This window comes from Bradyrhizobium sp. 215_C5_N1_1 (genome assembly GCF_052075935.1).
Classification (GTDB): Bacteria; Pseudomonadota; Alphaproteobacteria; order Rhizobiales; family Xanthobacteraceae; genus Bradyrhizobium; species Bradyrhizobium barranii.
The window spans coordinates 8,491,268-8,603,082 of the sequence record NZ_CP197228.1 but is presented as its reverse complement, the minus strand read 5'-3'; the positions used below and the strand labels follow the sequence as shown (position 1 = coordinate 8,603,082).

General features: G+C 64.9%; 107 protein-coding genes, 1 tRNA gene and 1 riboswitch (2 of these 109 running past the window's edge). Of the genes, 70 read left to right on the top strand and 38 right to left on the bottom strand.

All coding sequences use genetic code 11. The features are described 5' to 3' along the window. On the top strand, positions 1-406 hold the 3' portion of the coding sequence (locus AB7G19_RS41520) for a GntR family transcriptional regulator (protein WP_071909100.1). Its footprint begins 317 nt before the window's first position; only the last 406 of its 723 coding nucleotides appear in the window; its start codon lies beyond the left edge, outside the window; the stop codon is at positions 404-406. A 111-nt stretch (positions 407-517) separates the two neighbouring features. Here AB7G19_RS41520 and atzF read toward each other — a convergent pair whose 3' ends face one another. Both atzF and AB7G19_RS41510 read right to left on the bottom strand, forming a co-directional pair. Continuing rightward, positions 518-2,323, bottom strand: coding sequence for an allophanate hydrolase (atzF, locus tag AB7G19_RS41515; RefSeq protein ID WP_085399231.1), 1,806 nt, complete (start codon positions 2,321-2,323; stop codon positions 518-520). Positions 2,324-2,515: 192 nt separating this feature from the next. Next, positions 2,516-3,022, bottom strand: a complete 507-nt coding sequence (locus tag AB7G19_RS41510) for a MarR family winged helix-turn-helix transcriptional regulator (RefSeq protein ID WP_441268804.1) — start codon at positions 3,020-3,022, stop codon at positions 2,516-2,518. Positions 3,023-3,171: 149 nt separating this feature from the next. Here AB7G19_RS41510 and AB7G19_RS41505 point away from each other — a divergent pair, with 149 nt between their 5' ends. Beyond that, entirely contained in the window at positions 3,172-5,022 is a 1,851-nt protein-coding gene (locus AB7G19_RS41505) for a feruloyl-CoA synthase (RefSeq protein ID WP_085399256.1), read from the top strand. Positions 5,023-5,369: 347 nt separating this feature from the next. On the opposite strand, the gene AB7G19_RS41500 is transcribed toward AB7G19_RS41505, so the two are convergent. Next, the gene (locus tag AB7G19_RS41500; protein WP_085399233.1) at positions 5,370-5,876 is read right to left on the bottom strand and encodes a MarR family winged helix-turn-helix transcriptional regulator; all 507 of its coding nucleotides are present in this window, start codon (positions 5,874-5,876) and stop codon (positions 5,370-5,372) included. Between the two features lie 83 nt (positions 5,877-5,959). Between AB7G19_RS41500 and AB7G19_RS41495 the strand changes: the two genes are divergently transcribed. From AB7G19_RS41495 to AB7G19_RS41485, 3 genes are read left to right on the top strand one after another with little or no spacing between them, the layout of a single operon-like run. Then, positions 5,960-7,168 (top strand): cytochrome P450, encoded by a 1,209-nt coding sequence (locus AB7G19_RS41495; protein ID WP_085399234.1) that lies wholly within the window; start codon positions 5,960-5,962, stop codon positions 7,166-7,168. Positions 7,169-7,180: 12 nt separating this feature from the next. Next, positions 7,181-7,504 carry a 2Fe-2S iron-sulfur cluster-binding protein gene (locus AB7G19_RS41490; protein WP_085399235.1) on the top strand — a complete coding sequence of 108 codons (324 nt, stop codon included), beginning with the start codon at positions 7,181-7,183 and terminating at the stop codon, positions 7,502-7,504. A gap of 51 nt (positions 7,505-7,555) precedes the next feature. Continuing rightward, a complete protein-coding gene (locus tag AB7G19_RS41485; protein ID WP_085399257.1) occupies positions 7,556-8,767 on the top strand; it encodes an ABC transporter substrate-binding protein in 1,212 nt (403 codons plus the stop codon). Positions 8,768-8,972: 205 nt separating this feature from the next. Here the strand turns inward: AB7G19_RS41485 and AB7G19_RS41480 are convergent, their stop codons facing one another. After that, complete coding sequence (locus AB7G19_RS41480) at positions 8,973-10,235, bottom strand: NAD(P)/FAD-dependent oxidoreductase (RefSeq protein ID WP_135215218.1); 1,263 nt, start codon at positions 10,233-10,235, stop codon at positions 8,973-8,975. Positions 10,236-10,535: 300 nt separating this feature from the next. On the opposite strand from AB7G19_RS41480, the gene AB7G19_RS41475 reads away from it, so the two are divergent. Further along, on the top strand, positions 10,536-11,708 hold the full coding sequence (locus tag AB7G19_RS41475) for an ABC transporter substrate-binding protein (protein WP_028148067.1): 1,173 nt from the start codon (positions 10,536-10,538) through the stop codon (positions 11,706-11,708). Between the two features lie 294 nt (positions 11,709-12,002). Here AB7G19_RS41475 and AB7G19_RS41470 read toward each other — a convergent pair whose 3' ends face one another. From AB7G19_RS41470 to AB7G19_RS41430, 9 genes are all read right to left on the bottom strand, one after another. After that, positions 12,003-13,874, bottom strand: coding sequence for a bifunctional sugar phosphate isomerase/epimerase/4-hydroxyphenylpyruvate dioxygenase family protein (locus tag AB7G19_RS41470; RefSeq protein ID WP_085399237.1), 1,872 nt, complete (start codon positions 13,872-13,874; stop codon positions 12,003-12,005). Then, a complete protein-coding gene (locus tag AB7G19_RS41465) occupies positions 13,871-14,608 on the bottom strand; it encodes an ABC transporter ATP-binding protein (RefSeq protein ID WP_085399238.1) in 738 nt (245 codons plus the stop codon). Before AB7G19_RS41465 ends, AB7G19_RS41470 begins: the two co-directional genes overlap by 4 nt. 9 nt (positions 14,609-14,617) lie before the next feature. Next, positions 14,618-15,361: an ABC transporter ATP-binding protein gene (locus tag AB7G19_RS41460; protein WP_085399239.1), complete on the bottom strand. Its 744-nt coding sequence runs from the start codon at positions 15,359-15,361 to the stop codon at positions 14,618-14,620. After that, positions 15,358-16,356: a branched-chain amino acid ABC transporter permease gene (locus AB7G19_RS41455; protein WP_071909113.1), complete on the bottom strand. Its 999-nt coding sequence runs from the start codon at positions 16,354-16,356 to the stop codon at positions 15,358-15,360. The genes AB7G19_RS41460 and AB7G19_RS41455 overlap by 4 nt, the downstream gene beginning before the upstream one ends. Beyond that, positions 16,353-17,228, bottom strand: a complete 876-nt coding sequence (locus AB7G19_RS41450) for a branched-chain amino acid ABC transporter permease (protein WP_063979909.1) — start codon at positions 17,226-17,228, stop codon at positions 16,353-16,355. The genes AB7G19_RS41455 and AB7G19_RS41450 overlap by 4 nt, the downstream gene beginning before the upstream one ends. A 236-nt stretch (positions 17,229-17,464) precedes the next feature. After that, complete coding sequence (locus tag AB7G19_RS41445; RefSeq protein ID WP_085399240.1) at positions 17,465-18,595, bottom strand: ABC transporter substrate-binding protein; 1,131 nt, start codon at positions 18,593-18,595, stop codon at positions 17,465-17,467. A gap of 58 nt (positions 18,596-18,653) precedes the next feature. Then, the gene (locus AB7G19_RS41440; RefSeq protein ID WP_085399241.1) at positions 18,654-19,532 is read right to left on the bottom strand and encodes a shikimate dehydrogenase; all 879 of its coding nucleotides are present in this window, start codon (positions 19,530-19,532) and stop codon (positions 18,654-18,656) included. 143 nt (positions 19,533-19,675) lie between these two features. Further along, positions 19,676-20,614 carry a LysR family transcriptional regulator gene (locus AB7G19_RS41435; protein ID WP_135215216.1) on the bottom strand — a complete coding sequence of 313 codons (939 nt, stop codon included), beginning with the start codon at positions 20,612-20,614 and terminating at the stop codon, positions 19,676-19,678. A gap of 249 nt (positions 20,615-20,863) precedes the next feature. Next, positions 20,864-21,040 carry a hypothetical protein gene (locus AB7G19_RS41430; RefSeq protein ID WP_014491261.1) on the bottom strand — a complete coding sequence of 59 codons (177 nt, stop codon included), beginning with the start codon at positions 21,038-21,040 and terminating at the stop codon, positions 20,864-20,866. A gap of 165 nt (positions 21,041-21,205) precedes the next feature. Here AB7G19_RS41430 and AB7G19_RS41425 point away from each other — a divergent pair, with 165 nt between their 5' ends. The 9 genes from AB7G19_RS41425 to AB7G19_RS41385 all read left to right on the top strand — a co-directional run bounded on the left by AB7G19_RS41425 (position 21,206) and on the right by AB7G19_RS41385 (position 29,979). Beyond that, entirely contained in the window at positions 21,206-21,943 is a 738-nt protein-coding gene (locus tag AB7G19_RS41425) for a helix-turn-helix transcriptional regulator (protein WP_063979905.1), read from the top strand. A gap of 83 nt (positions 21,944-22,026) precedes the next feature. Then, positions 22,027-22,686, top strand: coding sequence for an acyl-homoserine-lactone synthase (locus tag AB7G19_RS41420; RefSeq protein WP_071909116.1), 660 nt, complete (start codon positions 22,027-22,029; stop codon positions 22,684-22,686). 1 nt (position 22,687) lies between these two features. Further along, entirely contained in the window at positions 22,688-22,906 is a 219-nt protein-coding gene (locus AB7G19_RS41415; RefSeq protein ID WP_008540920.1) for a hypothetical protein, read from the top strand. Positions 22,907-23,202: 296 nt separating this feature from the next. After that, positions 23,203-24,120 (top strand): branched-chain amino acid ABC transporter permease, encoded by a 918-nt coding sequence (locus tag AB7G19_RS41410; RefSeq protein ID WP_008143427.1) that lies wholly within the window; start codon positions 23,203-23,205, stop codon positions 24,118-24,120. Then, positions 24,117-25,061 (top strand): branched-chain amino acid ABC transporter permease, encoded by a 945-nt coding sequence (locus tag AB7G19_RS41405; RefSeq protein ID WP_085399243.1) that lies wholly within the window; start codon positions 24,117-24,119, stop codon positions 25,059-25,061. Before AB7G19_RS41410 ends, AB7G19_RS41405 begins: the two co-directional genes overlap by 4 nt. Next, the gene (locus tag AB7G19_RS41400; RefSeq protein WP_441268803.1) at positions 25,054-25,821 is read left to right on the top strand and encodes an ABC transporter ATP-binding protein; all 768 of its coding nucleotides are present in this window, start codon (positions 25,054-25,056) and stop codon (positions 25,819-25,821) included. The genes AB7G19_RS41405 and AB7G19_RS41400 overlap by 8 nt, the downstream gene beginning before the upstream one ends. After that, a complete protein-coding gene (locus AB7G19_RS41395; protein WP_085399244.1) occupies positions 25,814-26,542 on the top strand; it encodes an ABC transporter ATP-binding protein in 729 nt (242 codons plus the stop codon). The genes AB7G19_RS41400 and AB7G19_RS41395 overlap by 8 nt, the downstream gene beginning before the upstream one ends. Before the next feature lie 39 nt (positions 26,543-26,581). Then, positions 26,582-27,577, top strand: a complete 996-nt coding sequence (locus tag AB7G19_RS41390; RefSeq protein WP_244623213.1) for an AraC family transcriptional regulator — start codon at positions 26,582-26,584, stop codon at positions 27,575-27,577. A gap of 110 nt (positions 27,578-27,687) precedes the next feature. After that, the gene (locus tag AB7G19_RS41385) at positions 27,688-29,979 is read left to right on the top strand and encodes a TonB-dependent siderophore receptor (protein ID WP_135215215.1); all 2,292 of its coding nucleotides are present in this window, start codon (positions 27,688-27,690) and stop codon (positions 29,977-29,979) included. A 312-nt stretch (positions 29,980-30,291) separates the two neighbouring features. Here AB7G19_RS41385 and AB7G19_RS41380 read toward each other — a convergent pair whose 3' ends face one another. Beyond that, a complete protein-coding gene (locus AB7G19_RS41380; RefSeq protein WP_085399247.1) occupies positions 30,292-31,728 on the bottom strand; it encodes a glutamine synthetase family protein in 1,437 nt (478 codons plus the stop codon). Positions 31,729-31,891: 163 nt separating this feature from the next. Next, positions 31,892-33,250 carry an aromatic ring-hydroxylating dioxygenase subunit alpha gene (locus tag AB7G19_RS41375; RefSeq protein ID WP_085399248.1) on the bottom strand — a complete coding sequence of 453 codons (1,359 nt, stop codon included), beginning with the start codon at positions 33,248-33,250 and terminating at the stop codon, positions 31,892-31,894. Positions 33,251-33,361: 111 nt separating this feature from the next. Between AB7G19_RS41375 and AB7G19_RS41370 the strand changes: the two genes are divergently transcribed. The 4 genes from AB7G19_RS41370 to AB7G19_RS41355 all read left to right on the top strand — a co-directional run bounded on the left by AB7G19_RS41370 (position 33,362) and on the right by AB7G19_RS41355 (position 36,575). Then, a complete protein-coding gene (locus AB7G19_RS41370; protein WP_085399249.1) occupies positions 33,362-34,147 on the top strand; it encodes an IclR family transcriptional regulator domain-containing protein in 786 nt (261 codons plus the stop codon). A gap of 68 nt (positions 34,148-34,215) precedes the next feature. Beyond that, entirely contained in the window at positions 34,216-34,548 is a 333-nt protein-coding gene (locus AB7G19_RS41365; protein ID WP_085399250.1) for a PRC-barrel domain-containing protein, read from the top strand. A gap of 82 nt (positions 34,549-34,630) precedes the next feature. Further along, positions 34,631-36,364, top strand: coding sequence for a YbaL family putative K(+) efflux transporter (gene ybaL, locus AB7G19_RS41360; RefSeq protein WP_135215214.1), 1,734 nt, complete (start codon positions 34,631-34,633; stop codon positions 36,362-36,364). Further along, complete coding sequence (locus tag AB7G19_RS41355; protein ID WP_085399252.1) at positions 36,315-36,575, top strand: hypothetical protein; 261 nt, start codon at positions 36,315-36,317, stop codon at positions 36,573-36,575. Before ybaL ends, AB7G19_RS41355 begins: the two co-directional genes overlap by 50 nt. Before the next feature lie 64 nt (positions 36,576-36,639). Here AB7G19_RS41355 and AB7G19_RS41350 read toward each other — a convergent pair whose 3' ends face one another. Then, positions 36,640-37,035 (bottom strand): group II truncated hemoglobin, encoded by a 396-nt coding sequence (locus tag AB7G19_RS41350; protein WP_085399253.1) that lies wholly within the window; start codon positions 37,033-37,035, stop codon positions 36,640-36,642. A 267-nt stretch (positions 37,036-37,302) separates the two neighbouring features. Then, entirely contained in the window at positions 37,303-38,319 is a 1,017-nt protein-coding gene (locus AB7G19_RS41345; RefSeq protein ID WP_441268863.1) for a helix-turn-helix transcriptional regulator, read from the bottom strand. Between the two features lie 28 nt (positions 38,320-38,347). On the opposite strand from AB7G19_RS41345, the gene AB7G19_RS41340 reads away from it, so the two are divergent. From AB7G19_RS41340 to boxB, 5 genes are all read left to right on the top strand, one after another. Continuing rightward, positions 38,348-39,889 (top strand): benzoate-CoA ligase family protein, encoded by a 1,542-nt coding sequence (locus AB7G19_RS41340; RefSeq protein WP_085399255.1) that lies wholly within the window; start codon positions 38,348-38,350, stop codon positions 39,887-39,889. Positions 39,890-40,113: 224 nt separating this feature from the next. After that, positions 40,114-40,932, top strand: a complete 819-nt coding sequence (locus tag AB7G19_RS41335) for an alpha/beta fold hydrolase (RefSeq protein ID WP_085399607.1) — start codon at positions 40,114-40,116, stop codon at positions 40,930-40,932. Between the two features lie 18 nt (positions 40,933-40,950). Continuing rightward, positions 40,951-41,478 carry a DUF309 domain-containing protein gene (locus tag AB7G19_RS41330; protein ID WP_085399608.1) on the top strand — a complete coding sequence of 176 codons (528 nt, stop codon included), beginning with the start codon at positions 40,951-40,953 and terminating at the stop codon, positions 41,476-41,478. A gap of 116 nt (positions 41,479-41,594) precedes the next feature. Next, a complete protein-coding gene (gene boxC / locus AB7G19_RS41325) occupies positions 41,595-43,283 on the top strand; it encodes a 2,3-epoxybenzoyl-CoA dihydrolase (protein WP_085399609.1) in 1,689 nt (562 codons plus the stop codon). A gap of 129 nt (positions 43,284-43,412) precedes the next feature. Continuing rightward, a complete protein-coding gene (gene boxB, locus AB7G19_RS41320; protein ID WP_441268862.1) occupies positions 43,413-44,849 on the top strand; it encodes a benzoyl-CoA 2,3-epoxidase subunit BoxB in 1,437 nt (478 codons plus the stop codon). Positions 44,850-45,043: 194 nt separating this feature from the next. Here the strand turns inward: boxB and AB7G19_RS41315 are convergent, their stop codons facing one another. Beyond that, positions 45,044-45,844, bottom strand: a complete 801-nt coding sequence (locus AB7G19_RS41315) for an SDR family oxidoreductase (RefSeq protein WP_085399610.1) — start codon at positions 45,842-45,844, stop codon at positions 45,044-45,046. Positions 45,845-46,072: 228 nt separating this feature from the next. Then, complete coding sequence (locus AB7G19_RS41310; RefSeq protein ID WP_085399611.1) at positions 46,073-47,131, bottom strand: polysaccharide deacetylase family protein; 1,059 nt, start codon at positions 47,129-47,131, stop codon at positions 46,073-46,075. Between the two features lie 164 nt (positions 47,132-47,295). On the opposite strand from AB7G19_RS41310, the gene AB7G19_RS41305 reads away from it, so the two are divergent. The 13 genes from AB7G19_RS41305 to phoB all read left to right on the top strand — a co-directional run bounded on the left by AB7G19_RS41305 (position 47,296) and on the right by phoB (position 59,122). Beyond that, positions 47,296-48,690: an OmpA family protein gene (locus AB7G19_RS41305; protein ID WP_085399612.1), complete on the top strand. Its 1,395-nt coding sequence runs from the start codon at positions 47,296-47,298 to the stop codon at positions 48,688-48,690. A gap of 2 nt (positions 48,691-48,692) precedes the next feature. After that, positions 48,693-48,989 carry a hypothetical protein gene (locus AB7G19_RS41300; protein ID WP_063979886.1) on the top strand — a complete coding sequence of 99 codons (297 nt, stop codon included), beginning with the start codon at positions 48,693-48,695 and terminating at the stop codon, positions 48,987-48,989. 125 nt (positions 48,990-49,114) lie between these two features. Then, on the top strand, positions 49,115-49,705 hold the full coding sequence (locus AB7G19_RS41295; RefSeq protein ID WP_085399613.1) for a TetR/AcrR family transcriptional regulator: 591 nt from the start codon (positions 49,115-49,117) through the stop codon (positions 49,703-49,705). Further along, the gene (locus AB7G19_RS41290) at positions 49,702-50,634 is read left to right on the top strand and encodes a haloalkane dehalogenase (RefSeq protein WP_085399614.1); all 933 of its coding nucleotides are present in this window, start codon (positions 49,702-49,704) and stop codon (positions 50,632-50,634) included. The genes AB7G19_RS41295 and AB7G19_RS41290 overlap by 4 nt, the downstream gene beginning before the upstream one ends. An 11-nt stretch (positions 50,635-50,645) precedes the next feature. Then, positions 50,646-50,873, top strand: a complete 228-nt coding sequence (locus AB7G19_RS41285) for an Rdx family protein (RefSeq protein WP_085399615.1) — start codon at positions 50,646-50,648, stop codon at positions 50,871-50,873. A gap of 453 nt (positions 50,874-51,326) precedes the next feature. Next, positions 51,327-52,382 (top strand): lysylphosphatidylglycerol synthase domain-containing protein, encoded by a 1,056-nt coding sequence (locus AB7G19_RS41280; RefSeq protein ID WP_063979882.1) that lies wholly within the window; start codon positions 51,327-51,329, stop codon positions 52,380-52,382. A gap of 33 nt (positions 52,383-52,415) precedes the next feature. Continuing rightward, positions 52,416-53,714, top strand: a complete 1,299-nt coding sequence (locus AB7G19_RS41275) for an ATP-binding protein (protein ID WP_085399616.1) — start codon at positions 52,416-52,418, stop codon at positions 53,712-53,714. Between the two features lie 144 nt (positions 53,715-53,858). Next, positions 53,859-54,872 (top strand): phosphate ABC transporter substrate-binding protein PstS, encoded by a 1,014-nt coding sequence (gene pstS / locus AB7G19_RS41270; protein ID WP_063985930.1) that lies wholly within the window; start codon positions 53,859-53,861, stop codon positions 54,870-54,872. 144 nt (positions 54,873-55,016) lie between these two features. Further along, positions 55,017-56,006, top strand: a complete 990-nt coding sequence (gene pstC, locus AB7G19_RS41265) for a phosphate ABC transporter permease subunit PstC (RefSeq protein ID WP_085399617.1) — start codon at positions 55,017-55,019, stop codon at positions 56,004-56,006. 1 nt (position 56,007) lies between these two features. Continuing rightward, positions 56,008-56,853 (top strand): phosphate ABC transporter permease PstA, encoded by an 846-nt coding sequence (pstA, locus tag AB7G19_RS41260; RefSeq protein WP_063979879.1) that lies wholly within the window; start codon positions 56,008-56,010, stop codon positions 56,851-56,853. After that, positions 56,850-57,671, top strand: a complete 822-nt coding sequence (gene pstB / locus AB7G19_RS41255; RefSeq protein WP_063979878.1) for a phosphate ABC transporter ATP-binding protein PstB — start codon at positions 56,850-56,852, stop codon at positions 57,669-57,671. The genes pstA and pstB overlap by 4 nt, the downstream gene beginning before the upstream one ends. 11 nt (positions 57,672-57,682) lie before the next feature. Continuing rightward, positions 57,683-58,399: a phosphate signaling complex protein PhoU gene (gene phoU / locus AB7G19_RS41250; RefSeq protein WP_028155152.1), complete on the top strand. Its 717-nt coding sequence runs from the start codon at positions 57,683-57,685 to the stop codon at positions 58,397-58,399. A gap of 15 nt (positions 58,400-58,414) precedes the next feature. Then, a complete protein-coding gene (gene phoB / locus AB7G19_RS41245; protein WP_441268802.1) occupies positions 58,415-59,122 on the top strand; it encodes a phosphate regulon transcriptional regulator PhoB in 708 nt (235 codons plus the stop codon). Between the two features lie 234 nt (positions 59,123-59,356). Here phoB and AB7G19_RS41240 read toward each other — a convergent pair whose 3' ends face one another. Continuing rightward, entirely contained in the window at positions 59,357-59,869 is a 513-nt protein-coding gene (locus AB7G19_RS41240; protein WP_014491301.1) for a GcrA family cell cycle regulator, read from the bottom strand. Positions 59,870-60,325: 456 nt separating this feature from the next. Between AB7G19_RS41240 and AB7G19_RS41235 the strand changes: the two genes are divergently transcribed. From AB7G19_RS41235 to AB7G19_RS41225, 3 genes are all read left to right on the top strand, one after another. After that, complete coding sequence (locus tag AB7G19_RS41235) at positions 60,326-61,534, top strand: aspartate aminotransferase family protein (RefSeq protein WP_085399637.1); 1,209 nt, start codon at positions 60,326-60,328, stop codon at positions 61,532-61,534. After that, on the top strand, positions 61,534-62,457 hold the full coding sequence (gene argF, locus AB7G19_RS41230; protein WP_014491303.1) for an ornithine carbamoyltransferase: 924 nt from the start codon (positions 61,534-61,536) through the stop codon (positions 62,455-62,457). The genes AB7G19_RS41235 and argF overlap by 1 nt, the downstream gene beginning before the upstream one ends. 256 nt (positions 62,458-62,713) lie before the next feature. Further along, entirely contained in the window at positions 62,714-63,721 is a 1,008-nt protein-coding gene (locus AB7G19_RS41225; protein ID WP_085399618.1) for an Hsp33 family molecular chaperone, read from the top strand. A gap of 152 nt (positions 63,722-63,873) precedes the next feature. Here AB7G19_RS41225 and apaG read toward each other — a convergent pair whose 3' ends face one another. After that, complete coding sequence (gene apaG / locus AB7G19_RS41220) at positions 63,874-64,266, bottom strand: Co2+/Mg2+ efflux protein ApaG (protein ID WP_014491305.1); 393 nt, start codon at positions 64,264-64,266, stop codon at positions 63,874-63,876. A gap of 180 nt (positions 64,267-64,446) precedes the next feature. On the opposite strand from apaG, the gene AB7G19_RS41215 reads away from it, so the two are divergent. Genes AB7G19_RS41215 through AB7G19_RS41205 form a run of 3 tightly spaced genes read left to right on the top strand, consistent with a single transcriptional unit; the run spans position 64,447 to position 67,493 of the window. Further along, positions 64,447-65,712 (top strand): OpgC domain-containing protein, encoded by a 1,266-nt coding sequence (locus tag AB7G19_RS41215; protein ID WP_028155148.1) that lies wholly within the window; start codon positions 64,447-64,449, stop codon positions 65,710-65,712. Next, complete coding sequence (locus AB7G19_RS41210) at positions 65,712-66,491, top strand: SGNH/GDSL hydrolase family protein (RefSeq protein WP_063979875.1); 780 nt, start codon at positions 65,712-65,714, stop codon at positions 66,489-66,491. Before AB7G19_RS41215 ends, AB7G19_RS41210 begins: the two co-directional genes overlap by 1 nt. 12 nt (positions 66,492-66,503) lie before the next feature. Then, the gene (locus tag AB7G19_RS41205) at positions 66,504-67,493 is read left to right on the top strand and encodes an SGNH/GDSL hydrolase family protein (protein WP_071909137.1); all 990 of its coding nucleotides are present in this window, start codon (positions 66,504-66,506) and stop codon (positions 67,491-67,493) included. Between the two features lie 159 nt (positions 67,494-67,652). On the opposite strand, the gene AB7G19_RS41200 is transcribed toward AB7G19_RS41205, so the two are convergent. After that, on the bottom strand, positions 67,653-68,849 hold the full coding sequence (locus AB7G19_RS41200; protein ID WP_085399619.1) for an O-succinylhomoserine sulfhydrylase: 1,197 nt from the start codon (positions 68,847-68,849) through the stop codon (positions 67,653-67,655). A 71-nt stretch (positions 68,850-68,920) separates the two neighbouring features. Then, a riboswitch (SAM riboswitch) is annotated at positions 68,921-69,000 on the bottom strand. Between the two features lie 80 nt (positions 69,001-69,080). Here AB7G19_RS41200 and AB7G19_RS41195 point away from each other — a divergent pair. The 4 genes from AB7G19_RS41195 (at position 69,081) to AB7G19_RS41180 (ending at position 73,510) form a co-directional block, all read left to right on the top strand. Beyond that, positions 69,081-70,217: a 2'-deoxycytidine 5'-triphosphate deaminase gene (locus tag AB7G19_RS41195; protein WP_094183942.1), complete on the top strand. Its 1,137-nt coding sequence runs from the start codon at positions 69,081-69,083 to the stop codon at positions 70,215-70,217. A 114-nt stretch (positions 70,218-70,331) separates the two neighbouring features. After that, on the top strand, positions 70,332-70,745 hold the full coding sequence (locus AB7G19_RS41190) for a PAS domain S-box protein (RefSeq protein WP_085399638.1): 414 nt from the start codon (positions 70,332-70,334) through the stop codon (positions 70,743-70,745). 104 nt (positions 70,746-70,849) lie between these two features. Beyond that, complete coding sequence (locus AB7G19_RS41185) at positions 70,850-71,902, top strand: hypothetical protein (protein ID WP_085399620.1); 1,053 nt, start codon at positions 70,850-70,852, stop codon at positions 71,900-71,902. A gap of 162 nt (positions 71,903-72,064) precedes the next feature. Then, positions 72,065-73,510 (top strand): MATE family efflux transporter, encoded by a 1,446-nt coding sequence (locus AB7G19_RS41180; protein WP_085399621.1) that lies wholly within the window; start codon positions 72,065-72,067, stop codon positions 73,508-73,510. On the opposite strand, the gene AB7G19_RS41175 is transcribed toward AB7G19_RS41180, so the two are convergent. The 5 genes from AB7G19_RS41175 to AB7G19_RS41155 form a co-directional block, all read right to left on the bottom strand. Then, positions 73,507-74,010 carry a hypothetical protein gene (locus AB7G19_RS41175; protein WP_085399622.1) on the bottom strand — a complete coding sequence of 168 codons (504 nt, stop codon included), beginning with the start codon at positions 74,008-74,010 and terminating at the stop codon, positions 73,507-73,509. The genes AB7G19_RS41180 and AB7G19_RS41175 overlap by 4 nt on opposite strands. Positions 74,011-74,110: 100 nt before the next feature. After that, entirely contained in the window at positions 74,111-74,512 is a 402-nt protein-coding gene (locus AB7G19_RS41170; protein WP_085399623.1) for an SRPBCC family protein, read from the bottom strand. A 243-nt stretch (positions 74,513-74,755) separates the two neighbouring features. Beyond that, on the bottom strand, positions 74,756-75,115 hold the full coding sequence (locus tag AB7G19_RS41165; RefSeq protein WP_038933391.1) for a VOC family protein: 360 nt from the start codon (positions 75,113-75,115) through the stop codon (positions 74,756-74,758). A gap of 55 nt (positions 75,116-75,170) precedes the next feature. Next, positions 75,171-76,010, bottom strand: a complete 840-nt coding sequence (locus tag AB7G19_RS41160) for a helix-turn-helix transcriptional regulator (RefSeq protein WP_085399624.1) — start codon at positions 76,008-76,010, stop codon at positions 75,171-75,173. 95 nt (positions 76,011-76,105) lie between these two features. Beyond that, the gene (locus AB7G19_RS41155) at positions 76,106-76,681 is read right to left on the bottom strand and encodes a methylated-DNA--[protein]-cysteine S-methyltransferase (RefSeq protein WP_063985926.1); all 576 of its coding nucleotides are present in this window, start codon (positions 76,679-76,681) and stop codon (positions 76,106-76,108) included. A gap of 173 nt (positions 76,682-76,854) precedes the next feature. Here AB7G19_RS41155 and AB7G19_RS41150 point away from each other — a divergent pair. From AB7G19_RS41150 to AB7G19_RS41090, 13 genes are all read left to right on the top strand, one after another. Then, positions 76,855-76,928: transfer RNA gene (locus AB7G19_RS41150), tRNA-Gly, on the top strand. A gap of 509 nt (positions 76,929-77,437) precedes the next feature. Further along, entirely contained in the window at positions 77,438-80,491 is a 3,054-nt protein-coding gene (locus AB7G19_RS41145; protein ID WP_135215211.1) for a DPP IV N-terminal domain-containing protein, read from the top strand. Between the two features lie 191 nt (positions 80,492-80,682). After that, positions 80,683-81,264 carry a helix-turn-helix domain-containing protein gene (locus AB7G19_RS41140; protein ID WP_028160282.1) on the top strand — a complete coding sequence of 194 codons (582 nt, stop codon included), beginning with the start codon at positions 80,683-80,685 and terminating at the stop codon, positions 81,262-81,264. Then, positions 81,264-81,776: a GNAT family N-acetyltransferase gene (locus tag AB7G19_RS41135; protein ID WP_085399626.1), complete on the top strand. Its 513-nt coding sequence runs from the start codon at positions 81,264-81,266 to the stop codon at positions 81,774-81,776. Before AB7G19_RS41140 ends, AB7G19_RS41135 begins: the two co-directional genes overlap by 1 nt. A 2-nt stretch (positions 81,777-81,778) precedes the next feature. Further along, a complete protein-coding gene (locus AB7G19_RS41130; RefSeq protein WP_085399627.1) occupies positions 81,779-82,243 on the top strand; it encodes a GNAT family N-acetyltransferase in 465 nt (154 codons plus the stop codon). Positions 82,244-82,331: 88 nt separating this feature from the next. Then, complete coding sequence (locus AB7G19_RS41125) at positions 82,332-83,375, top strand: LacI family DNA-binding transcriptional regulator (protein ID WP_085399628.1); 1,044 nt, start codon at positions 82,332-82,334, stop codon at positions 83,373-83,375. A gap of 83 nt (positions 83,376-83,458) precedes the next feature. Further along, positions 83,459-84,916, top strand: a complete 1,458-nt coding sequence (xylB, locus tag AB7G19_RS41120; RefSeq protein WP_085399629.1) for a xylulokinase — start codon at positions 83,459-83,461, stop codon at positions 84,914-84,916. Then, positions 84,913-86,235, top strand: a complete 1,323-nt coding sequence (gene xylA / locus AB7G19_RS41115; protein ID WP_354077428.1) for a xylose isomerase — start codon at positions 84,913-84,915, stop codon at positions 86,233-86,235. The genes xylB and xylA overlap by 4 nt, the downstream gene beginning before the upstream one ends. Before the next feature lie 12 nt (positions 86,236-86,247). Then, positions 86,248-87,006 carry an ATP-binding cassette domain-containing protein gene (locus AB7G19_RS41110; protein WP_085399631.1) on the top strand — a complete coding sequence of 253 codons (759 nt, stop codon included), beginning with the start codon at positions 86,248-86,250 and terminating at the stop codon, positions 87,004-87,006. After that, positions 87,006-88,088 carry an ABC transporter permease gene (locus AB7G19_RS41105; RefSeq protein ID WP_085399632.1) on the top strand — a complete coding sequence of 361 codons (1,083 nt, stop codon included), beginning with the start codon at positions 87,006-87,008 and terminating at the stop codon, positions 88,086-88,088. The genes AB7G19_RS41110 and AB7G19_RS41105 overlap by 1 nt, the downstream gene beginning before the upstream one ends. Before the next feature lie 94 nt (positions 88,089-88,182). After that, positions 88,183-89,115, top strand: coding sequence for a sugar-binding protein (locus tag AB7G19_RS41100; RefSeq protein ID WP_063985925.1), 933 nt, complete (start codon positions 88,183-88,185; stop codon positions 89,113-89,115). 106 nt (positions 89,116-89,221) lie between these two features. After that, positions 89,222-90,199 carry an aldo/keto reductase gene (locus AB7G19_RS41095; RefSeq protein WP_085399639.1) on the top strand — a complete coding sequence of 326 codons (978 nt, stop codon included), beginning with the start codon at positions 89,222-89,224 and terminating at the stop codon, positions 90,197-90,199. A gap of 4 nt (positions 90,200-90,203) precedes the next feature. Further along, entirely contained in the window at positions 90,204-91,046 is an 843-nt protein-coding gene (locus tag AB7G19_RS41090) for an amidohydrolase family protein (protein ID WP_085399633.1), read from the top strand. A gap of 201 nt (positions 91,047-91,247) precedes the next feature. On the opposite strand, the gene AB7G19_RS41085 is transcribed toward AB7G19_RS41090, so the two are convergent. From AB7G19_RS41085 to AB7G19_RS41070, 4 genes are all read right to left on the bottom strand, one after another. Next, positions 91,248-91,613 (bottom strand): nuclear transport factor 2 family protein, encoded by a 366-nt coding sequence (locus tag AB7G19_RS41085; protein WP_063979860.1) that lies wholly within the window; start codon positions 91,611-91,613, stop codon positions 91,248-91,250. Positions 91,614-91,767: 154 nt separating this feature from the next. Then, positions 91,768-92,118 (bottom strand): RidA family protein, encoded by a 351-nt coding sequence (locus tag AB7G19_RS41080; protein ID WP_014491332.1) that lies wholly within the window; start codon positions 92,116-92,118, stop codon positions 91,768-91,770. A 117-nt stretch (positions 92,119-92,235) separates the two neighbouring features. Next, positions 92,236-93,153, bottom strand: a complete 918-nt coding sequence (locus tag AB7G19_RS41075) for an alpha/beta hydrolase family esterase (RefSeq protein WP_094183948.1) — start codon at positions 93,151-93,153, stop codon at positions 92,236-92,238. Positions 93,154-93,156: 3 nt separating this feature from the next. Beyond that, the gene (locus AB7G19_RS41070; protein WP_085399634.1) at positions 93,157-94,815 is read right to left on the bottom strand and encodes an FAD-binding dehydrogenase; all 1,659 of its coding nucleotides are present in this window, start codon (positions 94,813-94,815) and stop codon (positions 93,157-93,159) included. Between the two features lie 250 nt (positions 94,816-95,065). Between AB7G19_RS41070 and AB7G19_RS41065 the strand changes: the two genes are divergently transcribed. The 5 genes from AB7G19_RS41065 to AB7G19_RS41045 all read left to right on the top strand — a co-directional run bounded on the left by AB7G19_RS41065 (position 95,066) and on the right by AB7G19_RS41045 (position 99,517). Beyond that, positions 95,066-95,587 carry a hypothetical protein gene (locus AB7G19_RS41065; RefSeq protein ID WP_085399635.1) on the top strand — a complete coding sequence of 174 codons (522 nt, stop codon included), beginning with the start codon at positions 95,066-95,068 and terminating at the stop codon, positions 95,585-95,587. Between the two features lie 120 nt (positions 95,588-95,707). Next, positions 95,708-95,902 carry a hypothetical protein gene (locus AB7G19_RS41060; RefSeq protein WP_028160269.1) on the top strand — a complete coding sequence of 65 codons (195 nt, stop codon included), beginning with the start codon at positions 95,708-95,710 and terminating at the stop codon, positions 95,900-95,902. Between the two features lie 24 nt (positions 95,903-95,926). Next, complete coding sequence (locus AB7G19_RS41055) at positions 95,927-96,517, top strand: SCO family protein (protein ID WP_439037602.1); 591 nt, start codon at positions 95,927-95,929, stop codon at positions 96,515-96,517. 255 nt (positions 96,518-96,772) lie between these two features. Continuing rightward, positions 96,773-97,714 (top strand): transporter substrate-binding domain-containing protein, encoded by a 942-nt coding sequence (locus tag AB7G19_RS41050; RefSeq protein ID WP_085398353.1) that lies wholly within the window; start codon positions 96,773-96,775, stop codon positions 97,712-97,714. 159 nt (positions 97,715-97,873) lie between these two features. Next, the gene (locus AB7G19_RS41045) at positions 97,874-99,517 is read left to right on the top strand and encodes a lysine--tRNA ligase (RefSeq protein WP_085398354.1); all 1,644 of its coding nucleotides are present in this window, start codon (positions 97,874-97,876) and stop codon (positions 99,515-99,517) included. Positions 99,518-99,575: 58 nt separating this feature from the next. On the opposite strand, the gene AB7G19_RS41040 is transcribed toward AB7G19_RS41045, so the two are convergent. Continuing rightward, the gene (locus AB7G19_RS41040; RefSeq protein WP_085398359.1) at positions 99,576-100,328 is read right to left on the bottom strand and encodes a carbonic anhydrase; all 753 of its coding nucleotides are present in this window, start codon (positions 100,326-100,328) and stop codon (positions 99,576-99,578) included. Positions 100,329-100,453: 125 nt separating this feature from the next. After that, the gene (locus AB7G19_RS41035; RefSeq protein WP_085398355.1) at positions 100,454-101,107 is read right to left on the bottom strand and encodes a S24 family peptidase; all 654 of its coding nucleotides are present in this window, start codon (positions 101,105-101,107) and stop codon (positions 100,454-100,456) included. Between the two features lie 293 nt (positions 101,108-101,400). On the opposite strand from AB7G19_RS41035, the gene AB7G19_RS41030 reads away from it, so the two are divergent. Then, on the top strand, positions 101,401-101,745 hold the full coding sequence (locus AB7G19_RS41030; RefSeq protein WP_071909157.1) for a DUF952 domain-containing protein: 345 nt from the start codon (positions 101,401-101,403) through the stop codon (positions 101,743-101,745). Then, complete coding sequence (locus tag AB7G19_RS41025; protein WP_063979852.1) at positions 101,742-102,839, top strand: quinone-dependent dihydroorotate dehydrogenase; 1,098 nt, start codon at positions 101,742-101,744, stop codon at positions 102,837-102,839. Before AB7G19_RS41030 ends, AB7G19_RS41025 begins: the two co-directional genes overlap by 4 nt. A gap of 99 nt (positions 102,840-102,938) precedes the next feature. On the opposite strand, the gene AB7G19_RS41020 is transcribed toward AB7G19_RS41025, so the two are convergent. From AB7G19_RS41020 to AB7G19_RS41000, 5 genes are all read right to left on the bottom strand, one after another. Next, positions 102,939-104,264, bottom strand: coding sequence for an MATE family efflux transporter (locus tag AB7G19_RS41020; RefSeq protein WP_085398356.1), 1,326 nt, complete (start codon positions 104,262-104,264; stop codon positions 102,939-102,941). A 1-nt stretch (position 104,265) separates the two neighbouring features. Next, a complete protein-coding gene (locus AB7G19_RS41015; RefSeq protein WP_085398357.1) occupies positions 104,266-105,000 on the bottom strand; it encodes an MBL fold metallo-hydrolase in 735 nt (244 codons plus the stop codon). 21 nt (positions 105,001-105,021) lie between these two features. Beyond that, positions 105,022-105,327 carry a DUF6460 domain-containing protein gene (locus tag AB7G19_RS41010; RefSeq protein ID WP_063979849.1) on the bottom strand — a complete coding sequence of 102 codons (306 nt, stop codon included), beginning with the start codon at positions 105,325-105,327 and terminating at the stop codon, positions 105,022-105,024. 72 nt (positions 105,328-105,399) lie between these two features. Beyond that, on the bottom strand, positions 105,400-107,358 hold the full coding sequence (locus AB7G19_RS41005) for an ATP-dependent DNA ligase (protein WP_135215208.1): 1,959 nt from the start codon (positions 107,356-107,358) through the stop codon (positions 105,400-105,402). Continuing rightward, positions 107,355-108,392, bottom strand: a complete 1,038-nt coding sequence (locus tag AB7G19_RS41000; RefSeq protein WP_085398189.1) for a ligase-associated DNA damage response exonuclease — start codon at positions 108,390-108,392, stop codon at positions 107,355-107,357. Before AB7G19_RS41000 ends, AB7G19_RS41005 begins: the two co-directional genes overlap by 4 nt. A gap of 199 nt (positions 108,393-108,591) precedes the next feature. Between AB7G19_RS41000 and AB7G19_RS40995 the strand changes: the two genes are divergently transcribed. From AB7G19_RS40995 to AB7G19_RS40985, 3 genes are all read left to right on the top strand, one after another. Continuing rightward, positions 108,592-109,518: a class I SAM-dependent DNA methyltransferase gene (locus AB7G19_RS40995; protein ID WP_085398187.1), complete on the top strand. Its 927-nt coding sequence runs from the start codon at positions 108,592-108,594 to the stop codon at positions 109,516-109,518. A gap of 115 nt (positions 109,519-109,633) precedes the next feature. Beyond that, complete coding sequence (locus AB7G19_RS40990) at positions 109,634-110,863, top strand: ABC transporter substrate-binding protein (RefSeq protein ID WP_085398188.1); 1,230 nt, start codon at positions 109,634-109,636, stop codon at positions 110,861-110,863. 169 nt (positions 110,864-111,032) lie between these two features. Next, positions 111,033-111,815 carry the 5' portion of a ligase-associated DNA damage response DEXH box helicase gene (locus AB7G19_RS40985; protein ID WP_354080244.1) on the top strand. Its footprint extends 1,794 nt past the window's final position, so the window shows 783 of its 2,577 coding nt (coding positions 1-783); it begins with the start codon at positions 111,033-111,035; its stop codon lies off the right edge, out of view.

Below are 111,815 nucleotides of genomic sequence, written 5' to 3'. Positions count from 1 at the left end.
CGAGGCCATGGCGGAGCTCGAGGCGCTGTGCGCGGGCCTTGCCGCCGAACGCATGTCGGCCGCCGAGCGCCATGGTCTTGAAGCCATCCACGAAGAGCTGCGCGTTCTCAGCTACGCCGGCAATCCCGATCGCTTCCACGAGGTCAACGAGCGCTTCCACAACGCGATCTATGCGGGATCGCAGAACGGCTACATCGCCGAGATCACGCTGGCGACGCGCGTCCGCGTGCAACCGTTCCGCCGCGCCCAGTTCCGCAACCTCGGCAGATTGGCAAAGTCGCAGGCCGAGCACGATCGCGTCGTCGTCGCCATCATGCGCGGCGACAAGCAGGGCGCTGCGGCTGCGATGCGCGCGCATATCGAGCTGGTGCGCGGCGAGTATGAGATTTACGCGGTGTCGGTGTAGGGCGGCAAACGCGGTACCGTAGGGTGGGCAAAGGCGCAAAGCGCCGTGCCCACCATCTATCCTAACTAATGCTGTTGGTGGGCACGCTACGCTTTGCCCACCCTACGGCAGCTACGCCTTCGCGGCCTCCGCCATGAACTTCCGCCAGCCACCATACGCCGTGATGTCTCGCGCCTCGCCCAGCACCTCCGGCTCGACGAGAAATCCCTTCACGCTGCGGCCATCCGCAAGCCTGATCGTGCCGATCGCCATCGGTGCGGGAATCGCATTGACGAACTTGCCGAAGGCGGATGACGACAGCGACCAGATTTCCAGCTCGATCGACGCGCCCGTGCCCGCCTCGAGGCGCAGCATGCCTGGCTTCGGCGGCGTGGTTTGAAGCGCGTAGAGCTTGTAGTCCGGCGCGGTCTTCGTTGCCTCGATCAGCTTTCCGTTCAGTGCCCGCAATTCGCCGTTCAGCGCCATGCCGGAGAGATGCGCGCCGACGACGGCGATCGGAATCTCGTCACTGCCGTTTGCTGCGAGCGGCGCCAGCGGTGCCTGCGCGACGCCCTTCGCGCCGACGGTCAGCTTCGTATCCGCATGGAATGCACGGCCGATGCTCGCAAGCAGCGCATCGCGCCCCGCAGGCGCGAGCAGCGTGATGCCGAACGGAATGCCGTCGGTGCGCATCGACGCCGGTACCGCGAGGCCACAGAGGTCGAGCAGGTTGACGAAATTGGTGTAGGTGCCGAGCCGGCTGTTGAGCTCGATCGGATTGGCCAGCACCTGGGCGGTCGTATACGCCGTCGGCGCCGTCGGCAGCACCAGCGCGTCGATATTGGCAAACGTCCGCTCGGCGATCTTGCGCAAGCCCTGCAAACGGTAGAGCGCAGAGAAGGTTTCCGCAGCGGTCAGCCGCGCGCCGGCGGCGGTGATCTCGCGCGTCACCGGATGAATCGAATCAGGCGCGGACGCCAGCAGATCCTTGATCACGAGATAACGCTCGGCGACCCACGGCCCCTCATAGAGCAGCCGCGCCGTCTCGTAGAACGGCTCGAGGTCGAACTCGACCAGCTTAGCGCCGAGCGCGGTCCAGCGCTTCAGCGCATCACCGTAAGCGGCTTCCGCCTTCCTGTCGCCGAAGAAGATCAGCTGCCCGTTGCGGGGCACGCCGAGGCGCAAATTCGCGGGGAACGGCGTGATCGCGCCGAGCGGCCGGTCGCGCGAGAACGGATCGGCCTGGTCCGGCCCCGCCATCACGGAGAGTGCCAGCGCAGCATCGTCAACCGTCAAAGCGAATACCGAGATGCAGTCGAGCGTGCGGCAGGCCGGTACGAGGCCAGCAGTCGAGATCATGCCGAGACTCGGCTTCAGCCCGACGATGTTGTTGAGCATCGCCGGCACCCGGCCGCTGCCGGCGGTGTCCGTGCCCAGCGACAGCGGCACGAGTCCGGCACCGACCGCGACTGCCGAGCCCGAGCTCGATCCGCCGGGAATGAGATCCTCGCGGATCGAATTTTTGGGGATGCCATAAGGCGAGCGCACGCCGACGAGGCCGGTTGCGAACTGGTCGAGATTGGTCTTGCCGATGATGATCGCGCCGGCCGCGCGCAGGCGCTCCACCGCGGTCGAATCATGCGTCGGCGTATACGAGAAGGCCGGGCAGGCCGCGGTGGTCGGAAATCCCAGCGCGTCGATATTGTCCTTCACCGCAACCGGCACGCCGTAGAGCGGCAGGCTGGTGGCATCCCTTGCGGCAAGCTTCTCGGCCTCCGCGATCGCGTCCTTCTCGTCGCGCAGGCTGATGAAGATTGCGGGATCGTTGTGATCGCGGATGCGCTGATAGGTTCGCGCGACGGTCTGCGCAGGCGTGATCGTGCCCGCGCGATGCGCGGCCACAATCGCGGCGATCGTTTCAGGCTGCTCAGCCCCCATGGTGACAAAACTCCGGCAACAGGTCTTACCCGGATTGAAGCAAGCGATGTGCCATTGTGTACACAATCCGGGCAGGCGCTATGCTTCGGATATTATCGAAGGATCAGTGGCTTGTAAGATATTTCGAGGATTGTTGGGCCGTCGTGCCAGCGCCCCGATACGGGCAGTTGCGCAAATATTGGGCAGCGTCGATCAGGTGAAGCCGGCGAGGATCTGGAGCAGCCGCTCCCGGTTCTCCTTGCCGATCTTCTCCACGACATGCCGCTCGTGCTCGGCGGCGAGGCGCTTGAATTTGGCAAGCGCCGTCTCCCCCGGTGCGGTGAGGTGCAGCGCGTGGGAGCGGCGGTCCGCCTTCGACTTGACCCGTTTCACCAGCTTGCGCTGTTCGAGGCTGTCGAGCAGATGCACCAGCCGGGCGCGCTCGATGCCGAGACGCTTCGCCACCGCCATCTGCGACAAGCCCGGATTGGCGCCGATGACCGTCAGCACGGAATATTGCGTCGGCTTGATGTCGACCGCGCCGAGCGTCTTGATGAAGTCCTGAAAGATCCAGATCTGGAAGCGCCGCACCGCATAACCGGCGTGCCCGACCAGTGCGTCGAGGCCGATCTCGTCCGCGTCGTTCGGCCGCGCGGCGCCGTTGCCGGCCCGCTTGCGTGGGGAGGGGCGGGGCTCAGTTCGGGTTGCGCTGGCTGTCACGTAATCTCTCCTGCCGTGCAACCTTAGCGCCCCGAAGGCCTGTGCGGAAGATTGTTGTTGACGACAACAATTGTCGTGCCCAACAATATGGCCAAAAGCGGCCCGGAACGAGGCTGCAGCCGATCCCGGATACGGGCGAGGAGGAAACCATGACAACCGCCGCACGCGGTGACGCTTCGAGCCTGTTCGCAACGCCCAAGACCGTCGCCGAGCATCGCGCCGACGGCAGCATCGTGCTGCGCTCGCCAGAGCCCCTGCGCGACGGCGCGCGCTGCATCGGCGACTGGCTGGAGCATTTTGCGCGGCAGACGCCCGATACGATCTTCCTCGCCGAGCGCGACAGCGCCGACACGCCCTGGGCCACCATGACCTACGCGGGTGCCCTGCGGCGTGTGCGCGCGGCGGCGTCCTGGATTCTGGCGCAGAGCCTCAGCGCCGGGCGTCCCGTCGTCATCCTCTCCGACAACAGCATCGATCACGCGTTGCTTGCGCTGGCCGCCCAGCATGTCGGCGTTCCCTCGGCCGCGATCTCGCCGGCCTATTCGCTGATGTCGAAAGATTTCGACAAGCTCAAGAGCATGATTTCGCTGCTTCAGCCGGGCGTGATCTATGTCTCGGCGACAAAGCCGTTTGCCGCGGCGCTGGCCGCGATCGAGCCGCTGCACAAGGCGCAGATCATCAGTGGCAATGCCGGCGATGCCGATGCGCTGGCCTTCCGTGACATCGCGGCGACGCCCGAAACGGGCGACGTCGCAAAAGCCCTCGCCGCGGTGACGCCGGATACGATCGCAAAATTCCTGTTCACCTCGGGCTCGACCGGCACGCCGAAAGCAGTCATCAACACCCAGCGCATGCTGACCTCGAGCCAGCAGGCCAAGGCGCAAACTTGGACGTTCCTGGACCAGGCCGACAGCGATCTCATCATTCTCGATTGGCTGCCCTGGAGCCATACCTTCGGCGCCAACCACAATTTCAATCTCGTGCTGCGCAACGGCGGGTCGTTCTATATCGACGGCGGCAAGCCCGCGCCCGGTCTCTTCGCAACGTCACTCGCCAATCTGAAAAGCGTGATGCCGACGGTCTATTTCAACGTGCCGCGCGGCTTCGACATGCTGATCGCAGCGCTGCGCGGCGACGAGGAACTGCGCCGCCGCTTCTTCGGCGAGGTGAAATTCGCCTTCTATGCCGGCGCCGCGCTGCCGCAGAACCTCTGGGACGCGCTCGAGCAGCTTTCGGTGGAGACTGTTGGTCGTCCGCTGCCGATGGTGTCGGCCTGGGGCTCGACCGAGACGTCACCGCTGGCGACCGACTGTCATTTCCTCGCGGAGCGTTCGGGCAATATCGGCGTGCCCATTCCCGGAACCGAGCTGAAGCTCGTCACGTCGGGCGACAAGCTGGAGGTGCGCGTGCGCGGCCCCAATGTCACGCCGGGTTACTGGAAGGCGCCGGAGCTGACGAAGCAGGCTTTCGATGACGAAGGCTTTTATCTGATCGGCGATGCCGTGAAGCTTGCCGATGCGAACAGGCCGGAGCGGGGTCTGTTCTTCGACGGCCGCGTCGCGGAGGACTTCAAGCTCAACTCCGGCACCTGGGTCAGCGTCGGTACGCTGCGCGTGGCCGGCATCGCTGCGCTGGCGCCGCTGGCGCAGGACATCGTCGTCACCGGCCATGGCGGCGACGAGGTGCGCTTCCTGGTGTTCCCGAATATGGCTTCTTGCCGTGCCCATGCCGGCTTGCCCGAGACGGCAGGCGTGAACGATGTGCTCGCGCATGGCAAGGTCAGGACTGCGATCGCGCAGGGCCTGGCGAAGCTGAAGGGGCAGGGCGCCAACTCCTCCGGCCACGCCACGCGCGCGCTGCTGCTCGCCGAGCCGCCGTCGGTCGATGGCGGCGAGATCACCGACAAGGGTTACATCAACCAGCGCGCCGGGCTGACGCGGCGGACCGATGCAGTGGCGCGGGTGAATGATGATGCGTCGGGTGAGTGGATCGGTCTGTAGCCACGGGCAGATCAAGTCAGAGTGAGGCCACGCTCTCTCCACATCGTCATTGCGAGCGCAGCGACGCAATCCAGAATCGTTCCCCGAAGGGGCTCTGGATTGCGTCGCTGCGCTCGCAATGACGGGGATAGAGCTGCCGCCAACTAAGCCAGCTATTCTGCCGCAATATCCTGCATGATTCTTTTGTTGCTTAAGCAACTAATTTGTGCGAACCGTTCCAGACAAGGATGACGGCGGGGGAACCGCTGCGCCTGATCCTGGAGGAAACGATGCTCGGCAGAGAGGGTGCCGCGGGCAAATGCCGGCGTATGCCTGAAGGCGGCGATGCCGCGCGCTTCACGCGCGCGTCAGGTGGTGCTGCTGCCGGTCACTGCGCCGAGATTTTCGTGCAGCCGGCGCAGCAGATCGATCAGCACCTCGCGCTCGTCCTTGCTCAGGCAGGACAACAGCCGCCGCTCGCGCTCGAACGCCGCGACGATCACCCTGTCATGGGTGGCGCGGCCCTTCGCCGTCAGCGAGATCGAATGGGTGCGGCCATCGTTCGGGTCGGTTCGAATCGAGACCAGTCCGCGCTTCTCCAGCCCCGCGAGCGTCCGGCTCACCGGCCCCTTGTCAAAACCGATGACGTGGCAGATCCGCGAGGCGGGAATGCCGGGCTCAATCGCCAGCAGCGACATGATCCGCCATTCCGTGACGTTGACGCCAAACTCGCGCTGGTAGAACGCGGTAGCGCTGTTCGAGAGCTTGTTGGCGATGAAGGTGATGAAAGCCGGGACATAACGGTCGAGATCGAGCGTCGGCCCGGTTTCGGCGGGTGCGGGCCTTTGGCGGGCTCTGGTCGAAGACGGCGGCATATCGGTCTTTTGTCTCGCGGCGTGTCCGAAGACCTAAGGGCAAGCGCGGCCCTTTCACAAGATCAAAATGAGGGAGGACTTCAATGAGCGCACCTGGCTCCGCCGTATCAGGCGTCCCGCATCTCGACGTCGATCCCTTCGACATGAATTTTTTCGCCGACCCCTATCCCACGCACGAGCTGCTGCGGGAGGCAGGTCCGGTCGTCTATCTCGACAAGTGGAACGTCTACGGCGTGGCACGCTATGCCGAGGTCCACGCCGTGCTGAACGATCCCGCGACGTTCTGCTCCAGCCGCGGCGTCGGCCTCTCCGATTTCAAGAAGGAGACGCCGTGGCGGCCGCCGAGCCTGATCCTCGAGGCCGATCCGCCCGCGCATACGCGGACCCGCGCCGTACTCTCGAAGGTGCTGTCGCCGACCGTGATGAAGCAGGTGCGCGACCGCTTTGCCGCGGCGGCCGAGGAGCGGGTGGACGCGCTGATCGAAAGGCGCAGCTTCGACGCGATCGCCGACCTCGCCGAGGCCTATCCGCTCTCGATCTTCCCGGATGCGCTCGGGCTGAAATCCGAGGGGCGCGAGCATCTGATTCCCTACGCGAGCGTCGTGTTCAACGCATTCGGGCCGCCCAATGAGCTGCGCCGGGAGGCGATTGCGCGTTCGACGCCCCATCAAGCCTATGTTGCCGAGCAGTGCCAGCGCGAGAACCTTGCGCCCGGCGGCTTCGGCGCCTGCATTCATGCCCAGGTCGACGAGGGCGCGATCACGGCCACCGAAGCGCCGCTGCTGGTGCGCTCGCTGCTGTCGGCTGGTCTCGACACCACTGTCAACGGGATCGGCGCGGCCGTCTATTGCCTCGCGCGCTTCCCCGAACAATGGCAGCGCCTGCGCGGCGATCTCACGCTCGCGCGGAGCGCCTTCGAGGAAGCGGTTCGTTTCGAAAGCCCGGTGCAGACCTTCTTCCGCACCACCACACGTGAGGTCGAGCTGTCAGGCGCGACGATCGGCGAAGGTGAGAAGGTGCTGATGTTCCTTGCCGCCGCCAATCGCGATCCGCGCCGCTGGGACAAGCCCGACAGCTACGACGTCACGCGCCGCTCGTCCGGCCATGTCGGTTTCGGCTCCGGCATCCACATGTGCGTCGGCCAGCTCGTCGCGCGCCTCGAGGGCGAAGTGATGTTGACGGCGCTGGCGCGGCGTATCGCGAAGATCGAGATCACGGGCGAGCCGAAACGCCGCTTCAACAACACGCTGCGCGGGCTCGACAGCCTGCCGGTCACCATCACCCCGGCCTGACGAGGAGCCTTGATGCCCGCCATCACTTTCATCCATGCCGACGGCAAGTCCGATCGTGTCGAAACCTCAGGCGACGAAAGCGCCATGCAGGCCGCGACCCGCCATGGTCTCGACGGCATCCTGGCCGAGTGCGGTGGCAATGCCATGTGTGCGACCTGCCACGTCTATATCGACGCAGCCTGGCTCGCGCGCCTGTCCGCGATGGCTGATGACGAATACGCGCTGCTCGACGGCACCGCCGCCGAGCGGCTGCCGAACAGCCGGCTGGCCTGCCAGATCATGATTACGCCCGCGCTCGACGGGCTGGTGCTGAGATTGCCGGAACGGCAGGTCTGATTCCAGAACGTGCCGGCGGCGACCGGCGCGACACACAAAGGGGAGGGAACGATGAAACACCTGAAATGGACGCTTGCGCTCGCGGCGAGCCTGGTAAGCGGCGCGGCAAGCGCCGAGATCTCCGACAATGTCGTGCGCGTCGGCGTGCTCAACGACATCTCGGGCATCTTCCAGGACACCAACGGCATGGGCTCGGTCGAAGCTGCGCGGATGGCGGCCGAGGACTTCAACGGCGGCGGCAAGAACATCAAGGTCGAGATCGTCTATGCCGACCACCAGAACAAGGCCGATGTCGGCAACGCGATCGCGCGCAAATGGCTCGATGTCGAGGGTGTCGATGCCATCGTCGACGTGCCGAATTCGGCCGTCGGCCTCTCCATCAACACGCTGCTGCGCGACAGCCGCATGACCTTCCTGGCGTCGTCCACGGCGAGCTCGGATCTCACCGGCAAGGCCTGCTCGCCCAACACGATCCAATGGGTCAACGATGCCTGGGCGACCGGCAACACCACCGCGGCTGCGATGATGGCGCGCGGCGGCAAGGACTGGTATTTCCTCACGGTCGACTATGCGCTCGGCAAGGGCATCGAGGCGGAGGCGCAGAAATACATCGAGGCGCACGGCGGCAAGGTGCTCGGTTCCTCGAAACATCCGCTCGGCACCTCCGATTTCGCCTCCTTCCTGTTGCAGGCGCAGGGCTCGAAAGCGCAGGTGATCGGCCTTGCGAATGCCGGCGGCGACACCATCAACGCGGTGAAGCAGGCTGCCGAGTTCGGCATCCAGCAAGGCGGGCAGAAGCTCGTCGCGTTCCTGCTCTTCATCAACGACGTCCATGGCATGGGTATCAAGGTCGCCCAGGGCCTCCAGCTCATGGAAGCGTTTTACTGGGACATGAACGATGATACCCGCGCGTTTGCCAAACGCTTCGCCGCGCGACCCGGCATGAACGGCAAGATGCCGAGCGGCAACCAGGCCGGCGTCTATGCCTCGACGCTCGCTTATCTGAACGCGGTCGCCGCGACCGGCAGCGACAATGCGAAGGACGCCGTGCCCGAGATGAAGAAGTTCAGGGGTAAGGACAAGCTGTTCGGCGACACCACGATCCGCCAGGACGGCCGCGTCGTGCATCCCATGTATCTGTTCGAGGTGAAGAAGCCGGAGGAGTCGAAATATCCGTACGACTATTACAAGCTGGTCTCGACGATCCCCGCGGACCAGGCGTTTAGGCCGATGACGGAGGGCGGATGTGAGTTGGTGAAGTAGGCAACAGCGTAGCCGCGAGCGCGGTCTTCCTTCACCTCTCCCCGCTTGCGGGGAGAGGTCGGATCGCCCCCGGCGATGCGTAGCATCGTCCGGCGCGATCCGGGTGAGGGGGTACAGGTCTATCGACGATCTCGCGTGTGGAGAGAAGCCCCTCACCCCAACCCTCTCCCCGTAAGAACGGGGAGAGGGAGAAGAGGCAGCGTCCCTACGCCACCTTGCTACTCCCCTGCGTGATCAACCGCGCCGCGCGCTGGTCGCGGGCGTAGATCCAGAGCCAGCTCAGGGCGACGCTGAGGCGGTGGCGCAGCCCGATCAGGAAGTAGATGTGGGCGATGCCCCAGATCCACCATGCGATGGTGCCGCGCAGTTTGACCTTGCCGAAATCGATCACGGCGAGCCGCTTGCCGATCTGTGCGAGGCTGCCGGAGTGCTTGTAGCGGAATGCACCTTTATTCTCGCCACGCAGGCGCGCCTTGATGGTCTCGGCGACATGCCGGCCCTGCTGCTTGGCGGCCGGCGCGATGCCGGGCACCGGCTTGCCGTCCCAGGCGTTGATCAAGACGGTGTCGCCGATCGCAAAGATTTCGGGATGACCAGGTATCGTCAGGTCGTCTTGGACCTCCACGCGCCCGGCGCGATCGCTTGGCGCGCCCAGCCATTCGGCGGCGGGCGAAGCGCGCACGCCGGCGGCCCAGATCCGCGTCTTTGCCTCAAGCAGCTTGCCGCCGAACACGACGCCCTCACGGTTGATCTCGGTGACGGCCTGGCCCAGCACGACCTCGACGCCGATCTTTTCCAGCGAGGCCTGCGCATAGGCCGAGAGATCATCGGGGAAGCCTGCGAGCACGCGCGGTCCGGCCTCGATCAGCACCACGCGTGCCTTGTGGGTGTCGATGTTGCGGAAGTCGGCGGGGAGCGTGTGGTGCGCCATTTCGGCGATGGTGCCGGCGAGCTCGACGCCGGTCGGGCCGGCGCCGACGATGACGAAGGTCAGCCGCGCCGCGCGTTTGGCCGGATCGGTCTCGCGCTCGGCGCGCTCGAATGCCACCAGGATGTGACGGCGCAGCGTGGTCGCGTCTTCCAGCGTCTTCAGGCCGGGGGCGAACTGCTCCCACTCGTCATGGCCGAAATAGGCATGGCGGGCGCCGGTGGCGAGCACCAGCGTGTCGTAGGGCACCTCGCTGCCGTCGTCGATCAGCACGCAGCGCCGGTCGGCGTCGACGCCACTCACCGTCGCAAACAGGGTCGTCACCTCGCGCCGGTCGCGCATCAGGTGCCGGACCGGCCAGGCGATTTCGCTGGTCGCGAGCGAGGCGGTCGCGACCTGATAGAGCAGCGGCTGAAACAGATGGTGGTTGCGGCGGTCGATCAGGGTGATCTCGACCGGGCTGCCGGCGAGCCGGTAGGTCGCCTCCAGCCCGCCGAAGCCGGCTCCGACGATGACGACGCGGTGGGGATTTGCGGCCATGATAACACCCTCGAATCTCGCTGCTGCTCTCCTTCATGTAAGTGCGCATTGGGCGCCGTAGTCCAATAGCCGTCATCAATCGCGGCATAGGCTGGGCGTATCGTCATCCCGCGAAAAAGCGCCGCAGCCTTGGACGAAGTGAGTAGAATTATATTTCTTGCCATCCTCGATTGGGGCGAAATATGGTGCAGGGGCGGGCGCTGAGCCATTGGCGGCGCGACAGATTTTACGTTCAATAGAGACAGACCCGGGGCGGCGATCACCCCGTTTCCGGGATCAATAATAAGGAGGGGAGTGGTTATGAGGACGGCATTCTGGCTGGCGGGCGCAGCGGCGCTGGTGCTGGCAAATCAGGCTTTCGCCGGCGACACCATCAAGATCGGCTTCGTTTCGACCTTCAGCGGCCCGACCGCCGTGATCGGCAACGACATGCGCAACTCCTTCGAGCTCGCGCTGGATCACATCGGCCGCAAGATGGACGGCAAGCCGGTCGAGGTGATCTACGAGGACGACGGGCAGAAGCCCGATGTCGGCAAGCAGAAGACCGAGAAGCTGGTGCAGTCCGACAAGGTCGATTTCATCGTCGGCTACATCTGGTCGAACGTGCTCCTGGCCTCGCTCAAGACCGCGGTGGATTCGCAGACCTTCCTGATCTCGGCCAATGCCGGTCCGTCGCAGCTCGCCGGCGAACTGTGCTCGCCTTACGTGTTCTCGACCTCCTGGCAGAACGACCAGACGCCCGCCGCCATGGGCCTCTACATGAACCAGAAGGGCGTCAAGAGCGTGTTCCTGATCGGGCCGAACTACGCGGCCGGCAAGGACATGCTCGCGGGCCTGAAGAGCACGTTCAAGGGAGAGGTCAAGGGCGAGGAATACACGGTCTGGCCGAGCCAGCTCGATTTCTCCGCCGAGCTCTCCAAGGCGCGCGCCTCGGGCGCCGAGTCGATCTTCGTATTCTATCCCGGTGCGGCCGGCGTGCAGTTCCTCAATCAATATGCGCAGGCCGGCCTGAAGAGCACGATGCCGCTCTACACCGCCTTCACGGTCGACGAGCTCTCGCTCCCGCTCCAGAAGGAGAACGCGCTCGGCGTGCCCGGCGCGCAGGAATGGGTCAACGACCTCCCGAACGAGCAGAACAAGCGCTTCGTCGCCGACTACCGCAAGAAGTACCCCAATCTGCGCCCGACCTATTATGGCGCGCAGGCCTATGACGCGGCCCAGCTCATCAACAGCGCGGTGGTCGCGGTGAAGGGCGACACCAGCAAGAAGGACGCGATGAAGGCCGAGATGGAGAAGGCCAACTTCAAGTCGCTGCGCGGCCCGTTCAAATACGGCAAGAACCACATCCCGGTGCAGAGCTTCTATCTCCAGGACGTGGTCAAGGACGGCGAAGGCCAGCTCTCGCTGAAGACGGTCGCGACGATCGTGGAGAACGACCAGGATCGCTTCCACGACAAGTGCGCGATGAAGTGAGCTGATGCCTCTTCCCCTCTCCCCGCCTGCGGGGAGAGGGTCAGGGTGAGGGGGAGTCTCCGCGGGGACGAAGGTCGTTGTATTCCTCGATAGTCCCCACATCGTCATTGCGAGCGCAGCGAAGCAATCCAGACTGTCTCCGCGGAGGGACTCTGGATTGCTTCGCTGCGCTCGCAATGACGTGTTGAGAGAGCGTTGCTCCTGGGGGACATATGACTCGCGGAGAGTCCCCCTCACCCGGAATTTGCCACCGCAAATTCCGGCCTCTCCCCGCAGGCGCGGAGAGGCGAAGACCTACACCCGCGGCATGCTCGCAGGCCTTACCTCGCGGGCCTGCGCCGCGAGCCTGATCCCGGCATTGGCTGCCCCAAATCCCTGATAATCCCGTCGCTCCACGATCTCGAAGAAGAAGCGCTCATCGAAGATGTGGGTGTAGACCTGGAAGAACTCGCCGTCGCCTTCGCGGTCGTAGAGGATGTGGTTGGCGCGCAGCTGCGCCATCAGGTCGGGCGCGAGGTCGTATTTGGCTTCGATGTCGTCGTAGTAGTTATCAGGGATATCCAGGAAATCCGCGCCACGCTTGCGCATCGCGGCGACCGTCGCAAAAATATCCCGGCAGGAGAACGCGACGTGCTGCACGCCCGAGCCGAAGAACTCCGAGATGAAGCGCGCCGGCAGGGTGCGGTTGGCGGATGAGCCGTTGAGCACGAAGCGCAGGCTCTGGTCGGCGTTGATGACCGCCTGGCTCTGCACGAGGCCACGCGGGTCGGCGATCTCCATCTGCGGCAGCCGCTTCAGGTCGAGAATGCCGGTGTAGAACAGCAGCCAGGACAGCATCTCGTCGTAGGGCATCGACTGCGCGATGTGATCGACGGCGAGCAGGGCGTCGGCGTTCGCGTCACTTGCGACCGGCTCGAAATCGGTATCCCAGTTCTTGCCGGCCTGATCGAGGAAATAGAGCAGGCTGCCGCCGACGCCATGGATCGCGGGAATCTCCAGCTCGCCCGGCCCGACCGGCTGGTAGAAGGTGCGCGTCTTCAGCGCTTCGGCGCGCTGCATGGCAAGACCGGCATTGTCGACGTCGAGCGCGATCGCGCAGACGCCGGGGCCGTGCGTGACGTAGTGCGAATGCGCAAAGCCGTCGGTCTCACAATTGATCACGAGCTCGACCTTGCCCTGCGACCAGCGCTCCACGGCCTTGCTGCGATGCTTGCCGGTCTTGCGGAAGCCCAGCTGCGCGAAGAGGCGGGCGAGGTCGACCGCCTTGGTCTCGTTGACGGCAAACTCGATGAAGCCGGTGCCATGGCTCTTCGCCTTCGGCGCCAGCGGCTCGCTGACAAGCTTCGGCCAATCCGGTGCAAGCTGATCCTCCAGCAGGATCAGCGAACGCAGGCCGTCGACCGCGGTCTGCGCGGACGAGCCGGCGCGGAACTGGTCGTTGAAGATTTCGAGCGACAGCGGCCCGGCATAGCCGGTCGCTGCGATGGCCTGCATGAATTCACCGACCGGCAGATCGCCCTGGCCGGGGAAGGAGCGGAAGTGCCGGCTCCACGAGAGGATGTCGAGCTCGAGCTTCGGCGCGTCGGCGAGCTGCACCAGAAAGATCTTGTCGCCGGGGATCGAGGCCATGGCGCGAACCGGAAAGCCGGGCGCGAGCGCGTGAAAACTGTCGAGAATGACGCCGATCGCGGGATGATCGGCGCGCCGCACGATCTCCCAGGCATCGCGGTAGTCGTTGACATGGCGGCCCCAGGCCAACGCCTCGTAACCGACTCGCAACCCACGCTTGGCCGCGCGTTCGCCCAGTTCGCGAAAATCGTCCGCGGCGCGATCGATGCCGCCGAGCGAGGCGGGCGAGACGTTGGAGCAGATCAGCAGCAGGTCGGTGCCGAGCTCCTGCATCAGGTCGAACTTGCGCTCGGCGCGAGCAAAGTTGCGCGTCCGCTGCGGCTCCGGCATGCCCTCGAAATCGCGGAACGGCTGGAATGCGCAAATCTCGAGATTGAGATCCTTGCACAGCTGCGCTACCTCGCGCGGACTTGCGCCGAACGACAGCAGATCGTTCTCGAAAATCTCGACCGAGTCGAACCCGGCTGATGCGATGGCGCGGAGCTTCTCGTCCAGGCTGCCAGAGAGCGAGACGGTCGCGATCGAACGCTTGTTCATGCTGCGTTGTCCTCCATGGCGCCGCCGAGAAAGAGCTGGCCGATGCGCGGATCGTTCAGAATGCGCTTCGCGCCGTCGACCATGCGGGTCTGGCCGAGCTCGAGCACGATTCCGATGTCGGAAATCTCCAGCGCCGAGCGCGCATTCTGCTCGATCATCAGGATGGTGACACCGCGGTCGCGCAAGCCTTTCAGGATGTCGAAGGTCTGCTGCACCATCAGCGGCGACAGGCCAATTGAGGGCTCGTCGATCAGCACGAGCTTGGGCTCGAGCAGCAGCGAGCGCGCGATCTCGAGCTGCTTCTGCTCGCCGCCGGAGAGCGTGGAGGCCTGCTGCGCCGACTTGCGGCGCAGCGCGGGAAACAGGTCGAGCGCGGCTTCGATCCGTGCGGACAGGTCGATGCCCTTGCCGGCGGAGACGCCGCCGAGCTCGATATTGTGGCGCACCGACAGTTCGGGAAAGATGTTGCGGCCCTGTGGCACGTAGCAGATGCCGGCATTGAGCAGCGCGCGCTGGCTCAAATTGGTGACGTCGCGGCCCGCAAAGCTGATCTTGCCTTCGCGCAGCTTCAACAGGCCGAAGATCGCCTTGAACACGGTCGACTTGCCGGCACCGTTGGGGCCGATGATGGTGGTGATGGTCGCCTGCGGCACGGCAAACGTCGTGCCGTTCAAAATCGTCATCTTGCCGTAGCCGCCGACGAGATTGTGAACCGAGAGGATCGGGTCGCTCATGATGGCTTCCTAATGTCCGAGATAGGCTTCGATCACGGCGGGATTTTTCCGCACTTCGTCCGGCCGCCCCATCGCCAGCACCTTGCCTTCCGCCATCACCATCACGCGCGAGCACAGCGACATCACGAATTCCATGTTGTGCTCGATCACGACGAAGGTGGCGTTCTTCTCGCGGTTGATCGCGACCAGGCGATCCTTCAGGTCCGACAGCATCGACGGGTTGACGCCGCCGGCGGGCTCGTCGAGCAGGACGAGGCGCGGCCCGCCCATGAAGGCCATCGCGGCATCGAGCAGTTTTTGCTGGCCATAGGAGAGCCCGCCGGCCGGCTCGTCGGCGAGATGGTCGAGCTTGAAGAAGCCGATCATCTGGTTGGCGGCCTCGGTCAGCCCGGCATCGGAGCGGCCGACCAGGCGCGAGGCCATGTTGCCCTGGTGCTCCTGCCCCGCGAGGATCAGGTTCTCGCGCACCGAGAGCTTTGGGAAGACCTGCAAGAGCTGGAAGGTGCGGCTGACCCCGAGCTTGTTGAGCTCGGCGGGACGCAGGCCCGTGACCACCTTGCCGTCGAGCTTGACCTCGCCGCCTGATGGTGTGAGCTGGCCGAGGATGCAGTTGAACAGGGTCGACTTGCCGCAGCCGTTCGGGCCGATCAGGCCGAGGATCTCGCCCTCGCGGACGTCGAATGAGACGCCGTCGACCGCGCTGATGCCGCCGAAATTCTTCTTGATGCCGGTGACTTCCAGGACCGCGCTCATTGCACCGTCTCCAGCCGGGACTTTGCAACGGCCCGCAGTGCGGAGGCCGCCTTGGTGCGGCGCTCGGCGAGGTAGCGATCGAGAATCCCCAGAATGCCGGTCGGCGACCAGATCAAGAGAAGCATCACTGCGACCGCGTAGAGCATCAGATAATACCCTTCCGTGAAGCGCAGCCATTCCGGCAACAGCACCGCGATCATCGCGCCGAGGAAGGGGCCGAAGTAGAAGCCGGCACCGCCGACGATCACCATCATCAAGAGGTCGAGCGAGAGCGACAGGTTGAACGGCACGGGATCGATATATTGCGTCAGCGGCGCATAGAGCGCGCCGGCGACGCCGCCGAGCGCCGAGCCGATCGCGAACGCCATCAGCGTATAGCGCCTTGTGTCCACGCCGAGCGACTGCGCGCGCAGCGGATTTTCGCGCAATGCCATGAAGGCACGGCCCCAGGGCGAGCGGATCAGCCACCACACCGCGAGCGACACGATCGCAAGCGAGCCGAGGCAGACATAGTAGAAGGGTAGCGGCTTGTTGGTCGCGATGCCGAAGATGTGCGGCCGGGGAATGTTGGAGATGCCGTAGATGCCGCCGGTGAGCCAGCTTTCGTTGCGGAACACCAGGAAGGCGAGGGTGGAGAAGGCGAGGGTGACGAAGGCGAGGTAATGGTGCTGCACGCGCAGCGCCGGATAGCCGAGCACCCAGCCGACCGCGAAGCTCAAGGCAATCGCGACCACGATCGCCGCCGGCAGCGGCCAGCCATGGGTCGTCATGATCGCTGCCGCATAGGCGCCGATCCCGACGAAGGCGCCTTGCGCCAGCGAGACCTGGCCGGCATAGCCGAGTGTCAAATTGAGCCCCATCGCGGCGATGCTCATCACCGCCCACTGGCTCAGGATGAACAGGCCGTAGCGGTTGAAATTCATGGGGACGATGATCAGGCCGGCAATGACGATGAGGCCGAGCGCGATCTTCAACGGTTTGGCGAAGCCGCTCATACGGTGCGCTCCTCGGCGCGGCCGAGCAAGCCCTGCGGCCGGAACAGGATGACAGCGATCAGGAAGATCATCGGAACGGCGGCGCGGTACTGCGTCGAGACATAGGCGGCTGCGAGATTGTCGAGCACGCCGATCAGGAGGCCGCCGGCGATGGCGCCGCGCACCTGGTTGAAGCCGCCGACGATCGCGGCGATGAAGGCGGCCTGGCCGAGCACCTCGCCGGAGGAGAACTTTGCGAGGTAGATCGGCGTGATCAAAAGCGACGCCAGCGCGACCAGGAAGGCGTTGATCAGGAACGTCAGCAGGATCATGCGCTCGACCGGCACGCCGATGATGCGCGCCACCGTCGGGTTCTGCGCCGCCGCCTGCATCTGGTGACCGAGCGAAGTGCGGTTGAGAAGGCTCGTCAGGCCGAAGACGGCAAGAATGGCGAGGACGAGGACGCCGATGCTTTGCAGCGATACGGCATGTCCAAGAATGGAAATATCGCCGGTCGGCACGATCGAGGGGAAGGGCGAGGCCTCCGCGCTGAAGAACTGCTTCACGGCCTCCTTGATGCCGATCGCGAGCGCCATCGTCGCGATCGCCAGCGGCAGCACGCCATGGCGCATCATCGGATCGACCAGCAGCATCTTGAAGGCGAGGCCCAGCAGGAGCATCGAGAGCAGGATGCCGAGGATGATCGCGAGCCAGAACGGCGCGCCGGCATGCATCGCCGCCAGCATCAGGAACGCCGGCAGCATCACGAACTCGCCTTGCGCGAAATTGATGGTCTGCGAGGTCTGCCACAGTAGCGTGAAGCCGACCGCGACCAGCGCATAGATCGCACCGGTGGCTAGTCCCGCGACCAGAAGATCGAACAGATTGGACATTTTCCCCTCTCGTGTCCCTACCGCCGCTCTGTCGTCTCCCTCGCCCCGTTCTTACGGGGAGAGGGCGGGGGTGAGGGGCTGTCTCCGCAAGCTCATCTCTCACCGTCTGCGCAGAAGCACCCCTCACCCCAACCCTCTCCCCGCGAAGAGCGGGGCGAGGGAGAGGAGAGACCTCTCCCTGGGTCCGCCTTCGCTGAAGCTTCGGCGGGACGGGCGCGGGGAGAGGCGAAAAAGCCTCACTTCACCTTCGGCAGGACCTGCTTCACCACCTGCTTGCCTTCGACCACCTCGACCAGAAAGCTCTGCCGGTCGATGTCGCCGGTCTCGCTGAAGGTGACGTCCATCAGGATGCCCGGCTCGTCCGCGGCCTTGATGGTCAGGCCGTGCAGCGTGTCGGCGAACGCCTTGCTGTCGACCTTGCCCATCTTCTCGGTGGTGGCCTTCACCATGTAGACGGCGAGATAGCCCTTCAGGCCGTTATGGTCGGGCACGTAATTGTACTTCTTGGCGAACTTGTCGCGGAACGCCTTGATCAGGTCGACCGGTGCGTCCGTGGTGAGGCCGACATGGCCGCGCGCACCGTTGGCGGCATCGCCGGCGAGCTCGATCACCTTCTGGCCGATCAGCGTGGTCTCGCCCATCAGCGGCGCGGTGACGCCCTGGCGCTTCAGCTCTTTCAGGATGCGCGCGCTCTCTTCTTCATTCAGGTAGACGAACACCGCGTCGGGATTGGCGGCCTTGATCTTGCCGACGTCGGCGGCGAAGTCGGCTTGGCCTGCTTCGGTCGAGAGGTCGGCGACCACCTTGGAGCCAAGACGGTCGAGTTCCTTCACGACGACGTCGCGGCCGCCGCGGCCGAAGTCGTTGTTGACCCAGACCACCGCGACCGTCTTCGCCTTCATGTCGTCGTGGATGTATTTTGCGACCTTCGGCATCGACGACTGCTGGCCGAACGAGGTGCGGAACAGGAATTTGTTGCCACCTTGCGTCAGTTCGGCGGCTTCGCCGCCCATGATCTGCGCGATGCCGGCTTCGGCCGCGAGTGGCGCCGTCACCTTGACCGAGCCGGAATAGCCGGGCCCGAGCAGGACATAGGGCTCGGCGTCGAGCGCCTTCTGCACCTGGGCGCGGGCAACGCCGGGGTTGGACTGCGAATCGGCGTGGCTGACCTCCAACTTGCGTCCGAGCACGCCGCCCTTGGCGTTGATCTCCTCGATCGCGAGGTCGATGCCGTTCTTCCAGTTGGTGCCGACGGTGGCGCCGCCGCCCGAGAGTTCGGCGACGTCGGCGAGCTTGATCGCCTGCGCGTGGACGCTGGTTGCAGTCGCGAAGGCAAGCAAGGCGCCTGCCACTAGGGTCGATTTCATGGTCACTCCTCCCATTTTTCGTTGATGTTGTCCGCGGCCTTGTGTCCGGCCGCTTCGGTTACGCGGCGTGATAGGCCGCGCTTCGCGCCGCCATCACCTCGTCGAATGCCTCTCCCATGACCTCGGTCGATGGGGCAAGGCCGGTGAACAATTCGAAGGCGTCAGCGGCCTGGTAGATCGCGAGCTCCCGCCCGGTCATGATCCGCGCGCCCTTGGCCTGTGCCGCTGCCAGCAGCGGCGTGATCAGCGGCGAATAGACGGCGTCCGCGACCCACATTTTCTCGTGCAGCAAGGCCGCCGGGACCGGCATGCCCCGGTTCGGCAGCATGCCGACCGGCGTGCCGTTGACGAGGCCGGTTGCGCCATCGAGCGCGTCCTCGACGCTTTTAGCCACCGTGGCGCCGCCGTGCCTGGCAAGCAATGAAGCGAGCTTTTCGGCGCGCGCCGTCTCGCTGTCGAAGATGCGGAGGCCGGAGACCTTTAGGCTCGCCAGTGCAAAGGCGATCGCCTTGCCGACGCCGCCCGTTCCGATCACGGCGACTGCATTTGCGGACGGTGCCAGCAGCGGCGCGACCGCACGTGCAAACCCGGTCGTGTCGGTGTTGTGGCCGATCAGCCGGCCGTCCTTGACGACGACGGTGTTGACCGCGCCCATGGCGGCCGCGCCCGGCGCCAGCTCGTCGAGCAGCGGGACCACCGCTTCCTTGTAAGGGTAAGTCACGTTGACGCCGGCAAAGCCGAGCCGCCGCACGCCCTCGAGCATCATGCGGAGCCCGGCCGCATCGGCGCCGGCGACCTCGATGAGCTGGTAGTGACCGCGCAGGCCGAGCGCCTCGGCGGCCCGCTCGTGCATGGCAGGGGAGGCAGAATGCGCGATCGGCGCCCCGATCAGGCCGGTGAGAAGCTTCTTGCTGGCGGCGTATCCGCGCTTGGACATGGTTGGCTATCGTCTCGTTGGGAGCGTTGGGTCCTGGCCATTAGCGGGGAAATCCGCACAATTCCAAGGGGCTTCCAGTTGCGACGATAGCCTTTCCCGTGCCTAACACAATTACCCATTTATTGGGCAAACCTAACATAATGTTATTTCTTCCGCGCGCGTGCCGGGGCGGTGTTGCCCTCGCTGCGGGACGGCTCCACCGCGCGCATCTCGGCGCGCAGGGACTCGATGAAATACTCGACATGGAGCGACAGCGGCGCGCCGCGCTTCACCGCGATATAGGTCTCGAACCGCGTCGGCTCGGTGATCTTCAACAGCTCGATTCCCGGATAGCCGCCATGGGCCACCGTGAACTGGTCGATGATGGCGATGCCGAGCCCTGCCTTCACCAGCGCACACACCGTGGTGCCGAAGCGCGCGCGGATCGTGATGTTGTAGTCGAGCCGGTGGCGCGCAAAGATCCCGGCCATGATCCGGCCGTAGGGATCGTTGGGATCGATGCCGATCAGCGGATAGCGGGTGATCTCGGCCGCCGAGACCTGCTTGCGGCCGGCAAGCTCGTGACCCGGCGGCACGATGCAATAGAGCTCACCCGAGGCGAGCGGCATGAAGTCGAGCCCGGAATGCTCGAGCCGATAGCTCATCGCCACACATTCGCCGCGGCCGAGCAGGAGGTAGTCGATGGCCTCCTCGAGCTTGAGGATGTTGATGTCGATGCCGAGATCGGGGTAGCGGCGCCGGACGCGCTCGATCGCGCGCGGCACCATCACCTGGGAGATGCTCGGCACCGAGCCGATGCGCAATTCCGACAAACCGCCGCGGCCGATCTTGGAGATGAGCTCGGAGAGGTCGTCGACCTTCTTGTAGACGCCGTTGATCTGCTCAAAGATGTTCTCGGCTTCCGGCGTCGGGAAATAGCGCCCGTTCTGGCGCTGGAAGAAGCGGATGCCGAGCGTGCGCTCGGTGTATTTGACCAGCCGGCTGATCCCCGGCGCCGACACGTTGAGCAGCTTCGCCGCGCCGCCGATGGTACCCGTCACCATCACGGCACGGATCACTTCAACCTGGCGCAGCGTCATCATGTCGTGGGCATCCCAAAGAGGATCGTGGTGGCGATCATCTCACGAGAGCCGTGATGTCATCCAGCGGCAAGTGTGCGACGGAGCGGGCGGCGCTTCACCCTCCCCCTCCAGGGGAGGGTAAGAGCGCAGCTCGCTCACCGGCAACAATTGCTGATTAACTTCGCAGTCAGAATGTTTCGGCCAAAATCGGCACGTTCGAATGGAAGGGCGCCGCTCGCGCAGAACGTACGCCTCACCTGTAACCGCGTTCTAGCTCGCCGGGCTCTCGGGCGACGCGCTGCCGGGCCGCTCCGCGCGTTCGCGCTGCAGCACTTCGCGCGCGTACTCAATGATCTTCTGCTTGTTTGCCGTTTCGCGGACGGCGAAAAACACGCGGTTGAGTTCCAGGCCGAGCACGCTGTTGAGGGCGATGTCCTCGTCTTCCATCGTGATTTTCCCGCTTCAGACGCCATAGGTGTAACTTGACGTCACTTCCTCCACAAGTAGATTAAATCTCGGGTGCAGACGAGGGCCGGTAAACTACGGAAGCAGCGAATTGAGGCAGCTCCCAAATACGTGCTATACCTACGACGAGGCTCAGGAAACGTACCGATGTCCGCCGTAGACGCCGTAGATTATGGCCGGGAAGCGCTCGACTTCATCGAAGGCCTGGGGACCTATCGCAAGGTACCGGACGCCATGAATGCGCTTGAGGCGGCGTTCGGTCGCTTCGGCTTCGAGACCATCATCGTGACGGGGTTGCCGAATCCCGATCAGCGGTTCGCGCAGATGGTGCTCGCCAAGCGCTGGCCGGCAGGATGGTTCAATCTCTACACCCAGAATAATTACGACCGCGTCGACCCCGTGGTGCGGCTGTGCCGGCAATCGGTCAATCCGTTCGAGTGGTCGGAAGCGCCCTATGATGCCGAGCTCGAGCCGAGCGCGGCCGAGGTGATGAACCGCGCCGGCGATTTTCGCATGTCGCGCGGCTTCATCGTGCCGATCCACGGGCTCACCGGCTACGAGGCGGCGGTGTCGCTCGGCGGCGTCCATCTCGACCTCAATCCCCGCAGCAAGCCGGCACTGCACCTGATGGCAATGTATGGCTTCGACCATATTCGCCGCCTGCTGGATCCGGCGCCGCATCTGTCGACGCGTCTCACCCCGCGCGAGCGCGAGGTGATCGCCTGGGCCTCGCAGGGCAAGTCGGCCTGGGAGATCGGCGAGATCCTGCACATCACGCAGCGCACCGCAGAAGAGCATCTTGCAACCGCCGCGCGCAAGCTCGGTGCCGTCAACCGTACGCATGCGGTTGCACTGGCGATTCGCAACAAGCTCATCAATCCCTAAGCGACGTACTGGGAAATTTCCCAATATCGAACCTGCCTCTTTTCGCAGAGGCTGCCCCTCATTCCGGCTGAATGGGGGTTTTCATGATTCACGCAATTTCTTCGGTCAATCGCCACCTTTACGAAGACGTACTCGAGCAGCACTTCCGACTACGCCACGACATCTTCGTCGAGGAGCGGCACTGGGAGACGCTGCGCCGGCCTGATTGCCGCGAGGTCGATTCCTACGACGACGAGGACACCGTCTATCTGCTCGCGCTGGAAGGCCGGCGCGTCGTCGGCGGTCACCGGCTCTACCCTACCACCAAACCCTCGATGATGAGCGAGGTCTTCCCGCATCTGGCATCGGTTCGCGGCTGCCCTGCGAATCCGCTGGTCTGGGAATGGTCGCGCTACTTTGTCGTGCGCGATCGCCGCGACGGCACTCTCAACCTGCAACTGATGGCAGCGGTGCAGGAGTTCTGCCTCGATCAGGGAATCGCGCAGGTCAGCGCGATCATGGAGACCTGGTGGCTGCCGCGCTTCCATGAGGCCGGCTTCGTCGTGACGCCGCTTGGTCTGCCCGAGCTGGTGGAGAACGCCTGGACCATGGCGGCGACCATCGACATTCGCCGCGAGACCCTCGATGCCCTGCATGATCGCATCGGCATGGATTCGATCGTACAACAGGACGGCCCGCGTCTGGACGCCGTCGCCCGTGCCAACCTCTGCGGCCTTGCTGCCGCGCAACGAAAGAGCGCCTGAAATGTCGAACATGATGCGGGACAGCCAGATCATGGCGCAGACCAAGGACGAGAATCTCGGCTACATGTCCGACATGGCGCTCGAGCTGGCGCAGATGGCGGAAGACACCGGATTGGCAACGCTCGCCTATCTGTTCCGGATGGCGGCGCTGGAAGCCTCGACGGCCAACAGTGTACTGGCCGAGCCGGATGATCTCCCTCGGCAGATGACGTCGCACTAGACGCCTTCTCCTGCTTCCGTCGACCTTCGCGCCCTCTCCCAGGCATGCCTGGGGGAGGGCGATCGTTTGGGTGCGGCAGGTTGACCCATCCTGCGCGGCAGCCTTCTTGCAGGGCCAATTTCGATCGCATGCACCGGCATGCAACAAAGTGCATGTCTGGTGTTGAATCGCTCTTGCCTCGGAACGATACTGCCATTACCCATTTTTCCGCCTTGAAGAGGCAGGGGGAGCTCTTTCACTGATGGCGACCGAGTTCGAACATCGGCGCGACACCGCGTGCGCCTGAAAGAGTTTTGATGCTGCTCGTCGTCGAACAGTTCTTGAACGGATTGCAGTTCGGCCTGCTCCTGTTCCTGCTCGCCGCCGGCCTGACGCTGGTGTTCGGGATCATGGATCTCGTCAACCTCGCGCACGGCTCGCTCTACATGATGGGCGCCTATTTCGCCGCGACCTTTGCGGCCTGGACCGGCAGCTTCCTGCTCGGTGCGCTGCTGGCGTTAGGTGCGACTTTGGTGCTCGGCATCGTGCTGGAGATGTCGGCACTGCGGCATCTCTACGGGCGCGACCATCTCGACCACGTGCTCGCGACCTTCGGTCTGATCCTGTTCTTCAATGAAGCCGTGCGGCTGATCTGGGGTCCGGCCGGGCTTGCGCTGCCGCTGCCGGCCTGGCTCACGGTGCCGGTGCCGATCCTGCCCGGCATCCACTATCCCGCTTATCGTCTCGCCATCATCGTGGTGGCGCTGCTGGTCGCGCTGCTGCTCTATCTCGGCGTGATGCGCACCCGCATCGGCATGCTGATCCGCGCCGGCGCCTCCAACCGCGAGATGATCGGCGCGCTCGGCATCAACATCAAGCTGCTCTACACGCTGGTGTTCGGCCTGGGCGCCGCGCTCGCCGGCCTCGCCGGCCTGATGCAGGCGCCGATCCTCACCGTGCAGATCGGCATGGGCGAGAACATCCTGATCCTCGCCTTCGTCATCATCGTGATCGGCGGCATCGGCTCGATCCGTGGCGCGTTCCTCGCCGCGATCTTCGTCGGCATGATCGACACGCTCGGCCGCGCCTTCCTGCCCAACCTGTTGCGGCAGGTGCTGAGCGGCGCCGCCGCCTCCACCGCCGCGCCCGCGCTGTCGTCCATGCTGATCTATCTGCTGATGGCGATCGTGCTGGTGGTGCGCCCGGAGGGGCTGTTTCCGGCCAACCGTCGATGAAGGCTTTCACTGTGAGCAAGGCCGTCACGGCCCTGATGCTGGCGGGCCTCGTGCTGCTGCCGCTCTATTCGCAGCTGTCCGGCAACATCTTCATCCTGACGCTGTTCACCCGCATCGTCATCCTGGCCCTTGCGGCCGCGAGCCTCAACCTCATCATGGGTTTTGGCGGCATGATGAGCTTCGGCCACGCCGCCTATCTCGGCATCGGCGGCTACGCGGTCGGCATGCTCGCGCAGGAAGGCGTCGGCTCCGGCTTCATCCAGTTCCCGGTCGCGCTCGCGGCTTCCGCGATCTATGCGCTGGTGATCGGCGCGCTTTCCCTTCGTACGCGTGGCGTCTACTTCATCATGATCACGCTGGCGTTTGCGCAGATGGCCTATTACGTCGCCTCCGGCCTCGCGCGTTACGGCGGCGATGACGGTCTCACCGTCTACAAGCGCAGCGACTTCTCCGGCCTGATCAACCTGTCGAACCGCACGCAGTTCTATTATCTCTGCCTCGCCTGCCTGTTCGCCGTGATCGTCCTGATCTGGCGCATCGTCAATTCGCGCTTCGGTCTCGTCTTGCAGGGCCTGCGCTCCAACGAGCAGCGGATGCAGGCGATCGGCTTTCCGGCAAAACGCTACAAGCTCGTCTGCTTCGTCATCTCCGGTATGATGTGCGGCCTTGCCGGCGCACTGCTCGCCAACAACACCGATTTCATCAGCCCGGCCGTGATGTACTGGACCCGCTCCGGCGACCTCATGGTGATGGTGATCCTGGGGGGCATGGGCACGCTGTTCGGCCCGGTGATGGGCGCGGTGGTGTTTTTGCTGCTGGAAGAATTCCTGTCGCAGATCACCGAATACTGGGCGCTGATCATGGGCCCGCTCTTGCTGCTGATCGTGCTGTTCGGCCGCGGCGGTATCATGGGCCTGCTCGGGAGGCTCAATCGTGGCTGAACCGCTGCTCCGCGTCGAAAAACTGGTGCGCCGTTTCGGCGGCATCGTTGCGACGGACAACGTCTCGCTCGACGTAGCTAGCGGCGAGCTGCACGCCATCATCGGCCCGAACGGTGCCGGCAAGACCACGCTGATCAGCCAGCTCACCGGGCACCTCGAACCGCATTCCGGCAGCGTCTCGCTCGGCGGCCGCGACATCACCTATCTGCCGGCCTATCGCCGCTGCGCGCTGGGGCTGGCACGCTCGTTCCAGATCACCTCGCTGCTGCTCGACTTCACCGCCGCCGACAATGTCGCGCTGGCGGCGCAGGCGCATGCAGGCCACTCGTTCCGCTTCTTCGCCAATGCGCGCAAGGAGAAGGGCCTGCGCGATGCCGCCCATGCCGCGCTCGACCGCGTCGGGCTCGGCCATCGCGCCGATGTCCTGGTGTCCAGGCTCAGCCATGGCGAGCGCCGCCAGATCGAGCTCGCGGTCGCGCTCGCGAGCAAGCCGAAGCTGCTGCTGCTGGACGAGCCGATGGCGGGTCTTGGCGTCACCGAATCCCAGCGCATGGTGCAACTGCTTCAGGAGCTGCGGAAGAAAGTCTCGATCGTGCTGGTCGAGCACGATATGCCGGCGGTATTCGCGCTCGCCGACCGCATCTCGGTGCTGGTCTATGGCCGCGTCATCGCCTCCGGTGATCCAGCCGCGATCCGCGCCAATGAGGACGTCAAGCGCGCCTATCTCGGCGACCAGCATGTGGTGACGCACCATGTCTGAAAAGGCGATGGCTGACACGCTGCTCGACGTCGACGGCATCGAGACCTGCTACGGCCTCTCCCAGGTGCTGTTCGGCCTGTCGCTGTCGATCAAGCCGGGCGAGATGGTCTCGCTGATGGGCCGCAACGGCATGGGCAAGACCACGACGATCCGCTCCATCATGGGCCTGACACCGGCACGATCAGGCACGATTCGCTTTGCGGGCGCCGAGGTGCGGCAGCTTCCGTCCTATCGAATTGCAAAACTCGGCGTCGGCCTCGTCCCGGAGGGACGCCAAATCTTTCCGAACCTCACCGTGCGCGAAAATCTCGTCGCGGCCGCCGCCGATCGCTTCGCTAGCCCCAATCCCTGGACGCTGGCCGCGATCTACGTGATGTTCCCCCGCCTTGCCGAGCGCGCCGCCAACATGGGCAACCAGCTCTCCGGCGGCGAGCAGCAGATGCTCGCGATCGGCCGCGCGCTGATGACCAACCCAAAGCTGCTGATCCTGGATGAAGCGACCGAAGGCCTTGCGCCGCTGATCCGCGAAGAAATCTGGAATTGCCTGTCGCTGCTGAAGAGCCGGGGACAGTCGATCCTGGTCGTCGACAAGAACGTCGACCACCTCGCCCGCATCTGCGACCGCCACTACATCATCGAGCGCGGCAAGACGGTGTGGAGCGGCACGTCCGTCGAGCTGATGGCGGAGCCGGATCTCCAGCACAAATATCTGGGCATCTGACGCGCTCCTGGATCTGGTTGCCGTATCGTCCGTGCAGGATTGCCGCGCGCGCAGAACCTCGTCGAGGACGTCAGTTTCGAAGCTCTCCAAACTGCGCGCAGAGGTCTTGAGTGCGCCGCCGCCAGCCGCCAATGTCGCGGCGTAGCGGATTCGATGCAGGACTTTTACAATCAAATTGCCGGACGGCCTGAAGACGACATCATCGGCTCCGCACAGCGAGGCGCTTCGACAGCGCCTCAATGGCTGGATTTCCCGGGCTGTGTGTTCATCAGAGGTGAGTTTCGCGCCGATCCCGATCGGCCAGCGATCGTAGGGCCGGGCTTGTTCATCTCCGTTGCGCTCGATGAAGGCGCAGGCCGCGGCATTCTGACGCGCACAACGGGTGCAGGGCAGATGACGGCGATTGCCGTGCGCGAATCCGTCGCCGTAGGAGGCTCGGTTCGCTGCGGCGAACGTCCTGCGATCGGCCTGGCGCTTCCCCAAGCCTCCATCGACGGGCTTGGACTCGGCGACGAGGTTCGGGCGCTGTTCAAGACCGACGCGTTGGGCACGGCCATCGTCTCTGTCACGGCGTCTCCGCGTGTGCAGGCCCTCGCGGTAGAAATGTTCTCGCCACCGGTGGCCGGAAACGCGACGCAATTGCTGCTGTCGGCGCATGCCGCCGAGATCGTGGTCCACGCCTTGTTCGGCGAGCGCGGGATCGCGCTCGATCCTGCAGCCGACCTCCAGCGGGTGCGGTTGCAATCGGTCAAGGCGCGCATGGATGCCGATCTCGCTTATCCCTGGAGCATCGACGAGCTGGCGCGGAATGCGGGGCTGAGCCGCCGGTCCTTCAACCAGAAATTCCAGATGGCGTATGGCGAGAGCGCGATCGACTATTTGCGGGCCCGCCGACTCGATGCCGCACGTGACCTTCTGATTCATCAACGGTTGTCGGTCACCGAGGCGGCCTTTCGGGTCGGCTATGCCCATCCGGCCAATTTCGCGACGGCATTCCGCAGGCACTTCGGCTATTCGCCGAGCCGCTGTCAGTGAACTTGAACGCCTCCACGTGCGATCAAAGGTGATTTGCGCGCGCGCAAAGGCGGTGTGCGCCTCGATCTGGTTACTCCCGGGTTGTTCGAACACGGAACTCGGGGAAGACAATGACGCGCAACGACGGGTGGACGCTCGGCTGGGAACGGATGGCGAGAACTGGTCTGGGAGCGGCCGGCCTGGGAATAGTCCTGCACGCAACGCCGTCGGTCGCACAGACCTCCGGGACCAATTCGACGTCGACGGCGGCGACATTGCCTCCCGTCACGGTGGAGGCACCGATCCAGGCGCGTCCGCGCACCCAGCCCGCGCAGCGAGCTTCGCAGTCGTCGCGCGGCCGCATCGCGACGCAACGCAATGCCGGGCCCGCGCCAGCCGGAAATTCGGGCGCGCGCGAGGCCGGTGTCGGTCGCGCCAACGCGTCGAGCGAGAGCAGCTATGTTGCAGACAGCAGTTCGGCGGGTACCAAGACCAACACGCCGTTGCTCGAGACGCCGCAGTCGATCTCGGTCGTGACGCGCAAGGAGCTCAACGACCGCGCCGTCCAGACGCTGACGGAGGCGGTTGGCTACGAACCCGGCGTCCGTATCGATGCTTCCGGCTACGATCCGCGTTTCGACGCGATCGCGATCCGCGGCTTCGACATCACTTATAACGGCGTTTATCTCGACGGCCTGCGCCTCGTCGGAGCAGGTCTCAGCGTGTTCAAGACCGAGCCTTATGGGGTCGACAGCATCACCGTGGTCCGTGGGCCGAGCTCGGCACTCTACGGGCTCGGCTCGCCCGGCGGACTGATCGACCTGTCGAGCAAGCTGCCGACCAGCCAGCCGTTTCACGAGGCGCAAACGGTGTTTGGCGACCGCGATCGCGTCCAGGGCAATTTCGATCTTTCGGGTCCGGTCGATGCCAACGGTCAATTCCTCTATCGGCTGACCGGCGTGGTGCGCGACGCGGACGTGTTCGTGCCGGGCGGCAAGGATAACAGGACCTACATCGCGCCCGCCGTCACCTGGAAGCCGGATCAATCGACGACCCTGACGATTCTCGGGTCCTATCAGAAGTCGAAGACGCCCGGATCCATGTTCACCTACTCCACGGGCACCGGCACCGCCACGGACATCTTCACGGGCAGCCCGTCCTACAATTCGCTCAACCAGGAGCAGGGACGCGTGGGCTACCTGTTCGAGCATGCGTTCAACAACGCCGTGACCGTCCGCCAGAAATTCCGCTACGTCGATGTCGACGCGGTCACCCGCTATGTGGGCTTTCTCGGGGCGCCGGTGGGCAATGTCGTCTCGCGCTATACCGGCTACGTCCACGACACGCTGCAATCGGCCATCATGGATAACCAGGTCGAGGCCAAGCTATCGACCGGGCCCGTGCAGCACACGCTCCTGGTCGGCACCGACTACACCGCGTCGAAGTTCAACGACAAGCAGGGATTCGGCTTCGGCGTCTCCGACCTCAATCTGGCCGCGCCGGTCTACGCGCCGGAATCCATTCCCGATCCCGCGATCTCGTCCTTGACGCAGCAGCGACAGACCCAGTCCGGCGTGTACATCCAGGACCAGGCCAGGCTCGATCACTGGATTCTCACATTGAGCGGCCGCAGCGACTGGGTCAGCACCACGGGTGAGGATCTGTTCGCGCTGACCCGGCAGACGCAGTCCGATCAGGCCTATAGCGGGCGAGCCGGGCTGACCTATGTGTTCGATTCCGGCGTTGCGCCTTACGTCGCCTACTCAACCTCGTTCTTTCCCAATCTCGGCGTCGATCCGTCGGGCGCCTTCTTCAAGCCGACCACCGGCAAGCAGACCGAAGTCGGTGTGAAGTACCAGCCGCAGGGCACGAGGAGCTTCATTACCGCGGCGGTGTTCGATTTGACCCAGGACGGCGGCCTGGTCACGACGGGGACGGGCGTGACGGTCCAGCGCGGGGAGATTCAAAGCCGCGGCTTCGAATTGCAGGCGCTTGCTAGCCTGGGCGGTGGTTTCGACATCACCTCGTCGTACACCTATCTCGACATGGTGACCAAGCAGGCCGCTGACGACTCGCTGATCGGCAAGTTTCCCTCGGGCAATCCTCCGCACACGGCGACGCTGTGGGCGAACTATGCCCTGCCGCTGGCCGGACCGTTTGCAGGATTGAGCGTCGGTGGCGGCGCGCGTTACATGTCCTGGAGCTACGGCGATGATGCGAATACGTTCAAGAACAGCTCGGTAACCCTGATCGACGCAGCGCTGAAATATGATTTTGGCCAGGCGATGAAGGAGCTGAAGGGCCTCCAGTTCCAGGTCAATGCCAAGAACCTGTTCAATCTGCACTACACCACGTGCCAAGTCGGTTACTGCTACCGTGGCGCGCCGCTGACCGTCATCGCAACGCTCGGCTATCGCTGGTGAACCAGCTTGCGCATGAGAACCCCGGTTATCCGGTCAATATGTCTTACCCAAATCGCTGGCGCCGGCGACTAACGCGCCAGGTGGTGGGTGCCGATTTCAACCAAGGTGGTCCGGCAGGAGAGGCGGTAGATCAGGCTGAACAATTGAACCCACATGATCGAACTCCACTGTTGATCACATGCAGGATATTAGGCCCCCAGTCTTTCCGGCCGTTTTCGAGGGACAGGGAAAATGGCTTCGTCGGCGAGCGCCGTGATGTCGTCGGAACAGACCGGACGAAGTCGCCTCACGCGGGCGTGAGACGTATCTCCGTCAAAACACCTCGAAATATTCGCGGTGCTCCCAGTCGGTCACCTCCGACAGGAAGCGGTCGATCTCGGCATTCTTGATGTGGGTGTAGTAGTCGACGAACTCGGGCCCGAACTTCTCGCGGAAGAACGGATCGTCCTTCAGCGCGGCGACCGCATCGCGCAAGCTCTTCGGCAACGGCGGCGCCTTGGTCTCGTAGGGCGTGTCGGCGGACGGGCCGGGGTCGAGCTTGCGGTCGACGCCGTCGAGGCCCGAGAGAATCTGGGAGGCCATGTAGAGATAGGGATTGGCGGCGGGCTCGCCGATGCGATTTTCCAGGCGCGTTGCGGCATCATTGGCGCCGCCGAGCACCCGGATCATCACGCCGCGATTGTCGCGGCCCCAGATCGCGCGGTCCGGCGCCAGCGAATAGGAGCGGTAGCGCTTGTAGCCGTTGATGGTCGGGGTGGTGAACACGGTCGAGGCGCGGGCATGGTCGAGCAGGCCGGCAAGGTACGCCCGGCCGAACGCGCTGAGCGGCTCGCTGCCGTCTTTCGCCATGAACTGATTTTCGCCAGACGCGCGCGAGACGATCGACTGGTGCAAATGCCAGCCGCTCGCGAACACGTTCGGCAGTTTCGGCCGGCACATGAAGGTGGCGTGATAGCCGTGGCGACGCGCGATCTGCTTCACGGCGGAGCGGAACAGCACCATGTTGTCGGCGGGCTCCAGCCCCTTCTTCGGCGCGAAGGTGAATTCGCACTGGCTCGGCCCGAACTCGACCTCGACCGAGCGCAAGGGCAGTCCGAGCGCGACGATATCGCGGCGCAGGATCTCCAGCACCGGCTCCATCTGATCGAAGCGCTGCTCGGTGAGGTATTGGTAGCCGTGGCTGAGCAGGCTCACCGACGGCGGCGTCCCGGGCTGGCCGGCATCCTCGGGCCGCATATGCGCGTCGTCGAGCTTAAAGATGTGGAATTCAACCTCGAGGCCGGCGACGAAATCGTGGCCGCGGCCGCTGAGATCATCGAGCACCTTGCGGTAGAGGCCGCGGGTCGCGAATGGCACGGGACGGCCGTCGCCAAAATAGAGATCGCAGAGCACCCAGCCCGTCGCAGGCGCCCATGGCAGCACGCGGAACGTGGTTGGGTCGGCGACCATCAACACGTCGGCCGCGCCCTCCATCTCCTTCATGCCGAACCCGCCGCCTGACGTGAACACCGGAAACACCGTGCGGTGCGAGGTATCCTTGGCGAGCATGGTCGTGGTGATGGAGCAGCCGCTCTCCAGCGAGGCGATCGCCTCGGCGGCGATGATGGTCTTGCCGCGCAAAATGCCGTGCTGGTCCGGGAAGGCGAGGCGGATGACCTCGAGGTTCTTTTCCTCGACGATGCGGCGCAGGCGCGCTGCGGCGTCCCTCTGCTCATCCGACCACAGCGCATGACGCGCGACGAAAGTCACTCGGTTGCTCCTTCTGTCCGTGCTGTCATCGCCCGCGAAGGCGGGCGATCCAGTATTCCAGAGACGGCGACGTGTCCACGAGAGGCCGCGGCGTACTGGATGCCCCGCCTTCGCGGGGCATGACAGTGGAGTATGTGGCGCCTGCCGCTGATTGACGGCATTATCACTCCGCCGCCGTCAGCCGGTGCACGTTGTCGGCGATCTCCTTCGGCACCGGCGCGGCCCAAGGTGCGCCGCGGCGGCGCTTGACGTCGACCTCCATCCAGTAGAGCTCCCAACCCTGGGTCGGCCCGATGCCGTCCATGGTGGCCGGTCCCTGGATGCTGCGCGCCCTGCTCTCGTCCAGGAACAGCATCGGCTTCTCGCCGCCGCCGACCTTCTCGATCTCAGCCCGCAGCAGGCGGCGGTACTGCACGATCGCCTTGTCGCTCGAGCCGAGATGCTCGTTGGTGCGGTCCTGGATGGCGCCCATCGATTCCACCGCCCACTGGTCGTGCACGTTGATGTCGGTGCCCATGCCGGTATAGGTCGCGGTCGCCTGCTCGTGCGGATCGAAGCCGTAATCGTTGCCGCGGTTCTTGCGCGACTTGTAGTCGGGCAGCTCATAGAGCTCGAGCCGCTGATCGCGCATCTTCTGCTTGTCGACCGGGTTGGTGTAGCTGGTGAAGATCGCGTACCAGTAGCAGTTCTCGTCGTCGACCGGCACGTGCCACTGCGTGATCGTCATTTCCGTGCTCATGGGGATGACGAAGCCGTGCGGGAAGAGCTGGTTGGTGACGCGCACATGGGTGCGCTCCTCGTCGATCTCGCGCAGCGCGATCAGCCGCAGGCCATATTCGGTGTGTTCGACATTGATGATCGGCCGGTCGTATTCGCGCAGGATCTTTGTCATCGGCAGGTCGCTGCCGGCGGAGGCGCCGCGGAACTGCTTGCCGTAAGCCGTCGACGTATCCTCGTCCTCGAAGAAGCGGTGCAGATAGGAGGCGTGCGCGGGATCGATGCCGACCTCGAGGGCCTGAAGCCAGTTGCAGGCCATGTGGCCCTTGAACGCAAAAGTGTGCGTGCCGGGCGCGACAAAGCAGTCGAGCTCCGGAAATGCCGGCGGCTCACCCTCGCCGAGATAAGCCCAGAGGATGCCGCTCTTCTCGACCACGGGATAGGAACGCTGACGAATGTTCTGGCAAAGTTTTGAGTCCTTCGGCTCGGCCGGCGTCTCGATGCACTGGCCAGTGGCGTCGAACAGCCAGCCATGGAAGGCGCAGCGCAGGCCGCCATGTTCGAGACGTCCGAAGGCGAGGTCGGCGCCGCGGTGGGCGCAGTGACGATCGATCAGGCCGTAGCGTCCGCTCTCGTCGCGGAACAGCACCAGGTTCTCGCCGAGCAGTTTGACGGGACGGATCGGGCGCGCGCCCTCCAGCTCGTCGACCAGCGCCGCCGGCTGCCAGTAGCTCCGCATCAGCTTGCCGCAGGGGTCCTTCGGACCGGTACGGGTGATCAGGTCGTTCTGCTCCTGGCTCATCATGGCGGGCGTCCTTTGTCGGAGAGGCGTTTGTTCGCCTATTGAACGAATGGGCGAATTATGCCATGCCTTGGTCCGGCGGCAAGCAATATTTTGCAGGATGTTCCCGAACCTATGCCCAAGCTGAAGCGCAGCGAAAACGACGAGCGGGCGACGGATTTCGTCGAGAGCCTCGATCGCGGCCTGCGCCTGCTGCAATGTTTCGGCGCGACCACCGGCCCGATGACGCTGAGCGATCTCGCCCGGGCCGCAGAGCTGCCGCGCGCCACCGCGCGGCGTATGCTGTTCACGCTCCAGCGCGGCGGCTTCGTCGCCGGCGACGGAAAGCTGTTCTCGCTGACGCCGCACGTGCTGACGCTCGCGGCGTCCTACCTGCGCTCCAGCCAGCTCGTCGCCGTGCTTCAGCCGGTGCTCGATCGCGTCGCCACGGCAGCGCAGGAAATCTCCTCGCTCGCGGTGCTCGATGGCGACGACGTCGTGTTTGTCGCGCGCAGCAGCCCGGCGCGGATGTTTTCGGGTGGGCTCGAGATCGGCTACCGGCTGCCGGCGTTCTGCACCTCGGTCGGTCGCGCCATGCTCGGGCAGTTCGATGACGCAGCGCTTGCCGCACGCCTGAAGACAATGAAGCGCGAGATGTTGACGCCGCAGACGGTGACGGATCCCAAGGCGCTGCTGGCCAGTATCACAGCCGATCGCGACCAAGGCTATTCGCTGGTCGATCGCGAGGCAGAGCCGCATTTCCGCTCGATCTCGGTTCCGGTGCGCCGCTACGACGGCGTGATCGTCGCCGCCATCAACATGGGCGCCCATGTCGACCGCGTGCCGGCAGGGGAGCTGGTCGACCGGTTGCTTCCGCTGCTCCGCGAGGGCGCGGAGTCCGTGCGGTCGCAGCTGTTATAGCAACGATCGTTGGCGCCGCGCGTCCGCGGGCCTATAATCTCGTCACGCAAGACAACAGGGAGGACGCCATGAAACACACCATGGTTCCCAGTGATCGCGTGGAGCACGTCGGCGTCTACGGGCGCGACGGCGCGAAGCTCGGCTCGATCGAGCGGCTGATGCTCGACAAGGTGACCGGCACGGTCGCCTACGCCGTGATCAGGACTGGCGGGCTGCTCGGCACGCACCACCATTATCCGGTGCAGTGGGGCGCGCTGAAATACGATCCCGCGCGGCAGGCTTTTCGTGTCGAGGTGACGCAGGACGAACTCGCCAGCGGACCGTGCGAGTTCGACGGCGACGAATTTGACTGGGGCGATCGTTCGCAGCCCTACGCGCACCCAAATTATTGGTCGATCTGACGGCGCGATTGCAGGCGTCGCGCGCTGAGCCGCCTCACTTGGTCGCGGTGCGCCGGCGCGCGCTCTGTGTCAAAAGGCAAAAATGCCGCATGACACACCTCTCATCGCCACCATCGTCGTCGGACTTGGACTCGCCTTCGTACTTGGAACTATAGCGCAGCGGTTCCGCATTCCGCCGCTTGTCGGCTACCTGCTTGCCGGCGTTGCCGTCGGCCCGTTCACGCCAGGCTTCGTCGCCGACCAGGCACTTGCGACCGAGCTCGCCGAACTCGGCATTATCTTGCTGATGTTCGGCGTCGGCCTGCATTTTTCGCTCCAGGATCTGCTGAGCGTCCGGCGCATCGCCGTTCCGGGCGCCGTCGTGCAGATTGCGGTCGCCACACTGATGGGGCTCGGCCTTGCATGGCTGATGGGCTGGGGCGTTGGTGCGGGACTCGTGTTCGGACTGGCGTTGTCGGTCGCGAGCACGGTGGTCCTGCTTCGCGCGCTGCAGGAGCGGCGCCTGATGGAGACCGATCGCGGCCGCATCGCGGTAGGCTGGCTCATCGTCGAGGACCTCGCGATGGTGCTCGTGCTGGTGCTGTTCCCGGCGATCGCAAGCCTTCAGAGCGGCGGCGACAAGCCAGCCTTCGAGCCGCTGGCCGCGCAGGCTGGCTTCGGGCTTGCCGGCATCGTGATGCTGACCCTGGCCAAGATCATCGTGTTCATCGGGCTGATGCTGGTGGTGGGGCGCCGGGTGATCCCCTGGATCCTGCACTATATCGCGCATACCGGCTCGCGCGAATTGTTCCGTCTTGGCGTGCTTGCGATTGCGCTGTGCATCGCATTCGGGGCAACGAAGCTGTTCGACGTGTCGCTGGCGCTGGGCGCGTTCTTCGCCGGCATGATGCTGCGGGAATCGCCGCTCAGTGCACGCGCCGCGCAGGAATCGCTGCCGCTGCGCGATGCCTTCGCCGTGCTGTTCTTCGTCTCGGTCGGCATGATGTTCGATCCGATGAGCGTGGTCCGCGAGCCCTGGCCGCTGCTGGCGACGCTGGCGATTATCATGCTCGGCAAATCACTCGCGGCGTTCCTGATCGTGGTCCTGTTCCGGCATCCGGTCGCGACCGCGCTGACGATCTCGGCGAGCCTGTCGCAGATCGGCGAGTTCTCTTTCATCCTGGCCGAGCTCGGCGTCGCCTCGCAGATCCTGCCCAGCGACGGTCGCGACCTGATCATGGCCGGCGCGATCCTCTCCATCATGCTCAACCCGCTGATGTTCGCGGCCGCCACCTGGCTCGCGCCGCGTCTCGACCCGCGCCGGGATTCACCGCAGGCCGCGGCCGCCGTGCCCGAACCGATCCGCACCACGGACCTGACCGACCATACGATCGTGATCGGCTATGGCCGCGTCGGCGCGCTCGTCGGCGATGCCCTGAAACAGCGGCAATTGCCGTTCCTTGTCGCCGAGGTCGGCGAGAGTGCGCTGGCGAAGCTGAAGCAGGGCGGCATCGAGACCGTCATGGGCAATGCCGCGCAGCCCGAAATTCTCGGCGCCACCAATCCGTCACGGGCGCGGCATCTCGTCATCGCGATCCCCGAGGCGTTCGAGGCAGGGCAGATCGTGCAGCAGGCGCGTGCGGCCAATCCGGATATCCGCATCATCGCGCGGGCGCATGCGGATGCCGAGGTCGATCATTTGAAGGGGCTGGGGGCGGATGTCGTCATCATGGGCGAGCGGGAGATCGCGCGCGGCATGATCGAGGAGCTGGAGAGGAGAGTTCCAGATGCTGCCCAGCAAGATCCCCGTCCGCTCGAGGCCGGTTCGGTCGTTTGACCTGATCACGCCGCAGGGCCAGACCTACCGCTTTCCGCAGCCGACATTGTTGCAGCGGTTGTTGCGGTGGGGGCTCGCGCATGCGGAGACGGTGGCGATCTCCGCGGCAATCCTGGCGTTGATTTATGTGGCGGGTTTTGTGGCCGAGGCGCTGGATCACTCGGTGTTTGACGCGTGCAATGACAGGGTGGGATTGCGCAGGGTCGGTTAGCCTGCAACTGCGCGAAGCGCAGTCCGCTGGCGTAACCCACCGCGTCCCCAACTCGCGCTCTGTGTCACTGTCGGTTGCGCATCCAGTCGGCCAGGCCCGATATCGCCTTGTCGAGGTCTTGCCGCGCGGCAGCGTCCGTGACCGTCTCGTCCAGCGCGCCGCGCATGCAGAGCAGCCACGCATCGCGCTCGGCGTCGCCGATGGCAAAGCCGATATGCCGCTGCCGCAGCCGTGGATGGCCCTTCTCGACGGAATAGAGTTTTGGGCCGCCGGTCCATTCGGTGAGGTAGCGCTTCAGCACGTCCCTGATCAGTCCGAGGTCATCCGCGTGCATCGCGCGGATCATTTTCGCCTCCGGCAGCTTGTCCATGCGGTCGTAGAAGCGGTCGACCAGAAGGTCGATCGTGCCGCTGCCGCCGATCCGCTCGAACATGGAGGTGGTGACGTCGCTGGAGGTCATCGTGAGTCCTGTCTGGTGCAAGGCTCTTCATATCGTCTCCCTTTGCGAAACGAAAAGGGGACGCATGGCGTAGCTGCGCGCTCAGCTCTGCTCCCTCCCCCCTTGCGGGGGAGGGCAGGGGAGAGGGGTCGCCCAGGAAATGGTGTTGGTTGTCGCGAAGAAGAAGCGCGTTGCGCGAGTGATGGAGTCCCCGTGTGGACCCCTTTCCCGAACCCTCCCCCGCAAGGGGGGAGGGAACGCAGCGGAGGTCGGCGCGCGCGGATCGCCCTACAGCGCCACGCTGCGCAGGCCGAAACTCCCGGCTTCGTTCTGCAGCACCGGCCGCACCGCATCGATCAGCCTTGCAGCCGCCGCATCGACCGACAGCCCTGCCGTATCCACCACCGCCGTCGCGCGCGAATACAGCGGTTCGCGGCTCAGCAGGATGTTGCGCAGCTCGGCCATCGCGGAGCGGTCGTCCGCCATCGGGCGCAGGTCGCCCTGGCGGCGCACGCGGGCCATGTGCTCCTCGGGCTCGGCCTTCAGCCAGATCGTGTAGAACGACGACAGGATCTGGTCGAAGGTCAACGGCTCCGACACGATGCCGCCGCCGGTCGCCAGCACCATCAGCTCGTTGCGCGCGAGCAGCTGTTGCAGCGCTGCCTGCTCCATGCGGCGAAAGCCTTCCTGGCCGTAGAGCGCGATGATCTCGGCGACCGAGAGCCCGTTCTGCTGCTCGACCTCCTTGTTGAGCTCAACAAAACTCCAGCCGACCTTCTTCGCCAGCATCCGCCCAAGCGTCGATTTGCCGGCGCCGCGCAGGCCGATCAGCGCAATGCCGCAGAACGGCGCGCGCCGCGGCGCCGACGCACTGCCGCCGGCGAGAACGTCCTTGGCCTGAGCGATCTGCGCCGGCGTCGCCTTGCGCAGGAGATCGCGAAACATCTGCCACTCCGGCGTCGGATCGGCCGAGGGAAGCAGGTCCTCGAGATGCGCGCCCATCGCGTCGGAGACGCGGCGCAGCAGCACGATGGAGACGTTGCCCTTGCCGCTCTCGAGCTGCGCGATGTAGCGCTCCGAAATCCCTGATACCTTGGCCAGCACCTTGCGCGACATGCCGCGCAGCGCGCGCATGGTGCGCACGCGCTGGCCGAGCTGTTCGAGAAATCGGGATTCGGCGTCGGGACTGTCGGTCATGGACTGCAGATCATGGGCCTTCTTGAGAGGGTGTCCTGCGGCGCGTTTTAATGAAACATAATGCCTGCCAGCATTGACAGCAAGCCGCCGCGGTGTCTTTCTATGAATTATAATTCTAAATTCGGGGGAGAAGTCCGTGAGCGAGGGATCCTATAACGCGGTGACCTGGCTGCTCGACCGCAACGTCGAGGACGGCAGGGGAGGCAAGCTCGTCTTCGACGACACCGTCTCGCGGCTCACCTATGGCGAGCTCCAGCGCGAGACCCGGCGTGCCGCCAACATGTTGCGCCGGCTCGGGGTCCGCCGCGAGGAGCGCGTGGCGATGATCATGCTGGATACGGTCGATTTCCCGATCGTGTTTCTGGGCGCGATCCGTGCCGGCATTGTGCCGGTGCCGCTCAACACGCTGCTGACCGCGGACCAATACGCCTACATCCTCGCCGATTGCCGCGCGCGGGTGCTGTTCGTCTCCGAAGCGCTCTATCCTGTTATCAAGGACGTCGTTGGCCGCATGCCGGATCTCGAGCACGTCGTGGTCTCCGGCGCCAAGATGAACGGCCACAAGCAGCTCGCGGAAGAGCTCGCCGGCGAGAGCGACCAGTTCACGACCGCCGCGACGCATCCCGACGAGCCCGCATTCTGGCTGTATTCGTCGGGCTCAACCGGCATGCCCAAGGGCGTGCGCCACATCCATTCGAATTTGCAGGCGACCGCGGACACCTATGCGAGCCAGGTGCTCGGCATCCGCGAGAACGACGTCTGCCTGTCTGCGGCAAAACTGTTCTTCGCCTATGGCCTCGGCAATGCGCTGACTTTTCCGATGTCGGTCGGCGCCACCGTGGTGCTGAACAGCGAGCGCCCGACGCCGGCGCGCATGTTCGACCTGATGAACAGGTACAATCCCTCGATCTTCTACGGCGTGCCGACGCTGTTCGCGGCGATGCTCAACGACGAGACGATGAAGGCCGAGCGCGGCGGCAAGTCGCTGCGCATCTGCACCTCGGCCGGCGAGGCGCTGCCGGAATCCGTCGGCAACAGCTGGAAATCGCGCTTCGGCGTCGATATCCTCGACGGCGTCGGCTCGACCGAGCTGCTGCACATCTTCCTGTCGAACGCGCCCGGCGACATCAAATACGGCTCCTCCGGCAAGCCGGTGCCGGGCTATGCGGTGCGGCTCGTCAACGAGGCCGGCCAGGATGTCGCCGACGGCGAGGTCGGCGAGCTGCTGGTCGATGCGCCCTCCGCCGGCGAGGGCTACTGGAACCAGCGCCACAAGAGCCGCCGCACCTTTGAAGGTCCGTGGACCCGCACCGGCGACAAATATGTCCGCGATGGCGAAGGCCGCTACACCTTCTGCGGCCGCGCCGACGACATGTTCAAGGTGTCCGGCATCTGGGTCTCGCCGTTCGAGGTCGAGAGCGCGCTGATCACGCATCCCGCCGTGCTGGAAGCCGCCGTCGTGCCGGAAGCCGATCCGGAAGGCCTGCTGAAGCCGAAGGCCTTCGTCGTGCTGCGTCCGGGTGCGGCGACGGCGGACTTGCAGGAGATGCTGAAGGAGCACGTCAAGCAGAAGATCGGCCCGTGGAAATATCCGCGCTGGATCGACGTGGTGGAGTCGCTGCCGAAGACGGCGACCGGGAAGATCCAGCGGTTCAAGTTGCGGGAAGGGGCGAATTGAGCGTGCAAGCGGCGGGCTCGCTTGCTGACCCTCCCCTGGAGGGGGAGGGTCGCTTCGCATGGAGCGAAGCGCAATGCGAAGCGGGGTGGGGTGATCTCTCCACTCGGGCACCGCATCCGCCGAGAGACTGTCACCCCACCCCGTCTCACATCTCGCTGCGCTCGATGTGAGCCGACCCTCCCCCTCCAGGGGAGGGTACAGACGGAGCGAACAGGAATACGACCATGACCAACCTCACCCCCACCGGCTTCCTGACCATCGGTAGCGCCAGCCTCGAATACAAATGGCTCGCGCCACAAGCCGCTGACGCCCCCACCATCGTCATGCTGCACGAAGGCCTCGGCTCCGTCGACCTGTGGGGCGACTTGCCCGAGAAGCTGCAGCAAGCCACCGGCGCCGGCATCTTCGTCTATTCGCGCGCGGGCTACGGCCAGTCGAGCCCGGTCACGCTGCCGCGGCCGCTCGATTACATGCAGCGCGAGGCGCTGGATGTGCTGCCGAATATCCTCGACGCGATTTCCTTCAAGCGCGGCCTCCTGCTCGGCCATTCCGACGGTGCCTCGATCGCGACGATCTATGCCGGCGCGCATCAGGATCACCGCTTGAACGGCCTCGTGCTGATGGCGCCGCATTTCATCGTCGAGGATATCTCGGTGAAATCCATCGCAGCGATCAAGACGACCTTCGAGAGTACCGACCTCAAGGCGAAGCTGGCGCGCTGGCACAGGGATGTCGACAACGCCTTCTACGGCTGGAACGGCGCCTGGCTCGATCCGAAGTTCCGCGACTGGGACATTTCGGAATATCTCGCCTACATCCGCGTTCCCATCCTGGTCGTGCAGGGCAAGGACGACCAATATGGGACATTGCGACAGGTCGAAATTGCGCAGGAAGAGTGTTACTGTCCGGTAGATTTGAAAATTATTTCAGACGCGGGACATTCCCCGCATCGTGAAGCGCCGAGGGCGACGCTTGACGCGATTGAGCAATTTGCAAGAGCGGCCCTGCGCGACGATCAGGGACTTCAGGGACGCGCCGCATGATCCTGCGGAGGCACATCCATGAATGTGCCTTCGGATGCGAGCGGCCCGTTGCCGTGGCCGCGATGGGCCTATGTGCCGGGCGAGACCGACGGGGTCGACGCGGATTACGAGACGCTTGATTTGGCCAAGGCGCTGGTGCCCCCGGCGTTCCGCGGCTACGTGCCGGCGCGCCATCCGGCGCTGCGCTACGGGCTGGCGCTCAACGATCGCGGCTATTTCTGGGAATCGCAGGAGGTGCTGGAAGCGGTGTGGGCCGCAGCCCCGCAAGGCGGCCGCGAGCGCATCCTGCTGCGTGCCTGCATTCACATCGCCAATGCCAATTTGCGACTGCGCATGCAGCGGCTGCATTCGGCCGCGCGCCTGTTCGGCGACGCGCAGGCGGAGTTGCGGGCGCTGAACTCGCGCAAGGCGGCCGCGGGCGGCGACGGCTTTGTCGAGAGCTTCCCCATTCCGGCGCTGACGGCTCTGCTCCAGGCCAAGCTGGGCCGTTCCGAACTCTCGAAGGCGGACTGGATCACCCTGGGCGCCATTGTGCGGTCTCAATAGGTCTCATGAAACAAAGTGCATGCGATGGCCGTTAAGGGCTAGACGCTTTCAAAAAGATGCACTATTGTGCATCTAACGCTACAGCCAAAACGCATAACCAAGCTCAAGGGTGGCCCATGGCCGGGGAAGATCGGCGCCTCGCAGGCGGCGCGACATTCATCGATTTCCAGACCGAACCGTCCCGCTACAAGCACTGGAAGCTCGCGGTCGATGGCGACGTCGCCACCCTGACCATGGACGTCGACGAGAATGGCGGCCTGTTCGAAGGCTATCTGCTCAAGCTCAATTCCTACGATCTCGGCGTCGACATCGAGCTGGCGGACGTCGTCCAGCGCCTGCGTTTCGAACACCCCGAGGTGAAGGTCGTGGTGATGCGCTCGGCCAAGAACCGCGTGTTCTGCGCCGGCGCCAACATCCGAATGCTTGCGGGCTCGACCCATGCCCACAAGGTGAACTTCTGCAAATTCACCAACGAGACCCGCAACGGTATGGAAGACTCTTCGGAGAATTCCGGCCAGCGCTTCATCACGGTGGTGAACGGCTCGGCCGCCGGCGGCGGTTATGAGCTGGCGCTCGCGACCGACCACATCATCCTCGCCGATGACGGCTCGTCGGCCGTCGCGTTGCCGGAAGTGCCGCTGCTCGCGGTGCTGCCGGGCACCGGCGGCCTCACCCGCGTCGTCGACAAGCGCAAGGTGCGCCGCGACCACGCCGATTTCTTCTGCACCATCGAGGAAGGCGTGAAGGGCAAGCGCGCCGTGCAGTGGCGCCTCGTCGACGAGATCGCGCCGAACTCCAAACTTGAAGCCAAGGTCGCCGAGCGCGCCAAGGAATTCGCAGGCCAGTCGAAGCGCAAGGGCACCGGCAAAGGTATTGCGCTGACACCGCTCAGGCGCGTCATCGACGAGACCAGCATCCGCTACGGTTTTGTCAGCGTCGACATCGATCGCACGGCGCGCATCGCCACCATCTCGATCAAGGCGCCGGAGGCCGCTCCGCCGGCCGACATCGACGGCATGATGGCGCAGGGGCCTTCGTTCTGGCCGCTCCAGGTCGCGCGCGAGCTCGACGACGCCATCCTGCATCTGCGCATCAACGAGCTCGAGATTGCGATGCTCGTCTTCAAGAGCCATGGCGACCGCGCCCATGTGCTGGCATCCGATGCCTTCCTCGAAGCCAACAAGGCGCACTGGCTGGTCAACGAAATCAGGCACTATTGGAAGCGCGTGCTGAAGCGCATCGACGTCACCTCGCGCACGCTGGTGACGCTGGTCGAGCCCGGCTCCTGCTTTGCCGGCACGCTCGCCGAGCTCGTCTTCGCCGCCGACCGCTCCTACATGCTGATCGGCACGCGCCAGGGCGACAACCGTCCGCCGCCGTCGATCGAATTGTCGGCCATGAACTTCGGTCCGTATCCGATGAGCCACGGCCTGACCCGGCTGGAATCGCGCTTCCAGGCCGATCCGTCCGACGTCGAGCGTGCGGAAGCTACCATGGGCACCGCGCTCGACGCCGAGCAGGCGGAAGAGCTCGGCCTCGTCACCTTCGCGCTCGACGACATCGACTGGGACGACGAGGTGCGCGTGTTCCTCGAGGAGCGCGCCAGCTTCTCGCCGGACAGCCTCACCGGCATGGAAGCCAGCCTGCGCTTCGTCGGCCCCGAGACGATGGAATCGAAGATCTTTTCGCGTCTGACCGCGTGGCAGAACTGGATCTTCCAGCGCCCGAACGCGGTCGGCGAGGAAGGCGCGCTGCGCCGCTACGGCAGCGGCCAGAAGCCGAAATTCGATATGACGAGAGTTTAGCGAGTAGGGAGTGGTGAATGGCGAATAGGGATTTCCATTCGCTACTCACCATTCGCCATTCGCAAGCTCACGGTTCGATGCCAATCGTTGAATGAATCAGTCCCCCACGGGAGGTCCACCATGAACATCATGAACGTCGACTACTCGACCAAGATTCCCAACAACGTCAATCTCGCCGAAGACCGCCAGGTGCTGAAGGCGCTGGAAGGCTGGCATCCCGGCTATATGGACTGGTGGAGCGACATGGGGCCGGAAGGCTTTCAGGAGTCGCTGGTGTATCTGCGCACCGCCTATTCCGTCGATCCGCGCGGCTGGGCCAAGTTCGATTATGTCCGCATGCCCGACTATCGCTGGGGCATCCTGCTTGCGCCGCAGGAGGAAAATCGCGTCGTTCCGTTCGGCGAGCATTTCGGCGAGCCTGCGTGGCAGGAAGTCCCGGGCGAGTATCGCGCCATGCTGCGCCGCCTGATCGTGATCCAGGGCGACACCGAGCCGGCTTCCGTCGAGCAGCAGCGCCACCTCGGCAAGACCGCGCCCTCGCTCTACGACCTGCGCAATTTGTTCCAGGTCAATGTCGAGGAAGGCCGTCATCTCTGGGCGATGGTCTATCTGCTCCAGAAGTACTTTGGCCGCGACGGCCGCGAGGAAGCTGATGACTTGCTGCGCCGTCGCTCGGGCGATGCCGATGCGCCGCGCATGCTCGGTGCCTTCAACGAGGCGACGCCGGACTGGCTGTCCTTCTTCATGTTCACCTACTTCACCGACCGCGACGGCAAGATGCAGCTGCACTCGCTCGCGCAGTCGGGCTTCGATCCCTTGTCGCGCACCTGCCGTTTCATGCTGACGGAAGAAGCGCACCACATGTTCGTCGGCGAGACCGGCATCACCCGCGTCGTGCAGCGCACTTGTGACGCGATGCGCGAAGCCGGCATCACCGATCCCACCGACATCGCAAAGGTTCGCGCGCTCGGCGTGATCGACCTGCCGACGATCCAGAAGAAGCTGAACCTGCACTATACGCTGTCGCTCGACCTGTTCGGCTCGGAGGTCTCGACCAACGCGGCCAACGCCTTCAACACCGGCATCAAGGGCCGTTATCACGAGACCCAGATCGACGACGATCACCAGCTCAAGAACGCCACCTATCCGGTGCTCAAGTTCATCGACGGCGAGATCAAGCTGGTAGACGAGCCGGCGCTGACCGCGCTCAACATGCGCCTGCGCGACGATTACAGCCAGGACTGCGTCAAGGGCATGCTGCGCTGGAACAAGGTGATCTCGACCGCCGGCTATAACTTCCAGCTCAAACTGCCCAACGTCGCTTTCCATCGCCATATCGGCGAGTTCAAGGGCATCCATGCGACGCCGGATGGTCTTTTGATCGACGATGCCATTTGGGCGAAGCGCAAGGACGAGTGGCTGCCCTCGACCGCCGACGGCGACTTCATCACCTCGCTGATGCAGCCCGTCACCGAGACCGGCAAGTTCGCCTCCTGGATCTCGCCGCCGAAGGTCGGCATCGACAACAAGCCCGGCGATTTCGAGTACGTGAAGATCGAGTCGTAAGAGTCAGGGTTCGACCCTCGCACAACGCAAATGGTGTCATCACCCGCCTTGTGCGCGATTGCGCACTGGAGCGGGTGATCCAGTATTCCAGAGGCGGCAGAGATAGATCGAGACGCTGCAGCGTACTGGATGCCCCGGTCAAGCCGGGGCATGACTGCGGAGTGTGACGCGCGCTCTGTGCTGAAACGCCCCGCCTACCCGGCGATCTCCAGCCCCGCATTCGCGTACACCACGCCGCCATCCACCGCGATGGTGTTGCCGACCACGTAATCACCCGCGCGCGAGGCGAGATAGATCGCCACGCCGGCCATGTCCTCATCGGTTCCGATACGCCGCGCCGGAATGCGCTTGGCGACCTCGTCCGCATGGTCGCGCGCGGCGCGGTTCATGTCGGACTTGAACGCGCCCGGTGCGATCGCGGTGACGTTGATGTTGTCCTTGATCAGCTTCGTCGCCATGCGCCGCGTCAGATGGATCACGGCGGCCTTGCTGGCGGCGTAGGAATAGGTCTCGCTCGGATTGACGAAGATGCCGTCCACCGAGGCGATGTTGATCACCTTGGCCGGCCGCTCGTGCGAGGCCGCCGCGCGCAGCGGCTTTGCCAGTGCCTTGGTCAGGAAGAACAGCGACTTGACGTTGAGGTCCATCACCTTGTCCCAGCCGCTCTCCGGGAATTCGTCGAACTCCGCGCCCCAGGCTGCGCCCGCATTGTTGACGAGGATGTCGAGCTTCGGCTCCAGCTTGATGATCTCGGAGGCCAGCCTGTCGCAGCCTTCGATGGTCGAGATGTCGATCGGCAGCGCGATGCATTCGCCCTCATATTGGGCGGAGAGCTCTTTCGCCGTCGCCTCGCACGGCCCGGCCTTGCGCGCGGTGATGTAGACCTTCGCCGCGCCTTGCGCGAGGAAGCCCGCCGCGATCATCTTGCCGATGCCGCGCGACCCGCCGGTCACGAGCGCGACACGGCCTTTGAGCGAGAACAGATCGTTGAACATGGAGCCTCCCTTGGTTGGCGACGTTTTGAGCGCGGCGGAGAGGGGAGTCAAGGAAGGCGCGAGAGTGGCGCGGCTGCGGTCCAACTCACTCGGTGTCGTCCCGGCGAACGCCGGGACCCATAACCACAGGGAGTAGTTTGGCGAAGACTCGTCGTTCGGTACTTCTACCAAATGTAATCGATGGATTCCGCGGTATGGGTCCCGGCGTTCGCCGGGACGACAGCGTGGCTACGCCGCCGCAATCCGGCGAAAGCCGTTCCACATCGCGGTCGCGGCGCCTGAGGTCAGCACCGGCAAAATTCGCGCGTCCTGGTAATTGCCGTTGAGCGAGACGCGCGGCAGCGCGGTCATGTGGCCGGCATTTTCTGCGAACAGCATGCCGGGCCGGGTCGTCACCGCGGTCTTGAAGCCGGCCGATGCAGCGAGAGCGAATTCGCGCTCGCCCGCGGCTTCGCGGTCGCCATAGGGGTAGGCGAAGTGCAGCACGGTACGGCCGAGCGCCTGCTCGATCCGCGCGCGGCTTACCGCCATCTCCTGTGCGGCGATCCCCTCGCTCTGCCTGGCGAGATTGCAATGGCTGATGGTGTGCGCGCCGATCGTGACCAGCGGATCGGCGGCAAATGCCTTCACCTCGTCCCAGGACAGGCACAGGCTGCGGCACAGTGCGGCCATGTCGACGTCGTATCTGGCGCAGAGCGCCTCGATCTCGCGCTTGAGATCATGTTCCCCCGGCAGCGCGCGCAGCCAATCGTGCAGGCGGTCGAACGCCATTTGTTTTGCGGCGGGGGTCGTTGCATCCAGCCGCAGCGCGGAATTGCCGATCTGGATGTCGATGTGTTCGGCCTTCGCGATCACGGTTTCCAGCGCGGTCCACCACAGACGTCCGGTGCCCTCGGCAAACTCGCTCGCGACATAGACGGCCAAGGGCGCGTCAAATTCGCGCAGAACCGGCAGCGCGAATTCGAGATTGTCGCGGTAGCCGTCGTCGAGGGTGAAGGCGGCGAAGGGGCGGGTGAACCGGCCCTGCACCAGCCGCTCATGCAGCTCGTCCATGCTGACGATGTCGATCCCGCGCGAGCGCAAATGGCTCAGCGTGGCGCGCAGGAAATCGGGGGTGACTTCGAGGTGCCGGTTCGGCTGGAACGCGGCCTCGCGGGCCGGCCGCACATGGTGCAGCATGAAAATGGCGCCGACGCCCGACAAGAGCGGGCGCAACAGGTGGTGCGCCCCGCTGAAATAGAGTGCCCCCAGCCCGGCGCGGATGACGTTGTTTCGGAGTTGTTTCATGACCGGCTGGCGAACTCTGGCATTCCACTTTCAACTTACGGAAGAACCCTTGAAGAAAAAGTTATTCCAATTGTCGACGCATGGCCTTCGGAAGGGCATCATTTCCGGTTTGACAGCCCGCCAAGGGTTTGTTTTGTCTCCGGTTCCAGAGTTCGGGTCGTTGAATGCAGAAGCTTTTCAGGTGGGCCAGCAAATGGTGGCCAGGGCTGATCCCCCTGGCCGTCATGTGGGGATTTGCGGCCTGGAATAATACCTTGCCGGTCGAGGCGGACCTATCCGCCCGCAGCTCGGCCGCGCTCAAGGAGACCGTTCTGGACAAGACCCGGATCGCGGTCGACGGCCGGGACGTCGGCCTGGCCGCGGACGCCTTTTCCGAGGAGGGGCGCCGCGATGCCGTGATGGCGGTCGAGCTCGTCCCGGGCGTGCGCCTGGTCGACGACCGGACCCGCCTTGTTCCCGAAGCAACGCCCTTCGTCTGGAATGCCGAGCGTGACGTGGTGCGGGTGACGCTGTCCGGCTCCGCGCCCCTGCCGTCGATGAAGGCGCGCCTGACCGAGGCCGCGCGCAAGGAGGTCAACGGGACCGAGGTCGCCGATCAGATGGGTCTCGCGCGCGGCGCGCCGCCGCGGTTCGAGGCGGCCGCGATGCTGCTGCTCGACCAGATCGGCAAGCTCAAGGACGGCAGGATCACGATCACCGACACCAAGGTCAATCTGTCGGGCATGGCGCGCGACCTCGGCGGCCGTGAGGCGATCGCGGCCGCGCTCAAGAACCTGCCGGAGGGCTTTTCGGTCGCCGCCAACGATGTCAAGGCGCCGCCCTACATCTTCCAGGCCTACAAGGACCCGGTCGCCGCGACCGTGACGCTGACGGGCTACGTGCCTGACAACAACGTGCACGCGGCCATTGCAACGAGTGCCTCGCGAAAGTTCTTCACCGAAAAGGTCGTCGACAATCTCAAGGCCAGCGTCGGCGCACCCGGCTCCTTCAATACTGCCGTGGTCACAGCGCTCGGCGGGCTGTCGCGGCTGTCGACCGGTACGCTCGTGGTGTCCGATCGCGAGGTGAAGCTGTCGGGCGACGCGCTCTATGAAGGGGCCGCCAACGACATCCGCGCAGGCCTCGGCAAGGACTTCCCGAAGAACTGGCAGTACAAGCCGGAGATTACGGTGAAGCCTGCCGCGGGCCCGGTCGACGGCACGGTCTGCCAGCAATTGTTCACGGAGCTCCTGAACAAGGGCAAGATCCGCTTCGCAACGAAACGCGCCGACATCGACCCGGATTCCGCCGGCATTCTCGACCACCTGATCGAGACGGCGCTGCGCTGCCCCACCACCAATATCGAGGTGGCCGGGCACACCGATGCCGACGGTGAGGACTCCTTCAATCAGGCTCTCTCGGAGAAGCGCGCGCAGGCCGTGATCGACTATCTGGTCAAGGCCGGGCTGCCGGCCACCCGCTTCACTCCGGTCGGCTATGGCGCCACGCAACCCCTCGCCGGCAATGACACCGATGAAGGCAAGGCGCAGAACCGCCGCATCGAATTTCTGGTGAGGTGATGATGCCCTATCTCGTCTCGTTCCATCTGGGCTGGCTGATCGGCTCGCTGCTGCTGGGCTTTTGCATGGGCTGGATCTCGGTGGTCCAGCGCGGCAACGGCACCTCGAAGGTGACCGCGCGCTGGCTCGCCGTGCTTGCCGCCGCCTTGGTCGCAGCCTCGTTCGCGCATGTGGTGCCCGGCCGCTTCGGCTATTGGCTCGATCTCGGGCTGGTCATGTTCGCCTGCTACCTCGTCGGCTGCACCATCGGCGCCTGGCTGCGCGACAGGGTGGTCTCGCGGAGCCAGCCGGCGGCTTAGGTCTTCAGGTTCGCTCGGAGGGCGGGCCTCTATCCAACATTGCGATAACGGCTTGATCGGCAAGCAAATTGCCAAACGATCGCAATGCGCTTGACATTAATACGTACGTACGTATTATTTTCCTTATGCCAAAGCCCTCACTCAAAGACGCCATCCTCGATGCCGGCCTGAAGGTCATGTTCAGGACCGGCTATCACGGCACCAGCGTGCGCGACGTCACCGCTGCGGCAGGCGCGCCGCAGGGGTCCTTCACCAACCATTTTCGCTCCAAAGAGGTGTTCGCCTCCGAGGTGCTCGACCGCTACTTCGACACCACGAGGGGGCTGGTCGCGGAGGCGCTCGACGACACCTCGCTGACGCCGCGCGCGCGGCTGCGGCGCTATCTCGACATCATCACCGGCCGGCTGGAGGTCGACGGCTATGGCCGTGGCTGCCTGATCGGTGACCTCAGCCTGGAGGCATCAGCCAGCAGCGAAATGCTGCGCGCGCGTCTCGCCGAAATCTTCGCGCAATGGCGCGCGCCGTTCGCCGCCTGCATCAGGGACGCCCAGACGTGCCGCGAGATCGCATCCGATTTCGAGCCCGAAGAGCTTGCCGATTTCCTGCTCGCGTCCTGGCAGGGCGCGATCCTGCGCATGAAGGTCGACCGCAATCCCAACGCCCTCGAACGTTTCAAGACCATCGCCTTTCAAACCGTCTTCAGGGAGCTGACATGAGCAAGCCAACTGAAATCGAGATTCTCAAAGCGTCCGTGCTGGGAAGCACGATGGCCTATCGCGAGGCGGGAGATCGCGATGCGCCCGCTGCCCTGTTCCTGCACGGCAACCCGACGTCGTCGCATATCTGGCGCAACATCCTGCCGCTTGTATCGCCGGTCGCACATTGCATCGCGCCCGATCTCGTCGGCTTCGGCCAGTCCGGCAAGCCCGACATCGGCTATCGCTTCGTCGACCACGTCCGCTATCTCGATGCATTCATCGAACAGCGCGGCATCAAATCGGCCTATCTCGTCGCGCAGGACTGGGGCACCGCGCTCGCGTTCCATCTCGCCGCGCGCCGGCCGGATTTCGTGCGCGGCCTTGCCTTCATGGAGTTCATCCGCCCGATGCCGACCTGGCAGGACTTTCACCACACCGAGGTCGCGGAGGAGCAGGACCACGCCGAGGCGGCGAGGGCGGCGTTCCGCAAATTCAGGACGCCGGGCGAGGGCGAAGCGATGATCCTCGAGGCGAACGCGTTCGTCGAACGCGTGCTGCCCGGTGGCATCGTTCGCAAGCTCGGCGAGGACGAGATGGCGCCTTACCGTGCGCCATTCCCCACGCCGGAGAGCCGCCGGCCCGTTCTCGCCTTCCCCCGCGAACTGCCGATCGCAGGCGAGCCCGCCGACGTCTACGAGACGCTCCAATCCGCGCATGCGGCGCTGGCTGCATCGTCCTATCCGAAGCTGTTGTTCTCGGGCACGCCCGGCGCGCTCGTCGCGCCCGAATTCGCCGAACGGTTCGCAGCCTCGCTGAATCACTGCGCATTGGTGCGCCTCGGACCTGGGCTGCACTTTCTCCAGGAGGATCACCCCGAGGCGATCGGCCGCTCCGTCGCCGGCTGGATCGCCGGCATCGAAGCCGTGCGCCAGCAGCGTGCTGCCTGAAGGCGGGCGAGATGGCTGATGTGACCATCATCTATTGCCGTCCCTGCGGCTACGAGAAGCGCGCCAAGGACGCCGCTGCTGCGCTGCGGCAGCATCTGGCGCTGGAGGCGGCTCTTGTGCCCGCCAAGGGTGGGATCTTCCAGGTCAGGGTCGGCGACAGCATTGTCGCCAGCCGCAGCAAGGGCCACTTTCCCGGTACCGACGAAATCGTGGCCGCCGTCACTTCCGCGTGGCACTGATCCGGGGCGGATTCCGATCGCTTCCTGAGGCCGCCACCGTCGCCGCGGCCTTTCGGCCCACCTGAAATCCCTGAACAACAGCGCCGGCCACCCCCTCTTTCGCCAGGCGGGGGCGGCCCATAGATTGACGTCGGCTTAAGTCGTGACGGAACATTGTGCGGTCGAAATCATCAAAACTTCATGGCGCCTGCGCAGGATTGCCATGGAGATTCGCGTCAGTCTTGCCGCCGAAAGCGCCAATCAGTGCATCAGGAGCCCGCAACCCTGCCTAAAATATTGAAGGCACGAGTTTTTGTTCGAATTGCTGAATTCCACTCCGCCCCAAAACGCGCTAGTGGAAGGGCATGGGGCATGCGCGATGCCGGAGCCGGCGGCAAGGGTTCGTTGAATGCCTGTGCGTCGTCCGCCTGTCCGCCGGCCACCCCGGCCGCTGAAGCGTTGTTCGAGGTCTAGATGCTGGAAGCCATACGCAGGGCGATGACGTTTCTGCGCCAGAAGCAAGTCCTGCATAAGCTTGGAGTTGTGATCAGCGTCGCGGTCATCGGCATCGCTTGCTATGTGCTCTACCACATGCTGCGGGGAATCGACGTCAACGAGGTCCTCGAAGCGATCAAGAGCACCGAGCCGAGCCAGATCGCGATGGCGGCGCTGTTCGTGGCCGCGGGCTATTTCACCCTGACCTTCTACGATCTGTTCGCCGTGCGCGCGATCGGCCACGCCCATGTGCCCTACCGCATCAATGCGCTCGCCGCCTTCACCAGCTATTCGATCGGCCACAATGTCGGCGCCAGCGTCTTCACCGGCGGCGCGGTGCGCTACCGCATCTATTCTGCCTATGGCCTGAACGCGATCGACGTCGCAAAGATCTGCTTCCTCGCCGGCCTGACCTTCTGGCTCGGCAATGCCGCGGTGCTCGGCCTCGGCATCTCCTACCATCCGGAAGCCGCTGCCGCGATCGACCAGCTTCCGCCCTGGCTGAACCGGATGCTGGCGATGATGATCATCGCGGGGCTGGTCGCCTATGTGGTCTGGGTCTGGACCCAGCCGCGGGTGGTCGGCCGCGGGCCCTGGACCGTGGTGCTGCCGGGCGGCCCGCTGACGCTGCTCCAGATCGCCATTGGCATCATCGATCTCGGCTTCTGTGCGCTGGCGATGTACGTGCTGGTCCCGGACGAGCCCAATCTCGGCTTCGTCGTGGTGGCGGTGATCTTCGTCTCGGCGACGCTGCTCGGTTTTGCCAGCCACTCGCCGGGAGGGCTCGGCGTGTTCGATGCCGCCATGCTGGTCGGCCTCTGGCAGATGGACCGCGAGGAACTGCTGGGTGGCATGCTCCTGTTCCGCGTCCTCTATTATCTCTCCCCCTTCGTCATATCTGTAATCTTGCTGACGTTTCGCGAGGTTATAATCGGCGCTCGATCGAAGCGCTTGCAGCAGGCGGCGCTCAAGCTCGACCCCGGCCCGGCGCGTGAAGCCGCCTATGTGAGAGAGCGCAGCGACACCGGCGCCTGACCGGCGCATCCCCTTTAGGAGAAGCCCGCCCCGATGGCGATCGACGCACCATCTTCTCCCTCCGCGCAGCCCTGGTCCGACCGGCTGCGGCACTCGACCGTCATCCTGATCGCCGCGGCGCTGGCGCTGTCGGTGGTGGTCTCGCTCGGCGAATTGTCGGTGATGCGGGCGGCGACGGTGTTCCTCTGCATCGCGGCCGCGGCGCTGATCCCTTGGAGGCTGCACGACAATGCCGCCTCGCGCGACGACACCCGCCGCGTCAACCCGGTCGAGAGCGCGGCGGTGGCCGCGGTCGTCGCCGGCATGCCGGATCCGGCGGTGCTGCTCGACCGCGCCGGGCGTGTCATCCATCTCAATGCCGCCGCCGCCCAGCTGGCGCCGGCGCTGCGCAAGAACGAGCTCGCCCAGTTCGCGCTGCGCTCGCCGGAGATCATCACCGCGCTGCGTGAATCCATCGCCACCACCGAGCCGCGGCGCACGACCTATCTCGACCATGTCCCGGTCGACCGCTGGATGGAGCTGACCATCACGCCGGTGCCGGTGCCGACCTCCTTCGGCGGCGCCGACAAATGCATGCTGATGACCTTCCACGACCAGACGCCGCTGCGCCGGGTCGAGGAGATGCGCGCAGACTTCGTCGCCAATGCCAGCCACGAGCTGCGCACGCCGCTCGCCGCGCTGTCGGGCTTCATCGACACGCTCCAGGGCCAGGCCAAGGACGATCCCAAGGCACGCGAGCGGTTCCTCGGCATCATGCACAACCAGGCGACCCGGATGGCGCGCCTGATCGACGATCTGCTCTCGCTGTCGCGGGTCGAGCTGTCGGCCCATGTGCGGCCCGACACCCTGGTCGACCTGCTGCCGATCATCTTCCAGGTCGCCGACGGGCTCGAGCCGCTGGCGCGGGAGCGCCAGGTCGAGGTCGAAACCCATCTGCCTGAGACCCCGGTGATGATTGCGGGCGACCGCGAGGAATTGCTCCGCCTGTTCGAGAACCTGATCGAGAACGCGCTCAAATACGGGGCGTCGGGCGGACGTGTCATCGTGTCGCTGGCCGCGGCGGCAGCCACTGATGGAACTCAGGAAATCCGGGTCATGGTCCGCGATTTCGGCCCCGGCATCGCGCCCGAGCATCTGCCGCGGCTGACCGAGCGGTTCTACCGGGTCGACGTCGGTGACAGCCGCTCGCAGGGCGGGACGGGGCTCGGATTATCGCTGGTGAAACATATTCTTAACCGCCATCGCGGCCGGCTTTTGATCGAGAGCGTGCCCAAGCAGGGCGCCGTTTTCACGGCCTGTTTTCCCCAGGCGAAGACCGCGGCCTCGACCTGATATTCAAGCGATTTCAATCGCTTGGCCGTGTCATCCAGCTGTCACGAAACCTTCGTAAAAGCACAGCCGACCGCTCCTAAAGGGGCGGCACGGGGAGCGCGATCGGGCGCGGATGGCGCTTCGCTCCCCTGTATGGAGACCACCATGAATTTCATCAAAACTATCGTCGCTGCCGGCTTGGTCGCCGCATCGGCGACGGCGGCGTTTGCTGCCGACATCACGGGTGCCGGTGCGACGTTCCCGTTCCCGATCTATTCCAAGTGGGCTGACGCCTACAAGAAGGAGACCGGCAACGGTCTGAACTACCAGTCGATCGGCTCCGGCGGCGGCATCAAGCAGATCCAGGCCAAGACCGTGACCTTCGGCGCCAGCGACGCGCCGCTCAAGGCCGAGCAGCTCGAGAAGGACGGCCTCGTCCAGTGGCCGATGGTGATGGGCGCCATCGTTCCGGTCGTCAACATCGAGGGCGTGAAGCCCGGCGAGCTGGTGTTCGACGGCGAGACCCTGGCCAGCATCTATCTCGGCAAGATCACCAAGTGGGACGACGCCGCGATCAAGAAGCTCAATCCGAACGTGAAGCTGCCGTCGGACGCGATCACCGTGGTCCGCCGCTCGGATGGTTCGGGCACCACCTTCAACTTCACCAACTATCTCGCTAAGGCCAGCGCGGACTGGAAGAGCAAGGTCGGTGAGGGCACCGCGGTCGAGTGGCCGGTCGGCGTCGGCGCCAAGGGCAACGAAGGCGTGTCGGGCAACATCAGCCAGACCAAGAACTCGATCGGCTACGTCGAGTACGCCTATGCCAAGCAGAACAAGCTGACCTACACCGGCCTCGTCAACAAGGCCGGCAAGCCGGTGCAGCCGACGGTCGAAGCCTTCCAGGCGGCCGCTTCCAACGCCGACTGGGCCAAGGCTCCCGGCTACTACGTCATCCTGACCGACCAGCCCGGCGACAAGTCCTGGCCGATCACGGCGGCGACCTTCATCCTCATGCACAAGGATGCCACCGACAAGGCAGCCTCGCAGGAAGCCATCAAGTTCTTCCGCTGGGCCTTCAAGAGCGGCGGCAAGGCGGCTGAAGAGCTCGACTACATCCCGATGCCGGACCCGGTCGTCCAACTGATCGAGAAGACCTGGGCTGCCGAGATCAAGAGCTAAGCGCTCTGTGTCCCGGACTGGGCGCCGGGATCTCACAAGACCTCCGCTCCGGATCGGCCTCGCGCCGCATCCGGAGCGCAAGACCAACAACAAGACCGACAACAAGCGTATATCAAACGGGCACAGGGGATCGGCGTGGCAGAGATGGCCGTTCAGAGCGATGTAATCGACGACGCCGGACCGTATGACCGCGCCAAGGCCTTGGGCGCCTTCAAGCTCGGCGACCTCACCTTCTACTGGATCACGCGGCTGTCCGCGATCTCGGTGCTCCTCATCCTCGGTGGCATCATCATCTCGCTGATCGTCGGCGCGTTCCCGGCGATGAAGGAATACGGCTTCGCCTTCCTGTGGACGCAGCGCTGGGCGCCGTCGGCAGATCCGCCCGTGCTCGGCGCGCTCGGCCCGATCTACGGCACGCTCATCACCTCCTTCATCGCGATGGCGATCGCCATTCCGGTCGGTCTCGGCATTGCGATCTTTCTGACCGAGCTCTGCCCGCAATGGGCGCGCCGCCCGATCGGCATGGCGATCGAGCTGCTCGCCGGCATTCCCTCGATCATCTACGGCATGTGGGGCTTCTTCGTGCTCGGCCCGTTCCTGGCCAACACGTTCCAGCCCTTCATGATCAAGATCTTCGACGGCATCCCGGTGCTGGGCGCGATCTTCGCAGGCCCGCCGTCCTATCTCAGCCTGTTCAACGCGGCGCTGATCCTCGCCATCATGGTGCTGCCCTTCATCACCTCGATCTCGGTCGACGTGTTCAAGACGGTGCCGCCGGTGCTCAAGGAAGCCGCCTACGGCGTCGGCTGCACCACCTGGGAAGTCGTGCGCAGCGTGGTGATCCCCTATACCCGCGTCGGCGTCATCGGCGGTGTCATGCTGGCGCTCGGCCGCGCGCTCGGCGAGACCATGGCGGTGACCTTCATCATCGGCAACTCGTTCCGCATCTCGTCGTCGATCTTCGCCCCGGGCACCACGATCTCGGCGGCGATCGCATCGGAGTTCGCCGAAAGCGACGGCCTGCACCAGTCCGGCCTGATCCTGCTCGGCCTGCTGCTGTTCGTGCTGACATTCTTCGTGCTCGCGGCTGCACGGTTGATGCTGATGCGTCTTGAAAAGAAGGCGGGGAAGTAACATGAACCCGATCTACGCACGCCGCCGCCGCATGGACATCGTCATCCGTGTGCTCTGCCTGGCTGCCGCTGCCTTCGGCGTCACATGGCTCGCGCTGATCCTGATGACGCTGCTCTACAACGGCATTGCCGGCCTGAACCTGGAGCTCTTCGTTGCGGACACGCCGCCTCCGGGCTCGACCGAGGGCGGCCTGCGCAACGCCATCGTGGGTTCGATCATCATGACCGTGCTCGGCGTCGGCATCGGCGCGCCGCTCGGTCTGTTCGCCGGCACCTATCTCGCCGAGTACGGCCGCAACGACCGCCTGACCTCGGTGATCCGCTTCATCAACGACATCCTGCTCTCGGCGCCCTCGATCATCATCGGCCTGTTCATCTATGGTGCGGTGGTGGTGCCGATGCGCGGCTTCTCGGCGATTGCCGGCTGCCTCGCGCTTGCGGTGATCGTCATCCCGGTGGTGCTGCGCACGACCGAGGACATGCTGCTGCTGGTGCCGAACGCACTGCGTGAGGCGGCCTCGGCGCTCGGCCTGCCGCGCTCGCTGGTGATCAAGCGCATCGCCTATCGCGCGGCGCGCTCGGGCCTCATTACCGGCGTGATGCTGGCCACCGCCCGCGTCGCCGGCGAGACCGCGCCGCTGCTCTTCACCGCGCTGTCGAACCAGTTCTTCAGCCTGGGTCTGAACAAGACGATGGCGAACCTGCCGGTCACCATCAACAATTTCGTGCAGAGCCCCTACGCCTACTGGAAGCAGCTCGCCTGGAGCGGCGCGCTGCTCATCACCCTGACCGTTCTTGCCCTGAATATTGGCGCGCGCATTCTGAGCGCCGAGAGGACCGCAAAATGAGTGATCTTTCCGTATCGATGAGCGCGGCCGGTGGTTTGCCCCAGGCGCCGGTGCTGCCCGAAGCTCCGGCCAAGGTGACGGTGCGCAACCTCAATTTCTATTACGGCGAGCACCACGCGCTGAAGAACATCAATCTGGCGCTCGGCACCAACCGCGTCACGGCGTTCATCGGCCCGTCTGGCTGCGGCAAGTCGACCCTGCTGCGCATCTTCAATCGGATGTACGACCTCTATCCGGGCCAGCGCGTCACCGGTCAGCTCATGCTCGACCAGACCAACGTCCTCGACCCCAAGCTGGACCTCAATTTGCTGCGCGCCCGCGTCGGCATGGTGTTCCAGAAGCCGACGCCGTTCCCGATGACGATCTACGAAAACATCGCCTTCGGCATCCGTCTCTATGAGAAGATCTCGAAGTCCGAGATGGACGACCGCGTCGAGAAGGCGCTGCGCGGCGGCGCGCTGTGGAACGAGGTCAAGGACAAGCTCAACGCCTCCGGCCTGTCGCTCTCCGGCGGCCAGCAGCAGCGCCTCTGCATCGCCCGCACGGTCGCGGTGCGGCCCGAGGTGATCTTGTTCGACGAGCCCTGCTCGGCGCTCGACCCGATCTCGACCGCCAAGGTCGAGGAGCTGATCCAGGAGCTGTCCGAGAACTACACGATCGCGATCGTCACCCACAACATGCAGCAGGCGGCGCGCGTCTCCGACAAGACCGCCTTCATGTATCTCGGCGAGCTGATCGAGTTCGACGACACCAGCAAGATCTTCACGTCGCCGACCGACCGGCGCACGCAGGATTACATCACCGGCCGGTTCGGCTGAGGAGACGGAACATGGGTTCTGAACATACCGCAAAGGCCTTCGACACCGACCTCCAGGAACTCACGCGCCTGGTCGCCGAGATGGGCGGCATCGCCGAGCGCATGATCGTCGATTCCGTCGACGCGCTGATCCGCCGCGACGTCGCGCTCGGCCAGCGCGTCGTGACCATCGACGCCGAGCTCGACGCGCTCCAGAAGAAGATCGAGGAGCGCGCCGTTCTCACCATCGCGCGCCGCCAGCCGATGGCGGTGGATCTGCGCGAGATCGTCGGCGCCATGCGCGTCGCGACCGATCTCGAGCGGATCGGCGACCTCGCCAAGAACATGGGCAAGCGCGTCGCGGCGCTGGAGACGGATTTCCATCCGCTCAAGCTGTTCCGCGGTCTGGAGCACATGACCGACCTCGTGCAGCAACAGGTCAAGTCGGTGCTGGACGCCTATGCCGCGCACGATCTGCCGGCGGCAATGGCGGTGTGGAAGGGCGACGAGGAAGTCGACGCCATCTGCACCTCGCTGTTCCGCGAGCTCCTCACCTACATGATGGAGGATCCGCGCAACATCTCGTTCTGCATCCATCTGATGTTCTGCGCCAAGAACATCGAGCGCATCGGTGACCACGCCACCAACATCGCCGAGACCGTGTTCTACATGATCGAGGGCCAGGCGATCACCGACAAGCGGCCGAAGGGCGACATGACGACCTTCGCCACGACGGTCCCGAACACTTAAGGAGCGACGAACACCATGGGCGCACGCATTATGGTGGTTGAGGACGAGGAAGCTCTCACCGAGCTTCTCCGCTACAACCTCGAAGGCGACGGCTATGACGTCGAGACGGTGATGCGCGGCGACGATGCCGACACCCGCCTCAAGGAGCACATCCCCGATTTGATCGTGCTCGACTGGATGCTGCCGGGCCTCTCCGGCATCGAGCTGTGCCGGCGGCTGCGCTCCCGGCCCGAGACCAAGCAGCTCCCGATCATCATGCTCACCGCGCGCGGCGAGGAGAGCGAGCGGGTGCGGGGCCTTGCGACCGGCGCCGACGACTACATCGTCAAGCCGTTCTCGGTCCCGGAGCTGCTGGCACGCGTGAAGGGCCTGCTCAGGCGCGCCAGCCCCGAGCGGCTCGCCACCGTGCTCGCCTATGGCGACATCGAGCTCGACCGCGACAAGCGTCGCGTGGCGCGCTCGGGCCGGCCGATCGATCTCGGCCCGACCGAATATCGCCTGCTGGAGTTCTTCCTGGAGCATCCCGGCCGCGTGTTCTCGCGCGAGCAGCTGCTCGACAGCGTCTGGGGCCGTGACATCTACATCGACGAGCGCACCGTCGACGTCCATATCGGGCGCCTGCGCAAGCTGCTCAATCTCGGCCGCGAGCAGGACCCGATCCGCACCGTCCGCGGCGCGGGCTACGCACTGGACGATCGCTTTGCGAAGGCGGAGCAAGCGTAAGGGGTTGCTGTGGCAGACGTGATTTAGCGGGCTGCCACCGCATCCTCGATGTCGTCCCTGCGAACGCAGGGACCCATAACCACAGGGAGTGGTTTGGCGAAGACTCGGAGTGATCATCCCGCGCAATAACTACGCGCCGGGATTATGGGTCCCTGCGTTCGCAGGGACGACACCGAGTGAGTTGAGCCGTCATCGCGTGACGGCGCCGTCTTCGTAGTCAGCTAATCCGATACCTCAGCGCGGACCCGGCTTCGCCGGCGCGCGCCGGCGATCGGCCGCGGGCTGATACGCCACGCGCGAGTGCTGGGCGCAGTAGGGCAGGCCGGAGAGCGCCTTGCCGCCGCAGAAGAAGAAATCCGGGCTCGAGGGATCGCCGACCGGCCAGTGGCAGGTGGCCTCGTTCAGCTCCAGCAGCGACAGCCGCTGGCTCATCGGCACGACGTTGTCGTAGGTGACCGGTTCGGCCTCGACCTCGACTTCGAAGGCTTGCGCCAGCGCGGTGTTGCCGCGCGCGATCGGGCGGGTCACCCGCATCATGTGCTGGGCGGGGCGTGCCTTGCGCGGCCGCGGCGCTGCCGATGAAGGGCTCTTGGCGCGGCCCGACAGGCCGAGCCGGTGCACTTTGCCGATTACGGCATTGCGGGTCACATTGCCGAGTTCAGCGGCGATCTGGCTGGCCGAAAGCCCGGCCTCCCAGAGCTTTTTCAGCTGCTCGACGCGATCATCCGACCAGGTCAAAACGGTCATTGCACCCTTTCCTTCGCCGGCGCCTGCCATCCTGGCGGCCGCACGGCGAATGCCTAAGCTTCGAAAAACCCGTGCCGCCAGAATCCCTTAAGGCTCGCCGGGCGCACCAGATGCGCCCGAACGCTTACGCCGGTACATGAGGACTTAGAGGATCAGAACTGCTGCACGAGATGTCGTATCTGACAAGCCAAACGCTACAATATGGCGTGACTCACGCGCAAGAGTCCGCCGACTCGCTTCCACATGTTCCGTGGCGGAAATACGCAAAATCGCCACCGCAAGACTACGGATTCTGCGTTTCGCGAGGCTTTCCGGGCGGCATTGACACCGGTTTCACCAGGCATAAGATAGTCTCGCGTGCCGCCCTTAAAAGGCGGCACGTTTCGTTTTCCGGGCCGGTCAATGGTGCGTTGCGCAATGCACGCTCACGCCGTCCGCAACATTCAAGTGATCGTCATGACTAACAGCGCAGCGCCGCATTTGCTCCCCGTTTTCGCCAGGTCCGACCTCGGTTTCGAGCGCGGTGAAGGCTGCTGGCTGATTGCGACCAATGGCGATCGCTATCTCGATTTCACCTCGGGCGTGGCGGTGAATGCGCTCGGCCATGCTCACCCTGCGTTGGTCAAAGCGTTGCAAGAGCAGGCCACCAAACTCTGGCACATGTCGAACCTGTTCCAGAGCCCGGACGGCGAGAAGCTCGCCGCGCGTCTGTGCAACGAAAGCTTCGCGGACTTCGTGTTCTTCTGCAATTCCGGCGCCGAAGCGCTGGAAGGTGTGATCAAGCTCGTCCGCCATCATCACTTCTCCAAGGGTCATCCGGAACGTTACCGCATCATCACCTTCGAAGGCGCCTTCCACGGCCGCACGCTGGCAACGCTCGCCGCGACCGGTTCGGCAAAATATCTCGAAGGGTTTGGCCCGCCGATGGACGGCTTCGACCAGGTCCCGCATGGCGATATCGACGCCGTCAAGAAGGCGATCGGTCCGCAGACCGCCGGCATCCTGATCGAGCCGATCCAGGGCGAGGGTGGCGTGCGTTCGGCAACGCCCGCCTTCCTGAGGGCGTTGCGCCAGCTCTGCGATGAGAAGGGCCTGCTGCTCGCGTTCGACGAGGTGCAGACCGGCATGGGCCGCACCGGCGATCTGTTCGCGCATCGCCGCACCGGCGTCACGCCTGACGTGATGTCGCTGGCCAAAGCGCTCGGTGGCGGCTTCCCGATCGGCGCGGTGCTGGCGACCGCGGACGCGGCTGCCGGCATGGGGCCCGGCTCGCACGGCTCGACCTTCGGCGGCAATCCGCTCGCGATCTCGGCTGCCAACGCCGTCCTCGACGTCATGCTCAAGCCCGGCTTCTTCGATCACGTGCAGAAGATGTCGCTGCTGCTCAAGCAGAAGCTCGCCTCCGTGATCGATCGTTATCCTGACATCGTCAGCGAAGTGCGCGGCGAAGGCCTTCTGATCGGCATCAAGGCCGTGGTGCCATCAGGCGATCTCGGCGCGGCATTGCGCAACGAAAAATTGCTCACGGTCGGCGCCGGCGACAATGTCGTGCGCTTCCTGCCGCCCTTGATCGTCACCGAAGCCGAAATCGAGGACAGCGTCGGGCGGCTCGAGCGCGCCTGCGCCGCGATCTCGTCCAGTCAGACCAAGCGGGCGGCGAGCTGATGAGCAAGTCCCCGAAGCACTTTCTGGATATCAACGAGCTCCCGTTGTCGGAGCTCAAGAGCATGCTCGCGGCCTCCTCCGCCATGAAGGCGAAGCAGAAAGCGCACCAGCCGGTGAAGCCGCTGGAAGGCAAGACGCTGGCGATGATCTTCGAGCGTCCCTCCACGCGCACCCGCGTCTCGTTCGACGTCGCCATGCGCCAGCTCGGCGGCGAGCCCATCATGCTGACCGGCGCCGAGATGCAGCTCGGCCGCGGCGAGACCATCGCCGACACGGCGCGCGTGCTGTCGCGCTATGTCGACGCCATCATGATCCGCATCCTCAATCACGAGGCCCTGCTGGAGCTGGCGGAATATGCGACGGTGCCCGTCATCAACGGCCTGACACGGCGCTCGCACCCTTGCCAGGTGATGGCCGACCTCATGACCTACGAAGAGCATCGCGGCCCGATCGAGGGCAGGACGGTGGCCTGGACCGGCGACGACAACAACGTGCTGGCGTCCTGGGCGCATGCCGCCGAGCGCTTCAAGTTCAAGCTCAATGTCGCGACGCCGCCGGAGCTTGCGCCGAAAAAGGTAATGCGGGACTTCATCAAGGCCACCGGCGCGCCGATCGTGCTCGGCACCGATCCCGAGGCCGCCGTGAAGGGGGCCGACTGCGTCGTCACCGACACCTGGGTGTCGATGGGCGACAAGGAAGGTGAGCACCGTCACAACGTGCTCAAGCCCTATCAGGTCAATTCGAAGCTGATGTCGCTGGCCAAGCCCGATGCGCTGTTCATGCATTGCCTGCCCGCCCATCGCGGCGAGGAGGTCACCGACGAAGTGATCGACGGCCCGCAATCGGTCGTGTTCGACGAGGCCGAAAACCGCCTGCATGCGCAGAAGGGCATTCTGGCCTGGTGCTTTGACGCGGTGAAGTAATCTCACTTGTAGCCCGGATGGAGCGCAGCGAAATCCGGGTTTGTGTCCGCAGTTGGAGTGGTCCCGGATTGGGCTACGCTCCATCCGGGCTACGCGGGCTATCGCGTAATCCTGTGGCTATGGGTCCCGTATCAGCGCTTTGCGCGCGCCGGGACGACATCGAATTTGCAGGATCCTGAGCGATCATAAGTGCATCCGGAACACACCACCCTTGAGCCCTCTTCCATTTTCCTCCATCGACCCCAGATAAAGCGCCATGGTTTCCCAATCCCCTGACATGAATACCGGGCCTGAAGGCCCGGTTCGCGCACCATCAGCGGTTCCCATCGATGACGCCGTGCTGCCTTACGAGGTCGACGCACTCGACGTGCGCGGCCGCCTCGTGCGGCTCGGTCCCGCGCTCGACGAGATCCTGACCAAGCACGATTATCCCGCTGCCGTGGGCAAGCTGCTCGGCGAGGCCATCGTGCTGACGACGCTGCTCGGCTCGGCGCTGAAGTTCGAGGGCCGCTTCATCCTCCAGGCCCAGACCGACGGTCCGGTGTCGTTCCTGGTCGTCGACTACATGGCGCCGGATCGCCTGCGCGCCTATGCGCGCTACGATGCCGAGCGCCTCGGCGAGACAAAAGATTCCGGCACGCTTCTCGGTAACGGTCATCTCGCCATGACCATCGACCAGGGTCCCGACATGAGCCGCTACCAGGGTCTGGTCGCGCTCGACGGCGGCAGCCTGGAAGATGCCGCCCACGAATATTTCCTGCGCTCCGAGCAGATCCCGACGCGCGTGCGTCTCGCGGTCGGCGAGGAGTGGCGCTCGAACGACGGCGGCAAGCATCGCTGGCGCGCCGGCGGCATGCTGATGCAGTTCCTGCCGAAGGCGCCCGAGCGCGCGCGGCAGGCCGATTTGCATCCCGGCGATGCGCCCGAAGGCGCGGAGGTGCATGCTGTCGCCGAAGACGACGCCTGGGTCGAGGCGCGTTCGCTGGTCGAGACCGTCGAGGACGTCGAGCTGATCGACCCCGAACTCTCCGGCGAGCGGCTGCTGTTCCGCCTGTTCCACGAGCGTGGCGTGCGCGTGTTCAATCCGCTGGTGCTGAAGGCGCAATGCTCCTGCTCGCGCGACGCGGTTGGTGCGATGTTGAAGAGCTTCTCGCCCGACGACCGCGCCGCCATGGTCAAGGACGACAAGGTCGTCGTGACCTGCGAGTTCTGCTCGTCGGTGTACCAGTTCACGCCGCACGAGGCCGGCGTGGAAGACGCGTAGGCGTCGCATCCTCCGTCGTTGCGCGCGCAGCGAAGCAATCCAGTCGTAGGGTGGGCAAAGCGCAGCGTGCCCACTATCTTATGCGCCACGTTTGGAATGGTGGGCACGGCGCTTTGCGCCTTTGCCCACCCTACGGCGCCTACGGCACCGGGCTAATTCAACACCCGCTTGTTGTCCGGGCTGTCCAGCGAGAACGTCGGCACGTCGATCTCGAAGCGTTCGCCGCTTTCACTGACCATCTGGTAGCGGCCGGTCATGAAGCCCGAGGCGGTCGCGAGCGGCACGCCGGAGGTGTATTCGAAGCGCTCGCCGGGAGCCAGGGTCGGCTGCTCGCCGACGACGCCCTCGCCCCTGACCTCCTGCTGGCGGCCGGTGGCGTCGGTGATGATCCAGTGCCGCGTCTTCAGCTGCACGGTTTCGTCGCCGGAATTGGTGATGACGATGGTGTAGGACCAGAAATAGCGGGAGCGGTCAGCCGACGACTGCTCCGGAACAAAGTTCGGCTCGACGGTCACTTCGATCTGGCGGGTCACGGCGCGATACATGGCGGCCATCATAACGAAAACCCGGCCGGGAACCAACGCCCGCAGGCGGTTTTGGTGACATCGTGCCGCCAGAATTGCCGAGGAAGTAGACCCAATGTGATCCGGCCGCTTTGCGAGACGACGGCCGGACCTGTACACTCCATGACACGTCGCGATTTGCGGAAGGGTTTCGAACCCCCGATGACCATTGCCGACCAAGTGACGGGATCGACGATCGCGGGAACCGGCAAGCCTGCGGAGGCCAGACCTGCGGAGGCGAAGCCGCGCTCCGCCGCGCCGGCCATCACGCTGCCCGCCATCGGCGAGCGCGAGCTCCGGCTCGACCTGTTCCGCGGGCTCGCGCTGTGGCTGATCTTCGTCGACCATCTGCCGCCGAGCCTTTTGACCTGGTTCACGATCCGCAATTACGGCTTCAGCGACGCCACCGAGATCTTCATCTTCATCTCCGGCTACACCGCGGCGTTCGTCTACGGTCGTGCCATGCTCGAAAGCGGCTTCGTCGTCGCCACCGCGCGCATCCTGCGGCGCGTCTGGCAGATCTATGTCGCCCACGTCTTTCTGTTCACGATCTTCCTCGCCGAAATCTCCTACGTTGCGACCAGGTTCGAGAACCCGCTCTACACCGAAGAGATGGGCATCATGGATTTCCTCAAGCAGCCCGATGTCACGATCGTGCAGGCGCTGCTGCTGCGCTTTCGTCCGGTCAACATGGACGTGCTGCCGCTCTATATCGTGCTGATGCTGGCGCTGCCCTTGATCTTGTGGCTGATGAAATGGCGGCCCGACGTGACGCTCGGCCTCTCGGTCGTGCTCTACGCGGTGACCTGGGAATACGACCTCTATCTGTCGGCCTATCCGAACGGCTTCTGGGCGTTCAATCCCTTCGCCTGGCAATTGCTTTTCGTATTCGGTGCATGGTGTGCGCTCGGAGGTGCGCGACGCATGTCGCGCATCCTGGCGTCCCGCGTCACGATGTGGATATCGATCGCCTATCTCGTCGCGGCGTTCTACGTGACGCTGACCTGGTATGTGCCGCAGCTCTCCCACTTCATGCCGAGGCGGCTCGAGCAGTGGATGTATCCGATCGACAAGGCCGATCTCGACGTGCTGCGCTTCACGCATTTCCTGGCGTTCGCCGCGCTCACCGTTCGCTTCCTGCCCCGGGAATGGCCGGGCCTGAAATCGCCCTGGCTGCGGCCGCTGATCCTCTGCGGCCAGCATTCCCTCGAGATCTTTTGTCTCGGCGTCTTCCTCGCCTTCGCCGGCCATTTCATCCTGGCCGAAGTCTCCGGCGGCGCAGCCATGCATGCGCTGATTAGTCTCTCCGGAATCCTGATCATGTGGGGCGTTGCATGGGTGATTTCGTGGTACAAGCGCGTGGCTGACAAGAGCGGTGCGAAAACCAAAAACGCCGTCGGCAACGCCGATCTGGCGGGAGGGGGCTGATGAAGGCGAAGGTTCTCCTGAGCCTGGTCCTGCTGTGCGGTAACCTCGCCGCGCCCCTGGCGCGCGCGGGCGATGCCGTGCCGGCTGCTCCGGCCGCGCCCCCGGCCTGCGAATTGCCATCCTATCTGCTCACCACTGAAAGCCAGCTTCCGAGGGTCGCCGATGCCATCAAGGCCGGCAAACCGCTCGAAATCCTCGTCATCGGCAGCCGTTCGACCACGATTCCGGCCTCGGAGGACAGCTCCTATCCGGCGCGCATGCAGGCCATCCTGCAGGACAGGCTGCTGCCGTCGGAGACCGTGCACGTCTCCGTAGAAATACAGAGCAAGAAGACGGCCGAGGAGGCGGCCGCCACCTTCGTTAAGCTGATGGAAGCAAAAAGGCCTACTTTGGTCATCTGGCAGACCGGGACTGTGGATGCTATCCGAGCGATTGATCCCGATGATTTTCGCGGGGCGGTAACCGAAGGGGTTTCCGCGCTGCAAAAAGCAGGGGCTGACGTCGTGTTGATGAACTTGCAGTACAGCCCGCGTACCGAAACCATGATCTCGGTGCCGCCCTATCTCGACAATATGCGGGTGGTGGCGCAGGAGCATGACATCCCGCTGTTCGACCGTTTCGCGATCATGCGGCAGTGGAATGATCAGGGTCAGTTCGACCTGTTCAGCCCGTCCCGCGGGCCAGAGCTGGCGAAACAGGTCCATGACTGCCTTGGCCGGGCGTTGGCACAGTTTGTGATCGACGCAGCCCATCTGGGGCCGGCCCAGCAGCAAAATTGAGGTCTAGCGTTAATGAGTTCTCTCCGCCCTTTTTGGTTGACTGCATGGCTGGCTGCGCCCGCGGCGGCTCTGCTGCTCCTGACGCCGGTGTCGCTGGCACCAGTGCAGGCGCAGGCCACGCAGGCAACGCCCGCGCCGCAGCAGGCCGCTAGTCCGGCTTCCGCTTCGCCTTCCCAGACCACCGTCGCCGCGACGTCCCACGAGCAGCGCGGCGTGACCGCCCGCGCCATCGACAAGGTGAAGCAGGTCGCGAAATCCGCCGGGGACATTTTCAGCCGCGTGCCCTGCCTCACGCCGAAGGGTGGCTCGAAGGCGATGGGCTCGCTGCCGCATGTCGCGGGCAAGCTCGTCGCCGGCAAACCCGTCGTGATCGTCGCGTTCGGCTCGTCGTCGACGGCAGGCTATGGCGCGAGCTCGCCCGATTTCAACTATCCGAACCGTCTCGCCGCGCAGCTCCGCCGGCAATATCCGACCGCCGACATCACCGTCATCAACGCCGGCGTCGGCGGCGAGGACGCGCCCGAGATGATGAAGCGCCTCCAGAAGGAGGTGATCGACGTGCATCCGGATCTCGTGATCTGGCAGGTCGGCACCAATGCGGTGCTGCGCAATCTCGATCCCGGTGACACCGCCAAGATGGTCGAGGACGGCATCTCCCGCATCCAGGCCGCTGGCGGCGCCGACATCGTGCTGGTCGATCCGCAATATTCGCCGGCCGTCAACCAGCGCAAGGAGAGCGCCGGCAAGATGGTGCACCTGCTCGGCAAGGTCGCCGAGCTCCGTCACGTCGGCATCTTCCCCCGCTTCGAGGTGATGCGCGACTGGCACGAGAATCAATCGATCCCGGTCGAGAGTTTCGTGATCGCCGACGGCCTGCATATGAACGATTGGGGCTATGCCTGCTTCGCGCAGATCCTCGGCGACGACATCATCCGCTCCGTCGGCCAGATCAAGCTCGGCGTCAACGTGCCCGCCGACGTGCGGACGTATCGGCCGATGTAGCTCGGTGCCGTAGGGTGGGCAAAGGCGCGCTCTTCGCGCGCCGTGCCCACCATCTATCGGCGATATGATCGTGAATGGTGGGCACGCTTCCGCCTTCGCTCTTCGAGCTACGGCGGACAAGTCGCTTTGCCCACCCTACGTTCCGAGCTCGTGAAGCCCTCACGCCTTCTCCAGCGCCGCAGTCAGATCCTCGATCAGATCATCCGCATGCTCGAGCCCCGCCGAGAAGCGGATGAAGCCCTCGCTGATTCCGAGCGCGGCGCGGTCTTCCGGCTTGAGGCGCTGATGCGTCGTGGTCGCCGGATGCGTGACGAGGCTCTTGGCATCGCCGAGATTGTTCGAGATTTTTGCAAGCTTGAGCTCGTTGAGCACGCGGAACGCACCCTGCTTGCCGCCCTTGACCTCGAAGCCGACCAGCGTCGAGCCGCCGCGCATCTGCTTCTTCACGAGAGCTGCCTGCGGATGATCGGCGCGGCCGGGATAGACCAGGCGCGAAATCTTCGGATGGCTCGCCAGCACGTCGGCGATGCGTCCCGCCGTCTCGGTCTGCGCGCGCACGCGTACGCCGAGCGTTTCCAGGCCCTTGAGCAGGACCCACGCGTTGAACGGCGAGATCGACGGGCCGGTCTGGCGCATGAAATTGTGGATGTGCTCGGCGATGAACGCTTCCGACGACAGGATGATGCCGCCGAGACAACGGCCCTGGCCGTCGATGTGCTTGGTCGCGGAATAGACCACGACGTCGGCCCCTAACGCGAGCGGGCTCTGCCAGATCGGCGTCGCGAACACGTTGTCGACGACGAGCCGCGCGCCGCCGCTGTGCGCGATCTCGGCGATCCCTGGAATGTCGAGCACGTCGAGCGTCGGGTTGGTCGGGCTCTCCAGGAAGAACGTCTTGGTGTTCGGCCGCAAGGCGCGCTGCCACTGGTCGAGATCGGCTCCGTCGACCAGCGTCGTCTCGATGCCGTAGCGCGGCAAGAGATCCTGAATGACGTAGAGACAGGAGCCGAACAGGGCGCGCGAGGCCACCACATGATCGCCGGCCTTCAGCGGCGCCAGGATCGCGGTCGTCACCGCGGCCATGCCGGTCGCGGCCGAGCGGGCGGCTTCGGCGCCTTCGAGCTCGATCATGCGGCGCTCGAACATCGAGATGGTCGGGTTGGAATAGCGCGAATAGATGAAGCCGGGGTCCTCGCCCTTGAACCGCGCCTCGCACTCCTCGGCGCTGTTGTAGACGTAGCCCTGGGTCAGGAACAGCGCCTCCGACGTCTCGCCATATTGCGAGCGCAGGGTGCCGGAATGGACCAGGCGGGTTTCGGGACGGTATTGCGTGGTGGACGCCGGGGACTTCGACATAGGACCTCCTCTGCGTGACCATCGAAAATGGTCACAAAAAAACCGGCCTGGATAACTTCCACGGGCCGGGATCACAGAGGTCCCCGGCCTGTTTAGCGACTTATTTAACGTGGCTGCAAGCCGGCCGGCTCAAATCACCACGGGATAAGTGATGCTCATATTCCGCAATGGCCTTTCCGTCAAGGCGTCCATCGGATAGCCGTAAAAGGCTGCTATTTCCCGCATGTCCGGATGCATTTGACCCCTGACGAGGACCCCCGGTTGAGCTTCACGGTTGCCGCCGACGCCAATGGTATCCTGCCCGACCGCATGATCGCGGCGATGGCGAAGGCGGGCCTCATCCTGCCCGCTTATGACTTCGTCGAAAGCCAGATCCAGCCGGCGAGCCTCGACCTTCGCCTCGGCGACATCGCCTATCGCGTTCGCGCCAGCTTCCTGCCGGGTCCCGGCGCGACCGTCGCCGAGCGCATCGACGAGTTAAAGCTGCACGAGTTCAGCCTCGCCGATGGCGCAGTGCTGGAGACCAACTGCGTCTACATCGTGCCGCTCTTGGAAAGCCTGGCGCTGCCGCCGGAGATCGTCGCCGCCGCGAACCCGAAAAGCTCGACCGGCCGGCTCGATGTCTTCACCCGTGTCATCGCCGACGGCACCCGACGCTTCGACATGATCGGCGCCGGCTATCACGGCCCGCTCTACGCCGAGATCAGCCCGAAGACGTTTCCGGTACTGGTCAGCGAGGGCTCGCGCCTGAGCCAGGTACGCTTCCGCACCGGAGATGCCATCCTCAACATCGACGAGCTCGAGGCGCTGCATGCGACCGAGCGTCTCGTCGATCTCGACGATGCCGATCTCACCGGCGGCGTTGCCGTCTCCGTCGACCTCTCCGGCGAGAAGGCCAACGGCTTCGTCGGCTATCGCGCCAAGCGCCACACCGGTGTCGTCGACGTCGACCGCCGCTCCGGCTATGCGGTGGAGGATTTCTGGGAACCGATCTCGGCGCGTCCCGACGGCAGCCTGATCCTCGACCCCGGCGAGTTCTACATCCTCGCCTCCAAGGAAGCCGTGCAGGTGCCGCCCGACTACGCCGCGGAGATGGTGCCGTTCGATCCCCTGGTCGGCGAGTTCCGCGTGCACTATGCCGGCTTCTTCGATCCCGGCTTCGGCTATGCCGGAGCTGGCGGGCAGGGATCGCGCGCCGTGCTCGAAGTGCGCTCGCGCGAGGTGCCGTTCATTCTCGAGCACGGCCAGATCGTCGGCCGTCTCGTCTACGAGAAAATGCTGGCGCGCCCCGACGCGATGTACGGCCAGCGCATCGGCTCGAACTACCAGGCGCAGGGCCTCAAACTATCGAAGCATTTTCGGGTGTAGCTCCACACTCTACTGTCATGCCCCGGCTTGACCGGGGCATCCAGTACGCCGCAGCCCCTCGATTGACTACTGCCGGGATGCAAGCTGAAATCCGGCTGCATGCGAGGTGGCGAGATGAGTGTTCAATCCGAACTCGACGCAAGAATCCTCGACGACGTCGCGGACGCGCTGATCTATTCGGATCGCTCTGGCACCATCACGCGCTGGAATCGTGCATCGACCGCCTTGTTCGGCTTCTCCGCCGACGAAGCGCTCGGCCAGAACCTCGATCTGATCATTCCCGAACATCTGCGCGCCGCGCACTGGAAGGGCTTCGAAGCTGCGCTTGCCACCGGGGCGATGAAGCTTGCGGGCAGGCCGACGCTGACCCGCGCGCTGCACCAGAGCGGACGCAAGCTCTACATCGAGATGACCTTCGCGCTGGTGCGCGATGCCGGTGGTGCCGTGGTCGGATCGGTCGCGATGGCGCGCGACGTCACCGAACGCGTCGAGCGCGAGCGTGGGGCCAGGCTTGCGCAAAATTCGTGATGCGGAATTGACGGGCTGGCGTGCAGGGCGCTCTGCCTGAGCGTCAGGTTGCCTCGTACAGGTCGCAGTGACACACTCGATCAAAACAACGATCGGGAGCGAACATGACCGCCGCAACAGACGCAGCACAAGAAGCGCAATGGAAGCGCTGGCGCGCGGTCGCCGACCTCTATCACGCCTATTTCACCGGACTCATCCTCACCGTCGTCACACGGCGCGGCACGGCGGATGCTGCCGAATTCGTCTTCCGCGTGTTTCGCCGCCAGCAGCAGGAGCGCTTCCTGCCGGGGCTCGAAAAGCTCGGTCTCAATCATCTGCCGCCGGCGGTGGCCGCCGCGCAATATCATTATCTCTCCAACTGGATCGGCGGCGTGCATGTCGAGTACATGTATGAGAGCGACCGCAAAGCCTGGATCCGCTATCCGCCGCCGCGCTGGATCTGGAAGGGCACCGCGATCTGCGGCGTGCCGGGTGAGGTCAGCCGCGCGATGCTGCGCGGCTGGCACGCCAACAATGGCGTCGCGCTCGGCGATACCAGGCTCGGCTTCGTCTGCACCAAGCAGAGCGTCGACGGTCAGGATGGGCTCGAAGGCTATTATTATCAGTACGACCACCAGCTCGGGCTGGATCAACGCCTGGTGTTCGCGCGCCATCTGGAAGCGCCGTTGTTCGACGCTAAAGCCGCGCCTGCCTTGCCCGTCGCGAGTTGGCCGAAGCCGCGGCTGGAAAAGGCCTACCGCAACTACGCGATGGAATATGTGCGCACCGCCGCGCCCGTCATGGTGCAATTGTTCGGCCCCGAAGACGCCGGCTATCTCCTGCACCTCACTGGCAAGCTGATCGGGATGCAGTATTTTGACGAGGTCGCCGCGGCGCTGTCTATGAGCCGTGGTGGCGCCAGCGAGTTCGCAGCGTTCCTGAACGCTCTGTTTGCCGCGCAGGATGACGCTGCCGAGACGACGGCATCAGAAGGCACGTTTGAATTTCGTCAGCAGAGCTGGAAGCTGATGGATGACGTCGCCGACTATCATCGCGTCTGCACCAGGGTGCTGGAAGGGTTGTTCGAGGGGCTCGCTGCCGGATGCGGGCGGCACATCGGCGTGCACCTGCGCCCGACAGCGGGCGGTCAGCCGCCGCTGGTGTGGACCATTGAGTAATTCCATCTGTTGAAATGCGCTGCCGCAGGGCACGCCTGCATCCGGCGCAGGAGGAATCGGCAATTGTCGTGCTAAGCCTGTCGCCGCGCCTTCCGCGCGAAGAAATTTATTGGCACACCTACGCATTGCCGCGCCGCGAATGGCCTGCGCCCGGGAGAGGACATGTCCGACATCGCCGAAATCCCGGTCGATGAACAAGAGCGTCCGTTGCCGCCGCCTCCGCGGCCGGTACGAAGCGCGCTGATGGACGGGCCGATTCTGCGCACGCTGCTCGGACTCGCCTGGCCGAACGTGGTCGCGCTGTCGGCCGGCACCTGTGTGGTGATAGCGGAGACCTCCTATATCGGCAGGCTCGGCGTCGAGGCGCTGGCGGCAATGGCGCTGGTGTTTCCGACAGTGATCCTGACCATGACGATGTCCGGCGGGGCAATGGGCGGCGCCGTGGCGTCGGCCATCGCGCGGGCGCTCGGCGCAGGCGACCGCGAGCGCGCCGGCACGCTCGCCGCGCATGCGCTCTTGATCGGCATCACCTTCGGCCTCGTCTTCATGCTGGGCATGCTGATCTTCGGGCCCAAGGTGCTGGAAATGCTTGGTGGCCGCGGGGATGTGCTGACGCATGCGGTCGCCTACACACAGGTGTTTTTTGGCGGGGCCGTGCTGCCGTGGCTGCTCAACACCATGGCCGGCGTGTTGCGCGGCACTGGCAACATGAAGCTGCCCTCGCTGTTGATGCTGAATTCCGCGGTCATGCAGGTCGTGCTTGGCGGCACGCTGGGCCTCGGGCTCGGGCCCGTGCCGCAGTTCGGCATGCGCGGCGTCGCGGCCGGCTCGCTGATCGCCTATTCCATGAACATCTGTGTGATGGGCTGGTACCTGTTCTCCGGCCGCGCCCGAATCGTACCGAAACTGCGCGGGCTGCGCGTTCAATGGGCGATGTTCTTCGATATCCTGAAGGTCGGCGCCATCGCCTGCTTCTCGCCGCTGCAATCGGTGCTGACGATCTCGATCTTCACCCACATGCTGGCAAAGTTCGGCACTGCGATCCTCGCCGGCTACGGCATCGGCGCGCGGCTGGAATTTTTGCTGACCTCGATCGCGTTCTCGTTCGGCATCGCTTCGGTGCCGATGATCGGCATGGCGATCGGCGCGGTGCGCATCGCGCGCGCCCGGCGCATCGCCTGGATCGCCGGTGCGAGCGCGTTCGTCGCCGTCGGCGCGCCGGCGTGCCTCGTCGCGCTGTTCCCAGATCTCTGGGTCAACATCTTCACCGACAGCGCCACCGTGCGCGCGACCAGCCATGAATATCTGTCGACGGTGGCGCCGTTCTACGCCTTCATCGGGCTCGCCTCGACAATGTATTTCTCGTCGCAGGGCGCGGCCAAGGTGATCGGGCCGGTGCTGGCGCAGACCGCGCGCCTGATCTACATCGCGGCGATCGGCTGGTGGCTGTCGACGCATGATGCCACCGCGCAGAGCTTCTTCTGGCTGGCCGCGAGCTCGATGGTCGTGCTCGGCCTGCTCTCGTGCTCCAGCGTGGTGCTGACACGCTGGGGGCCGCGCGAGACGAAACCTGCGATCAGGCCTGCGCTTTCGGGCGTTGCAGACTAGCGGTGTCTGTGGCGGCGATGGCCGCCACCGCCGCCGACATTGGCGAGCCGCATCAGCTGCGGAATCATCGCCATCATGTCGCCGCCGCCGGAACCACCCAGCATACCCATGATGTCGCCGCCACCCATGCCGCCCATTCCGGTCGGCATGTAGCCGCCTGCGCCCATCGGCGTGTAGTCGCCGTAGTTCGGCGCGCCGAAGCCACCGCCGAAATTGCCGCCACTCAGGCTGCCGCCGCCCCCCATCATGCCGCCGAGCCCGCCGCCGCCGTTCTCCATCATGCGGCTCATCATCGGACCCATGGTCTGCATCAGCATGGCGAAGCGGCGCTTGCCCATCTTCGCCTTCATCATCTCCAGCATCGGCGCCATCTGGGTCATCATGTCCTCGCCGCCGGCGCCTCCGCCGCCGAGGAACTGCGCCTTTGCCGGCGCGCTCGAGATCGAAAATAGCAGCAGCACGGCGGCCGCCTGGCAGATCACCTTATCCGCACCTCTCATGGCCTGCTCCTCGCGTGCGTGGCTCCGCCGGGAGAGCGGAGCCAACCGGACGCACGCGGCCATGGTTAGGGTCGGCGAGGGCAGGGCTCTGTGAGAAAGATCACGCAGCCACAGCCGGGAACGCCCGGTGTATCGCGGCGACGGCGTCCTTGGTCTGCCCCTGGACGTAAGCCGCAAGCTCGTTCGGCAGCATGTCGATGATCCAGACAAGGCGGCAGCTCGCCTCGCCCTCGGCGATCACCTGCACCGAGGCGCTGTAATGCCTGAGCCGCTCGTTGTTGATGGCGTAGACCAGCCGCTGTCGCGCATCGTCGCAATCGACCAGCACCTCGCGCGCCACTGATCCATTGGCGAAGGTGACGATGCGTGCATCACCGTCGAGCGTGCAGGCGGTGACGAAGCCCGGCGCCAGCCGCTGAGGCAGCGCGCCGAAATCGCGTACGGCGTCCCAGACGTCGCGGGCCGGGACGGGGAGGGAAATGTCGTTGTGGATGGAGGCCATGGTAGATTCCTATAATTTGGAGAAACAAGCGAGCCATCATCTCAGGCGTCATCGTCCGACTTGCCGCCTTCGCTAAGGCTTCGGCGGCCAAGTGAGTTCTTGGCCCGGCGAAGCCTTGGCGGAGACGGGATCGGGCGATCCAGTATTCCAGAGGCCGCTGTGATTGAATCGAGAAGCCGCGGCGTACTGGATGCCCCGGTCAAGCCGGGGCATGACAGCGTGTGAGGCGATGGCGGCCGACGCTCACACGCAAACCGCCTCGATGTTGTTGCCATCGGGATCGATCAGGAACGCCGCGTAGTAGGTCGGGCTATAGTCCTTGCGCGGGCCGGCGCCGCCATTGTCACGGCCGCCGCTCTTCAAGCCTTCGCTGTGGAATGCCTTGACCGCATCATGGTCCTTGGCGCGAAACGCGATATGCGCGCCGTCGGCCTTGCGTCCCTTGTTCAGGTGCAGCCAGAGCGCCGGCTCGCCCTTCGGCCCGAAGCCCGCATAGCCGTCGCCGCTCGAGCACAGGGCGTAGCCGAGCGGCGCAAGCACCGCGGTGTAGAAGCGCGTGGCGGCGTCGAGGTCGGCAACACGCAGTCCGATGTGGTCGTACATGATCGTCTCCATTGCAAAGCGCGCCGCGACTGGCGCGCGCCGGAGACGACCCTATTCAGTTGAGGGTAGCGCGCTCTTGGAGAATCTTGCGCTCGCCCTTCGACGCCTGCCGAAACTTCGTCGGCGACACGCCGGCGGCGCGATGGAAGGTGCGGACGAAATTGGAGAGATCGCCGAAGCCGACGTCATAGGCGACGTCGGTGACCGCGATGTCATCATCTGTCAGCAGCCGCGCCGCGTGGCGTAGCCGCGAGCGCACCAGATATTGATGCGGGGTGACGCCGAGCACGGCCGAGAACAGCCGCAGGAAATGGAACGGGCTGAGGCCCGCCTGCCGCGCCGCCTGTTCGAGGTCGACCTCGGCATGCGAGTTGGCGTCGATCCACAGCGCGGCTTCGACTGCGCGGCGGCGGTCGCGTGCGGTGGGCGTGGCCGGCTTGCGCGCCTTGCCCGAGACGACATCGATGAAGCGGCCGGCGAGAATTTGACCGACCTCGTCGAGACCGAGGTCGCTGTTGCCATCTGCCGCCGTCTGGGCGAGCTCGCCCAGCACCATCAGCTCCGGCAGCGGCGGTGTCGCGCCGACCTGCCAGATCTCGCGTCGTCCCCCGAGGGCATCGACCAGGTCTTCGCTGAAGAAGAAGCCCAGGCAGACGTCGCCGCTGACATGCTCATGCGTGCAGGTGTATTCCTCGCGGGGAGCGCCGACCAGCATCGAGCCCGCCACCAGCTCGAAGAAGCCGGCGCGGCACTGGCAGCCGAAGCTGCCGGAGCGAACATACGCAATGGAATGGCCGGTGCGGCACTCCGCGAACGGCTTGTCGTCCGGTCCCGCATCGCAGCGAAACTCCGAGACCGTCATCGATTGCGTGGTCAGCAGCGTGGTCGCATCCATGCCACCCATCTAGGCATGATCCGGACAAGTGTGTAGCGGTTGTCCGACAAGATCATGCCCAAAAAACAAAGCTAAGGTGCGATTGCGATCGCGCCTTAGCTGGGCCTCGGTGGGGCAACGGGCAGCAGCACCTCGAACAGCGTCTTGCTCGCGACCGGATGGGCGCCCTCGAGCGCAAGCAGCCGCCGCTTGGAGATCACCCCGCCGTAAGGCGAGAGCCGGTCGGCGTAATTGCCGGCCTCCAGCACCCGGTGGCAGGGCACGATCAGCATGTAGGGATTTTTGGCGATCGCCTGCGCCACCGAATGCGCGGCGCCGGAGGCGCCCAGCGCCTTGGCGATCTCGTGATAGGTGCGCGTCTCCCCGCGCGGAATGGCGCAGGCGGCTTCATAAACGCGCCGGTGGAAGCCGGGGACGCCGCCGGCGTCCAGGCTGACCTCGGAAAAATCAGGGTCGCCGCCCTGCAGCAAGCCTGCGATGCCCTCGATCGCAAGCTCGGCATTCAGCGGAGGCTGCTGCTCGCGCGCCTCGGGATGGACCGCGAAAATCCGGCGGCGGGTATCGATCTCCCGCGCCTCCGGCAATTGCACGGCGACCACGCCGGTGCTGCTCCAGACGATGCCGCAGCGCCCTATGGCCGTGTTGAATATCGTGTAGCCACGCCCCAGCATGCACACGCCCCACTCAGTGCACGTCTCTCCCCAGACGCGCGATCATAACACCGCCACAATCCGGCGCACCCAAAATCTTGCCAGGACGTTAACAACCGTCCGGCCGGCCGCGCCAAAGCGCTTGGCGAGCGGCGCCGTCTCGGCTAATCAGGGTTGGCGTGAGATGCGCATTCGCGGGCGTAGTTCAATGGTAGAACGGCAGCTTCCCAAGCTGCATACGAGGGTTCGATTCCCTTCGCCCGCTCCATTCAAAAATTGATGGCCGCTGATTTGGCGTGTTGGATGTTTCTCCGACCCCTGGCCACGTTCATCTTGGCGTATCCGGAAGCATGAAGGGGCCGAAGATCCGCCAAATGGCGTCGGTCTCCCCAGCGTCGGTTAAAGTGGCCAATTTTTGGCGATGGCAATTCTTGGTGATGTAACGGATCACCGCTCGCGCTGCATTTCAGAAGGAGCGGCTTATTCATCCCGACGACACGAGATCACCCTGAGGGATGCTATGCGCTCTCGCAGTTCGGCGCGGCTGCGTATCGTGAAAGACTGCTGGCGCAGTTTTGATTGCCTGTCGTGCAGCGGCGCAGCCAACGACGCTCAATCTGATCCTTCATCTGATCCTTCGCGGCTGCATCAAGCGTTCGTCATCTAGGGCACTAAACTTGCCTTGGACAGCAGGGACTCATTGGTGCCGCGTTTCTGTTTCTGATTGTCGTGCAAAACATTCGGACCCGGCCTGTTGCCGGGCAAACGGAGGCATTGATGACGAATTCAGCACCTGTTTTCACCGCTGGCGGTGGCAGCGACGATGCGTTCACGCGCGTGTCGACCAGCGCAACCGGGGCGCAGGCGGATGGCGCGAGTGTCCAGGCAGCGTTCTCGCCCGACGGCACGAAAGTGGCGTTCGCATCCTATGCCGACAATCTGGTGCCCGGCGATACCAACGGTGCACCCGACGTCTTCGTGAAGGACCTTTCGACCGGGGCGATCACGCTCGTGTCGACCGATGCCAGCGGGGTTCAGCTGGGTGGCTACCAGCCGATTTTTTCGCCCGATGGCACCATGTTGGCGTTCGCAACGGGCGCCGACATCTTCGTGAAGGACCTGGCCACCGGTGCCCTCACGCGCGTATCGACGAGTGCCAGTGGGGAACAGGCGGACGGCTTATCGACCACCAACCCGATATTCTCGCCTGATGGCACCAAGGTTGCGTTCTATTCCGATGCCGACAATCTCGTGCCTGATGATACCGACCACGTGCGCGACATCTTCGTGAAGGACCTGACCACTGGCGCGATAACGCTCGTGGCGCCCAGTCCATACAACGGAGGACCCGGCGGCGGCGGGCTTGAGAATGGCTTTACCTTCCCCCCCTCGTTCTCACCCGATGGCACCAAAATCGTGTTCGGGTCGGCCACAGTGCGCGGCGACACCACCGAGATCTACATCAAGGACCTTTCCACCGGGGCCACCACACTGGTGTCGGAGAGCGCCAGCGGCGCTCGTGGGGATCGCGGCAGCTTCGACCCGGTGTTCTCGCCAGATGGCACCAAGGTGGCGTTCTATACCTTTGCCGACAATCTTGTGCCGGGTAGTTCTAACAACCTAATCGGCAACATCGTCATTAAGGATCTGACCACAGGCGCGGTCACGCTGGTATCGACCGATGCCGACGGAGTCCCGCAGAACAACGGCGAAGCCCAGAAACCCGTGTTCTCGCCTGATGGCACCAAGATTGCGTTCTATTCCAGTGCCACCAATCTCGTGCCGGGTGTCAATGCCGATCAGGTCGTCTATGTGAAGGACTTGGCCACGGGTGCCATCACGGCCGTCTCGACCAATGGGGGCAGGCCGTGGGAATTCGGGGGCGGCAGCCGGCTTCCCGTGTTCTCGCCTGATGGCACCAAGGTGGCATTCGAGTCTTTATCCAGCATTCTGGTGCCGGGCGATACCAACCATACCTACGACATCTTTGTAAGAGATCTTACTACGCGTTCCTTCACCGCAGCGAAGCTGACGGACAATGGCGCTGCCCATGTTTCGACATCGCAGGCGGGTTTCTTTGCCGGTGCCCACACGGTCGCGGTGGCACCGCAAGACGGCAATCTCGGCACACTCACGGCCACCATCGACGTTGCCGATGGCAAGGTGACGTGGAGCTATGATGTCTCTCATGCCAACATCGCTCCGCTCGCGGCCGGACAGACCCATACCGACATCTTCATCTTGGTCCTCGACGGCTTCTACGGGACACAGGGCATCACCGTGACGCTGACGGGAATCGATGATGCGCCCGTGATCAGCTCGGGCACGACGGCAAGCTTCGCGGAGAATGGCTCTGGCGTCGCCTACCACGTCGCGGCGACCGATGTGGACAGTCCCGCGCTGACCTATTCGCTGTCCGGCACTGACGCGGCTCTGTTCGACGTGTCGGCGACGGGCGATGTGACGTTCAAGTCCGCGCCCGACTTCGAGGCGCCGAAAGACGCGAACCACGACAACGTCTACGACGTCACCGTCGCGGTCAGCGACGGGACAGAGATCGCGACAAAGAACGTCGCGATCACGGTCACTGACGTGAATGACACCAGCGGCGGCGGTGGCGTTCTGACGGTCACCGGCTCGACCGGCTTCACGTCGATTGATCGGGCAACGATCAATATCAGCGTGACCGGCAATTTGCACGAGACCGGCCGCGCCGGTGTGATCAGCAACAGCACGATCAACAATCTCGGTTCACTGAGCGAAACCCAGGCGATGCTCGCCTTCGTGAACGATACGATCGCCGGCGGTTCCCTCGGTGCGATCGTCGCCAATGGCGGCACCATCACCTTCGACAACGTGCATCTGGACGGGACGTTGCTGGATGCGACATCAGGCGGACTCATCGAATCCGTTGCAGGCAGCGCCAACAGTTTCAACAATGTGACGCTCAAGGCCGGCGCCGTGTTTGACGTCAGTGCCGCAAGCGGTCTGTTTGTCAGCGGCACGCTGAACAACGGCGGCAAGATCGAGTTCTTCAATTTCGCGAAAGTCATCCTGACCGGCGACGCCACGATCATTGGCAATGGCGAGATCAAGCTCGATCCGGGCTCCTCGATCCTGAACAGCGGTGCGCATCACACGCTCGACCTTGACGGCGGCACGATCGACGGCGCCGGCACGATCGGAAACGGAGATCACAGCCTCACCTTGGATATCGGCTTCTCCGGCACGCTCGAGGCGAACGGGTCCCAGCCGCTTGCGGTCAACACCGGCAATTCCGTCACCAGCAGCGGCCTGATCGAAGCCGTGCATGCCTCGCTCGATTTCGACGACGCCGTTTTCAACACCTTTGGAACGATCACCGCCGATCAGGCCGGCACGATCGACTTCAAGAATGGATTGACCAATGGCGGTATCGTCAATGTGCACACCGGCAGTGAGGTGGATGTTTCGGGCAACCTCGTCAACAACGGCACTGTCCTGGATAGTGGCGTGCTCAAGGTCGATAATTTAAGCGGGACTGGCGCTGTCAACGTCAACAACGGGACATTGGTGGTCACTGGCAATCTAAGCAGCAATGTCGTTCTGACGGGTACGGACTCATTTGTCTTCGGACCCGATGCCAAACAAACATCCGGCGTCATCTCAAACTATACGCCAGGCACGACGCTGGTGCTGGATGGCTTCGACGCCAAGGTGAACGCGGCCTTCGACACTCAGACCAATATTTTGACGCTGACCGATGCGGATCATCATGCGATGACGCTTCACCTCGCGCCCGGATCCCTGATCCCGCAGGCCCACGGCGCGGCGCCGGATTTTCTGGTCTAGCGAATTTCCCCAAGGACACTTTGCCGAGCCCGCCATGTCCAGGCGGGCTGTGGCAATTCGCCAGGGAATTTGCCGCGCAAAAATTCTAATATATTAGCTCTTCGCATCCGGCATGCGCGCCCCGCCCGGCTTAAGCTTCTCCCGCCCTGATGGGTGCGGTCCTCCTGTCGGGCAATATTCGGATGAAAGCCATGGACCAGCAGAAACTCGACCGTGCGATCGGTCGTCGCTTGAAGACGTTGAGGACGCAGGCGGGCATGACGTTGAACGAACTCGCGACGCGCTCCGGTGTCAGCCGGGCCATGATCGGGAGGGTGGAGCGGGCGCAGAGCAGCGCCACCGCTGCGCTGCTCAACAAGCTCTGCGCGGCGCTCGATGTCACCCTCAGTGACGTCGTCGCGCTCGCCGAGAAACCGCCGGAGCGATTGATGCGGCTTGCCGACCAGCCGCTTTGGCGCGATCCCGACAGCGGCTACCGGCGGCGTCATGCCTCGCCGCCGGATGCGGCGAGCGGCATCGAGATCATCGTCGTCGACCTGCCGGCCGGAGCGCGCGTCTCCTACAGCCCCTGGGGCCGCAACGCGTTCACCCAGCAGCTGCTGATGCTGGAGGGTGCGGTCTGCGTGCATATCGACGCCAAGACCGTGCGGCTGCGCGACGGCGATTGTCTCGATTTCGACGTGATGCGGGCGGTGACCTTCGAGAACGAAACCAAACAGGATGCGCGCTACGTCATCATCACGCGGCGCGGCACATCGTACGGGAAAATGTGATGTCGCTAATCGTGCGGGATGCCACGCTGGAGGATGCCGAAGATATTTTGGCCATCTACAATTACGCCGCGATCAACACCACGGCGGTGTGGACCGACGGACCGGCCGATCTGGATTCGCGGCGCGAGTGGATGCGCGCACGGCAAGCGGCCGGCTATCCCGTGCTGGTTGCGATGAAAGGCAGGGACGTCGTCGGCTTCGCGTCATTCGGCGATTTCCGCCCCTGGCCCGGCTATCGCCACACCGTGGAGAATTCGGTCTATGTCGGCGTGCAACATCATCGGCTCGGCGTCGGCCGCAGCCTGATGGCCGCGCTGATTGAGCGCGCTACCGCGCTCAACAAGCACACGATGGTCGCCGCGATCGAGGCCTCGAATTCCGCCTCGACCGGGCTGCACGCGTCGTTCGGCTTTGCCGAGGTTGGCCGCATGCCAGAGGTCGGCTGCAAGTTTGGCCGCTGGCTCGATATGGTTCTCATGCAGAAGCGGCTTTCAAGCGGGGTGAGGCCGTGACGATGCAGGTCCGCACCGGCGACACCTTTGATCCCCGCGTCATTGCGCTGCTCGACCATCACGTCGCGGCTGCGCGGGCGCAGACCGCGCCGGGCAGCGCCCATGCGCTCGATCTCGCTGGGCTGCGCGCGAGCGACGTCGCGTTCTGGACCGGCTGGGACGGCGAGACGCTGGTCGCCACCGGCGTGCTGAAGATGCTCTCGGCCGACCATGGCGAGGTGAAGTCGATGCACACGCTGCAAACGACGCGGAGGCGCGGCTTCGGCGGCCAGATGCTCCGCCACATCATCGCTGAGGCCCGCGCGCGTGGCTCGCAGCGGCTCAGCCTCGAGACCGGCTCCTGGGATTATTTCAAGCCCGCGCATGCGCTCTACCAGGCGCACGGTTTTGTGCTCTGCGGCCCGTTCGAGGGCTATGTCGAGGATCCCAACAGCCTGTTCCTGACGCTCGACCTGACCGGCGGCTGAGGCCGCGCGGTGTAACCCGGGCCCGAAAACATCGCCCTGCGCCTCAAAATGAGTTGCGTACCTCAAAACACCTCGATAACCTTCAGCCATGGCCGATACTCTCACCGCGACCGCGCTGACGCTGAAGGACATCGCCCGCGAGGCGGGTGTCAGCCTTGCGACGGTCGACCGCGTCCTGCACAACCGCCCGGGCGTGCGGCCCGATACGGTCCGGCGCGTCAAGGCGGCGATCGAGCGCAACGCCTTCCAGCCGCACGTCGCCGCCGCCGAGCTCGCCCGCAGCCGTGCCCGCCGCTTTGCCTTCGTGATGCCGGCGGGGCCGAACCCCTTCATGCAGCAGATCGAGGCCTATCTCGGCGAGATGTCGGCCTGGCTCTCAGCCCGCCGCCTCGGCGTCGAGGTGGTCACCACGGATGTGTTCGACCCGTCCGTGCTCGCGGCCTCGCTGGAGGCGCTGTCCGGCGATTACGACGGCGTCGCCGTGGTGGCGCTGGACCATCCGGGGGTCCGCGCCGCGATCAACGATCTCGTCGACGCGGGGACCAGGGTCGTGACGCTGGTCTCGGACGTGCCGTCCTCGCGTCGCCACCATTATGTCGGCATCGACAACATCGCGGCGGGGCGCACCGCCGGCGCGCTGGTCGGTCGGCTGGTTGGCCAACGGTCCGGCAAGGTCGCGATCGTCGCGGGCTCGCAGGGCCTGCGCGACCATTCCGAACGCATCTTCGGCTTCAGCCAGGTGATGGCGTCGGAATTCCCCGATCTCAGCGTGCTGCCGGTGCTGGAAGGGCGCGACGAAGACGGCCGTTCGGAACAGGTTCTGGCGCAGCTGCTCGGCAGGCATGCTGACATTGTCGGCCTTTATAACGTCGGCGCCGGCACGCAAGGCGTCGCCAAAGCGTTGAGCGATGCCGGCCGCGGCAAGCAGGTGGTGTTCGTCGGACACGACGTCACCGCACTGACGCGCCGGCTGCTGTTGCAGGGCGTGATGGATGCCGCGATCTCGCAGAACCCCGGGCATGAAGCGCGCGCCGCCGTGCGCGTGCTGCTCGCGCTTGCGCGCGGCGAGCCGATCTTGCGCGAACAGGAGAAGATCAGGATCGACATCGTGATGCGGGACAATTTGCCCTAGGGGCAGGCGGATTTTCAGAACGGTCCGTTGTGGAAAGGGCGACTCTGAGATCGCGCACCGCAACAGGCGAAAGGGAGGATAGCGTGTATCTCGGTATCGACATCGGCACATCCGGTGTGAAAGCGGTGCTCGTGAGCGAAACCGGCGCGATTGTCGCGACGGCCGCGCGCGAGCTTGCGCTGTCGCATCCCGCGCCGCTGTGGTCCGAGCAGGATCCCGACGCCTGGGTCGACGCGGCGGTTGGCGCCGTCGACGATCTCGCCGCCCGCCATCCGCGCGAGGTCGCGCAGGTGCGCGGCATCGGGCTGTCCGGCCAGATGCATGGTGCGACGCTGCTGGACGAGGATGGACGGCCGCTGCGCCCCGCTATTCTGTGGAACGACGGCCGCTCGCACGCCGAATGCGTCGCGCTCGGGCGGCGCTGCCCGTCGCTGCACACGATCGCGGGCAATCTGGCGATGCCCGGCTTCACCGCGCCAAAGCTGCTCTGGGTCGCGCGGCACGAGCCGCAGATCTTCGAGCGCGTGGCAAAGGTGCTGCTGCCGAAGGCCTATGTGCGTTATCGTCTCACCGGCGAGATGGTCGAGGACATGTCCGACGCCGCCGGCACGCTGTGGCTCGATGTCGGTCTGCGCCGCTGGTCGGCGCTGCTGCTGCATGCCGTCGGGCTCGATCTCCACCACATGCCCCGCCTCGTCGAGGGCAGCGAGGTCAGTGCAGTGCTCGCGCCGGAATTCGCGCGGCGCTGGGGCACGGCGAATGATGTCGTGATCGCCGGCGGTGCCGGCGACAATGCCGCGAGCGCCATCGGGCTCGGCGCGATCGCGCCGGGCGATGCATTCCTGTCGCTCGGCACATCCGGCGTGGTGTTCCGCGTCACCGACCGGTTTGCACCGGCACCGGCTTCGGCCGTGCATGCGTTCTGCCATGCGCTGCCCGGCCTCTGGCATCAGATGGGCGTAATGCTGTCGGCCGCGGCTTCGCTGGCCTGGCTCGCGGGCGTGATGGAGACGCCGGCCGCCGCGCTCCTGGCGCCGCTCGGCGAGCGTGTCGACGGACCGAGCTCCATAAAATTCCTGCCCTATCTCGATGGCGAGCGCACGCCGCACAACGATGCCGCCGCCAGCGGCGCCTTCGTCGGCCTGCGCGGTGCGAGCGGGCGCAGCCAGATCGTGCAGGCCGTGCTGGAAGGCGTCGCCTTCGCCGCGCGCGACAACCTCGCGGCGCTGAGCGCGGCCAGCGGGCCAATCGCGGAGGTCGATCTCGTCGGCGGCGGCTCGCGCTCGCCGCTGTGGGCGCAAATCTGCGCCGATGTGCTCGGCATTCCCGTCCACCGCGTCGAGGAAGGCGAGGTCGGGGCCGCGCTCGGCGCCGCACGGCTCGGCCGGCTCGCCGCCACCGGCGAAGATCCCGCGGAAGTGTGCAAGCGCCCGCGGCGGCTCGCGAGCTTTGCGCCCCGCGCATCCGTCACTGCGGCCTATGACGACGCCTATCGGCGATGGCGCGAACTTTATCCTGCGTTGAAGGAGAGTCTTAAGTGAACGCACCAGCAAAATTCTTCGATGCAAGCGCCCCTGTCGCCTTCGGCGGCAAGGATGCGGGAAACACGCCCGCCTTCCGCTGGTACGACAAGGACCGGCTCGTGCATGGCCGCAGGCTCGAGGATCATCTGCGCTTTGCGGTCTGCTACTGGCATTCGTTCTGCTGGCCGGGCGGCGATCCCTTCGGCGGCGAGACCTTTCTGCGCCCCTGGCATCAAGGTGCTGATGCGATGGCGCAGGCACGCGCCAAGGCCGATGTCGCCTTCGAGCTGTTCCGCCTGCTGGACGTGCCCTTCTTCACCTTCCACGACGTCGATGCGGCGCCGGAAGGCACTTCGCTCAGCGAGTCCGTCGCCAATCTCAACGCGGTCGCCGATCTGTTCGAAGCGAAGATGGCCTCCGCAAAAGTCCGCTTGCTCTGGGGCACGGCCAATTTGTTCACGCATCGCCGCTACATGGCGGGTGCCGCGACCAATCCGGACCCCGAAATCTTCACCTATGCCGCCGGCCAGGTCCGCGCCGCGCTGGAGGTGACGCACCGGCTCGGCGGCCAGAACTACGTGCTGTGGGGCGGCCGCGAGGGCTACGAGACACTGCTCAACACCGATCTCAAGCGCGAGCTCGACCAGCTCGGCCGCTTCATCTCGCTGGTCGTCGAGCACAAGCACAAGATCGGCTTCAAGGGCCCGATCCTGATCGAGCCGAAGCCGAAGGAGCCGACCAAGCATCAATATGATTTCGACGTCGCCACCTGCTATGGCTTCCTGGAACGCTACGATCTCCTGAACGACGTCAAGCTCAACATCGAGCAGAACCACGCCATCCTTGCCGGCCACTCCTTCCATCACGAGGTCGCGCTCGCCGAGGCGCTCGGAATCTTCGGCTCGCTCGACGTCAATCGTGGCGACGATCTGCTCGGCTGGGACACCGACCAGTTCGCGATGAACGTGCCGGAGCTGGCTCTGGTGTTCCACGAGATCCTGAATCGCGGCGGCTTCACCTCGGGCGGGCTCAATTTCGACGCCAAGATCAGACGGCAGTCGATCGACCCCGACGATCTGATCCATGCCCATGTCGGCTCGATGGATGCCTGCGCGCGCGCGTTCCTCGCCGCCGCTGACATGCTCGATGCCGGCGCCCTCACCGCACCGCTCGCGCAGCGCTACGAGGGATGGGCGGGGCCCGAGGGCCGGGCCATTCTCGGCGGCCAGCGCTCGCTCGCCGAACTTGCCGACCGTGCGCTCAGCCCCGGCTTCGATCCGCAGCCGCGCTCGGGGCGGCAGGAATATCTGGAATCCCTGGTCAACCGCTACGTCTGAGGAACGCCGTCGATGACAAAGGCTGAAGCGACACCGGTCCTCGAGCTGACCGGCATCGGCAAGGAGTTCGGCGCAATCCGCGCTCTGCACGGCGTCGACCTGCAGGTCCAGCCGGGCGAGGTCGTCGGCCTGATGGGCGACAACGGCGCGGGCAAGTCCACGCTGGTCAAGATCATCGCCGGCAATTTCCGTCCCAGCCATGGCGAGATCCGCTTTGTTGGCAACGCGGTCCATTTCAACCGGCCCATCGATGCCCGCGCCGTTGGCATCGAGGTCGTCTACCAGGACCTCGCGCTCGCCGACAATCTGACGGCTGCTGCCAACGTCTTCCTCGGCCGCGAGCTGAAGCGCAGGTTCGGCCCGCTCGCACTGCTCGACCACAAGGCGATGGCGGCGCGTGCGCTGGAGCTGTTCGGCGAATTGCGCTCGGAGACGCGCCCCGACGATCTCGTCAAGCAGATGTCTGGCGGCCAGCGCCAGGCGGTTGCGATCGCGCGGACGCGGCTGTCCAACGCGCGGCTGGTCATGATGGACGAGCCGACCGCCGCGATCTCGGTACGCCAGGTCGAGCAGGTGCTCGGCCTGATCCACCGGCTGAAGGAGCAGGGCGTCGCCGTCATGCTGATCTCGCACCGTATGCCCGATGTGTTCGCGGTGTGCGACCGCGTGATCGTCATGCGTCGCGGCGAGAAGCGGGCCGACAAGCCGATCCACCAGACGTCGCCCGAGGAAGTCACCGCCCTGATCACTGGCGCGAAGGAGGCGGCGTGATGGCCATGCCCTTGGAATCTCCGATCAGCTTCACCAATGTCGGCCGGATCAGATGGTGGCAGCGCGGCATCTTCGCCTCCCAGACCGGCTATGTCCTGCTCGCGCTGGCGATGCTGCTGGTGGTGATGCATTTCGCCAGCCCCTATTTCTTCACCGAAGGCAACATGCAGAACGTGGCGAAGAATTTCTCCTTCATCGCCATCGCCACCCTCGGTGTCACCTTCGTGATCATCACCGGCGGCATCGATCTGTCGGTCGGTTCGATGATGTGCTTCTCGGCCATGATCACCTCCATGGTCATGACCGAGTTGTCGGCGCCCGGCTCGCCCGCGGGCTCGCTGTTTGTGCATATGGCCGCTGACGGCAAGACCGTGCTGGCCAACGTGCCGGGTCTGATCCTGCTGATCTCGATCCTCGCGGGGCTCGGCGTCGCGCTGATCGCGGGCCTCGTCAACGGCTTCTGTATCGCCGTGCTCGGCCTGTCGCCCTTCGTCACCACGCTCGGCATGCTCTCGATCGTGCGTGGGCTCGGCTACGTCGTCTCCAACGGCCGCGGCAGTTTTCCTGGCGGGCCGGACGCTGATTACTTCTACGCGCTCACCTCGGGCGATGTGCTCGGCGTGCCGGTGCCCTTCATCTACCTCGTGGTCCTCGCGCTGGCGATGGCCGTGGTCCTGCACCACAGTTCGTTCGGCCGCCACGTGTTCGCGCTCGGGGGCAACGAGAAGGCCGCCGAACTCACGGGCATACCGGTCGTGCGGGTGAAGATCGAGGTCTATGTGATCTGCGCGCTTGCCGCAGGGCTGCAAGGCATCATCATCTCCGGCTGGCTCGGATCGGCGCCCGCCAACATGGCGACGTCCTACGAGCTCAACGTGATCGCGGCGGCCGTCATCGGCGGTGCCAATCTCGCCGGCGGCATCGGCGGTCCGTTGGGGGCCATCGTCGGCTGCGTGCTGCTGGAAGTGATCCGCAACGGCCTCGTGCTGGCACAGGTCAGCTCCTACTGGCAGCAGACGCTGGTCGGCGTGATCATCATCCTGGCCGTGCTGGTCGACCGCATCCGCTCGCGGATGATCTGAAATGACGTCGTTCCGGGAGGGCAACGAAAATGTCGCCTGTCCGCTCCCCGGACGATCTTGAGAGGACGGGCGCCAAATAAGGGTGGAGGAAACAATGAGGAAACTTCTTCTTGCCGGCATCGCGGTCGCGATGATGGCGACGCCGGCGTTCGCCGCGAACTACCGTTTCGTGATCGTGCCCAAGGCGATGAACAATCCGTTCTTCGACTTCGCGCGCGACGGCTGCCTGAAGCGTGCCAAGGAGCTTGGCAACATCGAGTGCATCTACAAGGGGCCGGTGGAGCATGAGCCGGCGACGCAGGCGCAGATCATCCAGGACTTCGTCACCCAGAAGGTCGACGGCCTCGCCATCTCGGTCGCCGACGTTGCGGCCATGACCAAGTCGATCGAGGCGGCGACCGCGGCCGGCATCCCCGTCATCACCTTCGATGCCGATGCGCCTGGCTCCAAGCGGATCGCCTATATCGGCACCAACAACAAGGAGTTCGGCGTCGCGCTCGGCAAGGAGCTCTTGAAGCTGCGGCCCGACGGCGGCAAATACGCGATGGTCTCGGGCGGTCCGGGCGCCAAGAATCTCGCCGAGCGCGTCGACGGCGTCCGCGAGGCGCTGAAGGGCTCGAAATGGACCGAGGTCGCGGGCTCGCCGACCTTCTGCAACGACGATCCGGCGCTGGCGGTCCAGCAGATGACGGATATGCGCACCGCAACGCCCGACCTCGCCTCGATCGTTCCCATCGGCGGCTGGCCGATGTTCGCCCCCGAAGGCTTCAAGGCCTTCGCCTCCAGGAACAAGAAAGACATCGACTCCGGCAAGTTCACGCTGGTCGTCGCCGATACGCTGAAGATGCAGCTCGAACTGCTGCGCGACGGTTACGCCAATGCGCTGGTCGGCCAGCGTCCGTTCGAGATGGGCGAGAAGGCGATGGATACGCTGCTCGCCATCAAGAAGGGCGAGAAGGTGCCGGAGATCGTCTATACCGGCCTCGATCTCGTGACCAAGGATAACGTTGCGCAGATGTTGAAGTAGGAGCGTCGCCAGCCCCGTGCTCCTGCGAGCCTCTCCCGCTTGCGGTTTCCGCAAGCGGGAGAGATGATTGGACGGTTGGAAGGAAGACTTTTGGAAGGCAATGGGAATGAAACGGTCGCGGCTCGGCTCCCTCGACGTCACCTCAATCGGTCTCGGTTCGGCCCCGCTCGGCGGATTGTTCACCGCCGTCAGCGATACCGATGCGTTCGCCACGATCGAGCGCGCCTGGTCGGCCGGCATCCGCTTCTACGATACCGCGCCGCTCTACGGCTTTGGCCTCGCCGAACGGCGGATCGGCGCTTTCCTGCGGCAGCAGCCGCGCGACTCCTACGTCATCTCGACCAAGGTCGGTCGTCTGCTGCGCGCGCCTGATGGCGCGGCCGCCGAGGACGCGCACTACAAGGGTACGTCGCGCGAGCGGCCGGTGTTCGACTTCTCCCATGACGGCGTGATGCGTTCGGTGGAGGAGAGCCTGACGCGCCTTGGGCTCGACCGCATCGATGTCCTGCTCGTGCATGACCCCGACGATCACTATGACGACGCCGTGGCCGGCGCCTTCCGCGCGCTCCAGCGCCTGCGCGCCGACGGCACGGTCAAGGCGATCGGTGCCGGCATGAACCAGTCGGAAATGTTGGTCCGTTTTGCCCAGGCCGTTGCGGTCGACTGCTTCCTGCTCGCCGGCCGCTACACGCTGCTCGACCAGGGCGCGCTGGATGCGCTATTTCCGGTCTGCCGCGAGAAGAACATCGGCATCCTGCTCGGCGGCATCTACAACAGCGGCATTCTGGCCAATCCGCATCCCGGCGCGAAGTTCAACTATCAGGACGCCGACGCGGCGCTGATCGCGCGTGCGCTCGAGCTCGACGAGCTCTGCCGCAAGCACGGGACCGAGCTGAAGGCCGCCGCGCTCCAGTTCTGCATGGCCCATCCGGCGGTCACAATTGCCGTGCTGGGCGCGCGCAACGCCGCGGAAGTTTCCGACAACATCGCGATGTCGGAGAAGGCGGTGCCACAAGCCTTCTGGCAGGAGCTGCGTGCGCGCAAACTCGTCGACGCACGCGCGCCGTTGCCGGGCGGAGCGTGAGGGCATGATCATCGACGGCCATCAGCATTTCTGGGATCCGACGCGCGCCGACTATCCCTGGATGGACGCGCCGGAATTGGCCTCGATCCGCCGCGCCTTCGGCCCCGCCGATCTCGCGCCGCTGTTGAAAGCAAACGGCATCGACGCGAGCATATTGGTGCAGTGCCGCTCCGCGCTGGAGGAGACCGAGGAATTCTTGCGGATCGCGCATGCGACGCCCTCGGTGATTGGCGTCGTCGGCTGGGCTGATCTGACGGACGGTGCGCTTGGCGACACGCTCGACCGCTTGCGCGCTTCGCCCGACGGCGACAAGCTGGTCGGCATTCGTCACCAGGTGCATGACGAGGCCGATTCGGACTGGTTGTTGCGCGAGGACGTTCAACGCGGCCTCACCGCAACGTTCGCCCGCGATCTCGCCTACGATTTTCTCGTCCGCACCCGCGAACTGCCCGCCGCGATCGCAACCGCGCAGGCCTTTCCGCAAGCGCGTTTCGTGCTCGACCACGCCGCAAAACCGCCGATCGCCGACGGCGGCAGCGCCGAATGGGCCGATCGCATCAAAGCTCTCGCGGCCTGCGGTAATGTCTGGTGCAAGATTTCGGGCCTGGCGACGGAAGCGGTGTGGAGTGACTGGGATGCGGAGCGGCTGTTTCCGTTCGTCGAACATGCCGCAACATGTTTTGGCGAGGATCGCCTGATCTTCGGCTCGGACTGGCCGGTGTGTCTGCTTGCCGGGAGTTATGGCGAGATCAAGGGGGCGCTGGAGGCGAGTTTGACGAGGCTCGGGCCGCAGGTTCGCGAGAAGGCGTTTGGTGTGAATGCGAAGGCTGCGTATCGGTTGGCTTGATTGCAGTCGATGCGCGCTTCTTTCTTCCTTCTCCCCTTGTGGGAGAAGGTGGCGCGAAGCGCCGGATGAGGGGTATGCCTCCGCGAACTCAACTCTCAAGATTCTCGCGCGGAGAGATACCCCTCACCCCAGTGAGCCTGCGTCTACGAGCGGAGATGCCCTCTCCCGCAAGGGGAGAGGGCACAGCAACGGGCAGTGTCGTCACGCGCCCGCGGGCACCTGGTCCAGAAATCCCGTGATGCTCCTGATGCGGCCGTCCTTCAGCACGGCGAAATCCGTCCCCTTGATCGGGCTGTCGACACCGTCGGGACCAAGGCCCCACGAAAAGCGGACATGCTCGCCGTAGCCGTTGGGCTCGCCGATCAGCGTGAACTTGAAGTCGGGAAAGCGCTGCTGCACGCCCGCGATCAGCGCGTCGATGCCGTCCCGGCCGTCGCCCTTCATCAGGGGATCGACATAGCTCGCATCCGCCGTCCAGTTCTCGCTGAGCAGTTCGCGACGGCGGCCTGCGGTGCGCTCGTTCCAGAGCTCGATGTAGCGGCGGGCGATGGTGACGGGGTCGGTCATGGTGTTCTCCTTCGATGGCGCCGTGTTCGGCTGTCTCGACTATCGAAGGTTCGCACGCGCAGATCGATTACCTCGGAGGTCATGCGCACGCAGAAAAGAAGCGCGATGATGCTCTCATCGCGCTTCGGACGTTCGCAACAATTTCAGCGCGAATTTACTTCGCCGCGGTGACCATGATCTCGACGGTGTACTGAGCCGCCGCGAGCTTGGCTTCGACAGTGGCGCGAGCCGGGGTGTTGCCGGGCGAGACCCAGGCGTCCCACACCGCGTTCATCTCGGCAAAGGTCTTCATGTCGGTGATGTAGATCGTGGCCGAGAGCAGCTTCGACTTGTCGGTGCCGGCCTTGGCGAGATGGCTGTCGATCGTCGCCAGGATGTCCTGGGTCTGCTTCGTGACGCTTTCACCGGCGGCCTTGTTGGCGACGACGCCGGCGAGATAGACGGTGTTGCCGTGCACGACGACCTGGCTCATGCGCGGGCCGGTTTCGAAACGCTGAATGCTCATTGGGGGATCTCCTGGTGGGAATGGCGGCCCTGTCTAACCCAGCGCCCCCAGCTCTGCCACCCCAGGCACGCATGCGTTGCCGGGCACGCATGCGTTGCCCGCTGATGCAAGCGTCGTTCACGGAAACTGACTGAAAAACGACCAGATCGTCTCGGCGCCGTCGATGTCGCGGTTCTGCGGCCCGAGCAGGCTGGTTGCAACCTTCGGGAAGCGGGCATCCGGAGCGAAGCCGGGCATGCGGTGGCCGCCATGGTTGATGCGATAGAGCACGACGTCGTGCCCTTTGGGACAGCGTGAGGAGATCCGTGTGACCGTAGACTGATCCGCGGGCGCCTTCTCGGGCAAATCGGTCACCTCGGCGTCGTCGGTCTCGCAACCATTGAGCTTGCGCCAGAAAGCCAGCGTCTCTTCGGTGGACCAGAACCCGTCTGCGGCATAATAGCTCGATCCCCGTCCTCCCTCGTAGGGGACCAGCGGGTCGGCCGTGCCGTTGATGAGCAGCATCGGCAACGGCCGCGATGGATGGCAGGTGACTGCGGCCTCATCCGTGAGATTCATGATCACGCTCGCGCCCGCCGCAAACAGATCGGCGCGCGCGCAAACCAGCGTCATCGCCATGGCGCCGCCATTGGAGATGCCGGCGACATAGACCCGCTTCGGGTCCGCCGTGCCGTTCGTCACCAGCGTCTCGACCAGCTTTGCGATGAAGGCGACGTCGTCGGTGCCCTCGGGCGGGCCACGCAGCGCCGGTCCAGCCTTCGTCCGCGCATCGGCCCAGGCATGGTTGAGGCCATCAGGAAAGACCACGGCAAAACCCTCGCGCTTCGCGACCTGCGGCCACGCCGTTCGCGCGACCATGTCAGCGCCGCGCTGGGTCTTGCCGTGCAGCACGACCACGAGCGGCACCAGCCGCTTCGCCGGCAGTTGCGCGGTGTAGGATCGCTTCACGCCGTTGACGTCGATCGTATCGGCGGATGCGGCCGAGGCTGCGGCCAATGCCGCAAGAAGCGCCCCGATCTGCATCCACCTCCGCATGATCTAGCCCACGGCCTTCGCCGCGGCGCGGCCGGCATTGCGGCCCGAGAACAGGCAGCCGCCGAGGAAGGTGCCTTCCAGCGAGCGATAGCCGTGCACGCCGCCGCCGCCGAAGCCTGCGGCTTCGCCGACCGCATAGAGGCCGGGAATGACGCTACCCTCGCTGCCGAACACGCGCGAGTCGAGATCGGTCTCGAAACCGCCCAACGTCTTGCGGGTGAGGATGTTGAGCTTGACCGCGATCAGCGGCCCCTGCGCGGGATCGAGGATGCGGTGCGGAGAGGCGGTGCGGATCAGCTTGTCGCCGATATAGCGCCGCGCATTGTGGATGTTCATCACCTGCGCATCCTTGACGTAGGGATTGGCGATCTCGCGGTCGCGCGCCTCGATTTGCATCCTGACGTGCTCGAGCTTGAGGAGGTCGCTGTCGGCGAGCTTGTTCATGGCCGCGACGAGATCCTCGATCTTGTCGCGTACGATGAAGTCGACACCATGGCTTTTGAATGCCTCCACCGGCGCCGGCGCGCCCTTGTTGGTGGCGCGGCGCAGGGTCATCCGCCAGCTCTTGGCTGTCAGATCGGGATTCTGCTCTGAGCCCGACAGCGCAAATTCCTTCTTGATGATGCTCTGGGTCAGGATGAACCAGGAATAATCATAGCCGGTGGACATGATGTACTGGAGCTGGCCGAGCGTGTCGGAGCCGGGAAACAACGGCGCCGGCAGCCGCGTGCCTGTTGCGTCGAACCACATCGAGGACGGGCCGGGCAGGATGCGGATGCCGTGGCGCGGCCAGATTGGATTCCAGTTCTGGATGCCTTCGACATAATGCCACATGCGGTCGCGGTTGATCAGCCGCGCGCCCGATTTCTCGGTGATGCCGATCATGCGGCCGTCGACATGCTCCGGCACGCCGGAGATCATGAACTTCGGCGGCTCGCCAAGCCGCTTCGGCCAGTTCTGCCGCACCAGCTCATGATTGCCGCCGATGCCGCCGGACGCCACGATCACGGCCTGCGCCTTCAGCGCGAACTCGCCGACCACGTTGCGCGACGAGCTCCTGCCACGCTCGACATTGTCAGGGGCGAGCACGGCGCCGCTGATGCCGTCCACCGTGCCATTGGTGATGGAGAGCGCATCGACGCGATGGCGGAACCTGAAAGTCAGCCGGCCGCTCTTCATGGCCTCGCGCGCGCGGCGCTCGAACGGCTCGACGATGCCGGGGCCGGTTCCCCAGGTGACGTGGAAGCGCGGCACCGAATTGCCGTGGCCCATCGCGTCATAGCCGCCGCGCTCGGCCCAGCCGACCACCGGGAAGATGCGATGCCCCATCGCGCGCAGCCAATCGCGTTTCTCGCCCGCCGCAAACGCCACATAGGCCTCGGCCCACTGGCGCGGCCAGAAATCCTCGTCGCGGTCGAAGCCGGCGGTGCCGATCCAGTCCTGCATGGCAAGGTCGAAGGAGTCCTTGATGCCGAGCCGGCGCTGCTCCGGCGAATTGACCAGGAACAAGCCGCCGAACGACCAGAATGCCTGGCCGCCGATCGACTGCTCGCCCTCCTGGTCGACCACGATCACGCGCTTGCCCGCGTCGGCAATCTCGGTTGCGGCCACCAGTCCCGATAGTCCCGCACCGACGACGATGACGTCTGTCTCTTCAGCCATAGGTTCCCCCCTGTAGTTACCCGGGATTGAAGCCAGCGGTTGCAGCTGAGATCAAGGGTGTGGCGCATAAGGCATCGTTAACTTGTTCCGCTTTGGGATTAGGGCCGTCCGACTGCAGCGCGGGCGCAACACTGGATTTGAATTTGTTTTGAGCCAGCCGGCGTGCCTAGACAAAACCACGGTTAGGACGGACGCTAGCAACGCATCACCACCTGACACGCAGATTCGAATTCGACTGGGGCGGGGGACAATGAAGTTTCTGACGGGGTTGCTCGCGGCGGTTCTCCTGATCGCGGGCATGGGGGCTTCTCACGCAGTGGTTCGGATTGCGGATGACCGCGGTGGCCGGATCGGAACCTACGTCGACAGGTACCAGGATCTGCGCCAGTCAGGCGACACCGTCATCATCGACGGCCTCTGTGCCTCGGCCTGCACCATCGTCCTCGGCGCCATTCCGCGCGACCGCATCTGTGTGACCTCGCACGCGACCCTCGGCTTCCACGCCGCCTGGGATTTTGGCGCCAACGGCCGTGCGGTGACCAACTCCGAAGCGACCCAGATGCTCTATGCGATGTATCCCTCGCAGGTGAAGCGCTGGATCAACCAGCGCGGCGGCCTCACCCCGCACATGCTCTTCCTGAGGGGCAAGCAGCTCCAGGCCATGTACAAGCCCTGCTACCTCGACGCGCAGGCCTCGACCAACCGACCCCTGCGCCGGGCTCTCCCGCAAGCGGAAGAGCTGGAGTCCGCTCGGGGCCAGCTGCTTCGCTGACGTCATCGGCGCGATCTGACTCCGGGAAGTATTCCTTGGAACACCCGCGGCGCTTGCCCGGGCCCGGGCCAACACCTATTTGAATGGCAGGGAACCGGGGCCTTCGCCCCGATCGTTGTCATGGCTCAACCACTGCACCCGGCCCAACCGCTACAGGACAATTCGCCCACTGCCGGCCGGCTGCCGTTCGTGCTGCTGTTGGCTGGCGCGGGGATCGGCGGTCTGGTCGTGCTCGGCGCGCTGGCGCTCTGGTTCCACTACGGCAGCCAGGTATTCTTCGAAATGATCAGGACCGGCTTTGCCGCCTGCTTCTGACCTGCGACAGGAAGTTTTCCGCTCATGAGCTCCACTGTCCGTCCGCTGGTGATCGCGACCGCCTTCGCTGCAAGCCTCGTCGTCGGACTGCTGATCGTGTTCTGGGCGATGGGCGGGGTCAGCAAGGTGGCGCAGCCCGCCGCGATCGGCGGCCCGTTCCAGCTCACCGACCAGCACGGCAAGGCCGTCACCGACAAGAACCTGAAGGGCAAGCCGACCCTGATCTTCTTCGGCTATACTCATTGCCCCGACGTCTGCCCGACCTCGTTGTTCGAGATCTCGGAGGTGCTGCGCGCGATGGGCAAGGATGCCGACAAGGTCAATGCCGTCTTCATCTCGGTCGATCCCGAGCGCGATACGCCGGCGACGATGAAGGACTATCTGTCGAGCTTCGACCCGCACCTCGAAGGGCTCAGCGGCGACCCCGCCGAGACCGCCAAGGTGATCACCTCCTACCGGGTCTATGCCAAGAAGGTCCCGACCAAGGACGGTGACTACACCATGGACCACACCGCGCTGATCTACCTGATGGACCGCGACGGGCGGTTCGTATCGCCGTTCAACATGAAGCGGACGCCGGAAGAGGCCGCGGCCGATTTGAAGCGGTATCTCTGAGGGCCCTTTCGGGCGCAGTCCTCTCCACATCGTCATGGCCGGGCTTGTCCCGGCCATCCACGTTCTTCGGGGGGTGCTAATGTTCGTGGATGCCCGGGCCTTCGCCTCGCCGGATGGGCTTCGGCCCCGCAGGCGGGACAAGCCCGGGCATGACGGCTGAGAGACCTTTACCCATCCCGCAATCGGCGCTCGCGTTCCCGGCGGGATGGTCTATAACGCCTTCCGATCCCAACGAAATTCGTTCATTTCCCGCCGATGGCCCCGTCGCGACAGGCAAAATCGTCCAAAACCGTGCGCCGCGTCCTGACCGGGCTGGTCGCCTGCGCATGTCTGCTCGTAGGCCTGCCCGCCGCAAAGGCGCAGGCCCCGGCCCCGGCCAAGCAGCCTCCGGCAGCGCCCCAGGCCACGCCGCAGGTCGCGCCTCAGGCGGCCCCGCAGGCTGTGCCCGGCTTCTGGGACCCGCGGCGGCGGCCGGAGCGGCCCGACCTGTCGCGCCTGACCGTGATCCGCTTCCTGACCGAGACCGACTATCCGCCGTTCAACTACACCGGCGCCGACGGCAATCCGGCCGGCTTCAACGTCGATCTCGCCCGCGCGCTGTGCGAGGAGATCAAGGTCACCTGCACGGTGCAGATGCGCCGCTTCGAGACCCTGGTCGACGCGCTCTCCTCCAACCGGGGCGATGCCATCATCGCCTCGATGGCGGTGAGTCCGCAGCTCCGCGTCCGCGTTGATTTCACCGATCCCTATTACCGCGTGCCGGCGCGCTTCGCCTCGCGCAAGGACGCAGTGATGCCGGAGATCCGGCCCGAATATCTCGAAGGCAAGAAAGTCGGCGTCATCGCCGGCTCCGCGCACGAAGCGTACCTCAAGGCGATGTTCACCGACGCCGAGCTGCACCCCTATCCCAACGACGATGCGATGCGCGCGGCGTTGCGCAAGGGCGAGGTCGATTTCATCTTCGGCGACGCGATCTCGCTGGCGTTCTGGATCAACGGCACGGATTCCGGCGATTGCTGCGCCTTCTCCGGCGGCCCCTTTGTCGAGAGCCGTTTCTTCGGCGAGGGCATCGGCATCGCCGTCCGCAAGGGCAACGACGTGCTGCGCCAGGCCCTGAACTGGGCCCTGTTCCGCGTCTGGGAGAAAGGCCGCTACACCGATCTGTGGCTGCGGTATTTTTCGGTGAGCCCGTTTTAGTGCCGTAGGGTGGGCAAAGGCGCGCTAGCGCCGTGCCCACCGTCTTTGGCAGTGGTGGGCACGCTTCGCTTTGCCCACCCTACGATTCCACGATAAAGGCGCTGCTACTTTTGCATTCTGCCCGGAAATCGCTATTTTCCGCGGCCCGGAGGCCCCTGAATGTCTGTCATCGATCTTGCCGCGAACCCGAGCGATCTGCGTGCGCTCGCCGAACAATCCAACGCCTGGCCGTTCGAGCAGGCGAAGGCCATTGTCGCGCGGCTGAAGAAAAGCCCGAAGGACGAGGTGCTGTTCGAGACCGGTTACGGCCCGTCCGGCCTGCCGCATATCGGCACGTTCGGTGAGGTCGCGCGCACCTCGATGGTGCGCCATGCCTTTCGCGTGCTCACCGAGGACAAGATCAAGACGCGCCTGCTGGCGTTCTCCGACGACATGGACGGGTTTCGGAAAGTGCCCGACAACGTCCCCAACAAGGAGATGCTGGCCGCGCATCTCGGCAAGCCGCTGACGCGGGTGCCGGATCCGTTCTCCAACGAGTACCCGTCGTTCGGGCACCACAACAACGCGCGCCTGCGCGCCTTCCTCGATCATTTCGGCTTCGACTACGAGTTCGCGAGCTCGACCGACTATTATACGTCCGGCCGCTTCGACGCGACGTTGCTGAAGATGTTAGCTGCCTACGACAAGGTGATGGCGATCATCCTGCCGACGCTCGGCCCCGATCGCCGCGCCACCTATTCGCCGTTCCTGCCGATCAGTAAGACCACCGGTGTCGTGCTCCAGGTGCCGATGATCCGGCGCGACGTCGCGGCCGGTACCGTGACCTATGTCGATCCGGACACGAACCAGGAAGTCGAGACGCCGGTGACGGGCGGCAACGTCAAGTGCCAGTGGAAGGCCGACTGGGCGATGCGCTGGGTCGCGCTCGGCGTCGACTACGAGATGGCCGGCAAGGACCTGATCGACTCCGTGAAGTTGTCCGGTGCGATCGCCAAGGCGCTCGGCGCCACGCCGCCCGAAGGTTTCAACTACGAGCTCTTCCTCGACGAGAAGGGCCAGAAGATCTCGAAGTCGAAGGGCAACGGCCTGACCATCGACGAATGGCTGCGCTATGCGTCGCCGGAATCGCTGTCGCTGTTCATGTATCGCGAGCCGAAGGCGGCCAAGCGGCTGTATTTCGATGTCATCCCGCGCAACGTCGACGACTACCAGCAGTTCATCGACGGCTTTGCGAAGCAGGATGGCAAGCAGCAGCTCGGCAATCCGGTCTGGCACGTCCACAACGGCCATCCGCCGAAGGGCGACATGCCCGTCACGTTCCAGCTCCTCTTGACGCTGGTGTCGTCGTCGAATGCGGAGAATGCCGAGACGCTGTGGGGCTTCATCGGTCGCTATCGTCCCGGCGTGAGCCCGCAAACGCATCCGAAGCTCGATGCGATGGTCGGCTATGCCATCAACTATTATCGTGACTTCGTGGCGCCGACGAAGCAGTTCCGCGAGCCGACCGAGGTTGAGCGCGCCGCGTTGCAGGATCTGCGCGATGCGCTGTCGCAGCTTCCGCAGGAATCCTCGGCCGAGGACATCCAGAACGTCGTCTACGAGATCGGCCGCCGCGAGCCGTTCCTCGACCAGGTCAAGAAGGGCAAGGACGGCCGTCCGGGCGTGACGCTCGACTGGTTCAACATGCTCTACCAGGTGCTGCTCGGCCAGGAGAAGGGCCCGCGCTTCGGCTCCTTCGTTGCGGTCTACGGCGTGCAGAACGCGGTGAACATGATCGACGGCGCGCTGGCGCGAAGTGCGTAATAGATGCCGTAGCCCGGATGTCGCTACGCTCATCCGGGCTACAGATTTGAAGCGCGCCTCAGATCGAGCGCAGCACGAAGCGCCGGTTGTCCTTCTGCACCGGGCGCGCGTTCATCGGATAGAGCTTTGCGAACGCAGCGACGTCGGGGGCTGACACCTGGATCGGGTCGGTCAGCAGCAGCCATTCGACGACCTCCGAACAGGGCGGGGTCGTCAGCGAGCCGGAGTAGCGGAAATAGCTCAGCCTGTGCGGCAGCATGGCGTGGGGATCGATCGCTGCATCGGCCTTCACCGCGGGGCCTTCCGCCGCCGGCATGGTCTTGACGATCTTGCCGAAGGCCGTGTTCGGCTTGCCTTCCGCCATCAGCACGCCGACCACGGCGAGCCCGCCGGCATCGTTGCGATGCACGAAGTGCGCTTCCATCGGAAAGTTCTTGCCGCCGATCATGTGCTCGCTCGGCCGGTGGAAGTGCACCTGGAGCAGCTTGTATTTGATATCGCCGAGCGTGAGCGTGCTGCCTTCGGCGAAGTTGAGCTGGATCGTGTGCCCGTTGTTGACGATGGTGTCGGCGCTCTTGCCCCAGTTCAGCTTCAGAACAGGCAATTGCGACTTGATCGTCCCCTCGATGTCGATCGGCGATTGCTGCAAGCCGACCGCGCAGGCCTTGTTCGCCGCGTCGATATCGCCCCATTTGGCCGGGCCGCCGGCGCCCTCGTAGCTCCAATGCGTGCCTTCGGCGGCAAAGGCCGGCTTGCACAGCGGACAGAGTGCGAGACCCGCCAGGGCCTTCAATGCGTGACGGCGATTCATCATATCCCCCTGCGATGAATTTGATCGGCAAAATCGGCCGCAACCTATGCGAGAGGGATGGTGAGTCGCAAGGTCGCCGGGGCGAGAAGCGGCGCGGCCGGCGTCATGGTGCGGTCACGACGCAATCACTGGCTCGCCCACACGATTCGCGCGATCCAGCCGACGTCGCTCGGCGCCATCGTATGCTCGGCCTGCGATGCATCGAGCGGCTGCAATTCCAGTGCCTTTGCCGTGCGGCGCTTCAGCGTCGCGACCGTCACGTCGCCCGCCTTGGTCTTCACCACCACTCGATCGCCTCTGCGGATCGGCGCGCGGGGCGAGATCAGGATGACGTCGCCGTCGCGATAGGCCGGGGCAAGCGCATCGCCGGAAATCTCCAGCGCAAAGGCGCGACTGTCCTCGGCGGTGGGAAGCGCAAGTTCGGTCCAGCCCTTGCCGGATGGAAAGCCGGACTCGTCGAAAGCTCCGCTCGCGCCGGCTAGCGCGAGGCCGAGCAGCGGCACCGATCGGCCGTCGCTGGCGTCGTCACCGGTCAACCCGGCAAAGGTGTCCATCGAGGAGCCGGCCGCCGCCAGCGCTTTCGCGATCGATTCGGTGGATGGCCAGCGCTCGCGCCCGTCGGGGGTGACACGCTTGGACTTGTTGAAGGTGGTGGGATCGAGCCCGGCCCGCTTGGCGAGGCCGGACGGCGACAGGCCGGCACGCTCCGCCAGCCGATCCAGCGCTCCCCAGATCTGGTCGTGAGTCAGTATCCTCTGCGCTTTGGCCTGTCTGACCATGGAAGGTCCAGCCCGTCGCAACTCAGGAAAACTGTCCTCAAATCAACCGGTTTTCCGTTTTTCGCGCAAGGGGTGGCGGGAGAAGCATTTTCAAGCGAAGCGGATACCGGTTCGCGTCAAGAAAACGCGTCAAAACAAGAATTTAAAGCCCCGTTCCGATTTCATCGGAACGGAAATGGCTCTAAGCCTTGAGTTCGGAGGGGGCGGCCATTACGGTCGCGCCCGGGTTTTGAGGACCCGCACGAGACGAAAAAACCCAAAAGACTCAAAGAGCAAACAGGGCTGCGTGAGCGGTGGTCAAGATCTACAAAATCTGTCCGGCCTCGGCCTGGCGCGAGGCGGAACGGCAGGGCGTCTACCGGGGCAGCGCGGACGATTCGCGCGACGGTTTCATCCATTTTTCGACCGCGCCCCAGGTTCCCGAGACCTTGCGCAAGCACTATTTCGGGCAGCGCGCGCTGTTCCTGGTCGAGGTCGACGGCGACGCGCTCGGCAGCGCATTGCGCTGGGAGCGCTCGCGCAATGAGGAGCTGTTTCCGCACCTCTATGGCGAGCTCGATCTCGGCGCGGTGCTGTCGGTGATGAACCTCAACATGCGCTCCGATGGCGGCCACGACGTTCCGGAGCTTATCCCGTGATCCGCGCTTTCGACGCCTTTTCGCTGCCGGTGCTGCGCTGGCTCGATCCGGAGGATGCGCATCGCCTCGCGATCCAGGGCCTGCGCTTCCTGCCGCCGGTCAAGCCGCGGCCTGACGATCCCAAGCTCGCCGTGCGCGCCTTCGGGCTCAACTTCCCCAATCCGATCGGCATGGCCGCGGGCTTCGACAAGAGCGCCGAGGTGCCGGATGCGCTGCTGCGGCTCGGCTTCGGCTTCGTCGAGATCGGTTCGGTGACGCCGAAGCCGCAAAGCGGCAATCCGCGGCCGCGGCTGTTTCGCCTGGAGCGCGACGAGGCCGTGATCAACCGCATGGGCTTCAACAATGACGGCGCTGAAGTCGCGCTGCGTAGGCTCGCGGCGCGTGCGCAGCACGGCGGCATCGTCGGGGTCAATGTCGGCGCCAACAAGGATTCGCCGGATCGCGTCGGCGATTACGTCAAGCTGATCGAGACTTTTGCGCCGGTCGCGAGCTATTTCACCGTCAACGTCTCCTCGCCGAACACGCCGGGCCTGCGCAATTTGCAGGAAGGCGCGCTGCTGGACGATCTCCTCGCCAGGGTGATCGACGCGCGCGAGCGGGTGCGCCAGAAGGCCGGCGACACGCCGGTGCTGCTCAAGATCGCGCCTGATTTGAGCCTCGCCCAGCTCGACGACGTCGTGCAGGTGGCGCGCTCGCGCCGGGTCGACGGCATGATCGTGGCGAACACGACGATCGCGCGGCCGAGCACGCTGCGCGAGGAAATGCGCGCCAAGGAGCAGGGTGGTCTGTCCGGCCGGCCGCTGTTCCGCCTGTCGACGCGCATGGTCGCGGAGACCTATGTGCGCGTCGAGGGCGCCTTCCCCTTGATCGGCGTCGGCGGCGTGGATTCCGGCGGCGCCGCGCTGACGAAGATCCGCGCCGGCGCGAGCCTGATCCAGCTCTATTCGTCGCTGGTCTACAAGGGCCTCGGCCTCGTCGACGAGATCAAACGCGATCTCACCTCGACGCTGCTGCGGACAGGGCGGGATTCGCTGTCCGAAATCGTCGGCGCCGACGCGGCGACACTCACGGCGGAAGACTGGCCGGGGATGTAGCCACCGTCCAGTAGCCCGGATGGAGCGCAGCGCAATCCGGGAATCTTTCCGCGAGCACGAAGACCCCGGATTTCGCTGCGCTCCATCCGGGCTACGAATCTACGATTTCGGAAACGTCACCCGATACAACGCAGGATACCTTGCGCCCTGCAAGCCGCCGCGCGCGACGTAGAACGCGATCAGCGCGCTCCACAGCCCGGCATTGCCGAACGATTGCAGCGCCCACCAGGCGCCGATAAAGATCGTGAACGATAACAGCATTAGATTGCGCATCTCGCGCGCCCAGGTCGCGCCGACATAGATGCCGTCGAAGCCGAAGGCGAACACGCCGGGGATCGGCGCGAGCACGATGAACGGCAGGAATTCGCGCGCGGCGCGGCGGACGTCCTCGCTCGCTGTCATGACATTGATCAGGTTCGGCCCGAACAGCGCGAACAGCACCGCGACGACCAGCGCGAAGCCGAGGCCCCACAGCAGCACCAGCCGGGTCGAGTCCGCAAAGCCCCTGGAATCACGCGCGCCAAACGTGCGCCCGCAGAGCTGCTGGGCTGCGTTCGCAAGACCGTCGAGGAAGAAGGCGCTGACCAGCAGGAAATTGTTCAGCACGGAATTCGCCGCCAGCGTGACGTCGCCGGCGCGTGCGCCCTTGGCGGTGAAGAACAGGAACACGGCGATCAGCGCCGCGGTACGGATCATGATGTCGGAGTTCACCGCCAGCAGCCGCATCAGTTTTGCCCGGTCGAGCAGCGTGGCAAGGGGCACCGCAAAGCCGCCATCCGCATAGCGCCGGCAGACGATCACGCCGAGCACGAAGCCAATCGTCTCCGAGAGCAGTGCGGCGATCGCCGCGCCCGCGATGCCGGTGTCGTAGACCAGCACCAGCAAGATCGTCGCCGCCATGTTGATGAGGTTGATGACGACCTGCAGCAGCAGCGCCGGATTGGCGCGCGCCTGCCCCACCAGCCAGCCGAGAACGACGTAGTTGGCGAAGGCGAACGGCGACGACCAGATCCGGATCATGAAATAGGTCTTTGCCGCGCGCGTGACGCCTTCGCTGCCGCCCATCAGGTCGAACAGCCCGGCGGCCAGCGGCAGTTGCAGCACGATCAGCGCGGCGCCGATCAGGCCCGCGACAATGAAGCCGCGCACCAGGATCACGGTCTGCTCGCGTGTCTCGCCCGCGCCGAGCGCCTGCGCCGTGAAGGCGAGCGTGCTCATGCGCAGGAAGCCGAACAGCCAGAACAGGCAGTCGAAGATGACGGAGGCCATCGCGACGCCGCCAAGCAGCGCGGCATCGTCGAGCCGCCCGATCGCGGTGGTCGAGACTACGCCGATCAGCGGCGTGGTGAGGTTCGCGACCATCGCGGGACCGGCGATGGTGAAGACCTGGCGGGAACCGATCCTGGGATGAACGGGCGCGTGCATGTCAGAACACGACCACCATGCCGTCTTCGGCGGCGAGATGCGGTACGTCGTCCAGGCGCGACAGCACGTCGTCGCTCATATGGGTGAGGACAAGCCGCTTGGCGCCGATGGCGGGGAGGTGCTGTTCCAAGGTCTTCAGGCTGAGATGGTTCTTGACCACCTTCTCGTACATATAGGCTTCCGCAATGAAAAGGTCCGCGCCATGCGCCAGCGGAATGAGCGCCTCCGTCCATTCGGTATCGGCGCTGTAGGCGAGCGTGCGATCTTCAACCTCGACGCGGTAGGCCAAGAACGGCCCGCCGGATTCGCCGTGCACGACCGGGTAGGGCGTCACATTCACCCCGCCAAAGGTTTGGCTTCGCCCGGGCGCGAGTTCGATGAGGTTCAGCTCGAAGCGCTGCTTGGTCTTCGAGGAGTGCTCGAACAGCGCCTCCATCACTTGGCCGAGCCGCGTCTCGAGGCCTTGCGGGCCCGCGATCGTCAGCGGCCGGGTCCGCCGCGAGAATTGCGCATCGAGCAGGACAAACGGCAGCCCGGCAAAATGGTCGCCGTGGAAATGCGTGATGAGAATGAGGTCGATCTCGTTGCGGTCGATCTCGAGTCGCTTCAACGACGGCAGAGCCGACGCGCCGCAATCGATCAGGAAGTTGGCCGCGCGCCCTGAGATGTGGAAGCAGGTGTTGAGCCTGCCGCCCGAGCCGAAGGCGTCGCCGCAGCCGACAAAGCGCAATTGCATCGGCTGCGGGCTCCCAAATCCTTACCTGTTGCGCGGCGCGCCGAAGACGCGCGAGAGCAGCCAGATCGGAACCACGATGACGGCGCCGAGCAGGAAGTAGCGCCACAGCCAGTTCACCGCGTCGAAGCCGAGATCCCACAGACGCTGGAACAGCAAGCGGATGCTGTAGATGATATTCCAGGGATCGAAGCCGATCGCGGCGAGCACGACGCCGACCAGGATCGAGAGCAGGACCAGGCGAAACGCGACCGCCAGCGGCGAGCCGCCGAGAAAGCGGTTCAGCCCATCGCTGCGGCCGGCCGGCAAATCTCTGACGTCTTGGACCATCTCAAACTCCTCGCGGGGATTCGACCCCATTATAGGTCACGGCGGGGCACATGGGGAACCCGCATTCCCTCGTCAATGGCTGTCGGCGGAAGCCGCAACCTTAATTGTTGGTAGGGATTCGTCAGCCTTCAGCATCTTTTCCAGCGTTTCCAGCCGGTCAGCCTCGCGCGGCGGCTTGTCCCAGCGCAGCCGGCTGATTCGGGGAAAGCGCATGGCGACGCCGGATTTGTGCCGCGGGGAACGCTGCAGCCCCTCGAACGCCACCTCCAGCACCAGCCCCTTGTCGCGCTCGTGCACGACGTGGCGCACGGGGCCGAATTTCTCGGTGGTGTTGCGGCGGACGAAACGGTCGATCTGCAAGAGCTCCTCGTCGGTGAAGCCGAAATAGGCTTTTCCGACCGGCACCAGCTCGTCGCCGGCTTCGCCCTCGGTCCAGACGCCGAAGGTGTAATCGGAGTAATAGGACGAGCGCTTGCCGTGGCCGCGCTGCGCATACATCAGCACGGCGTCGATGATGTGCGGATCGCGCTTCCACTTCCACCACTGGCCTTTTGGCCGCCCCGGCAGGTAAGGCGCATCGCGCCGCTTCAGCATGACGCCTTCGACGGCATCGGCATCTTCGCCCGCGCCGGCACTCGCGGGATCGGCGCGCGCCGCGGTCAGCGCCTGCCAGCTTGCGAACGGCACGGTGGGCGACAGGTCGATGCGGGGATCGTCGAGCTTGCCGATGAACGTCTCCAGCCGTTCGCGCCGCTCCGCGAAGGGCAGCTCGCGCAGATCGTTCTCGTCGTCGCCGAGCAGATCATAGGCGCGCAAATGGATCGGAAACTCCTTGATCAGCTTCGGCGAAACGACCTTGCGGTTGAGGCGCTGTTGCAGAACATTGAAACTCTGCACGCGGCCTTCGCGCAGAATCAGAAGCTCGCCGTCGATTGCGCCTGCGAGCCGCAGCGACGGCACGAGGTCCGGAAAGCTCCCCGTGATGTCCTCGCCGGTGCGCGAATAGAGCCGCGCCGTGATCTGCCCGTGCTCATCGCGGCCCGCCACCGCCTGCACGCGGATGCCGTCCCATTTCCATTCGGCGATGTAGTCGGCGGGATCGAGCGCGGCGAAATCCGTGTCCTCGATCGCGTGCGCGAGCATCACCGGGCGGAACGGCGCGGGATCGCGATTGACCGGCTTTTCGCCGCGGCCTTCCAGCCAGGCGAACAGGTCGAGATAGGGAGGGCTGAGCCCCGGCCAGATCAGCTCGACCTCATGCGGGTCCTTGTCGCCGAGCGCCGCGGCCGCGGTCTTCGCCAGCCGCGCGGAGATGCCGATGCGCAGCGCGCCGGTGACGAGCTTCAGCAGCGCCCAACGGCCGGTCTCGTCAAGCTCGTCGAGCCAGCGTTCGAGCTGCTTTGGCAGCTCGGTCTTGCCGAGCGTGCGCAGCGTGGTGACGACTTCGGTGAGGGTGGGGGGCGGTGGGTTGTTGTGGTTGCTTGGATGTGTGGACTCATGAGCATCCCGCCCGCGGTACCCCTCTCCCTGCCCCTCCCCCGCATCCGCCTTCGCTCTTCGAGCTACGGCGGACAAGAGGGGGGAGGAAGTATGTTCCTGATGCGAAATTGACTCGCCCGCGTTTATCGGCGTCTTGCTTGTCGATTGCTCCGCGCTCTGTCCCTCCCCCCTCTTGTCCGCCGAAGCTTTAGCGAAGGCGGATGCGGGGGAGGGCGGGGGAGAGGGGTGGCCCGGAAAAGACTTTCCGTTGCCGGGCACCCGCCGCGGCCACATCAGCGCCACGGTCTCCGAGAGATCGCCGACGTAGTCGTAGGACAACCCGAACAGCACCTCATCCGTGCGCGCCGCGATCAAATCGCGGATCAGCGCGGGCTTGGCATGCTTGAAGCTCAGCGCGCCGGTCAGCGCGGCCAGGGCGTAGCCGCGGTCGGGATCACCGACCTCGCGGAAATAGCCGGTGATCAGCCGCAGCTTGTTGTTGCGGCCGGGCTCGTAGGCGAGGCGATCCAGCAGTTCGGCGAAGCGGTTCATGCTTCGGCCTCATCTTGAAGCGGTGTCTCGCTCTCCTCCTCCTCGCCATAGCCGACGAGATCGAGCGGCTGCGCGCGAAGACCTTGCGACTTGCACCAATGCACCAGCGCATCTTCCTGGCCGTGCGTCACCCAGATCTCGCCGGCGCCGGTCGCGGCGATGGTCGCGGTGAGGCCGTCCCAATCGGCGTGGTCGGAGATCACCAGCGGCAGCTCGATGCCGCGCTGCCGTGCGCGGGCACGCACCCGCATCCACCCCGAGGCAAAGGCGGTGACGGGGTCGGGAAAGCGCCGCGTCCAGAGGTCCGAGGTGGCCGACGGCGGCGCCAGCGTGATGGTGCCGGCGAGCGCCGCCTTCTTGACGCCCATCACCGGCTTGAGCTCGCCGAGATTGACCCCTCGGCTCTGATAGTACTCGGTGATCTTCTCCATCGCGCCATGCAGGTAGATCGGTGCGTCATAGCCGGCCTGTCGCAACAGCGCGATCACGCGCTGCGCCTTGCCGAGCGAATAGGCTCCGACCAGATGCGCGCGCTCGGGAAACAATGCAACGGAGGCCAGCAGCTTCCTCACCTCGTCGGCGGCGTCGCCATGGCGAAACACCGGCAGGCCGAAGGTGGCTTCAGTGATGAAGACGTCGCAGGGCACGAGTTCGAACGGCGTGCAGGTCGGGTCGGGCGCATCCTTGTAGTCGCCGGAGGCGACGATGCAGGTGTCCTTGCAGGTCACAGCGATCTGCGCCGAGCCCAGCACATGACCGGCCGGGTGAAACGTCACACGGACGTCGCCGAGCCCGATCTCCTCGCCATAGCGGATCGCTTGCGTCGAGCCGGCAAAGTTCTCGCCATAGCGCAGCCGCATCATGTCCAGCGTTTCCTGCGTTGCCAGCACCGCGCCATGGCCGGCGCGGGCGTGGTCGGAATGGCCGTGGGTGATCACGGCCCGCTCGACCGGGCGGACAGGGTCGATGTGGAAGGTGCCGGGCTTGCAGCACAGGCCGTCAGCAGTTGGCAGCAGGATGTCTTGCGGACGCATGTGCGTCATATAGGGAGCGGCCACCCCAAATGAACCCGTCTTCGCGGGCTTGCCGTCTCCGCTAGGCTTCGCCGGCCCGGCGGTGTAAAAGCCCGCCGAAGCCAATTGGCGGAGGCGGGACCCGCGCCTCCATCCTTTTAAACAGTTCGCTTTTTGATGGATTGCCGGCTCGAGCCCGGCAATGACGAGCCGAGTTCCTATGCCCCTGCGCCTGTTCCACTCCTCCGGCGATCTCATGGCCGACCGCCGTTTCGAGTTCGCGCGCGACCTCCAGCTCAAGGGCGATCTGCCCGCCGCCGCCGACCTCATCGAGCAGGCGCTCGAACTCGCGCCCGACTTCACTTCGGCCTGGTTCACGCTCGGCGAGATCCGTCAGCAGCTCGGCGAGGGCGACAAGGCGATCGCGGCGTTCCGGAAAGCATGCGACTGCGACCCCGAGGACCAGCACGGCGCCGGCCTGCATCTGATGCGGCTCGGCGACGCGCAGATGGCGGAGATGCCCAAGGCCTACGTGCAGGCGCTGTTCGACCAGTACGCGCCGCGCTTCGAGCACACACTGATCAACGATCTCGACTATCGCGCACCGTCGCTGATCTTCAAGGCGGTGGTGGCCGCGCGCGTCGCCGCGAAGAAGCCGGCCTTGTTCAAGCGCACCATCGATCTCGGCTGCGGCACCGGGCTTGCGGCGGCTGCCTTTGCAAAGCAGGTCGATCATTTCATCGGCATCGATCTGTCGCCCGGCATGATCAAGGAGGCGCGCGCCACCGAGCTCTATGCCGAGCTCGAGGTCGCCGACATGATCGAAGGCCTGCGCACCAAGGGCGATACGAGCGCGAACCTCGTCGTCGCCGCAGATGCGTTCGTCTATCTCTCCGATCTCGCGCCGGTGCTCACGGAAGCGCAGCGCGTGCTCGTATCCGGCGGCGTGCTCGCTTTCACGCTGGAGACGCATGACGGCAGCGGCATCGTGCTCGGCGAAGGCCTGCGCTATGCCCATTCGGCGGAATATGTGCGTGACGCGATGGCGAAGGCCGGGCTCAAGCTGCTGACATTGGAGCCGGCATCGCCACGCATCGAGAACAACGAGCCGGTGCGCGGCCTCGTCGTCGTCGCCGAGAAAACTTGAGTTTAGGCGCTAAAAACCCCGCGATTTAAGCGTCATTGCGTCGCAAAGCGGCGTCTTCCTACTTGCGAGCCGTGCTGCGTTGCCAGCACAATGCGCGCACTAGGGAGAAACAAAAATGACCAAGAATCCATCGCGGCGCGATTTCAGCGCCGGTGCGCTCGCCACCATCGCTGCATCCACCTTGCCTGCGCCGTATGTCTGGGCCGCGGAGAAGAAATACGATGCGGGCGCCAGCGACACCGAGATCAAGATCGGCCAGACCGTGCCGCATTCCGGGCCCGGCTCGCTGTACGGCGTGCTCGGCCGCATCGGCGAAGCCTATTTCCAGATGCTGAACGAGAAGGGCGGCATCAACGGCCGCAAGGTCAAGTTCCTCACCATGGACGACGCCTACAGCGCGCCGAAATGTGTCGAGGCGACGCGGCGTCTGGTCGAGCAGGAGGAAGTGCTCGCGCTCTACGGCTCGCTCGGCACCGCGCCGCAGACCTCCGTGCACAAATATCTCAATTCCAAGGGCGTGCCGCAACTGCTGCTCAACACCGGCGCGTCCAAGTGGAACAATCCGAAAGAGTTCAAATGGACGATGGCGGGCCTGCCGCTCTATCCGACCGAGGCGCGCATCCTGGCGCGGCACGTCCTCAGCGTGAAGCCGAATGCCAAGGTCGGCATTCTCTACCAGAACGACGATTTCGGCCGTGACTTCCTCGGTCCGTTCAAGAAGGTGCTGGCGGATGCCGGGGGCACCGCGCAGGTGATCATGGAGCAGACCTACGATCTGACCGATCCGACCGTCGATTCCCAGCTCATCAATCTCTCGAAATCGGGCGCCGACGTCTTCTACAACATTTCCACCGGCAAGGCGTCGTCGCAGTCGATCCGCAAAGTGGCCGAGCTCGGCTGGAAGCCGCTGCAATTGTTGTCAGCCGGTTCGACCGGTCGTTCGATCCTCAACGCAGCAGGCCTCGAGAACGCCACCGGCATCGTCGCCATCCGCTACAACAAGGAAGTCGGCCTGCCCAAATGGGAGAAGGACCCGGACGTGATGGCGTTCGAGGAGCTGCGCAAGAAGTACACGCCGGCGATCGATCAAGACAACACCATCGCCTTTGCCGGCTACGGCCAGGCCGTCACCATGGGCGAGATCCTGCGCCGCTGCGGCGACGATCTCACCCGCGCCAACGTGCTGAAGCAGGCGTCCACGCTCGCAGGCTTCCACTCGCCCTATTTCCTCGACGGTGTCGCCTACAGCTACACGCCCGAGGACTACACGCCGATGAAGACGCTCTTCATCTCGACCTTCAGCGGCAAGGACTGGGACATCTCCGACAAGCCGATGTCGGAGTAGGTGCGGGCAGGGTGCCGTAGGGTGGGCAAAGGCGCACTCGCGCCGTGCCCATCATCTCTCCGAACACCTCGGTGCGAATGGTGGGCACGCTTCGCTTTGCCCACCCTACGAGACCTATTCACATCCCCACCCCTCGACGAACCCACCCCCACGGCTTACCTGTGATGCCGTGCCGCCCCGCATCCTCAAAATCCCGGCCGAGCCGGCCACGCTGCTGCCCGACCGCTTCCAGGCGTGGTTCGCGGCCCGCGGCTGGTCGCCGCGTGAGCATCAGCTCGCGCTGCTGGACGAGGCGCGCGAGGATCGTTCCGCACTGCTGATCGCACCCACCGGCGCGGGCAAGACGCTGGCGGGATTTCTGCCGACGCTGGTGGAGCTCTCGACGCAGCCGGTCGAACGGGACGGAAGGGCGAAGCAAAGCCTCATCTCCACCGGTCGCGATGTTCACCGCAGCGATGGCCTGCACACGCTCTACATTTCGCCGCTGAAAGCGCTCGCCGTCGACATCGCCCGCAATCTCGAGCGGCCGATTGCGGAGATGGGGCTGCCGATCAAGGTCGAGACCCGCACCGGCGACACGCCGGTGTCGCGGCGGCAGCGCCAGCGGCGCTATCCGCCCGATATCCTGCTGACGACGCCCGAGCAGGTCGCGCTGCTGCTCTCCTCCGACGACGCGCCGTTCCTGTTCTCCTCCTTGAAGCGCATCGTGCTCGACGAGCTCCACGCGCTGGTGACGTCCAAGCGCGGCGATCTGCTTTCGCTGGGTCTGGCGCGGCTCTGGCGGCTGGCGCCGCAGCTGCGCGCGATCGGCCTGTCGGCGACCGTGGCCGAGCCGGACCAGCTTGCGCGCTTCCTGGCGCCGCAGCCCGGCGGGAAGGAGGCGGCCGCCGACATTGTCGTCGCCGGCGGTGCCGCGCCGCCGCTGGTCGAGATGCTGGATACCCGCGAGCGC

What these genes read in the sequence shown, in the direction of transcription:
- atzF (WP_085399231.1), bottom strand. Translation starts at nt 2,323, where the DNA reads ATGGGGGCTGAGCAGCCTGAAACGATCGCCGCGATTGTGGCCGCGCAT.
- AB7G19_RS41505 (WP_085399256.1), top strand. Translation starts at nt 3,172, where the DNA reads ATGACAACCGCCGCACGCGGTGACGCTTCGAGCCTGTTCGCAACGCCC.
- AB7G19_RS41500 (WP_085399233.1), bottom strand. Translation starts at nt 5,876, where the DNA reads ATGCCGCCGTCTTCGACCAGAGCCCGCCAAAGGCCCGCACCCGCCGAA.
- AB7G19_RS41495 (WP_085399234.1), top strand. Translation starts at nt 5,960, where the DNA reads ATGAGCGCACCTGGCTCCGCCGTATCAGGCGTCCCGCATCTCGACGTC.
- AB7G19_RS41490 (WP_085399235.1), top strand. Translation starts at nt 7,181, where the DNA reads ATGCCCGCCATCACTTTCATCCATGCCGACGGCAAGTCCGATCGTGTC.
- AB7G19_RS41485 (WP_085399257.1), top strand. Translation starts at nt 7,556, where the DNA reads ATGAAACACCTGAAATGGACGCTTGCGCTCGCGGCGAGCCTGGTAAGC.
- AB7G19_RS41480 (WP_135215218.1), bottom strand. Translation starts at nt 10,235, where the DNA reads ATGGCCGCAAATCCCCACCGCGTCGTCATCGTCGGAGCCGGCTTCGGC.
- AB7G19_RS41475 (WP_028148067.1), top strand. Translation starts at nt 10,536, where the DNA reads ATGAGGACGGCATTCTGGCTGGCGGGCGCAGCGGCGCTGGTGCTGGCA.
- AB7G19_RS41470 (WP_085399237.1), bottom strand. Translation starts at nt 13,874, where the DNA reads ATGAACAAGCGTTCGATCGCGACCGTCTCGCTCTCTGGCAGCCTGGAC.
- AB7G19_RS41465 (WP_085399238.1), bottom strand. Translation starts at nt 14,608, where the DNA reads ATGAGCGACCCGATCCTCTCGGTTCACAATCTCGTCGGCGGCTACGGC.
- AB7G19_RS41460 (WP_085399239.1), bottom strand. Translation starts at nt 15,361, where the DNA reads ATGAGCGCGGTCCTGGAAGTCACCGGCATCAAGAAGAATTTCGGCGGC.
- AB7G19_RS41455 (WP_071909113.1), bottom strand. Translation starts at nt 16,356, where the DNA reads ATGAGCGGCTTCGCCAAACCGTTGAAGATCGCGCTCGGCCTCATCGTC.
- AB7G19_RS41450 (WP_063979909.1), bottom strand. Translation starts at nt 17,228, where the DNA reads ATGTCCAATCTGTTCGATCTTCTGGTCGCGGGACTAGCCACCGGTGCG.
- AB7G19_RS41445 (WP_085399240.1), bottom strand. Translation starts at nt 18,595, where the DNA reads ATGAAATCGACCCTAGTGGCAGGCGCCTTGCTTGCCTTCGCGACTGCA.
- AB7G19_RS41440 (WP_085399241.1), bottom strand. Translation starts at nt 19,532, where the DNA reads ATGTCCAAGCGCGGATACGCCGCCAGCAAGAAGCTTCTCACCGGCCTG.
- AB7G19_RS41435 (WP_135215216.1), bottom strand. Translation starts at nt 20,614, where the DNA reads ATGATGACGCTGCGCCAGGTTGAAGTGATCCGTGCCGTGATGGTGACG.
- AB7G19_RS41430 (WP_014491261.1), bottom strand. Translation starts at nt 21,040, where the DNA reads ATGGAAGACGAGGACATCGCCCTCAACAGCGTGCTCGGCCTGGAACTC.
- AB7G19_RS41425 (WP_063979905.1), top strand. Translation starts at nt 21,206, where the DNA reads ATGTCCGCCGTAGACGCCGTAGATTATGGCCGGGAAGCGCTCGACTTC.
- AB7G19_RS41420 (WP_071909116.1), top strand. Translation starts at nt 22,027, where the DNA reads ATGATTCACGCAATTTCTTCGGTCAATCGCCACCTTTACGAAGACGTA.
- AB7G19_RS41415 (WP_008540920.1), top strand. Translation starts at nt 22,688, where the DNA reads ATGTCGAACATGATGCGGGACAGCCAGATCATGGCGCAGACCAAGGAC.
- AB7G19_RS41410 (WP_008143427.1), top strand. Translation starts at nt 23,203, where the DNA reads ATGCTGCTCGTCGTCGAACAGTTCTTGAACGGATTGCAGTTCGGCCTG.
- AB7G19_RS41405 (WP_085399243.1), top strand. Translation starts at nt 24,117, where the DNA reads ATGAAGGCTTTCACTGTGAGCAAGGCCGTCACGGCCCTGATGCTGGCG.
- AB7G19_RS41395 (WP_085399244.1), top strand. Translation starts at nt 25,814, where the DNA reads ATGTCTGAAAAGGCGATGGCTGACACGCTGCTCGACGTCGACGGCATC.
- AB7G19_RS41385 (WP_135215215.1), top strand. Translation starts at nt 27,688, where the DNA reads ATGACGCGCAACGACGGGTGGACGCTCGGCTGGGAACGGATGGCGAGA.
- AB7G19_RS41375 (WP_085399248.1), bottom strand. Translation starts at nt 33,250, where the DNA reads ATGATGAGCCAGGAGCAGAACGACCTGATCACCCGTACCGGTCCGAAG.
- AB7G19_RS41370 (WP_085399249.1), top strand. Translation starts at nt 33,362, where the DNA reads ATGCCCAAGCTGAAGCGCAGCGAAAACGACGAGCGGGCGACGGATTTC.
- AB7G19_RS41365 (WP_085399250.1), top strand. Translation starts at nt 34,216, where the DNA reads ATGAAACACACCATGGTTCCCAGTGATCGCGTGGAGCACGTCGGCGTC.
- ybaL (WP_135215214.1), top strand. Translation starts at nt 34,631, where the DNA reads ATGCCGCATGACACACCTCTCATCGCCACCATCGTCGTCGGACTTGGA.
- AB7G19_RS41355 (WP_085399252.1), top strand. Translation starts at nt 36,315, where the DNA reads ATGCTGCCCAGCAAGATCCCCGTCCGCTCGAGGCCGGTTCGGTCGTTT.
- AB7G19_RS41350 (WP_085399253.1), bottom strand. Translation starts at nt 37,035, where the DNA reads ATGACCTCCAGCGACGTCACCACCTCCATGTTCGAGCGGATCGGCGGC.
- AB7G19_RS41335 (WP_085399607.1), top strand. Translation starts at nt 40,114, where the DNA reads ATGACCAACCTCACCCCCACCGGCTTCCTGACCATCGGTAGCGCCAGC.
- AB7G19_RS41330 (WP_085399608.1), top strand. Translation starts at nt 40,951, where the DNA reads ATGAATGTGCCTTCGGATGCGAGCGGCCCGTTGCCGTGGCCGCGATGG.
- boxC (WP_085399609.1), top strand. Translation starts at nt 41,595, where the DNA reads ATGGCCGGGGAAGATCGGCGCCTCGCAGGCGGCGCGACATTCATCGAT.
- boxB (WP_441268862.1), top strand. Translation starts at nt 43,413, where the DNA reads ATGAACGTCGACTACTCGACCAAGATTCCCAACAACGTCAATCTCGCC.
- AB7G19_RS41315 (WP_085399610.1), bottom strand. Translation starts at nt 45,844, where the DNA reads ATGTTCAACGATCTGTTCTCGCTCAAAGGCCGTGTCGCGCTCGTGACC.
- AB7G19_RS41310 (WP_085399611.1), bottom strand. Translation starts at nt 47,131, where the DNA reads ATGAAACAACTCCGAAACAACGTCATCCGCGCCGGGCTGGGGGCACTC.
- AB7G19_RS41305 (WP_085399612.1), top strand. Translation starts at nt 47,296, where the DNA reads ATGCAGAAGCTTTTCAGGTGGGCCAGCAAATGGTGGCCAGGGCTGATC.
- AB7G19_RS41300 (WP_063979886.1), top strand. Translation starts at nt 48,693, where the DNA reads ATGCCCTATCTCGTCTCGTTCCATCTGGGCTGGCTGATCGGCTCGCTG.
- AB7G19_RS41295 (WP_085399613.1), top strand. Translation starts at nt 49,115, where the DNA reads ATGCCAAAGCCCTCACTCAAAGACGCCATCCTCGATGCCGGCCTGAAG.
- AB7G19_RS41290 (WP_085399614.1), top strand. Translation starts at nt 49,702, where the DNA reads ATGAGCAAGCCAACTGAAATCGAGATTCTCAAAGCGTCCGTGCTGGGA.
- AB7G19_RS41285 (WP_085399615.1), top strand. Translation starts at nt 50,646, where the DNA reads ATGGCTGATGTGACCATCATCTATTGCCGTCCCTGCGGCTACGAGAAG.
- AB7G19_RS41280 (WP_063979882.1), top strand. Translation starts at nt 51,327, where the DNA reads ATGCTGGAAGCCATACGCAGGGCGATGACGTTTCTGCGCCAGAAGCAA.
- AB7G19_RS41275 (WP_085399616.1), top strand. Translation starts at nt 52,416, where the DNA reads ATGGCGATCGACGCACCATCTTCTCCCTCCGCGCAGCCCTGGTCCGAC.
- pstS (WP_063985930.1), top strand. Translation starts at nt 53,859, where the DNA reads ATGAATTTCATCAAAACTATCGTCGCTGCCGGCTTGGTCGCCGCATCG.
- pstC (WP_085399617.1), top strand. Translation starts at nt 55,017, where the DNA reads ATGGCCGTTCAGAGCGATGTAATCGACGACGCCGGACCGTATGACCGC.
- pstA (WP_063979879.1), top strand. Translation starts at nt 56,008, where the DNA reads ATGAACCCGATCTACGCACGCCGCCGCCGCATGGACATCGTCATCCGT.
- pstB (WP_063979878.1), top strand. Translation starts at nt 56,850, where the DNA reads ATGAGTGATCTTTCCGTATCGATGAGCGCGGCCGGTGGTTTGCCCCAG.
- phoU (WP_028155152.1), top strand. Translation starts at nt 57,683, where the DNA reads ATGGGTTCTGAACATACCGCAAAGGCCTTCGACACCGACCTCCAGGAA.
- phoB (WP_441268802.1), top strand. Translation starts at nt 58,415, where the DNA reads ATGGGCGCACGCATTATGGTGGTTGAGGACGAGGAAGCTCTCACCGAG.
- AB7G19_RS41240 (WP_014491301.1), bottom strand. Translation starts at nt 59,869, where the DNA reads ATGACCGTTTTGACCTGGTCGGATGATCGCGTCGAGCAGCTGAAAAAG.
- AB7G19_RS41235 (WP_085399637.1), top strand. Translation starts at nt 60,326, where the DNA reads ATGACTAACAGCGCAGCGCCGCATTTGCTCCCCGTTTTCGCCAGGTCC.
- argF (WP_014491303.1), top strand. Translation starts at nt 61,534, where the DNA reads ATGAGCAAGTCCCCGAAGCACTTTCTGGATATCAACGAGCTCCCGTTG.
- AB7G19_RS41225 (WP_085399618.1), top strand. Translation starts at nt 62,714, where the DNA reads ATGGTTTCCCAATCCCCTGACATGAATACCGGGCCTGAAGGCCCGGTT.
- apaG (WP_014491305.1), bottom strand. Translation starts at nt 64,266, where the DNA reads ATGTATCGCGCCGTGACCCGCCAGATCGAAGTGACCGTCGAGCCGAAC.
- AB7G19_RS41215 (WP_028155148.1), top strand. Translation starts at nt 64,447, where the DNA reads ATGACCATTGCCGACCAAGTGACGGGATCGACGATCGCGGGAACCGGC.
- AB7G19_RS41210 (WP_063979875.1), top strand. Translation starts at nt 65,712, where the DNA reads ATGAAGGCGAAGGTTCTCCTGAGCCTGGTCCTGCTGTGCGGTAACCTC.
- AB7G19_RS41205 (WP_071909137.1), top strand. Translation starts at nt 66,504, where the DNA reads ATGAGTTCTCTCCGCCCTTTTTGGTTGACTGCATGGCTGGCTGCGCCC.
- AB7G19_RS41200 (WP_085399619.1), bottom strand. Translation starts at nt 68,849, where the DNA reads ATGTCGAAGTCCCCGGCGTCCACCACGCAATACCGTCCCGAAACCCGC.
- AB7G19_RS41195 (WP_094183942.1), top strand. Translation starts at nt 69,081, where the DNA reads ATGCATTTGACCCCTGACGAGGACCCCCGGTTGAGCTTCACGGTTGCC.
- AB7G19_RS41190 (WP_085399638.1), top strand. Translation starts at nt 70,332, where the DNA reads ATGAGTGTTCAATCCGAACTCGACGCAAGAATCCTCGACGACGTCGCG.
- AB7G19_RS41185 (WP_085399620.1), top strand. Translation starts at nt 70,850, where the DNA reads ATGACCGCCGCAACAGACGCAGCACAAGAAGCGCAATGGAAGCGCTGG.
- AB7G19_RS41180 (WP_085399621.1), top strand. Translation starts at nt 72,065, where the DNA reads ATGTCCGACATCGCCGAAATCCCGGTCGATGAACAAGAGCGTCCGTTG.
- AB7G19_RS41175 (WP_085399622.1), bottom strand. Translation starts at nt 74,010, where the DNA reads ATGAGAGGTGCGGATAAGGTGATCTGCCAGGCGGCCGCCGTGCTGCTG.
- AB7G19_RS41170 (WP_085399623.1), bottom strand. Translation starts at nt 74,512, where the DNA reads ATGGCCTCCATCCACAACGACATTTCCCTCCCCGTCCCGGCCCGCGAC.
- AB7G19_RS41165 (WP_038933391.1), bottom strand. Translation starts at nt 75,115, where the DNA reads ATGTACGACCACATCGGACTGCGTGTTGCCGACCTCGACGCCGCCACG.
- AB7G19_RS41160 (WP_085399624.1), bottom strand. Translation starts at nt 76,010, where the DNA reads ATGGATGCGACCACGCTGCTGACCACGCAATCGATGACGGTCTCGGAG.
- AB7G19_RS41155 (WP_063985926.1), bottom strand. Translation starts at nt 76,681, where the DNA reads ATGCTGGGGCGTGGCTACACGATATTCAACACGGCCATAGGGCGCTGC.
- AB7G19_RS41145 (WP_135215211.1), top strand. Translation starts at nt 77,438, where the DNA reads ATGACGAATTCAGCACCTGTTTTCACCGCTGGCGGTGGCAGCGACGAT.
- AB7G19_RS41140 (WP_028160282.1), top strand. Translation starts at nt 80,683, where the DNA reads ATGGACCAGCAGAAACTCGACCGTGCGATCGGTCGTCGCTTGAAGACG.
- AB7G19_RS41135 (WP_085399626.1), top strand. Translation starts at nt 81,264, where the DNA reads ATGTCGCTAATCGTGCGGGATGCCACGCTGGAGGATGCCGAAGATATT.
- AB7G19_RS41130 (WP_085399627.1), top strand. Translation starts at nt 81,779, where the DNA reads ATGCAGGTCCGCACCGGCGACACCTTTGATCCCCGCGTCATTGCGCTG.
- AB7G19_RS41125 (WP_085399628.1), top strand. Translation starts at nt 82,332, where the DNA reads ATGGCCGATACTCTCACCGCGACCGCGCTGACGCTGAAGGACATCGCC.
- AB7G19_RS41110 (WP_085399631.1), top strand. Translation starts at nt 86,248, where the DNA reads ATGACAAAGGCTGAAGCGACACCGGTCCTCGAGCTGACCGGCATCGGC.
- AB7G19_RS41105 (WP_085399632.1), top strand. Translation starts at nt 87,006, where the DNA reads ATGGCCATGCCCTTGGAATCTCCGATCAGCTTCACCAATGTCGGCCGG.
- AB7G19_RS41100 (WP_063985925.1), top strand. Translation starts at nt 88,183, where the DNA reads ATGAGGAAACTTCTTCTTGCCGGCATCGCGGTCGCGATGATGGCGACG.
- AB7G19_RS41095 (WP_085399639.1), top strand. Translation starts at nt 89,222, where the DNA reads ATGAAACGGTCGCGGCTCGGCTCCCTCGACGTCACCTCAATCGGTCTC.
- AB7G19_RS41090 (WP_085399633.1), top strand. Translation starts at nt 90,204, where the DNA reads ATGATCATCGACGGCCATCAGCATTTCTGGGATCCGACGCGCGCCGAC.
- AB7G19_RS41085 (WP_063979860.1), bottom strand. Translation starts at nt 91,613, where the DNA reads ATGACCGACCCCGTCACCATCGCCCGCCGCTACATCGAGCTCTGGAAC.
- AB7G19_RS41080 (WP_014491332.1), bottom strand. Translation starts at nt 92,118, where the DNA reads ATGAGCATTCAGCGTTTCGAAACCGGCCCGCGCATGAGCCAGGTCGTC.
- AB7G19_RS41075 (WP_094183948.1), bottom strand. Translation starts at nt 93,153, where the DNA reads ATGCGGAGGTGGATGCAGATCGGGGCGCTTCTTGCGGCATTGGCCGCA.
- AB7G19_RS41070 (WP_085399634.1), bottom strand. Translation starts at nt 94,815, where the DNA reads ATGGCTGAAGAGACAGACGTCATCGTCGTCGGTGCGGGACTATCGGGA.
- AB7G19_RS41065 (WP_085399635.1), top strand. Translation starts at nt 95,066, where the DNA reads ATGAAGTTTCTGACGGGGTTGCTCGCGGCGGTTCTCCTGATCGCGGGC.
- AB7G19_RS41060 (WP_028160269.1), top strand. Translation starts at nt 95,708, where the DNA reads ATGGCTCAACCACTGCACCCGGCCCAACCGCTACAGGACAATTCGCCC.
- AB7G19_RS41055 (WP_439037602.1), top strand. Translation starts at nt 95,927, where the DNA reads ATGAGCTCCACTGTCCGTCCGCTGGTGATCGCGACCGCCTTCGCTGCA.
- AB7G19_RS41050 (WP_085398353.1), top strand. Translation starts at nt 96,773, where the DNA reads ATGGCCCCGTCGCGACAGGCAAAATCGTCCAAAACCGTGCGCCGCGTC.
- AB7G19_RS41045 (WP_085398354.1), top strand. Translation starts at nt 97,874, where the DNA reads ATGTCTGTCATCGATCTTGCCGCGAACCCGAGCGATCTGCGTGCGCTC.
- AB7G19_RS41040 (WP_085398359.1), bottom strand. Translation starts at nt 100,328, where the DNA reads ATGAATCGCCGTCACGCATTGAAGGCCCTGGCGGGTCTCGCACTCTGT.
- AB7G19_RS41035 (WP_085398355.1), bottom strand. Translation starts at nt 101,107, where the DNA reads ATGGTCAGACAGGCCAAAGCGCAGAGGATACTGACTCACGACCAGATC.
- AB7G19_RS41020 (WP_085398356.1), bottom strand. Translation starts at nt 104,264, where the DNA reads ATGCACGCGCCCGTTCATCCCAGGATCGGTTCCCGCCAGGTCTTCACC.
- AB7G19_RS41015 (WP_085398357.1), bottom strand. Translation starts at nt 105,000, where the DNA reads ATGCAATTGCGCTTTGTCGGCTGCGGCGACGCCTTCGGCTCGGGCGGC.
- AB7G19_RS41010 (WP_063979849.1), bottom strand. Translation starts at nt 105,327, where the DNA reads ATGGTCCAAGACGTCAGAGATTTGCCGGCCGGCCGCAGCGATGGGCTG.
- AB7G19_RS41005 (WP_135215208.1), bottom strand. Translation starts at nt 107,358, where the DNA reads ATGAACCGCTTCGCCGAACTGCTGGATCGCCTCGCCTACGAGCCCGGC.
- AB7G19_RS41000 (WP_085398189.1), bottom strand. Translation starts at nt 108,392, where the DNA reads ATGCGTCCGCAAGACATCCTGCTGCCAACTGCTGACGGCCTGTGCTGC.
- AB7G19_RS40995 (WP_085398187.1), top strand. Translation starts at nt 108,592, where the DNA reads ATGCCCCTGCGCCTGTTCCACTCCTCCGGCGATCTCATGGCCGACCGC.
- AB7G19_RS40990 (WP_085398188.1), top strand. Translation starts at nt 109,634, where the DNA reads ATGACCAAGAATCCATCGCGGCGCGATTTCAGCGCCGGTGCGCTCGCC.